The following is a 115,343-nucleotide window of genomic DNA, read 5'->3' as shown; positions in this document are numbered from 1 at the left end:
CATGACCGAGCAGCAGATGACCCCCAACTTCGGTGACGACGCGCGCATCGTCGCCATCGTCGTCACCCATAAACGCCGTGAACTGCTGGCCGAATCGCTGAAGGTGCTCTCCACCCAGACCCGGCCCATCGACCACCTGATCGTCATCGACAACGGCAACGAGCCCGAGGTCGGCGAGCTGGTGCGCGGCCAGGCGATCGAATCGACCTACCTGGGATCGGAGCACAACCTCGGCGGCGCCGGCGGTTTCGCGCTGGGCATGCTGCACGCGCTCACCATGGGCGCGGACTGGGTGTGGCTGGCCGACGACGACGGCCGGCCCGAGGGGCCCGAGGTGCTGGCCACGCTGTTCGACTGCGCCGAGCGGCACGGACTGGTCGAGGTCTCGCCGGTGGTCGCCGACATCGACGATCCCGATCGGCTGGCCTTCCCGCTGCGCCGCGGTGTGGTGTGGCGGCGGCTGCGCTCCGAGCTCGGCGACGAGGACTTCCTGCCGGGCATCGCCTCACTCTTCAACGGCGCGCTGGTCTCGGCGCAGGCCGTGGACGTCATCGGCGTGCCCGATCTGCGGCTGTTCGTGCGCGGCGACGAGGTCGAGGTGCATCGCCGCCTGGTGCGCTCGGGCCTGCCGTTCGGCACCTGTCTGCAGACCGCGTACCTGCACCCCAACGGCTCGGAGGAGTTCAAGCCGATCCTGGGCGGGCGCATGCACACCCAGTACCCGGATGATCCGGTCAAGCGCTACTTCACCTATCGCAATCGCGGTTACCTCATGGCGCAGCCCGGGATGCGCAAGCTGCTACCGCAGGAGCTGGCCCGGTTCGGCTGGTTCTTCCTCGTGCAGCAGAAGGATCCGCAGGGGCTCATGGAGTGGCTGCGCTTGCAGCGGCTGGGGCGGCGCGAACAGTTCCACAAGCCGGAGCAGACCCCGCCGCAGGCGCTCCCGAGCGCGGCGGAGCCGAGCCGGATCGAACCGGACAAGGCGAAATCCTGACCGTTCGCGGGTGAAAGCCCTGGTAGAAAAATCGGTTGCCACACCGTGGCCGACCTGACAGGGTGGGGACGTTCGATTTCGGCTCGCGGTCACCACGGTGATCGCCCAGGGAAGAGAAGGAGGTGGATTTACGTGACTACGACAGTGCGGATTGTCGTGCCTGCGCGAGTTTTCGCTGCGCGCGTATCCACCTCGAACCCCCTGCGCTGAGTCCGACCGACGGGCTCGGCCCGTCGAAGGACCCCCCATCATGTCTCTGGTCGATCTCGACCTGCTCGTTCCCTACGGCTGGACCCCTTCCGTGGCGACCGATTACCTTCCCCTGCTCGATGATTCGGTGATTCCGGCGCGCGTGCTGCGCATGGACCGCAGTGAATGCGACGTCGCCGTGCCGTTCGCCACCACCCGGCTGCCCGATCAGGCCGGGGCGCGCATCGTGCGCGCCCGCTGCCCGCGTTCGGATTCCGAGGTCAGCGGACTGTGCACCGGTGACTGGGTCGCGCTCGGCAGTGATTCCGGCGCACTGCCCGACACCCACCGGCTGCTGAACGACGCCGTGGTGCGCGACGTGCTGCCGCGCCGCACCGCCATCGTGCGGGCGGCGGTGTCGGGGCATTCCGATGCCCGGGCGCGGTCGGCGAGCCAGGTACTCGCCGCCAATGTGGACACCGTGCTGCTGTGCTCGCCCGGTGACGGCGATGTGGATCTCGGGCGGATCGAGCGGATGCTCGCGCTGGCCTGGGAATCCGGGGCGCAGCCGGTGGTGGTGCTCACCAAAGCCGATCTGGCCGATGACCTTTCGCTGGATCCGGTGCGGGCGGTCGCGCCCGGGGCCACCGTGGTCGCGGTGAGCGCGAGCACCGGTTTCGGCATGGAGGTGCTGACCGCGCTGCTGGACGGCACCGTCGCACTGATCGGCGCGTCGGGTGCGGGCAAATCCACCCTCGCCAACGCGCTGCTCGGCGCGGATGTGTTCGCCACCAACGCCGTTCGCGAAGGCGACAAGCGCGGGCGGCACACCACGGTGCATCGCGAACTGCGGCCGCTGCCCGGCGGCGGCACCCTGATCGACACCCCCGGCCTGCGCTCGATCGGCCTGTGGGACGCCGCCCAGGGCCTGGAGCGCACCTTCAGCGAGGTGGAATCCCTTGCCGCGCAGTGCCGTTTCGGTGACTGCACGCACATCGGGGAGCCGGGCTGCGCGGTGCTGGCCGCCATCGAGTCCGGGGAGCTGCCGCAGCGCAGGCTGGACAGCTTCCGCAAACTCACCCGGGAGAACGAGTGGATGGCGGCCCGCACCGATTCGCGGGCCCGCGCCGAACGCGAGAAGCAGTGGCGCGACATCAGCAAGGAACAGCGCCGCATGTACCGCCAGCGCCAGGGCGGCCGCCGCTGATCCGGCGCGGCCGCGCCCGTCCCCGTTCCCGGCTCGGGGCCGCGGGCCGAGGCGCGGTCGCGGTGGTTCGCCGAGCGGCCGCCGGCAACGGTGGCGGCCGCCCGGTCCGCGTTCCGGACTCGCGTCGCGGGCCGGGAGCGTGGCCGGCCCACGACACATCGCCGAAGCCGGTGCGCCGACGACCGCCGCCGGGCACGTCTGCGGCTCCGGCGGCGGCGAACGCGGGCGGCGACGAAGACGACAACGACGAGGCGGGTGCGACGGCCCGGGCCGGGACGTGCGACCGCCGGGCGCGGGTGTGCCCGCGCACCGATTTCCGCGGTATGCGGAGAATGAGAGCGTGGACGGTGCTGGTGTGGCGCGACGGGTTGAAGCGAGCGTTCCAGTTATGGGCCGATGAGGCCGGGGCGATGGGTGCTGGGGCGGCTGCGAAGGCTGCCCGCGGCGGTGGGGTACCTGGCGATGGGTGGGCTGACCGCTCTGCTGTCGATGTTCGCGGTGGTGGGACTCGCGGTGGTGGGGGCGTTCTGCCTGATCGGGCTGGGTATTCCGGCGGTTCCGGAGGCGGTGCGGCTGGTGCGGCGGCTGGTGGGCGTCGACCGGCGGCAGGCCGCGCGCTATCTGGGTGAGCCCATCGCGGCGCCCTACCAGCCGATGACGGGTTCGCTGCGTGAGCAACTGGCCACGGTCGCCCGGGATCCCGCCAACCTGCGGGACCTCGGGTGGCTGGTGCTGCACGCGGTGACCGGAACGCTGGTCGGGAGCGTCGCGATCCTGCTGCCCTTCGCCGTGCTGAACCAGGCGCTGGTCCCGGCCTACTGGCGGCTGACGCCGCCGGGATCGGTGACGAACTTCGGATTCACGGTGACCTCGTGGGGCACGGCGTTCGCGGCGGCGCTGATCGCGCTGCCGCTGGGCTGGCTCGCCCTGCAGACGCCCGCGGTGGCCGGGCTGACGGCGCGAACCGCGGCCGCGCTACTGGCCCCCGCCGACGGGGCCGAACTGGCGCATCGGGTGGCCGAGCTGACCGCGACCCGGGCGGCGGCGCTGGACGCGCACGGCGCGGAGCTGCGGCGGATCGAGCGGGACCTGCACGACGGCGCGCAGGCGCGGATCGCGGCGGTCATCATGCAGCTGGGGCTCGCCGAGCAGCTGCGCGAGCGGGATCCGGGGGCGGCCGACGCGATGGTGCGCACCGCACAGGACACCGCGACCGCGGCGCTCGCCGAACTGCGGGATGTCGTGCGCACGGTGTATCCCCCGGTCCTGGCCGATCGCGGATTGGCCAGTGCGATATCGGCATTGGCGGCGCGGTCGCCCATTCCCTGCGTGGTCGAGATCGAACCGGGTGCGCGGCGGCCGGCGGCGGTGGAGGCCGCGGCCTATTTCGTCATCGCCGAGGCGCTCACCAACGCCACCAAACACTCGCGGGCCGAACAGGTCTCGGTGCGCCTGGCCGGCCCGCCCGCGACCCTGACGGTCACCGTGAGCGACGACGGGATCGGCGGTGCGCGCGAGAGCGAGGGCGGCGGCCTGGCCGGCATCCGGCGGCGGGCCGCGGCCCTGGACGGGAGCATGGTGCTCACCAGCCCGGCCGGTGGCCCTACTGTGGTGCGCGTGGAGTTGCCGTGCGGGTCGTGATCGCCGAGGACGACGCGCTGTTGCGCGAGGGTCTGGTCCTGCTGCTGCGCACCGCGGGCATCGAGGTGGTGGCGGCCCTGGACAACGCCGAGGATTTCCTGACCCTGGTCACCGCCGACCGGCCCGACGCCGTGGTGGTCGACGTGCGCATGCCGCCCACCTTCACCGACGACGGCCTGCGGGCGGCGGTACGGGCCCGCGAGATTCACCCCGGGCTGCCGGTGCTGGTGCTCTCGAACTGGGTCGAGGACAGCTATGTCGCCGAGCTGCTCGGCGACGGTTCCGGCGGGGTCGGCTACCTGCTCAAGGAGCGGGTCGGCAAGGTCGACCGTTTCCTGGAATCGCTGCACCGGGTCGCCGGCGGCGGCACCGCCATGGATCCCGAGGTGATCTCGCAACTACTGGTCCGCCGCAAATCCGACGATCCGCTGGCGGCCCTGACCCCGCGCGAACGCGAGGTGCTGGCGCTGATGGCCGAGGGCCTGGACAACGCGACGATCGCCGCCCGCCTGGTCGTCTCCGAAGGCGCGGTCCTCAAGCATATTCGGAGCATCTTCGCCAAGCTGAACCTGCACGCGGACGAGGTCGGCCACCGCCGGGTGCTGGCGGTGCTCGCCTACCTCGGCGCGGCGCCGCGCGTGTAAGCCGCTGCGCCACGCCGACTCCCGATCCTCACCCGCGAGATCGATGCGCGCACCACCCGTGTGAGCCGGTGCGGCGCAATGACTTCACCGCGCCTCCCCGGTCTCCTTGCCCGCCGTCCGCTATCCCGGTGAGCGAAGCTGGTCACCGCCGGGCTCCCCTGGTTTCGGCGGTGTTCGATATCGCGACCCGGTGTAGCTCGAGTGGGCCACACACCGGATCGGTCCCGGCCTCGGGCAGCGCGGCCCGCCCTTCCCCGGGGGCGGGCCGCGGGTCGATCAGTTGGCGGATCCGTCGTCCCGGCAGGTGACGTCGGTCGCGGGCAGGGTTCCATCGGAGAAGTAGGTGTTGATCGCGCCCCAGGCGCAGGTGTTCCGATAGCGACCGTAGACGCTGTGGATGTCGACGTTCTCGAGGGTCACCAGGCGGGAGCCGGTGAGCGCCTTGCGCATCGCCACGCCGTTGGCGTACGTCGTGCGGGTGTCGCCGGTGGCCTGGATGACCAGGGCGGGCAGCGCGTTGCCGATCGTCGTCGGGTCCTCGGCAGGTGCGGGCCAGAAGGCGCACGGGGTGATGTTGTTGGCGAAGGCGCCGAAGATCGGCTGGGTGGCCCGCGCCGCCTCGATGTTGCGCCAGTACCACGACGGATCGCGGGGCACACCCACGTCGCCGCACATGATGGTCATCTGCGCGGACATGTTCTCCGGCTTGCCGTTCAGCATGCGATCGATGCTCGCCGCCAGTTCGGGATCGGGCGTCACGGCCCTGCCCGCGGCCGCGTCCAGGTAGAGGCGCACGTGCGCGGAGGTCGTCGGGTAGTTGCGCGCGTCGTCGAGCACGGTGAACAGCAGCATCGGCAGCCAGTGCTCGTCCACCTCGAAATCCCCTATCCGGAGCGGCTTCTCGGCCGCACCCCGGATCAGGTTCTCCACGGTGGCGCGGACCTGGGCGCGGGTGCCGCCGAAGTGGTATTCACCGTCGCGGGCCGCGGCCCAGTCCGCCCAGCGGTCCAGGGCCGCCTCGTTGGCCGGGCCCATGTCCTGCATCATCCCGACCGCGCCGTAGCGCACCGGATCCACCGCGCTGTCCAGCACCATGCGGTCGCTGCGCTCGGGGTACATCTGCATGTAGACAGCGCCCAGGTAGGTGCCGTACGAGGTGCCGAAGTAGTTGATGCGTTCCTGCCCCAGCACGCCGCGCACGACATCCATGTCGCGGGCGGTGTTGCGGGTGGAGATCGAGGACAGCCGATCGCCTTGATTCGCAACGCATTCGGCGGCGAGCCGGCCCTGGGTCACCACCGACTCGGCGAATCCCGCGCCGTCCACACCCGCCGATTGCAGGCCGAAACCGGTGGTCCAGCCGCAATCGATCGGCGTCGAGCGGCCGACGCCGCGCGGGTCCATGCCGATGAGGTCGTAGCCCGCGCGGACCTCGGGGGTCATGGCCGGGAGCAGGCGGATGAACTGATCCAGCCCGGATCCGCCCGGGCCGCCGGGGTTGGACAGCATGACGCCGCGGCGCTGCGCGGGATCGGTGGCCGCGATGCGGGAAATGGCGACGGTCATCGTCTTCCCCTGCGGCTCCGCGTAATTCACGGGAACGGTGATGTCGGCGCACTGCGCGCCCACCTCGTCCAGCGCCTGCACACCGCAGGCCACCCAATTCGGGTGCTGGCCGTAGTAGCGGCCGAGTTCGGCTTCGGTCGCGGCGGCCGGTGGCGCGGCCACGACCCGGTCCACCACGACCGCGCCGGTGACGGCGGCGATCACGGTGGCGGCGACGGTCGCGAAGAGCTTTCCGCTGTGCACGGTGAATTCCTTTCGGGGTACTGCGAATCGGGGATACAGGGAATGGGTCGGGCGGCGCGGCCCGGACGCGATGCGGGAGCGCGCGGCAGCCGGGCGGCGCTCCTCAGGAGCAGAGCGCGGTGTCCAATGCCGCCGTGACGGTCGCGGCCTGTGCCTCGCTGACCGGTAGCTGATTGACGATCACGGTCACCGCGACGCCCGCGGCCGTGACGCCGTTGCGGGTCTCGAAACCGGGGATGCTGCCGCCGTGGCCCCAGACCTCCGCACCGCAGGACACGGGCTGGTGGATCAGCCCGAGGCCGTAGCCCGCGCCGGGCATGCGGTCGAAGGGCACGGTCACGCGCATCTCGGCGAGCAGCGGCGCGGGCAGGAGTTCACCCGCGAGCAGGGCGCGGAAGAAGCGATTGAGATCGGCGCCGGTGGCGACCATCGCCCCGGCCGCGCCGCCCCACGACGGGTCGAGATCGGTGAAATCGACGCGCTGCCCCGCACTTTCCTCGTAGCCGCGCGGATGCGGACCGCGAATGACCTGTTCGCCGTCCGCCGGGAAGTAGGTGTCGCGCAGGCCGAGCCGATCCAGGACGCGGGTCTGGATCTCGGCGGCCACCGGCTTGCCCGTCACCTGCTCGACGAGCATCCCGAGCAGGATGTAGTTGGTGTTCGTGTACACCGCGCGCGCACCGGGTTCGTACTGCGGCGGCAGGCTCATGGCGATGTCCACCAGCTCGCGCGGGGTGAAGTGCCGGGTCCGCAGTGCGGCCGCATCCCCTTGCAGCTGCGGCGAATTCGGGTCGCGGGCCACCGCGGGGTCACCGCTCGCCAGATAGTCCGGCAGTCCGGTGGTGTGCTGGAGCAACTGGCGCACGGTGATCCGGTTGCCGTCGTTGCCGTTGCCGCGCACCACGCCCGGCAGGTACTTCTCCACCGGATCATCCAGGGCCACCGTGCCTTCGGCGACCAGCTGCATGATCACCACGGCCACATACGTCTTGGTGTTGCTGCCGATCCGCACGCGGGCGTCGGCGCTGAACTCCGCGCCGGTGACCGTATCGGCCCGCCCGGCGGTCCGCACGCGCTGTCCACCGGCGTCGGTGATCACCACCTGCACGCCCGGGAACCCGGCGTCCACGACCGCCGCCATGGCCGCCCCCAGGGCGTCGTCCCGGTCCCGGCCGGTGGGCGCGGCGCCCGGGTCCGCGGTCGCGCAGGCGGCCGCGGCGAGCACGGCCAGCACGCCGATGCCGGCCGGCGCGCGGCGCGCGCGGTACCCCCGAAATATCGTCATGTGAAGGCGTTCCTCCTGTTCGGTCCGGTTTTCCCGGCTGCTTCGAGCCTAGGAATCCGGGACCGCGATTCCGATGCCGCACACGCCCTTGTTGCCGGTGGCGCGGACCGGACGGCCGGGGGTAGCGCAGGCGCTACCCCGACATCCATATGCACCTAGTTGCATAGTGTCGGAAATCGGCCTACTGTCCGGATCGGAGGGTTTTCGCTCCGATCGCGCACGGACGCGCGGATCATCGAACCCGGGGCGAAAGCAGAGAGCAGGGAGCCGAGATGACCGAAGCACTGAAGCCGCTGGCGGGCCGGACCATGATCATGTCGGGCGGCAGCCGCGGCATCGGGCTGGAGATCGCCAAGCGCGCGGCCGCGGACGGCGCGAACATCACGCTGATCGCGAAGACCGATCAGCCGCATCCCAAGCTGCCCGGCACCATCCACACGGCGGCAGCCGAATTGGAGGCCGCGGGCGGAACGGTGCTCAAGTACGTCGGCGACGTCCGCGACGACGGCGCGGTGGCCGAGGCGGTGCAGCGCACCATCGCGACCTTCGGCGGCATCGACATGGTGGTGAACAACGCCTCGGCGATCGACCTGTCCCCCACCGAGACCCTGCCCATGAAGAAGTACGACCTCATGCAGGACATCAATTGCCGCGGCAGCTTCCTGCTGTCCAAGCTCAGCATCCCGGCGCTGCGTGAATCCGCGCAGACCGGGCGCAATCCGCACATCCTGACGCTGTCGCCGCCGCTGAACCTGGATCCGAAATGGGCGGGCGGCTCCCTGGGCTACACCATCGCCAAGTACGGAATGTCGCTCACCACACTGGGATTGGCCGAGGAGCTGCGCAAGTACGGCATCGGCGTGAACTCGCTGTGGCCGCGCACCACGATCGCCACCGCGGCGGTGCAGAATCTGCTCGGCGGCGCGGAGATGGTCGCCACCTCACGGACGCCGGACATCTACGCCGACGCCGCGTATCTGGTGCTCACCTCGCCGGCGAAGGAGACGACCGGCAACTTCTTCATCGACGACGATGTGCTTGCCGCGCACGGCATCACGGATCTGGAGAAGTACCGCGTGGTGCCGGGCGACGGCCCGCTCAGCACCGATCTGTTCCTCTAGCCGGTAGGCAGTAGCGCGAAAAGGCCGGTCGCCCTGGGCGACCGGCCTTTCGAGTCTCGCGGCTACTTCTCGGAATCGATCCCGTACAGCCGCTCCCAGTTGGCGCGGCTGGTGAGTTCGGGCATCGCCCCGCGCCAGCGCCGCTGTAGCTCCGGCAGTTCCTTGCGGAGCTTCTTGAGCACCCGATACGCGCGGATCAGCAGCTTGCGCGCGGTCTCCTTGTCGCGGTGGCGAACTCGCACCCCGGACTGCGAGGCGTCGGTGACCACCACGTCGCCGAACAGGCCGACGTGCCACCAGTGCGCGTCCTCGCGGGTGACCGCCACCGGACCCGGGATCACGCGCCCGGTCCACTGGTTCAGCGCCCGCTTGAACAGGATGAGCAGCGGGCGGCTGGGCTCGCCGCCGGCCCGGCGCACGTGCAGGTGCGCGTTGGGAATCGGCGAGGTCGCCGCCGGATGCTTGATGGTCTCGGCGTACTCGTTGCGCGAGCCCCGGGCCGCGGCCAGCGCCGCGATGCCGCCGTCGCGCAGGATCTCCGGGCCCTTCAGGTAATCCTCGATGCCCTGCAGCGTGGTGTGCGCCAGGCCGTACTGCATCCCGACCAGATATTCGCCGATCTCCCGGAAGAGCTGGCGGGTAACGGCTTTGGGATCCAGATCGGTGTGCAGCGAGGAGACGATGAGCGAGTTGCGGGAGGAGAAGTACCGCGCCCAGTCGTCGAAGTCCTTCCAGTAGAAGTCCGCGTGCCAGACCGCCGCGTTCGGCATGGTGACGGTGACGAACCCGTTCTCCCGCGCGCGCAGGCCGTATTCGACGTCGTCCCACTGGAAGAAGATCGGCACCGGCAGCCCGATGCGGGCGACCACCTCCGCCGGGATGAGGCAGGTCCACCAGGCGTTGTAGCCCGCGTCCACGCGGCGTTCCTGATGCTTCTTGAGCATGCTGGTGTTGCGCAGCGCCTTGGCCACCTTCTGGCCGTGGCGCAGCCTGCCCAGATCGGTCTCCTCCGCGCCGACGTTGAGGAAGTCGGGGTTGTAGAGGAAGAGCATCTGCGCGCCGACCAGGGTCGGCTCGACGGTCATGTTCGCGAAGGCGTTGAGCCGCAGCACCGTTTCGGGCTCGCACAGGATGTCGTCGTCCATCAGGATGACGTCGGCGTGCTCGTTGGCGGCCGACACCTCGTAGAGGCCGCGGGTGAAACCGCCCGCCCCACCGAGATTCGGCTGGCGCAGGTAGCGCAGCTTGTCGCCGAGCGCGGGCGCGGTCTCCTGGAAGACCGGCTGATCCTGCACCAGATCGGTGCCCTGGTCCACGACGTACACCGCGTCGATGGCGGCCAGCACGGTCGAGTCCGAGGCCAGCGCCGCCACCGTGTTCGCGCAGTCCGGCGCGCGGTTGAAGGTGCAGATGGCGATGGCCACCGGTCGCACCGTCTCGGGAGCCGGTGCGCTCCAGGCCAGATCGGAGATGAGCACGTCACCGCCGATGGCGTCGAATTCGAGCCACAGCGCGCCGCCGTCGATGTACATGTCCAGCGCGGTGCTCAGCACGACGCGGCCGTCCTCGCGCGTCTCGGCGGTGGCCACCACGCGCCGGTGCCCGGCGATGTCCGACGCGGCCAGGCGCACCTTGGTGCGGCCGCCCACCTCCAGGGTCATCGCGACCTCGACGGCGGTGACCGTGGTCCAGCGCTGCCAGTAGCTGGCGGCGAAGCGGCCGAAGTAGGTATTGGTCGTGGCGGTGGCGCCCTTGTCCAGACGCAGGCTGAAGCGCTCGCGATGCGCCTTGCCGCCCTTCACCACCGCGTATAGATCGTCGCTGATCCGGGGAGCCGGCCCGGTGAACAGCCCGCGCTGCAGCACCAGGCGCTCGGGCGCGACATGGTCCGCCCGCAGCGTCGCAGGGGCTCCGGCGGTCTGCCGGTCATTGATTTCGGTCACGGCTTGGCCAGCCGACGCATCCATGAATCCCTCGACATCGCTCGAAAACAAATCAGATACCGGTAATACCCTGACGCGGATCGACACCCACTGTCACGCACGGCGCGCAGAGACTATCAATTCGCGGGCGAGGCTTCAGCGCGAACCCGCGTCAACACTCTCGTCGCGCGCTCCGGTGAACACGAATTTGTCATAGGCCCAGTAGCGGAACAGGACCGCGACCGCCTGCCCGACCAAAGTCCCGGAGATGTTGTCCGCCAACGGACTCGACAGATCCAGGACGTATCGGGAGAACCCGAGGCAGCCCAATTGCAGCCCGATCGCGATCACATTGAACACCGCGTACAGGACGTATTCGCGGGCCGCGGATCCGCCCTTCTTGTGCGCGAACGTCCACCATTTGTTGCCGAAATAGGTGACGACCGTGGCGACGCCGATGGCGATGATCTTCGCGACGATGGGCCGGTCGAAGAGCACGCCCTCCCCGCCCCAGAACACCAGCAGGTTGTAGGTCCCCGCGTCGACGGCCAGCCCGATCAGGCCGACCACGAGAAAGGCGCTGCCCTGCTTGAGGGTGGTGCGCACCTTGTCCGCGAAAGAGACGGGGACGGTTTCGGCGGGGCTGGTATCGACGGCCGCCGGCTCACTGCTGGACACTCGGCGACGGTACCCCAGCCATCTCGGGTACCCTCCCCGTGTTCGTATTCGCCTACCGATCACATCGAGGATTGACCGGGTGGACCCCACCGAGCTTCGCATTGCCGCAGTTGTCCCCTGCCACAACGAAGAGGCCTCGGTCGCGAAGGTCGTCAGCGACCTCAAGGCCGCCGTGCCCGGGATCGTCGTGTACGTCTACGACAATCGCAGCACCGACGCGACCGCCGAGAAGGCGCGCGAGGCGGGCGCGATCGTGCGCCACGAATATCGCAAGGGCAAGGGCAATGTGGTCCGCCGCGCCTTCGCCGATATCGACGCCGACGTCTATTTGATGATCGACGGCGACGACACCTACGACGCCGCCGCCGCGCCGCGCATGATCGAGGCGCTGCTGACCGGACCGTACGACCACGTGCTGGGCGTGCGCCGGGAATCGGCGGGCGAATCGGCGTACCGGCCGGGTCACGAGACCGGCAACAAGGTGCTCAACGGCGTGGTCGCCCAGGTGTTCGGCGAGAACGTCGAGGACATGCTCTCCGGCTACCGCGTGTTCTCGCGGCGGTTCGTGAAGAGCTTCCCCGCGGTGTCCCGCGAATTCGAGATCGAGACCGAGCTGACGGTGCATTCGCTGCACCTGCGCGTGCCGCAGACCGCGGTGCCGGTCGGCTTCAAGGACCGGCCCGAGGGCAGCGAGTCCAAACTGCGCACGTACCACGACGGTTTCAAGATTCTGCGGCTGATCATCGGGCTCGCCCGGCACGAACGCCCGGTCGCGTTCTACGGCCTGTTCGGCACCCTGGCCTGGATCATCTCGATCGTGCTCATCACGCCGATAGTGATCGAGTTCTACCGAATTCACGAGGTGCCGCGCTTCCCCACGCTGTTCCTGGGCTTCACCCTGCTGCTGCTGGGTAGCCTGGCCTGGACCGCGGGCCTGGTCCTGGACGGCATCCGCCGCTCCCGGCACGAGGCCGCGCGCCTGATGTACCTGCGTTACTCGGCGGTCGGTGTGGCCGCCGAACACGAGGCGCAGGACTGCTCGGGCGGTAGCAGGCGATGACCGTTCGCACCGAGCCGGACGCCACGCGACCCGGGGAGGAGCCGAGCGAATCCGCCACTCCCGCCGCGGGAGCCGGGACCCTTACCGAGCAACCGGGCGAGCGTCCAGCACAATCGGACACCGTGGGAACAGAATCGAGCGCCGCCGGCACCGTCGCCGCGGCCGAGACCGGCGCGGCTACCGCCCCGAACGGGACCGAGTCCGGCGCGAGCACTACCGGCGCGGAATCGACGACGGGAGCGAGTGGCCGCGGGGCGGCGTTCGCCCGGATCGAGCAGCGCTTCGGCGCGGCCACCGTGGCCTTCCTGGTGCTGGCCGGCATCTTCGGCGCGGTGTTCTCGGTGGTCACCCCGCCCTTCTGGGGACACGACGAGATCACCCAGTTCGGGCGCGCCTACCAGGTCGCGCAGGGGCAGATCACGCCGCAGAAGATTCAGGACGACCGCGGGCCCGCGTGGGGCGGCGACGTGCCGATCAGCGTCGACGCGCTCATGTCGTTCGCGTTCGACGACTACCGCAACAACAACGACGAGCCCGACCCGATGGTGGTGGACCGGGCGGCCTACGACAAGCTCGGCTCGCTGCCGGTGTCCACGGCCACGACGCAGGTGTGGTTCACCAACACCGCCGCGTACTCCCCCGTCCCGTATCTGCCCGCCGCCGCGGGCATTCGGATCGCCGAGGCGCTGGACCTGAACGTCGGCGGCCTGGTGCTGGCCACCCGCTGGGCCGGGCTGCTCGCCTACCTGGTGATCGTCGGCTTCGCGGTGCGCGTGCTGCGCGGGCACCGGGTGCAGTGGCTGGCGCTGACCGTCGCCGTGCTGCCCATCGCGGTGTTCCAGGCGGGCACCGTGACCGCCGACACCGTGACCAACGCACTGGCGCTGCTGGTTTCGGCCTTCATCGTCAAGGGCCTGTTCCTGGGGCAGCGGCTGTCCCGGCCGGAAACGGTGTTCGCGCTGACGGCCACCGTGCTGCTGCCTGTCTGCAAACCGACCTACGTGCTGCTGGCCATGCTCACGGTGCTGATTCCCGCCGGGCGCTTCGGCTTCGGCGATCCCGAACGCCCGGCGATCTGGCAGCGGGCGCTGCCGTGGGCGTTCGCGGTCATCGGCGGCGGCGTGTTCGCGGTCTGGATGAAGATCGCGGCCCCGACCGGCGACGGCATGAGTCTCATGCGCCCGCAGGAACAGTGGGGCTCGGTCCGCCCGGGCGATCAGCTGAAGGAGATCCTCGGCGATCCGATCCAGTTCCTGAGCGTGTTCGGCGACAGCATCGCGCGCCGCGATCAGCGCTGGTTCACCCAGTTCTTCGGCGAACTCGGCTTCGCGTACATCGACGTGCCGGCGCTGACCATCGTGGCCAGCCTGCTGGCCTTCGTGGTGAGCCTGGGCATCGCGGACCGCATGGCCGGGGATCGGCTGCGCGTCTGGCTGGTCCTGCTCACCATGGCGGCGAGCGTCGCGATGATCTACGTGACCCTGTACATGTCCTTCACGCCCGTCGGCTACTTCATCATCGACGGTGTTCAGGGCCGCTACTTCGTCCCCCTCGCCCTGCTGACCCTGGCCGTGTTCCTGCGCTGGATGCCGTTGCGGCTCACCGGCGCCGACGGACGCATCCCGGTGCGCGGCCCGGCCATCGCCGTCACCGCCGCCACCACCGTGGCCCTGCTCGCGGCCGTGGTGAAGTACTCCACGATCGTCTGGGGCTGACCCGCGCGGATCACCACGGGATCCGCACACCATCTCCACCGCTCGCCCGCGCACGCTCGCTAGCGTTCGATCATGAAGCGAAAAGGGCGGCCGCGCAGCGCGTTCGCGGCCGCGGGTGCGAGATGGCGCGGGTGGTCACGATGGCGCAGAGCCGGGATGATCCTGCTGGTGATCCTCACCGCCCTGCTGACCCCGGTCGGCGGGGCGGCGCTGTATCTGCGCCTGCACTACGCGGGCACACCCGCGGACGACGCCCGCACGCGCGGGCGGGACGCGGTGTGGCTCGGCCACGCGTGGGTCGACGGCCGCAGATCCGACGCGGACGTGGCCGGGCTCGCGACACTGTTGTCCGGCACCGGAATCAAGGACCTGTACGTGCACACCGGCCCGCTGGAGCACGACGGCGCCCTGCCCGCCGAGCTGCACCCGAACGCCCGCTGGTTCGTCGATACCGCCCATCGCCTGCTGCCCGGCATCCGCGTGCAGTCCTGGCTCGGCGACATCCTGGCCCCCGAATTCGACGGCATGAACGTCGAGGACGCCGCCACCCGGGAGCGCGTCGCCGCGTCCGCGACCGGGATCCTGGACCTCGGATTCGACGGCATCCACTTCGACCTGGAACCGGTGCGCTCGGGCTCGCCCGGCTTCCTGGCGCTGCTGGATCGGGTACGCCCGATCACCGCCGCACGCGCCGCGCTGCTGTCGGTCTCCGCGCCGGTCATCGACCCGCTGCCGGGGCTGCACGCGGTCGGCCTCGCCGTGGCCGATCACGGAAAATGGTGGTCGCAAGGCTATTTCGCGCAGGTCGCGCGGCGCGCGGATCAGGTCGCGGTGATGTCGTACGACACGGCCATGCCGGTGAAATCGCTCTACGGCGGCTATGTCGCGCAGCAGACCGGGCTGGCGCTGGAGGTCACGCCCGCCGGGGTGGATCTGTTGCTGGGCGTACCCGCGTACTGGGCGAACGATCTCGGGCATCGGGGCAACGCCGAAACCGTGGCGACCGCGATTCGCGGCATCCGGCTGGGCTTGGGCCGCACCGAGCGCGGTCGGCGGAATTTCGGCGTCGCGATCTATGTGGATTTCGCGGCCACCGCGCGGGATTGGGCGGAATATCGGCGCGACTGGGGCGGGATCGGCGTGCGCTGAACCCGCCCGCGGGTATCAGAGGACTTTCTCGCCCGCCGCCGCGTAGGCGTGCTCGGTGGCCGATTTCTGCGCGCGCCACCAGGGTTCGTTGGCGCGATACCAGGCGATGGTGGATTCCAGGCCCGCGCGGAAATCGCCGTAGCGCGGTTCCCAGCCGAGTTCGGTGCGCAGCAGGGTGGCGTCGATGGCGTAGCGCTGATCGTGGCCGGGGCGATCGGTGACGTGATCGAAGTCGTCCGGCGAGCGGCCGAAGCCTTCCAGAATCAGTTGTACGACCGATTTGTTGTCGCGTTCGCCGTCGGCCCCGATGAGATAGGTCTGGCCGATGCGGCCGCGGTCCAGGATTTCCCACACCGCGGTGTTGTGGTCCTGCACGTGGATCCAGTCCCGAACCTGGTGTCCCGCACCGTAGAGCCGCGGCCGGATGCCGTCGATGAGATTGGTGATCTGCCGCGGAATGAATTTCTCCACGTGCTGATAGGGACCGTAGTTGTTGCTGCAGTTGGACAGGGTGGCGCGCACCCCGAACGAGCGCACCCAGGCGCGCACCAGCATGTCGCTGGACGCCTTGGAGGCCGAGTACGGGCTGGACGGGTTGTAGGCCGTGGCCTCGGTGAACGCGGCCGGATCGTCCAGTGCCAGATCGCCGTACACCTCGTCGGTGGAGATGTGGTGGTAGCGCACGTCGTACTTGCGCACGGCCTGCAGCAGCACGTAGGTGCCGATGATATTGGTCTGCACGAACGGCCACGGATCGGACAGGGAATTGTCGTTGTGGGATTCGGCGGCGAAATGCACCACCGCGTCCGCCGCGCCGACGAGTCGATCGACCAGTGCGCCGTCGGCGATGTCGCCGTGCACGAACTCGACGCGATCGGCGATCGCAGCCAGCGAGGCCCGATTACCCGCGTAGGTGAGTTTGTCGAGCACGGTGACATGGACGCCGGGGCGCGTGGCCACGGTCTGATGAACGAAGTTCGCGCCGATGAATCCGGCGCCGCCGGTTACGAGCAATCGCACGGGCCAACCCTACGCGGCCCGCGCGGCCCGGGGGCGCGGCGTCCACATTGCGAGCATTACACCGGTTACCCGCCGCGTGTGAGCGGAATCGGATACGCGGCCGAAACAAAATTTCCGGATGGCGACAAAGTCCGCGTCCGGAATGTCCAATTTCCACGGAACTCTCGCGGCTTTCTCGTTAAATTGTCCGCACAAATCACACATGAACTGTGACCTTAGTCACAAAGATACTTCCAGGTTACCGTTCACCCGGCCCGGGACCGGTGAAAAAACCCCTCGTACGCTGCAGATTTCCAAATCCTCGCAACGCTGATCATCGTGATGGTGAACGGTATTTGAACGAACGGTCACGATGGGTTCACCGCTCGTTAGCTGAATTCGATTTCTATTTCTCTCGTCCCCCCGAGCTCTTCCCTGATGAGGTTTGCACCAAATGCTGATGAGGAAATTCGCCGCCACGTCGGCGCTGCTGATCGCCGCCATGGGCGTCGCCGCCGGTACCGTGAACGCGGCCCCCGCCGCGGCCGAGGCCGACGCGATCAACTACACGGCCACCAACACCGAGACGAACACCATCATCCGCACGGATGCCGGTTCCATGGTCGTCGAGGACGGCGTATTCAAGGTCAAGGCCGCCAACGGCACCGTCGTCGCGGGCACCGAGCTCAACTTCCGCGTGGACGACTACGTCTTCCCGATCGCCGCGGAGATCACCGACCGCACCGCGACCCTGACCCCCGAGTTCAGCATGGACAAGGCCGTCTACAAGCCGGTCGCCCTGCCGTACGAGAACGTCGCGCCGTGGAAGACCGAGTACGACCGTGAGCAGGCCGCCTTCAACCGCATGAAGGACACCATCGCCCTGGGCGCCACCGTCGGCACCCTGCTCGGCGGCCTCGGCGGCGCGGCCCTGGGCTGCGTCATCGGCGGCAGCATCGGCCTGGTCGCCACCGGCGCCCTGCTCGCCATCTTCGGCGCGGGCCCGATCGCCGGCTGCGTTGTCGGTATCGCCACCGTCGGCTTCCTGGGCACCCTCGCCGGCCAGATCTTCGTGACCGCGCCGGTCGCCATCCTGGCCGCCGCGCAGTACTTCACCACCATCAACCAGCCGTTCGTCGCCCCCGCCAAGTAATTTCGGCCGCGACGCCAGCACAGTCGAAACCCCCGCACCCGGACCACCCGGGGCGGGGGTTTCGCCGTTCTCCGTGCCGATGCGGGCCCGGCCGCCGCGCGCGACCGGGCCCCGGCCGCGTCACGCGGTGCGCGCCACGTCTCCGGCCTCGAGCCGGGCCCGCACGAACTGCGCCACGTGCGCCAGCGCGGCGCGACTCTCGGGCATGTTCGGGAAGATCGACATGAAGGCGTGCACCTGACCGCGCCAGATCTCCAGTGTCGCGGGCACTCCCGCGGCCGCCAGGCGCTGGGCCATGATCTCGCTGTCGCGTCGCAGCACCTCGTCCTCGGCGACGATGAGCAGCGCGGGCGGCAGTCCGGCCAGCACATTGTTGACCGGGGACAGCTCGGGATCGAGCCGCCCGTTCACCTCGGCGCCGATCTTGACGACCGACTCCAGCGCGGACAGCGGAATCAGCGCGTCCCTGCGCAGATTCGGATGCGCGCGCTTCTCGGTGCAGTCCAGATCGAGCGCGGGACAGAGCCCGACCAGTCCGGCGGGGACCGGCAGGCCCCGATCGCGCGCCCGCAGCGCGGTCGCGAAAGTCATGTAGCCGCCCGCGGAATCGCCCGCGAAGACCACCCGGCTCGGATCGGCCCCGTGCCGCAGCAGCCAGCGATAGGCGCTGAGGCAGTCCTCCACGCCGCCGGAGATGTCGGTCTCGGGCAGCTGGCGGTACTCCACGCTGACCACCGGCAGGCCGGTGCGGCGCGCGATGGCGGCCACCACGGGCCGGTGGGTGTCCAGACCGCACAGGAAGAAACCGCCGCCGTGCATGTACATCACCGCGCCGTCGCGCAGTGAGCTGCGCGCACCCGCCGGCCGCACGATCTCCATCCGGAAACCGTTGAGCCGCACCTCTTCCCGCTCCACGCCGCGCGGGGCGGGGCGCAGTTTGGCCAGGCCGTTCACCACGGCGGCGACGATGGGCATGTTCGAGGTGGTGACCGTGGCCATTTCCCCCATCGGCTTGATGATCCCGCGGCAGGCCAGTTCCAGAGCCTGGGAGTAACGGCTGCTGCCGTCCGGATTGATCACGGACATACCGTCATTGCTGGTCGCTGCCATAGCGCACCTACCTTCACCGCTGGGCGCGCCGAGCCGCTCGAACGGGAGTCCGCGAACAGCTCGGATACCCGGCGCGCGAGAGTCAGCGCTGACATCTCACATAGTGCTGTTTCAGAACACCACGGGAACGTGACCTACGCAACAGTTATCGACAGATCCGCATGAAGGTAAACGCGTGTGATCGAATCGCCGTCCAGCCGGAATCGGGCCGTACCTCCCCGCACCCGTGCGCGACCCAACTGGCAGACTGCTGTGACATGCGTGGAATCATCCTGGCGGGCGGCACCGGGTCGCGTTTGCACCCGATCACGCGTGGGGTGAGCAAACAACTGGTCCCCGTCTACGACAAACCGATGGTGTACTACCCACTGTCGACCCTCATGCTGGCGGGCATCCGGGACATCCTGGTCATCACCACCCCCGAGGACGCCGCGGCCTTCACCCGGCTCCTGGGAGACGGCAGCCAGTTCGGCGTCTCGCTCACCTACGTCGTACAGCCCGAACCGGACGGCCTGGCCCGGGCATTCGTGCTCGGCGCGGACCATATCGGCACCGAACCCGCCGCACTCGTGCTGGGCGACAACATCTTCCACGGCCCCGGCCTGGGCACCAGCCTGGGCCGCTTCGCGCGGCTGGACGGCGGCGCGGTCTTCGCCTACCGGGTCTCGGACCCCACCGCCTACGGCGTGGTCGAATTCGCCGACGGCAAGGCCATTTCCATCGAGGAGAAGCCCAAGCACCCGCGCTCGAACTACGCGATCCCGGGACTGTACTTCTACGACAACGACGTCATCGAGATCGCGCGCGACCTGAAACCGTCCGACCGCGGCGAATACGAGATAACCGACATCAACCGGGCATACCTGGAACAGGGCAGGCTCCAGGTGGATCTGCTGCGCCGCGGCACGGCGTGGCTGGACACCGGCACCTTCGACTCGCTGCTCGACGCCGCGAACTACGTGCGCACCATCGAGGAGCGCCAGGGCCTCAAGATCGGCGTCCCGGAGGAGGTGGCGTGGCGGCTGAACTACATCGACGACGAGCAGCTGCGCGCCGTCGCCGAACCGATGGTGCGCTCGGGTTACGGTGCGTACCTGCTGAACCTGCTGGCCATGGGCCGCGATCACGCCGGATTCGACAAGCGACAGGACGAGTGAACATGCGCATTCGGGAACTCTCGGTGCCCGGGGCGTGGGAGTTCACCCCCGCCCTGCACGGCGACGAGCGCGGAGTCTTCGCCGAGGCGTTCAAGGCCTCGGAGTTCGAGAAGGCGGTGGGCCGGCCCTTCGAGCTGCTCCAGGTCAACACCTCGACCTCGGCGGCGGGCGTGCTGCGCGGCATCCACTACACCGAAACCCCGCCCGGGCAGGCCAAATACGTGACCTGTACGCGCGGCGCGTTCCTGGACGTGGTGGTGGACCTGCGGCCCGGATCGCCGACCTTCGGGCGGTGGGACAGCGTGATCATCGACGATGTGGAGCGCAAGTCGGTGTACCTGGCCGAGGGGCTCGGGCACGCGCTGCTCTCCCTCGCGGACGACTCCACGGTCATCTACCTGTGCTCGCTCGAGTACTCCCCCGAATTCGACCGGGACATGGACGCTTTCGACCCGGATCTGGGCATCGAATGGCCGAGCGTGGGCCGGGACGGCGAGCCGCTGACCTTCGTGCGCTCGCCCAAGGACGCGGCCGCGCCGCGCTTCGCCGACATGCCGCGCTGACCGCACCGGCCCGGCGCGACCGCCCGGCCCGTACGACGCAGCCGGGGCGCACCGTGTGATCACGGTGCGCCCCGGCGCTTTCGGTGTGCCGAGCTCAGGAAACCAGCTCGACCTCCAGGTTCTTGCTCTCCTGCTGCGCGGCGAGCCGAGCCCGCGTCCCGGGCAGGTAGACCGTGAGCGCGACCAGCGCGCCGACGATCGCCACCCCTGCGGCGAACTGGAGGCCCGGCAGGTAGTTGTCGAGCACCGCGGCGGGATCGGCGTCCGGGCCGTGCACCGCGCCGGAGGAGATGATCGCGGTGGTCACCGCGAGCACGATGGCCGCACCGACCTGCATGGCGGTCTGCAGCACGCCGGCGGCCAGCCCCTGCTCGTCGTCGTCGATGCCGCTGGTGGCCTGAATGTTGATGGCGGGGAAACCGACCCAGCCGATGCCGATCAGCAGGATGGCGGGCAGCAGCACCGTCAGGTAGCCCGGCGCGGTGTCCAGGCGCAGGTACATCAGGTAGCCGATGGCCATGACCGTCAGCGTCACCGCGATGATCGGGCCGGTGCCGAAGCGGTCGACCAGCTTGTCCGAGACGAACGCGGAGGAGACCACCAGGATGCCGACCGGCAGCAGCGCCAGCGACAGGTGCAGCGGGGTCCAGCCGAGGGTGTCCTGCAGGTACAGGGTGGTGATGAACTGCCAGCTGAAGAAGGATCCGGCCACGGCGATGATGGCCAGGCTGGCCCGCCACAGGGTGGGCTTGCGCAGGATGCCGAGCCGCACCAGCGGGTAGCGCACCCGCTTCTCGACCGCGACGAAACCGGCGAACAGGGCGACGGCGGCGAGGAAGGACAGCACCGTGCGCGCCGAGAGCCAGCCGGCCTCGGGTGCGGAGACCACGGTGTAGACCAGCAGCAGCATGCCCGCGGTGGACAGCAGCGCGCCGAACAGATCGTGACCGCCTTCGTCGGCGGGCTTGTCCTTGGGCACCAGGTAGAACGCGGCAACCAAGGCGGCGAGGGCGATCGGCACCGGGAGCAGGAAGGTCCAGCGCCAGCCGAAGCCGGTCATCAGGCCGCCGAACAGCAGGCCCATGGAGTACCCGCCCGCGCCGAACACGGTGTAGATGGACAGCGCCTTGTTGCGGGCCGGGCCCTCGGCGAAGGTCGTGGTGATGATGGACAGGCCGGTGGGCGCGGTGAACGCGGCGGCCAGGCCCTTGATGAAACGGGTCAGGATCAGCAGCGGACCGGAGCTGACCAGCCCGCCCGCCAGGGACGCGACGGCGAAGACCGCCAGCGCGATGAGGAAGACCTTCCGGCGTCCCAGCAGGTCGGCGGTGCGCCCGCCGAGCAGCAGCAGGCCGCCGTAGCCCAGGACGTAACCGGAGACGAGCCACTGCAGGGTCGAGGTCTCGAGGCCCAGTTCCGAGCCGATGGACGGCAGCGCGACGCCGATCATCGAGACGTCGAGGCCGTCCAGGAACAGCACGATGCAGAGGGTGATGAGCATGCCCCACAGCCGAATCGGCCACTGCTGGGTCTCTGCCGCTGCGGTGCTCACTGCGGAGCGGATGTCTGTGGAAGTCACGAGCGGTGACATTACATGCGCACGCATTAGTTGTCCAAACATTAAATGCGGTTGCATGATTATGGGCCGAGGACTAGGATCGGGCGCATGCCGAAGTCGACATTGCCGGTCGAACAGGCCGCCACCAGCGGTCTCGTCTCCGAGTGGCGTGATCTGCTGGCCCGGCACGCGACGACCTCCTGCGCCCTGGAAAAGGAGCTGCAGGGCAGGCATCGGATCGGGCTCAGCGAATTCGAAACCCTCGACCGTCTCATCGACGCGGGCGGGGAGAGTTACAAGATGAGTGATCTGGCCGGCGACATCCACCTGAGCCAGAGCGCGCTCTCGCGCGCGGTGGCGCGCCTGGAACGCGACGGCCTGGTCGCGCGCACCCTGTGCACGCAGGACCGGCGGGCGATCTTCGTCTGCCTCACCGACAAGGGCCGGGAAGTGCACGGCGAGGCCGCGCCGACCCACCGGGCGGTGCTGGAGCAGTCGCTACGCGATATGTGATGGCGCGCAACGCCGTAGCCGACAGGCGCGGCGCTGGAGCCGATACCCGCTACGCCGCAGTCGATACCCGCGACGCGATCCGCCGCGGCCGATGCCGCGGCGGCCGCGTGTTCAGCCCGCGCGCAGGGTGTCGATGAGCGGAAGCGCGTCCACCGCGATGGCCGCCACCGAGGCGAACGCCTCGCGGTAGCGCTCCACGTCGGGCTCCTTGTCCAGGTAGGACGATCCGGTCAGCGATTCCACGTAGACCACCGGTGGTTCGTTGGCTTCGTTTGCGGCGGCGGGGAATTCGAGGAGCACGAAGCGCCCCGCGTCCATGCCGAAGTGGTAGCCGCAGTCCGCGGGCAGCAGGCGCAGGCGCACATTCGGCAGCTCGCCGAGTTTGCGCAGCCGGTCCAGCTGGCCCGCGGTCACCTCGTCGCCGCCGATGCGGTGCCAGAGCACCGCCTCGGAGATCACCACGTCCAGCCGCAGCGGCGCCTCGGCGCGGGTGAGCAGCGCCTGGCGGGCCGCGCGGACCCGCACCCGCCGATCCATCTGCTCGGCCGAGATGCCCGGATAGGCAGCGGCCAGCACCGCGCGCATATAGGCCTCGGTCTGCAGCAGGCCCGGCACCAGCTCGTTCTCATAGGTGGTGAGGCGACCGGCGGCCTCCTCGAGGCCGATGTAGACCTCGTACCCCTCGTCGATCACATCGCCGTACTCGGTCCACCAGCCGCGCGCCTTGGTTTCCCGGGCCAAGGCGGTCAACGGCGAGATGGCGTCCTCCGGAGCGCCGTAGATCCGGCACATCGCTTCGACGTCCAAACTGCGCAGCGAGGTCTGGCCGGTTTCGATCCGCCAGATCTTCGCCTCGGACCATTCCAGCCGCTGTGCCGCCACCCTCGTGGTCATCCGCGCGCGATTGCGCAGGTCACGCAGCTGCCGCCCGAGTTGCCTCCGCGGCATGGTCGAGCCGGTGATCCCCTGTGGTAGTGCCATCCCTCCCCCTTACGAGTCATGCGAGGGAAATTGTCGCACAATTATTTACGGGGCGAACGGCGTCGATAGCGCCAGAACTGCACGGCGCGAACGTCTTCCGAGAGCTGATTGACCGGTTCGGCCACATCGGAAAGCGCCTGGAACAGGTCGTCCGCCATGTCCGAGATCTGTTCCACGCGAGCGGCGAGGCGCGAGGCGTTCAGCACGAACTCCAGCAGCAGGCGCACCACCGCGGCGATGGTCAGGCCCAGCGGCACCGCGAACACCAGCGCGAACACGAGTCCGAGCCAGGTCGAAATGCGCCACAGCCCTACGGTTCCCACGATGGGGATAGCTACCGCGGCGGCCAGGCCGAGCAGGTACGCCAGCGGCAGCAGCGTGCGGGTGGCGGCGTGCTGGAACTGCACGTCCAGCAGACTCTTGGCCGCCGCGACGCTCCACGCGCCGAAAGCGCTTGGGCTGGCGAAGGGTTCGACGGGCTCTTCGGCCTGCTCCGCCTCGGCCGCCGCGCGCCTGGACATGCGCCGGGCAGCGGTTTCCTTGAAGGCCGCCCAGCGGCCGACCTCGAACTCTTCCTCGTCGAACTCCTCGAGTTCGGCTGCGCTCGTGTTCGATTGGTCGGTCATGACGACGATCCTCTCTCCCCCAGACCATTTCGGTCACGGGAAGTGTCGCCGGTGTCGCACCCCGGCGGCCGACCGACACGATGTGTTCTAGAACACTTCCCCGAATGACGCGGGCGAATCGGGGCACGGGGCCGCCAGCGGCCTTGACGGCATAACTGCTGGCAGCGGCCCGCAATCACGGTTTCGTCCCAACTGGGACACGGACACTTCGGCGCCAAAATCCCCGCAAAGTGCCGCTTCGACGGGCACAACCGAACTCGGAGAGAAAAGAACGTGTAACGGTTCGGACGTCTGGTTGCGATACGTCGCACAGAGCAGGACGTAGATCTACCGGGGAATGGAGAAACCAGTGCGTACGACGTTTTCGTCTTCCGTTATGGCGGCAGCACTGGCCGCTTCTGCGCAGGAATACACGCAGCGCGGCTGGACGGTTGCCGAGACGGCCAACGGCATCAGCCTGGTCACCGACGAGAATCTGTCGGGCATCGAGCTCACGGGAGAGACGGCCGCATTCGTGCGCCGCTTCCTGCGGGCCAATGACCTGACCGGCCCGATCATCGAGATCCCGGGGCCCGAGCGCCGCGAGATCCACCTGGTCACCGGCCTCCGCAAGGCCACCGCGGCCATCGAGGCGCTGCGCGCGGCGGGTGCGATCGTGCACACCGACGGCGCCGGCATCCCGCTGCCGCCCACCCAGCTCTTCGACGGCTCGGCCTGCTGGGGCGTGGCCCCGCACGAGGCTCGCTGGGTGCCGCCCGTCGTCGCCATCGGGGCGGGCGTGCGCGCCGCCACCAAAGGCGTCAAGCCGCAGGTGTCCCGTATCGCTTCCTGAGACCGGTCAGCTGTAGTTCCACAGCCACGAACCGCGAGTGCACCCCGGCACCCGCGGTTTTTGGCGTATTCGGGGCACGGATGTGAAAACACGACAGCACCCGGGACTTTCGTCCCGGGTGCTGCTGTTATGTGCTCAGGCTACCGATAATCGGTGCGGTCAGCGGCGAAATCGGCCGGACACTCCGGAATGTCGTTCACGCGCTGCGCAATGCGCGGGACCCGCGGCCGCCGTGCTGCACCGGGTTCGCCCTGGGGCCGCCGGGGTGACCGCCCTGGCGCAGCAGCAATTGCTCCAGCACCGCCGTGCGGGCCGCGCGGCGATTGCGCACGCCGAGTTTGCGCAGGATCGCCGACACGTGGTGATCGACGGTCCGCACCGACAGCACCAGGGAGTCGGCGATCTCGGCATTGGTCAGGCCCGCGCACAGCAGATCGGCCACGTCGCGCTGCCGGGCGGACAGGCGGTAGACCGCCGGCGGCTCGGCCGCGGCGTTTTCGGCGGGTTGGTCCGGCAGCAGCACCGCGAGGTCGGCGGGCACCGCGCCGCGCACATCGGGCTGCACCACCGCCGCGACCTCGGGCGGGACAGCCGCCAGCCCGTCCGCCGGGGAGTCGGGCATGCGCACGAACAGGCCCGGCTCACCGCCGATGGTCAGCGCGACCACCGAACCGGCGCCCGCCGCCACCTCGTCGTACGCCCGGCGCAGCGCGTCCAGGGCCTGTGCCCGATCGAGAAACCGCATGTCCCGAGCCTGGCGGGGACCGGGCGGAAAGTCTGTCCGCGCGCATACGCCGCCTCTGTCGGGAATCCGACACAACGGACTCGGGCCGCGGTGCGGGTGAGTCTGCTCGCTCCTGTTTCGCCTCCCGGGTTCCCGCGCGATGATGAGGTATGACCCCCGTCACGAACAGCTCGCGGACAACGACGCCCCCGGGGGCCGACGCCCCGCGGACCCTCCTTCGCACCTGCCCGCTCTGCGAGGCCGTGTGCGGGCTCGAGATCACCCTGGACGCCGCCGATCACGTCACCGCCGTGCGCGGTGATCAGGCCGATCCGTTCAGTCGCGGCTTCATCTGCCCCAAGGGCGCCAGCCTCGGGCAGCTGGACGAGGACCCCGAGCGCCTGACCGCGCCGATGCTGCGGGACCGGGCGACCAACCGCTGGCGCGCGGTGAGCTGGGACGAGGCCTTCGGGGTGATCGCCGATCGGCTCCCGCCGATCGCCGCCGAGCACGGCAATCAGGCGCTCGGGCTGTACCTGGGAAATCCCAACGCGCACACCGTCGCCGGGGCGCTCTACGTGCCGCTGCTCATCCGGGCGCTGGCCACCCGCAATCTGTTCTCCGCCAGCACCGCCGACCAGATGCCCAAGCAGGTGGCCAGCGGACTGATGTACGGCGATCCGCTGACGGTGGCGGTGCCGGACCTGGATCGCACCGACTACCTCCTGATGCTCGGCGCGAATCCGCTGGAGTCGAACGGATCCCTGTGCACGGCACCGGATTTCCCGGGGCGGCTCAAGGCGCTGCGCAAGCGCGGCGGCCGCCTGGTGGTGGTGGATCCGCGCCGCACCCGCACCGCCAAGCTGGCCGACGAGCATCTGTTCGTGCGGCCCGGAAGTGACGCGTACCTGCTGTTCGGGATCGTGCGCGCGCTGTTCGCCGAGGGGTTGACCACCGTGCGCGTCGGGGTCCGCGGCCTGGACGAAGTGCGCACGGCCGCCGAGCCTTTCACCCCCGAGGTGGTGGCCGAGCGCACCGGCGTGCCCGCCGAGACCGTGCCGCGGCTCGCGCGCGAGCTGGCGGCGGCGCCGACCGCGGCCGTCTACGCGCGGATCGGCACCTGCACGGCGGAGTTCGGCACCCTCACCCAGTGGCTGGTGGACGTGGTGAACGTGCTCACCGGGAACCTGGACTCCCCGGGCGGCGTCATGTTCGCGGAGGGCGCGGCGCTGGGCATCGTGCGCACCCGCCCGTTCCGGCTCGGGCGCTGGAACAGCCGGGTCCGCGGCCTGCCCGAGGCCATGGGCGAGCTGCCGGTGGCGACGCTGGCCGACGAGATCCTCACCCCCGGCACCGGACAGATTCGCGCCATGGTGACCGTCGCCGGGAATCCGGTGCTGTCGGCGCCGAGCAGCGCGCGCCTGGACGAGGCCTTCGCGGGACTCGACTTCATGGTCAGCGTGGACAGGTACCTCAACGAGACCACCCGCCACGCGGACGTGATCCTGCCCCCGCCCCGCATCACCCAGTCCCCCCACTACGACTTCGCCCTGCTGCAGTTCGCGGTCCGCAACTACGCCCGCTACTCCCGCCCCCTGGTCCCGCTGGCCGGCGAGCCCTCCGAGGCCGAGGTGATGGCCCGCCTGGCCCTGGCCGTCACCGGCCAGGAGCTCGCCCCCGGCATGGATCCCCTGGCCACGGTCGACGAGATAGTCATCGCGGGCACCCTGCACAAGGCGGGCCTGGCCGACCGCCGCGCGGACCTGCTGGGCGACAACACCACCGAGCAGCGCGTGGACCTGATGCTGAAACTCGGCCCGTACGGCGAGTGGACCCATGAGCGGTCGGCGACGACGCCTGTGCCCGGCGAACCGGCCCGAAACGCCTCCTCCCCAGCAGCTTCCGACGCACACACCGCAGCGCGGACCGATTCGGTCGCACCCGCGACAAACACCGAAGAAGGCGCGAACTCCCACCCCGCAGCGGGATTCGGCGCGTCGACCGGATCAGAACCGGCCACCGACCCCGCAGCGGCCGAAGCGTGGACATCGTCGCGCGAGAATGAGGGGGCGCCTGCCGATCCGGCCGCGAACAGTGGAGCGGTGGCAACCCCTGCCGCGACGCCTACCGCAGACGGCGCGAACTCCTATCCCGCAGCGGGATTCGACGCGTCGACGGGACTCGAATCGGGCCCGGGGAACCTCAGGGCCGCCGATCCCGGTGCGGGCGAAGGGCGGGCCTCGTCCGATGTGGACGCGGGGAGCGTGGGGGGCGGCGGGGTTCCGCGTACCGACCTGAACCTGCAAGTGCTGCTGGACAACCCGCACGGGATCGACCTCGGGGCGTTGCGGCCGCGGCTGCCGGGGCTGCTGCTTACCGCGACGCGGCAGGTCGAGCTCGCGCCGGAGGCGCTGCTCGCGGACGTGGAGCGGTTGCGGGCGCGGCTGGCGGACCCCGCGCCTGCCATGGTGCTGGTCGGGCGGCGGCAGCTGCGGTCCAACAACAGCTGGCTGCACAACGTGCCGCCGCTGGTGGGCGGGTCGAACCGGTGCACGCTGCACATACATCCGGAGGATGTGGCCCGGCTCGGGCTGGCCGACAAGGCGGTGGTGAAGTCCGCGGCGGGCGCGGTCACGGTGGACCTGGAACCGACCGGGGACATCATGCCGGGGGTCGTCAGCCTGCCGCACGGGTGGGGGCACGCCGGCAGCGCGCAGACGGTCGCCCGCGAACACGCGGGCGTGAACGCCAATGTGCTGACCGATGATTCGCTCGTGGACGCACCGTCCGGGAACGCCGTGTTCAACGGCGTCCCGGTGACGATCACCCCGGCGTGACACGGGCGCCGAACCGATGTCCTACCTCCGAATACTGCTGTGGCTCGTGCACGTCGCGCTGCCCGCCGCCGGACTGTGGCTGCTGGTGGCCAATCCGCACCTGGACCACGAGTACATGCACGGCGGGGTGCACTTCTGGCTGATCCTGGGCGCGGCGGTGCTCTCGCTGGCGCTGGGCGTGCTGCTGCTGCGGGCCGCCCGCGCCCGCCGCGACATGCGCCTGATCCTGGTTTCGCTGGTGTTCCAACTCAATTCGGGCTTCCTGGGCCTGCACGCGCTCGCCACCCCGGGCATCATCCTGACCGAATCGAACGTGGGATTCACCGGCGCGGTGCCGGTGGGGCTCATGCTCGGCGGGGTGGCGGCGCTGGCCTCGGTGGCCGAGTACGGCCCGACGGCCTGGGCGCACCGCTTCATCGACGTGCTCGCGGCCCTGCCGCTCACGCTCATGGGCGTGTGGGCGCTGCTGTCGCTGACCCGGGTGCCGCCCTTCGACGCGCATCCGAGCCCGGACGAGGTGCAGGGGCCGCTGGTGGCGGCGGCCTTCCTGGGCGGGGCCTGCTATCTGGTGGCCGCGGGCGCCTACGCCTACATGTACCTGCGCAATCGCAGCACCGTATTGCTCAGTGTGCTCACGGCTTTCGTCCTGCTGGCCGAGGCGATGTTCGCGGTCGGCTTCGGGCGCAGCTGGCGGGTGACCTGGTGGGAATGGCACGTCCTGCTCGGGGTCGCGTTCCTGCTCATCGCGGTCAGCGCGCATCGCGCGTTCCGGCGGGAGGGTTCCGCGCGCGGACTGTTCGACAGCGTGACCCAGCGCAGCACGGTCGCGGCCATCCAGCGCGATTACGCGCGGGCGCTGGAGGAGATGGTGCTCGCGCTGGATCAGCGCGCCACCGGCGGCGTCCGGCCCGACGAGCCGCTGGGCGTTGTGGGACAACAGCTTTCCCGGCGATTCGGGCTCACCGAACGCCAGGTGGCGGTGTTGCAGCAGAGCGCACGGGCGGTCGGTGACGAGCGCGAACAGGTGCGGCGACTGGGCGCGCTGGTCGCTGTCGGCGAGCGCGCCACCGTGATTCGCGGTGAGCTCGAACTGCTGGCGGAGATCCAGCGGCTGGCCAACGTCGCCTTCGATCGGGATCGGGTGCGCATCGGCGTGCAGCGTCAGGGCAGGCTGTACTTCGACGACGGTCGGCCGCCGAACCCCGCCGCGTTCGTCTTCCCGTTGACGGTCAAGGGAATTCGGTCCGGTGTGCTGGAACTGACGCGCGCGGGGAACGGCGAGCCCGGGCAGCTCGGCCCCGCCGAGCACGCGGTGGCGCGCTCGTTCGCCAGCCAGACCTCGGTGACGCTGGAGAACGCCCGGCTCTACCAGCAGCTGGACGGGCTGTTCCGGTCCTACATGTCGCCGCAGGTGGCGACCGCGCTGATCGCCGATCCCGCGCAGGCCGGGCTGGGCGGAGAGGTACACGAGGTCAGCGTGCTGATGGCGGATCTGCGCGGGTACACCCCGTTCGCCGAACAGGCCGGGCCGGTGCGGGTCATGCGCATGCTCAACACCTACTACGGCGCGATCGTGCCGGAGATCCTCGCCGAGGGCGGCACCGTGGTGCAGTTCGTGGGCGACGCGGTGATGGCCATCTTCAACGCGCCGGTGCGCCAGCACGATCACGCGCTGCGCGCGGCGCGGGCCGGCCTGGCGCTGCAGCGGGCGACCGCGGCGGTGCGCGAGAGCACCGAGGGCGCGAACGGCCGCGGCCCGGCCGGCGCGGGTGCGGCCTGGCCGATGTTCCGGGTCGGGGTGAACACCGGCCCGGCCATCGTCGGGAATGTGGGTGCGCGCGAGATGCGCAACTTCACCGCTATCGGCGACACCACCAATCTCGCCGCGCGCCTGGAGGGTTTGGCCGAGCCCGGCACCGTGGTGGTCGGCCCGCTGACCCGCGAGCGCCTCGGCGCCGCCGCGCGGGTGCACTGCCTGGGAGATTTCGACATCAAAGGTAAGAGTCTGCCGGTGACGGCGTTCCGGCTGGAAGGACTGCGATGAATACCGTGCCCGCGCGGGCTGTTCGGCCGAGGCGGTCGCGATGGTGATGGAATTCCCACTGCTGGAGGGTCTCTCACCGGTCGAGCGGCGCGAGTTCATCGCGGCCTGCACGCCGCGCAGGTTCCGCCGGCGCGACATCGTCTGTCACGAAGGCGATCCCGGCGATTGCGTGCACCTGATCACCGGCGGGCGGCTGGTCGTGCGCGTGACCACCCCGCTCGGTCACACCGCCACCCTGACCATTCTCGGTCCCGGCGACATGTTCGGCGAGCAGGCGCTGCTGAGCCCGGACGCCCGGCGCACCGCCACCATCGTGGCCGTCACCGACGCCACCACCCTGACCCTGAATCGGTCGCAATTGGAGCGGCTGCGCCTGCAGCATCCGCAGGTGGAGCGGTTCCTGACCACCTCGCTCGCCGCCCAGGTCCGCCGGCTGTCCGCCTCGGTGCTGGAGGCGCTCTACCTGCCGGTGGAGACCAGGGTGCTGCGGCGGCTGGCGCACCTGGCCCGGGTGTACGCCGACGGCGCCGGCACTCCCGCGCTGATCAACCTGACCCAGGAGGACCTGGCGTCGATGGCGGGCACCACCCGGGCCACCGCCAACAAGGTGCTGCGCGAACTCGAGGATCAGGGCGTGGTGCGCCTGAGCCGGGGCGCGGTCACCGTGCTGGATCCGGCGTGGTTGGCCACACGCGCCCGATAGCGCGCTGTGCACGCACGCGAATCCCCATTCCGCACATTCAGCGCATCGACAGCAAATAGACGAAAGACTCTTGCGGAAGCTTTCATTCGGGAGGATCGTCGATCGGGAAGGCTCGCCCGGTTTCCGACTACCCGGCCCCACCAGGGCCGTTCTGCCGGTTCACGCCATTCGGCACACCAATATAGTTAAACCGTATAGGGTTTCGGGTGGCCGTTGTTCGTGGCCGAGCCTCTTCCATCCGGTATTCAGCTACCAAAGGGGGCGCACGATGCCCGGTATCAGAAACGGCAGCGATGGCGAACGGGAACTGCAGGAGCGCTACGGCACGCGCGATCGCGCGGACCGCTTCTACTCCGATCAGATGCGAACCCGGCTCAATGCCACCATGATCGAATTCATCGGCCGGATGGATATGGCCTTCATCGCGACAGCCGACAAACACGGCGAGTGCGACAACAGCTTTCGCGCCGGAAAACCCGGCTTCCTGCACGTCATCGACGACGGCACCCTCGCCTACCCGGAGTATCGCGGCAACGGGGTGCTGGCCAGCCTCGGCAATATGCTGGAGAACCCGCACATCGGCATCCTCCTCATCGATTTCGTGCACGACCTCATCGGCCTGCACATCAACGGGACCGCCCGCATAGTCGACGACACCCTCATGCGCCGCTGCGTCGCCGGCCTGCCCGCGGACGATCGCGGCCGCCGCCCCGAGCGCTGGGTCGTGGTGGATGTGCAGGAGTGCTATATCCACTGCCGCAAGCACATTCCGCACCTGGTCCCGGCCCAGCGCGAATCGCGCCAGTGGGGCACCGACAACGTCCGAGCCAAGGGCGGGGACTACTTCCACGCCAAGGCCGACGCGGAACAGGACGCGCTGGTCGATCACTGACCGCGCGCCGGGTGACCGATCAGTTGATCTTGAAGATCACCGCGCGCTGCACGATGAAGTTGATCACCGTGGCCGTGCCCTGGGCGATGACGAAGGCCAGCAGCACGGTGACGTTCAGATCGTTCCCGAGCGCCGAGAGGTTCAGCGTGGGGAACGTCTCGATCACGAGGGCGTTGAGCCCGACCTGTGCGGCGAATGTCACGCCGTAGAGCGCGATCACCGCGGCGAAGCGCTTGCGACTCGGCGGCGCCTGGAAGGTCCAGCGGCGGTTGATGAGATAGGCCGTCGTGGTGCCGGCGATGAAACTCAGCGCCTTGGCGATGTCACGCGGCAGGCCGACGACATTCCAGAGCAGCAGGTACAGACCGAAGTCGACGATCGCGGAGAGGCCGCCCGTCACGCCGAAGCGAATGATCTGGGTCTTCAGATCGACGTCCGTGCCGCCGGGCTCGTCGACCAGGGGCAGCTCGGGCGGCAGGGGCAGGTGGGGTTCCGCGGTCACATCGCAGAGCGTAGTGCCAGGGGAGCAGGACACGAGCCGCGAACTGGTTATACCTGTAGCCTCTATCCCGATGTCCACGAAAGCTCAGACCACCACCAAGGACGCCGCCGACAGCAGTTCGGCGAGCGCGGGTGCGGACGCAGCGTCGAGCGGTTCGTTCGAACTGCCGACGCGCACCCGTCGCCTGACCGGATGGGGTCGCACCGCAGCCACCACATCGGAAGTTCTCTCCACGAGTGACCCGGAGCTGATCGCCCAGGCGGTCGCCATGGTCGCGGAGGACAACGACTCCAAGCCCGCGCACCTGCGCCGCGGCGTCATCGCGCGCGGCCTCGGCCGCTCGTACGGCGACCACGCGCAGAACTCGGGCGGGCTCGTCATCGATATGCCGGCGCTGAACCGCATCCACCGCATCGACCGCGATTCGCGCCTGGTCGACGTGGACGGCGGTGTCAGCCTGGACCAGCTCATGAAGGCGGCGCTGCCGTTCGGGCTGTGGGTGCCGGTGCTACCGGGTACCCGCCAGGTCACCATCGGCGGCGCCATCGCCTCCGATATTCACGGCAAGAACCATCACAGCGAGGGTTCTTTCGGCAATCACGTCAGGTCCATCGACCTGCTGACCGCCGACGGCAAGGTCTCCACCATCGGCCCGAAGAAGAACGCCAAGCTCTTCTGGGCGACCGTGGGCGGCAACGGCCTGACCGGCATCATCCTGCGCGCCACCATCGAGATGGTGCCCACGGAGACGGCCTACTTCATCAACGACGGCGTGAAGACCACCACGCTGGACGAGACCATCGCCGCGCACAGCGACGGCAGCGAAGCCAACTACACCTACTCGAGCGCCTGGTTCGACGCCATGAACCCGGCGCCGAAACTGGGGCGCGCCTGCATCACTCGCGGCCGGCTGGCCAAGCTGGACGAGCTGCCCGCGAAGAAGCAGCGCAATCCGCTCAAGTTCGACGCCCCGCAGCTGCTGACGGTGCCGAACATCTTCCCGAGTTTCACCGCGAACAAGCTGACCCTGGGTTCGGTCGGCGAGGCGTATTACGCCATGGGCGGCAACTACACCGGCAAGATCCAGAACCTGACGCAGTTCTATCACCCGCTCGACATGATCGCGGAGTGGAATCGGGCGTACGGTCCGGCGGGATTCCTGCAGTACCAGTTCGTGGTGCCGACCGAGGCGGTCGAGGAATTCAAGAAGATCATCATCGATATCCAGGCGTCCGGGCACTACACCGCCCTGAACGTTTTCAAGCTGTTCGGCGCGGGTAATCCGGCACCGTTGAGTTTCCCGATGCCGGGCTGGAACATCTGCGTAGACTTCCCGATTCGACCGGGCCTCAACGAGCTCGTCACCGATCTGGACCGCCGCGTCATGGAATTCGGCGGCAGGCTCTACACCGCGAAGGACTCCCGCACCACCGCGGAGACCTTCCACAAGATGTACCCCCGGATCGACGAGTGGATCAAGATCCGCCGAAGTGTCGATCCCACAGGCGTTTTCATGTCCGATATGGCGCGAAGGCTGGAGCTTCAGTGATCAACGCGGTAGGGAATCCGCAGTCCATTCTGCTTCTCGGCGGTACGTCGGAGATCGGTCTCGCGATCGTCTCCGAGTACCTGAAGAAGGGGCCGGCCCGCATCATCCTGGCGGCGCTGCCGGGCGACCCGCTGCGCGAGGACTCCGTGCGCCTGATGAAGGACGCCGGCGCGAGCGAAGTGCAGGTCATCGACTTCGACGCCCTCGACACCGACTCGCACCCGGCCGTCATCGACGCGGCCTGGGCCGGCGGTGACGTCGACGTGGCCATCGTCGCGTTCGGCATCGACGGCGACGGCGAGGTCTTCTGGCAGGACCAGCGCAAGGCCGTCACCATGGTCGAGATCAACTACACCGCGGCGGTGTCGGTCGGCGTACTGCTCGGCGCGAAGATGAAGGCGCAGGGCTACGGCCGCATCCTGGCCATGTCCTCGGTCGCCGGTGAGCGCGTGCGCCGGTTCAACTTCGTCTACGGCTCCACCAAGGCCGGGCTCGACGGCTTCTACCTGGGCCTGGGCGAGGCCCTGGCCAAGTTCGGCCCGCGGGTCACGGTCATCCGCCCCGGCATGGTGCGCACCAAGCTCTCCGCGCACGCCAAGGAGAACGGGCTGACGGTGAACAAGGAGGACGTGGCCGTGCTCGCGGTGGCCGCCTCCGAGAAGGGTAGGGAAATCGTCTGGGCCCCGGGCACTTTCCGGTACGTCATGATGATCCTGCGCCACGTTCCGCGCCCGATCTTCCGCAAGCTGCCCATCTAGGGTCACGCGAACCGGCACGAACCGACAACTGCCGCACCTTCACTCGAAGGTGCGGCAGTTCTCGTTCACCCGGAAGCGCGTCCTCCCGGCCCGCGCGCACGGCGGGCGGCGGCCGCGGCATGCGCCCGGACCCGCCGTGCGGTGCGGGCGGGAACCCGGCCCGCGCGCGGACCGTCGCCGGTGCCGTGCGCGGGCGCGCGGGCGCCGGTGGCCATTAGGCTGACCCGCGGCGGCCGGTTGGGCGCCGGGCACGGTGACGAGGATCCGGAGGCGGAGTGCGAAACATCGAGCGGCTGGCTGCGTACGGCGCGAACGTGCCCGATGCGAGTGGGGCGCGCCGATGAGCGCCACGGGCCCCGGGGCCACCCCGGAAGTCCCACCGGCGACCCCGACCGCTGCGACTCCCCCGCCGCAGGCCCCCGCACCGGACGCTTCAGGGGCCACCCCCGTACCGGATCCGGGCGCACGCCGGGGCACGGTGGCGACGCGGCTCGTCGGCAATGCCCTGGGCGAAGCGATCCTCGCACTCGTCGTCGCGGGCGTCGTGGCGGGTATCGGCCTGTTCGTCTTCGGACGCGTGCAGTGGCCCGCGTTCAACTCCTCCAACGTGACCCGGGCGCTGACCACCGTCGGGCAGGTGGCCGCGATCGCCGTGCTGGTGATCGCCGTCGCGCTGATTCGCGCGCACCGGCGCCCCTTGCTGGCGAAAGTGCTGTCCTGGGCCGGACTTTCGGCCTTCGTCACGGTCACCCTCGGTATGCCGCTGGCCGCGACCAAGCTGTACCTGTTCGGGCTCTCGGTCGATCAGGAGTTCCGCACCCAGTACCTGACGCGGCTGACCGACGGTGTGGCACTGCGGGATATGAACTACATCGACCTGCCGCCGTTCTATCCCGGCGGCTGGTTCTGGGTCGGCGGCCGCTTCGCGAATCTCGCCGGGCTGGACGGCTGGGCGGCGTTCAAGCCGTTCGCCATCATCGGGCTCGCGGTGGCGGCGGTGCTGGCACTCGTGCTGTGGTCCAAGCTGATTCGCGCGGACTGGGCGGTGCCGGTCGCGACCGCGGTCACCGCCATGACGCTGGCCTACGGCTCGCCCGAGGCCTACAGCGCGGTGCTCATCCTGCTGTTCGTACCGGTGCTGATCCTGGCCTGGGGCGCGCTGTACCGCCCGGCCGAACCGGCCGCGGCGACCGCGGGCGGCTGGGGCGCGGTCATCGGCACCGGACTGTTCCTGGGCCTCGCGGCGACCTTCTACACGCTGTACCTGGGCGCGGCCGCCTTCGCGGTCACCCTGATGGCGCTGATCGCGATGGGCCTGGCGCTGCGCGAACGCCGGGCCGCGCTGCGAGCGGCGCGCCGACTCGAGCCGGCGACCCCGGTGCGCGGGGCCTGGCGCACGATCACGCCGATTCTCGTGCGACTGGTGACCATCGCCGTCATCGCGGGCCTGCTGGCGCTGACGGTGTGGCTGCCCATCATCATCGACACGCTCAGCGGTAAGGGCGTCAGCTCCGGCGGCAGCGCCCTGCACTACCTGCCCGAATCCGGCGCGGAACTGCCGCTGCCCATGTTCGAGCTCTCCCTGCGCGGCGGCTTCTGCCTGCTCGGCATCGTCTGGCTGGTGCTGCGGGCGGGCAGCTCCCGCCGGGCGCAGGGGCTGGGCATCGGCGTGGTGGCCGTGTACCTGTGGTGCCTGCTCTCCATGGCCGCCACCGCCGCGGGCACCACCCTGCTGGCCTTCCGCCTCGAACCGATCCTGCTGGCCCTGCTGGCCGCGGCGGGCTCCTTCGGTTTCGTCGAGGGCGTCCGGGCGCTGTACCAGGTGCTCAACGAGCCCGCCCGGCTGCGACCGGCCGCCGCGGTGGTGGCGGTGCTGGCCGCGGTGGCGTTCGCCCAGCAGATCCCGCACGTGCTGGACGTGGAGATCACCACCGCCTACACCGACACCGACGGTGACGGCGTGCGCGCGGACAAGCGGCCGCCGTCCGCGGTCTCGCACTACGCGGCCGTGGACGCGGCGCTGCGCGAGCAGACCGGCCGCGCCCGCGACGAGAGCGTGCTGCTGACCGCGGACACCGGTTTCCTGGCCATCTACCCGTACTGGGGCTTCCAGGCGCTCACCTCGCACTACGCCAATCCGCTCGCGGACTTCCCCGCGCGCGCGGCCGAGATCAAGCGCTGGAGCACGCTGGCGTCCGCGCCGGAGCTGATCGCGGCGCTGGAGGTTTGCCCGTGGCGGGCGCCGGACGCCTTCCTGTTCCGTCGCGCGGGCGACGACTACACCCTGCGCCTGTCCGAGGACGTCTACCCCAACGATCCGAACGTGAAGCGGTACACCGTCGCGTTCCCCCGAACACTGTTCGCGGACCCGCACTTCCGCGTCACCGACATCGGACCTTTCACCCTCGTGGTGCGGCAACCGTGAGCTGTTTCGCGAAATGTGGTGTAGCTCACTACAAATCTGAATAAGAGGACGAGACAAGGCTCACTTATCCCCAGAATCGCGTCCGAATCTGGGGATACAGGCCCGTTTCTGTGGATAACTCATCCACTTGCCAGCGCAATCTCAGCCGGGACCGGTAGCGTGAGCCGCTGATTGTGAAGGCAAGAGGAGTTGGCGCGTGGCATTGGGGTGGGCGAACATCCGAGCATCCGACGAGGAATCCGCGGTGGCGGTGCTGGATCGGACCGCACCGCGGCCGGTTCACCCGGAAGCGACGCGGCCGCAGCGGGTCCTTCGCCGAATCCGCTCGGCGCGTACCGATCTGATCGTCGCCACCGGTTATCTGGCGCTGGCGATCTTCGTACTCGCCGGGCAATGGCTGCACCCCAGCAGCGGCTACCTGATCAAGAGCGGTCAGGACCAGACGATGTGGGAGTGGTTCTTCGCGGTCACCGCCCACAAGATCGCCAACTTCGAGAATCCGCTCAGCACGCTGCTGCAGAACTACCCCGACGGCGTGAACATGATGGCCAACACCGCCATGTTCGGCGTCGGCGTCCCGCTCACGCCGGTCACGCTGCTGTTCGGGCCGACTGTCACGTTCGTGCTGGTGCTCACGCTCGGCCTGTTCGGCACCGCCTTCGCCTGGTACTGGCTGTTCTCGCGCGAACTTGTGAGCTCCAAATTCGCTGCGGCCGTGGGCGGTTTGTTCTGCGGCTTCGCGCCCGCCATGATCTCGCACGCCAACGCGCACCCCAACTTCGTGGTGCTGGCGCTGCTGCCGCTCATCGCCCTGCAGATCATCAAAATGGCTCGGCGCGCGAACAATTCGCTCGAGGCCCGCAAGGCGCGGCGCCTGCGTGACGCGTTCGTGCTCGGCCTGCTGGTCGCCCTGCAGATCGCGCTCGGCGAGGAGCCGCTGCTCATATTCGCGCTGTCCTTCGCGGTTTTCGCGCTCGTGTACTACCTGCACACCCCGCGCGCCATGCTGCGCGTACTGCGCTCGATCACCCCGACCGTGCTGCTGGCCGCGCTGATCACGGTGGCGCTCACCGAGATTCCGCTGTGGTGGCAGTTCTTCGGCCCGCAGTCGTACCGGATGATCGATCACGGCCCGATGGGCAACGACTTCAAGGCGCTGTTCCAGTTCCCCTCCGAATCGCTCGGCGGCATGGTCATGCACGGGCAGAACGTGGCCATCAACCCGACAGAGGAGAACTCGTACTTCGGGTGGCCGCTGCTGCTGGTGATCACCGTCGCGGCCGTGCTGATGTGGCGCGAGCGCGCGGTGCGCGCCGCGACCGTGGTCATCCTGGGTTTCACCGCGCTCTCGCTGGGCTCGACGCTGATGTTCGGCAAGCACGACACCGGCTTCGCGCTGCCGTGGAAGTTCTTCGAGCGGGTGCCGCTGCTGAACTCGGTCCTGGAATCGCGTTTCACCATCGCCGCCGTGCCCGCCATCGCGCTGATCCTGGCCTTCGCCACCCAGCGCGCCCTGGACTACTGGAAGGTCTCGGTCACCGATTGGCGGCCGCTGGCCTGGTTCGGCGCGCTGGCGTTCGCGCTGCTGCCGCTGGCCCCGACCATCCTGCCGGTGGTGGAGCGCTCCCCCACCCCGGCCTTCTTCGCCGATGGGACAGTGCGCCAGTACGTCTCGGGCGGTTCGGTGGTCGTGGCCCCGCCGCCCACCCCGCCGGATGCCCGCGCACTGCGCTGGCAGTCCGACGCCGACTTCACGTTCCCGCTGGCCGGCGGCTACTTCGTCGGCCCCACCGGCGTGGACAAGAAGGGCCGTTACGGCCCCGACGACCGGCCCACCGCCAGCCTGCTGATGCAGGCGCAGAAGTCGAATCGGGTGCCGGTCATCGACCAGGCCGTGCGTGATCAGGCCCTGGCCGACCTGCGCTACTGGCAGGCGGACGTGGTGGTGCTGCCGCCGACCGAGAACAGTGACGCCCTGCGCTACACCGTCGATCAACTGCTGGGCTTCCCGGCGCAGCGGGTGGACGGCGTCTGGCTGTGGGACGTGCGCGGGCTCGTCTGAGCCGTCCCTGATCGCCGCCGAGCCGCGGCGCGGACCCCGGACAATCCGGGGCTCGCGCGCGGGGTCGTTCGCGAAGACAATCTCCGTGACCGTGTATCACTCGCGCCCGGGTACCGTGAGCGGCTGATCTCGAACGTGATTGTCAGAGGGAGCTAGGGCGCGTGGCACTGGGGTGGGCGACTGATCGGACCGTGAAAGTCCGACCGGCGGTGGAGGTTTCGAAGCACGACGCACCGGAGGCTCCGCCCCGGCGAAGACGGCCGTCCCTCGCGGGGCGGCTGCGCGCGGCGCGCACGGATGTTCTGATCGGCCTGGGATATCTGGCGCTGGCGGTGTTCGTGGTCGGCGACCTGTGGCGGAACACGGGCACCGGCTACCTGACCAACAGTGATCAGGATCAGATCCTCTACGAGTGGTTCTACGCGCTCGGGGCGCACAACATCACCGACGGCGCGAGTCCGTTCTTCACCACGCTGCAGAACTATCCCGACGGCGTGAACCTGATGGCGAACACGCTCATGTACGGGTTCGGCGTGCCGTTCGCGCCGGTGACCCTGCTGTTCGGGCCGACCGTCACCTTCGTGCTCGCCCTCACCCTCGGCCTGTCCGGCACGGCGTTCGGCTGGTACTGGGTCTTCTCGCGGGAGCTGGTGAGCTCCAAGGCCGCCGCGGCCCTGGGCGGCGTGTTCTGCGGCTTCGCGCCCGCCATGATCTCGCACACCAACGGTCACCCGAATTTCGTCTTCCTGGTGCTGCTCCCGTTCATCGCGCAACGCGTCGTCAAGATGGCGCGCCTTGCGCAGGACGCCCCCGAGGCGGGGAGCGAGCGGCGGCCGCGCGACTCGATCGTGCTGGGATTGCTCGTCGCCCTGCAGATCTCGCTGGGCGAGGAGCCGCTGCTGATCTTCGCGCTGGCCTTCGCGGTCTTCGGCCTGGCCTACCTGCGCACCCGCGCGGCCATCGTCCGGACGGTGCGGGTCATCGCGCCGCCGGTGGGGCTCGCGGCACTGATCACCTTGACGCTCACCGCGATTCCGCTCGGCTGGCAGTTCTTCGGGCCGCAGTCGTATCGATTCGTCGGACTGGGCCGCGTGGGCAACGACATCCTGGCGCCGTTCCAGTTCTCCGCGCAATCGGCCGGCGCCGCCCTGTCGATCGGCCCGGACGTGGAAATCAATCCGACAGAGCACAATTCCTACTTCGGCTGGCCGCTGGTGCTGGTGCTGCTCGTGGCCACGGCGCTGCTGTGGCGCGAGCGAATCGTGCGGGCCTGCCTGGTCGTCGCCCTGGGGTTCAGCGCGCTGTCCATGGGCATCGTGCTGTCCTTCGCGGGCAACTACACGATCATCCCCATGCCGTGGATCCTGTTCGGCTGGATCCCGCCGGTGAACGGGATCATCGAATCGCGCTTCACCATGGCGGCCGTTCCGGCCATGGCCATCGTCATGACCCTGGCCACCCAGCGCGCGATCGACCACTGGCGCACCGCGGGCACGCGGTGGCAGCCGATCGCCTGGTTCACCGCACTCGCGTGCGCGCTCGCCCCGATCGCACCGACCATGCTGCCGGTCTCCGACCGCTCCCCGACGCCGGTCTTCTTCACCGACGGCACCGTGGAGGGGTACCTGTCCGGCGGCGGCGTGATGTCCGTGCCGCCCGCCACCGCGATCGATACGCCCGCCCTGCAGTGGCAGGTCGACTCCGATTTCGCGTTCCCCCTGGTCGGCGGCTACTTCGTCGGGCCGGACGGCGCGGACGGGCGGTCCCGGTACGGCGCCGACGAGCGGCCGACCTCGCGCCTGCTCACGCGGCTGGATCAGCTGGAACGCGTGCTCGGCTCGACCACCGTCCCGGTCATCGATCAGGCCGACCGCGATCAGGCCGTCATCGACCTGCGGTACTGGGAGACCGACGTGCTGGTCCTGGACGTGAACGAGGACAGCGTCACCCTGCGCACCACCGTGGATCAACTCCTCGGCATTCCGGCGCGGCAGGTGGGCGGGGTCTGGCTATGGGACGTGCGGCACCTCCGCTGACGCGACCGCGCGGCGCGAAATCCCCACGGCCCGACCGCCGGCCGGCGGTCCGAGCACGGCGAACGGACCGCCGGGCCCCGTGATCGCTAGCATCGGGGATCGTGCGCGAAGACACCCGAGCGTTTCATCGCATCCGCCTCATCGCCGTGGTCTCCGGACTGCTGGGCTTTCTGCTGGCGGTGCTGACGCCGATCCTGCCCGTGAAACAGGATCGGCCGACCCTGAATTGGCCGCAGGGCGACGCGGTGAACATCGAAGCGCCGCTGGTGTCGTACACGCCGCTGACGCTCGATGTCAGCATCGGCTGCGAGGTACTGCGCGAGCGGCCCACCGGCACCCTGTTCTCGACCGTCCCGGTGGCATCCGGGAAGGCGGTCGACAAGGGGCTGGTGGTCCGGGTGGACGATGCGGCGGCCGCCGAGGCAAACCCCGCCGTCCCGGCCCAGCGCACGATTTCGGTTCTGCTGCGCAACATTCCGCTGCTGTCCGCGCCGATCGACGAGATCCAGAACTGCGGGTCCCTGACCCTGCACTCGGACGCGACCGAGACCCGCGCCGAGTTCGCGGGAGCCGCGCGCAAGGACGGAACCCCGTTCGTGGGCAGGGTCGCCGGCGACACCCGGCCGCAGCTGGTCGGCATGTTCACCGACCTGCCGAAGGACCGGCTCGGGGCCTCGACGGCGCACGCCGAGATCGACGCGCGCTTCAGCAGCACACCGAGCTGGATCAAGCGCATCGCCATCGCCGGCGCGGTCCTGTGCACGCTGATCGCCCTGCTCGCACTGCATCTGCTCGACACCCGCGACGGCCGCAAGCCGCGCCGCTTCCTGCCCATGCACTGGTGGCGTTTCCGGCCGGCCGACGGCGTGGTGCTCGGCACGCTGGTGCTCTGGCACTTCATCGGCGCCAACACCTCCGATGACGGCTACATCCTGAACATGGCTCGGGCCTCGAAGGTTTCGGGCTACATGGCCAACTACTACCGCTGGTTCGGCGTCGCCGAGGCCCCCTTCGGCTGGCCGTACGAGGTGCTGGTGTGGATGTCGCGCATCAGCGACTCCAGCCCGTGGATGCGCTTGCCGTCGCTGCTGGCCGGAATCGTGTGCTGGCTGGTGATCAGCCGGGAAGTGCTGCCGCGCCTGGGCGCACGCGTGCGCCGCGACAACGTCGCGGTCTGGACCGCCGGACTCGTGTTCCTGGCCGCCTGGATGCCGTACGACAACGGCCTGCGCCCCGAACCCCTCATCGCCGCCGGCGCACTGCTGACCTGGTGCTCGATGGAACGCGCCATCGCGACCGGCCGGCTGCTGCCCGCCGCGGTGGGCGTCCTGATCGCCGCGTTCTCGCTCGCCGCCGGGCCGACCGGGCTCATCTGCCTGGCCGCGCTGGTGGCCGGATCCCGGCCGGTGCTGCAGGTCATCATCAAGCAGGCCCGCTCGGACGGAAAGAACACCGGCCCCGCCCTGCTGCGGTACGCCGCACTGCTCGCGCCCGGCGTAGCGGCCGGAACCCTGGTCCTGGTGGTCGTTTTCGCGGATCAGACGCTCGCCTCGGTCATGGAGGCCACCCGCGTCCGCACCGCCATCGGGCCCAACGTGGCGTGGTTCGACGAACGCACGCGGTGGGATTCGCTGCTCATGCTCTCCCCGGACGGCTCGCTGGCCCGGCGCTTCGGCATTCTGGCCATGCTGCTGTGCCTGGGCGTGTGCGTGATGGTGATGCTGCGCAAGAACGGCCGCATCCCGGGCACCTCGCGCGGGCCGTCCGCGCGCATTCTCGGCATCGTCTTCATGTCGCTGTTCTTCATGATGTTCACCCCGACCAAGTGGACGCACCACTTCGGCGTGTACGCCGGGCTCGCGGGCTCGGTGGCGGCGCTGGCCGCGGTCGCGGTGGGCGTCAACGGGATTCGCTCGCCGCGCAATCGCACCCTGTTCACCGCCGCCGTGTTCTTCCTGCTCGCCATGACGTTCACCGGACCCAACGGCTGGTGGTACGTGTCGAGCTACGGCGTGCCGTGGTTCGACAAGGCACCGCTCGTCGCGGGCAAGGGCTTCTCCACGCTGTTCCTGGGCCTGGCCATCCTGTGCCTGCTCATCGCCGCGTTCCAGCACTACCGCGAGCCGTACACGACGCCGAAACCGGTGCGCGGCTTCGACAAATTCGCCAGCATGCCGCTCACCATCGCCGCGGCCGCCCTGGTGCTCTTCGAGGTCGCCTCGCTCGCCAAGGCCGCCGTCACCCAGTACCCGGCGTACTCGGTCGCCAAGTCCAATATCCAGGCCCTGGGCGGTGATTCGTGCGGGCTGGCCAATGACGTACTGGTGGAGACGAACACCCGCGATTCGCTGCTGCGGCCCTGGACCGGCTCGGTCGCGGACGGATTGTCCGCCGAGAACACCGGATTCACCCCCAACGGCGTGGCCACCGACCTCACCGCCGACGCCGAGGAGACCGTCACCGGCGGCGCGAACTCGGTCGACAAGGACTCGGCCAACAAGACCACCAACACCACCGGCGCGGGCACCGGCGGCGGCACCAGCGCCGAGACCGGCGTCAACGGCAGCACCGTCACCCTGCCCTTCGACCTCGACCCCGCCACCACCCCGGTACTGGGCAGCTACAGCGAGGACGAGCAGGCCGTCGCCAAGCTGACCACCGGCTGGTACCGCCTGGACCTGACCGACGACATGCGGGCGGACCCGGCCTACCGGGTGCTCGCGATCACCGCCGCGGGCCGCATCCGGTCGGTCAACAAGGACGGCGTGGAGACCTACGGCCAGGATCTGTTCCTGGAGTACGGCACCCGCGCCGCCGACGGCACGATGACCGGCACCGGCCGCGTCCGGCCGATCGACATCGGCCCCGCTCCGTCGTGGCGCAACCTGCGCGTCCCGCTGGACCAGATCCCGGTGGGCGTCAACGCCGTTCGCCTGGTAGCCAACGACGTGGACATCACCCAGCGCCAGTGGCTGGCCGTCACCCCGCCGCGCCTCCCGAAGCTGGAAACGCTGAACTCCGTTGTCGGCGACCGTGCCCCGGTCCTGGAGGACTGGCACGTCGGCCTGGCCTTCCCCTGCCAGCGCCCCTTCGACCACCACGACGGCGTGGCCGAGGTCCCCGAGTGGCGGATCCTGCCCGACCGCACCGGCTCGGACGCCTCCAACGCCTGGCAGGACGACATCGGCGGCGGCCCCCTCGGCTGGACGGGCCTGCTGCTGAAGTCCGCGACGATCCCGTCCTACCTGAACGACGACTGGTCCCGGGACTGGGGCTCCCTGGAGCGCTTCACCCCGTACGTCCCGGACGCGGCCCCGGCCGACTTGCAGGTGGTCGTCGAAACCCGCACCGGCTTCGCAAAAGACGCACCGATCCGAGCGAAGTAGAGATCGCTTTCGCACCCGTCGCCACCACGAGTCCGGCGGGTGCGAAACACTGCCTGATCTGTTGAAATCGCCGAAGCTGCGGCTCGGACACCTGATCTCGCGAGATCGGGGTAACTCCCGGGGTACCACCAAAATCGTGTGCGGGCGAATCCGCACCACGCGTGCATGGCCGGTAGCGGCTCTCAGCCGGGCGCTAAGTATCCGGGGAGGCGGGACAGTACCATCAGCAACCGTGCCCGACGCCTCCGCTGTCCTGAGCAAACCCGCTACGCCGCCGCCTCCCACGGCGACGCCTCGCGACTACCGCACCGCGAAGCTGATAGCGATCGTCGCGGGCGTGCTGGGAGCGCTGTTCGCGCTCGCGACCCCGTTCCTGCCGGTGAAGCAGACGGTCGCGACGGTGCAGTGGCCGCAGCGCGGGACACTGGAGAGCATCGACGCCGCGCTCATGTCGCAGGTGCCGCTGGAACTGCGGGCCACCATTCCCTGCGCGGCGGTGAATCAGTTGGATCCGCGCGGCGGCATCCTGCTGGCAACCGCGCCGCCGCAGGGTAGCGGAGCGGACCTGCAGGGCTTGTTCGTCCGCGTGTCCGGCGAGAGCGTGGACGTGCTGGACCGCAACGCGGTCGTGGCAACCGCGCAGCGGTCGGAAATGGCGAACTGCACGCAGATCGTCATCACCTCCGACAACACCCAGACCTCCGCCGTCTTCGAGGGTTTGACCCGCACCGCGGAACGGGTCACCGCGAACGGCGGGCGCGAGAACGTCACCGTCCCCGTCGAGGGCCGCCTGCTCGGTGACCTGCGCCCCCAGGTGGTCGGCGTCTTCACCGACATGAAGGGTGATGTGCCGCAGGGCCTTTCCTTCTCCATGACGGTGGACTCGCGGTTCTCCTCAACCCCGACCCTGCTCAAGCTGGCCGCCATCGTCGCGGCCGTGCTGCTGACCCTGCTGTCGCTGGGCGCGCTGGCGGCACTGGACACCAGCGACGGCCGCGGGCACCGGCGCATCTTCCCCCGGCACTGGCTGAAGCCGACCTGGGCGGACGGCGGCATCATCGGCACGCTGCTGCTGTGGCATTTCGTGGGCGCCAACACCTCCGACGACGGCTACATCATGACCATGGTCCGGGCGGCGCCGCACGCGGGCTACATGGCCAACTACTTCCGCTGGTTCGGCGTCCCCGAGGCTCCGTTCGGCTGGTACTACTACGTCATCCAGGCGTTCTCCGAAATCTCCACGGCCAGCCCGGTCGTGCGCATTCCGGCGCTGCTGTGCGGCATCCTGTGCTGGCTGGTGATCAGCCGCGAGGTGGTGCCGCGCCTGGGCCGCGGCGTGGCGACCTCCAAGGTGGCGCTGTGGACCGGCGGCCTGGTCTTCCTGGCGTTCTGGCTGCCCTACTGCAACGGCCTGCGCTCGGAGCCGATCGTCGCGCTCGGCGCGCTGCTGACCTGGGTCTCCATCGAACGCGCCATCGCCACCGCGCGCCTGCTGCCCGCCGCCATCGCGGTGCTGGTCGCGGCGTTCACCCTGGCCGCCGCTCCGACCGGCCTCATGTGCGTCGCCGCGCTGCTCGCCGGCATCCGCCCGCTGGTCCACATCGTGGTGCGCAGGCACCGGCAGTTCGGCACCACAGCCCTGCTCGCACCCATCGCCGCGTCCGGCTTACTGGTGCTGGTGGTCGTTTTCGGCGATCAGACCTTCTCCGGAATCATGGAGGCCAACCGCGTCCGGCAGGCGATCGGCCCGAATCTGGCCTGGTACGAAGACTATCTGCGCTACTACTACCTGTTCGTGGAGACCGTCGACGGCTCGCTCGCGCGCCGCTTCGCCTTCCTGCTCATGATCCTGTGCCTGATCACCACGATGCTGGTGCTGCTGCGCCGGCGGCAGGTGCCGGGCATCGCCTCCGCGCCGACCTGGCGGCTCATGGGCGTGGTCTTCGGAACGATCTTCTTCATGATGTTCAACCCGACCAAGTGGACGCACCACTTCGGCGCGTACGCGGGCATCGCGGGCTCGCTGGCGGCGGTCACCGCGGTCGCGGTCTCGGCCACGGCGCTGCGCTCGCGCAAGAACCGGTCGGTGTTCCTGGCGGGCCTGCTGTTCACCCTGGCCGTGGCCTTCTCCGGCATCAACGGCTACTGGTACGTCTCGAGCTACGGCGTGCCCTGGTACGACAAGCGGGTCTCGCTCAGCGGCTACCAGTCCAACACCCTCATGCTCATGCTGTTCGGCCTGGCGCTGGCGCTGGTGGCCTGGCAGTCGCTGCGCGAGGGCTACGCCAAGCCGATGGCGAGCGGAAAGACCGCGCGCGGCAGGCGGGTTCGGCGCTTCGCGGCCATTCCGCTCACCGTCATCGCCGCGCTCATGGTGGCCTTCGAGGTGCTGTCGCTGGTCAAGGGCGCGGTGTCGCAGTACCCCGCGTACTCCCTGGCCCGCTCGAACTTCGATGCGGTGGGCGGCAATTCGTGCGGCCTGGCCAATGACGTGCTGGTGGAGACCGATGTCAACGGCGGCAACCTGACCCCGATCATCGATCCGGCCAACCCGCCGGTGAACAACGATCCGCTCGCCGGGGCGAACCCGATCGGCTTCTCCCCCAACGGCATTCCGGAGAAGATCAGCGCCGACAACGTCGAGGTGAAGCCGGGCACCGGCAACACCGACACCCAGACCATCGGTCCCGCCTTCGAAGAGGGCGAGAGCGCGGGCACCGCCGGCGGCAAGGGTGCCGAGGGCGTCAACGGCAGCACCGCGGCGCTGCCGTTCGGCCTCGATCCCGCCACCACCCCGGTCATGGGCAGCTACCAGGACGGCGTGCAGCAGCCCGCCGAGATGAAGTCCAGCTGGTACCAGCTGCCCGCGCGCTCGGATGACGCTCCGCTGGTGGTCATTTCGGCCGCGGGTCGCATCCTGTCCTTCGACGACACCGGCAACATGACCTACGGGCAGTCGCTGGTGGTCGAGTACGGCCACCGCGAGGCCGACGGCACCGTCACCGAGCTCGGCTCCTACCTGCCGCGCGACATCGGCCCGGCCCCGTCGTGGCGCAACCTGCGGGTGCCGTTCTCGGCGCTGCCGGAGAACGCGGACGCGGTGCGGATCAACGCCAAGGACCCGATCCTCATCGGCGATCAGTGGCTCGCCTTCACCGCGCCGCGCGTGCCCAAGCTGCAGACGCTCAACAGCTACATCGGTTCCACCCAGCCGGTGCTGCTGGACTGGGCGGTGGGCCTGCAGTTCCCGTGCCAGCGCCCGTTCGATCACCGCTACGGCGTGGCGGAGATGCCGAACTTCCGCATCCTGCCGGACCGCCCGCTGGCCATCAGCTCCACCAACACCTGGCAGGCGGCCGAGAACGGCGGCCCGCTGGGCTTCACCGAGATGCTGGCCAAGTCCAAGACGATCCCGACCTATCTGAACGAGGACTGGGATCGGGACTGGGGTTCGCTGGAGCAGTACGACCAGTACTACCCGGCCCAGCCCGCCGAGATCGAGACCTCGACGGCGACCCGCTCCGGCTTCTGGTCCCCGGGACAGCTCCGGGTCTCCTGACCCGCACGCCGATCCGATGAACGGCCGCCCGCGATCCGCGGGCGGCCGTTGTCGTTCCGCCCGCCCGGACCACCGTTTCACCCCTTCTCACCGGGGAAACCCACCCGTTGTGAGCACGGGCGGAACCTACCGGGAAGATATAGCCATGGTGAATATTCAACTCGGAGATGTAGCGACCTGGTACGACGTACACGGTGACGGCGAACCGGTGGTCCTGCTGCACGGCGGGTTCGTGGATTCACGCATGTTCGCCCCCGCCATGCCCGCGCTGGTCGGCCGTTTCCGCGTGTACACCACCGACCGCCGCGGTCACGGCCACACCCCGGACGTGGAGGGCCCGCTCACCTACGAGGTGATGGCGGAGGATCTCATCGCGTTCCTGGAGAAGGTGGTCGGCGAGCCCGCGCACCTGGTCGGGCACAGCGACGGCGCGAACGTGGCGATGCTGGTCGCGCTGCGCCGGCCGGACCTGGTCCGCAAGCTGGTGCTGATCAGCGGAAACTTCCACCACATCGGCGTATTGCCCGGCGTCATGGACGGATTCGAGGATCCGGACACGCAGAAGTATCTGGCCGGGCGCTACGGCGAGGTGTCCCCGCACGGCGAAACCCACTTCCCCGTCGTGGCCGCCAAGATGCTGGACATGGGCCGCACCGGCCCGACCCTGGCCCCCGAGGATCTGCGCGACATCCCGCACCGCACCCTGGTCATGTCCGGCGACGACGACGCCGTCGCACTCGAACACACCATCGCGCTGTACCGGGCGATCCCCGATTCCGAACTCTCCATCATCCCCGCGACCTCGCATCTGCTGGTCATGGAGAAGCCGGGGCAGGTCTACGCGGAGATCGCGGACTTCCTCGGCAACGATCCGGCCCCGACGCGGCAGCCCATCCGCCGCGCCGAACCGGCGCATCGGTAGTCCCGGCGGCGCTCAGCCCGGGATGTGGGCCACCCACTCGTAGACCGGGAGGCTCCCCTCGGGAGTGTCCTCCCAGCGCGGGGTCACCTTGAACCGCTCGTAGCCGCCGCCGAACGCCACCCGCAACTCGATTCCCGGCGGCGTAATGGGCACGATGCGGTGATCGAGCCCGTCAGGTCCGCCTTCGAGCAATGCCTTAGGTGAGCTACTCATAGCTGAAGGCTCTCACATGCGGGTCACCCGACCAATCGATTCGCCCCAATCGGCGAGCCGCAAATCGGACACATCTCGCACCCCCGGACGACCCCGTTCCACTCCGATCCGAACGGCGACGGCCTCGGATCAGAGCGGAAGAAGATGGTGTTTGCGCGGGTTACGAGCGACGGTTTTGTCGCGCAGTAGCTGCAACGCCTTACGAATTTCCAGGCGGGTGTCGGCCGGGTCGATGACCGCGTCGATGTAGCCGCGCTCGGCCGCGACCCAGGGGGTGGCGATCGTGGCGTTGTAGAAGGCGATCATCTGCCGGCGCATCGCCGCGCGCTGCTCCTCGGGGGCGGCCTCCAGCGACTTCGCGCCGATCAGGCTGACCGCGCTCTCCGCGCCCATGACCGCGATGCGGGCGGTCGGCCACGCCAGGTTCACGTCCGCGCCGAGCTGCTTGGATCCCATCACGGCGTAGCCGCCGCCGTAGGACTTGCGGATCACCACCGTCACCTTGGGCACGGTCGCCTCGACGAACGCGAAGATGAATCGCCCGCCGCGCTTGATGACGCCGATCTTCTCCTGCTCCACGCCGGGCAGGAAGCCGGGGGTGTCGACCACGAAAACCAAAGGGATCTCGTACGCGTCGCAGAGCCGGACGAAGTGCGCGGCCTTGTCCGAGGCGCGCGCGTCCAGGGCGCCGGCGTAGACCAGCGGCTGATTGGCGACCACGCCGATGCTGCGCCCGTCCACCCGGGCGAAGCCGCAGATGACATTCCGGGCCGCGGAGTCGCCGAACTCGTGGAATTCACCGTCGTCGAAGATCCGGATCAGGATGTCGTACATGTCGTAACCGGCGTTGTCGGCATCGGGCACGATGGCGTTCAATTCCCGATCGGACTCCGTAATGTCCGGCTCCAGGCCAGGATTCACGATCGGCGGCAATTCCTGGCAACTCGACGGCAGGTAGCCCAGGTACTGGCGCACCCATTCGAAGGCGGCCAGTTCGTCCTTCGCGACATGGTGGATGTTGCCGTACTCGGCCTGGCTGCGCGCCCCGCCCAGTTCCTCGAGACTCACGTCCTCACCGGTGACCTCGCGAATCACCTTGGGACCGGTCACGAACATGTACGCGGCCTCGGTGGCCACGACGATATCGGTGTTGATCGGCGCGTAGACCGCGCCGCCCGCGCAGCTGCCCAGGATCATGGAGATCTGCGGCACCAGGCCCGACAGCGGTTCCTGCCGGCGGCCGAGTTCGGCGTACCAGGCCAGCGAGGTCACCGCCTCCTGCACGCGCGCACCGCCGGAGTCGTTGATGCCGACCACCGGGCAGCCCACCTTGGCGGCGAACTCCATGATGCCGGCCACCTTGCGGCCGAACATCTCCCCGACCGAACCGCCGTACACGGTCTGGTCGTGGGAGAACACCGCCACCGGGCGGCCCTCGACGAGACCGTGACCGGTGACGACGCCGTCACCGTACAGCGCGTCCTTGTCGCCCGGATTGCGAACCAGCGCACCGATTTCCACGAAGGTACCGGGGTCCAGCAGCATGTTGATCCGGTCGCGAGCGGAAGGGATGTGCTTGCGCTCGCGCTTGGCGATCCCCGCGGCACCCGCCGGTTCCCTCGCGACTTCCAACTTCCGTCGCAGGTCAGCGAGTTTCTCGGCGGTAGTGCTCACAGGACTCCCTTCGGTAGAAACCTACTTTCGCAGAACCCGTTTCGCAGCGCGGCTATTTCGGCGTCGTGTCGACGGCCCCCAATTTCTTGGTCAGATCGGCGCCGATGGTCGCGATGCGCGGCTCGTCCACGATATCGATGTGGTCGCCGGGGATGTGAATGACCTCCAGATTCGGGATGTGCTCGTCCCAGCCGCCGTTGGGCAGGCGCTCCCCGAAACGTGGCTCCAGCTCGATGATTCCGTCGTGGTAGCGGTCCGCGAGGTAGAGCACCACGTGGCCGTCGTAGTGCTGCGGCGAGATGCGCTGCAGTTCACCGCTGTCGATGTACGAGCTGCGCTGGTGTTCGAGCACGCCGCCCGGAATGTCCACACCCGCGAACTTCACCAGTTCCAGCACGATGTCGATCTGCTCGGCGTCCGTGGCCGCGGCCAGCTCCTCGAGCTGCTCGTCGTCCAGTTCGCCCTCGAAGCCGTAGGTCTTCTTGGCGAACGCCTGGAAACGCCGGACCCGGTTCACCCGCTCCTCCGGGGTGTCCAGGTGCGGCTGCGACGGCAGCGCGACATCGATCAGGCCGACCTCGCGCACGTCCGCGCCTTCGGCGCGCATGAGCTCGGCGACCTTCAGCGCGAACACGCCGCCCAGCGACCAGCCGTACAGGAAGTACGGGCCCTCCGGCTGCCGCTTGCGGATCTCCGGAATGTACTGGCGCGCACGCTCTTCGATGGAGCCCTCGACGCGTTCGAAACCGTACATCGGGGTGCCCGCGGGCAGGCGCTTGAGCAGCGGCTCGTACACGAGGGTGTTGCCGCCCGAGGCGTGGAAGACGAAGACCGGCACCGCGGTGGAACCGGCCTCCTTCGCGCGCAGGGTGCGGACGAAGCCCTCGACGTCGTCGCCGTGCTCCTGGTAGGTGGCCACCAGATCGGCCAGCTTCTCGATGGTCTTGCAGGCCCGCACCTCATCCGCGCTGACCTGGTTCTTGACCCGCTCCGAGAGCCGGGCCACCAGCTTGTCCATGGTGGCGTCGTCCAGCTCGGGCAGCGGGTTGAAGATGCCGCCCGCGGACTTGCCGGTGGCCAGCGCCCAGGTGCCGTACGCCAGGCGCTCGGCGCCGTTGCGCGGGGGCACGTTGTCCTTGTCGGTCTCCCCGACCGGCGGCGCGGACTCGAAATCGGCTGCGGTAGTAGTGGATTCGGCCTCGGCCACGATCTCGGTGGCCTCGGCGATCACGTCCGCGGCCTCGGCGTCGAGCCGGTCGGCCGCGGTCGGCAGCACCGCGAGCGGATCGGTGCCCGCCGCCATGGCCGCGCGCGCGGCGGCGACCAGATCGCCGTCGACCGAGATGTCCTCGCCCGCGGCCTGGCGCGCGGCGATGTCGGCCAGCTCCTCGCGGTGCTCGATGGCGTAGCGCAGCACCTTGCCGACCTCGAGCAGGCTGGCATCGCGCACCGCCTGCAATTGCAGCTGCGGAATATCGAATTCGTATTCCACGCGGTTCTTGATGCGCATGGCCATGAGCGAGTCCAGGCCCAGTTCCATGAGCGGGATCTCCATGGGCAGATCCTCGACGGCGTAGCCCATGGACTCCGCGACGATGATCGCCAGGCGCTGCTCGATGGTCTGCTTGCCGTTGGGATCCCAGCGATCGCCGGTCGCCTCGATGACCTCGACCTCGGCCGCCGGGGCGGCGGCCGGGGCCGCGACCGGCTGTGCCACCACCGATTCCGGCAGCGGCGCGCCGGAGGTGACGACGGCGTCGAAGAGCGCGGTGAAGGCGGCGCCCTGCTTGGCATGCACCGCCACCGACGCGCCGCCCAGGTGCGGGGTCAGCGTGGTGGTCAGGGTGCCGGTGGCCGGAATCGCGGCGTGCGCCACGGTCGCGCCCACGCTCACCGCCGAAAGCACCTGTGCGGCGGCGGCATTCACCAGCGCGACCAGGTCGGTGACGGCCGGGGCCTGCACCTCCCAGACGTGCCGGCCGTCCGGCAGCGCGACGTGCGCGCCCGGAATCCGGCCCGCGCCCGAGTCGCCGCCGGTCAGCGCGACCCTGGGCCAGTACTGCTTCCGGACGAACGCGGTACGCGGCACCGGCGCGTACGCGCCCGCGGGCAGCAGCGACGGCAGATCCACCGCGTGGCCCTGCACGTACAGCTGCGCCAGCGCCGAGATGACCGCGGCGGACTCGTCTTCCTTGCGCTTGAGCGTGGGGATCAGCGCGGCGTTGTGCACGCCCGCGGCGAACGTGGTGCCCAGCACCTGCATGAGCGCCACCGAGTTCGGCGCCAGCTCCAGGTAGGTGGTGATGCCCGAGTTCACCGCCTGCGCGATGGCGTTGGTGAAGTACACCGAGCCGCGCATGTTGGTGACCCAGTAGTCCACGTCGTGCACCGGCGGGTTGCCCGCCCGGTAGACGCTCTCCTTGTGGACGGTGGAGTACAGATCGTGCTTCAGCGCGGTCGGCTCCAGACCGGCCAGCTCGGCGGCCAGTTCGCCGAGCAGCATGTCCATCTGCGAGGTGTGGCCCGCGCCGCGGGTCTGCAGCACGCGCGCGAACTTGCCCTCGGCCTCGGCGCGCGCCACGATCGCGTGCACCTGATCCGGCGGGCCGCCGATGACGGTGTTGGTGGGCGCGGCGTAGACCGCGACCTCGATGTCCGGGTAGTCCACCAGGATCTCGGCGATGGCCTCGGCCGAGTACTCGACCAGCGCCATGTTGCGCACCTGGTCGTCGGTGATCATGGCTTCGCCCTCGGCCATCAGCCGCGAGCGGGCGCAGATGACGCGGACCGCGTCCTCCAGGGTCAGACCGCCGGAGATGTACGCGCCCGCGACCTCGCCCTGCGAATGACCCACGATGCCCGCGGGTTCCGCGCCGTGCGCGCGCAGCACCGCGTTCAGGCCGAGCTGGATGGTGAAGGTGCCGACCTGGCCGGTGCCGATGTCCCAATCCTGCTCGTCGTCCAGGATCATCTCGCGCACCGAGTACCCGGCCTCGTCCAGCACGTACTCGTCGACCTCGTCGACGGTCCTGCGGAAGATCGAATTCTCGTTGTAGAGCTGTTTACCCATCTTGCGGTGCTGGGCGCCGAAACCGGCCATGACCCACAGCGCACCGCGCGCGGCGGGCGCGTCGGCGGTGTAGACGCCGGTGCCCGGCTTGCCCTCGGCGATGGCGCGCAGACCGGCGACGGCCTCCTCGTGCGTCTTGGCCACCACCACGCCGCGCGAACGGCCGTGGTTGCGCTTGGCCAGCGACCGCGCCACATCCGCGAGCGGAGTCGCCTGTCCCGCTTCGCTTTCCAGCCAGTCGGCCAGATCGGTGGCGGCACGGCGGCGGCGCGAGGGCAGGTACGCCGAGACCGGCAGGATCAGCGGCAACGGCTCGTCGCGGTCGGCCCATTCCGGTTCCGGCGCGGCGGCCTCGGCGGTGATGTGCTCGGCCTCGGAGATGACGTCGGTGTTCTCGTTGTCGAGATCGACCGGCGCGGGCGCGGCGGCGTCGGTGGCCGGGGCGACAGGGGTCTTGACGTACTCCTGGATGACCACGTGCGCGTTGGTACCACCGAAACCGAAGCCGGAGACGCCGACCGTGGCCTTGCCGCTGTAGCGCGGGAACTCGGTCGGATCGGCGACGACCTTCAGGCGGGCCTGGTCCCACGGAATGTAGGGGTTCGGGCCCGCGAAGTTGACACTCGGCGGGATGACATTGTGCTGCAACGCCATGATGATCTTGGCGAGGCTGGCCGCGCCGGCACCGGACTCCAGGTGACCGAAGTTGGACTTGACCGAACCCAGCAGCGCGGGCTTGTCGTCATCACGACCTCGACCGATTACCCGGCCCAGTGCATCGGCTTCGATCGGGTCGCCCAGCAGAGTTCCCGTGCCGTGCGCCTCGATGTAGTCGACGCTCGACGGCGCGATTCCCGCGTCACGGTAAGCCCGGCGCAGTACCTCGGCCTGCGCGTCCGGGTTCGGTGCGAGCATGCCGTTGGAACGGCCGTCATTGTTGACCGCCGAACCCTTGATGACCGCATAGATGGTGTCGCCGTCGCGTTCGGCGTCCGCCAGGCGCTTGAGCACCACCAGCGCACCGCCTTCGGCGCGGACGAAACCATCGGCGTCCGAGGAGAATGCTTTGAGACGACCGTCTTTGGCCACCGCGCCATTGGCGTCGAAACCGAGGGTCGCCATCGGCGCCACCAATGCGTTCACGCCGCCGGCCAGGGCCAGATCGGCTTCGCCGCTGCGCAGCGCGCGCACCGCGTCGTGCACCGCGACCAGCGAGGACGAGCACGCGGTGTCGATGGCCACCGACGGGCCGCGGAAGTCGAAGAAGTACGAGGTGCGGTTGGCGATGATCGACGAAACCGAGCCCATGATGCCGTAGGCCTCGGCCGAGAGCGGGGTCTTGTCCTGCTCGGTGTTGCCGACGCTCATGGCGGCGATGAGCATGAACTCGTTGCCCGAGGAGCCGACGTAGACGCCGACGGCCTCGCCCTTGAGGGTGTTCGCCGGGATCCTGGCGTGCTCCAGCGCTTCCCAGGTGAGTTCCATGGTGAGCCGCTGCTGCGGATCCATGCGCTCCACCTCGACCGGCGAGGTGGCGAAGAATTCGGCGTCGAAGCCCTTGATGACCTCTTGATCGAGGTAGCCGCCCTTGGTGTTCGCGTTCGCGACGGCCTCGGCCGCGCGCGGGTCGGACAGGAACTCCGACCAGCGGCCTTCGGGTAGGTCGCGGATGCCGTCACCGCGATTGATGAGGAAATCCCAGGTGGATTCTGGTGTTTCGCCCGCACCCGGCAGGCGGGTGGACAGCCCGACGATGGCGATGTCGTGCGCCTCGTCCGGGGTGTACCCCGCGGTGTAGAACGAGTCGTCGGCCGATTCGGCCGGAAGGTCCGGTTCCCCGTTGATGATTCGCTCCGCGAGCGAGGCGATCGTGGGGTGCTGGTAGACGATCGTGGCGTTGAGGATGACGCCCGTCAGCTCCTCGATGTCACCGCCGAGCGCGAGCGCGTCCCGCGACGCCAGGCCGAATTCCTCCATGGGGCGATCCACGGTGATCTGCTCGAGCGGCTGCCCGGTCGCGTCGGCGACCCATTTGCGCAACCATTCCCGCAACTCCGCCACCGTCATATCGGCGCCGGTGGGAGCCGCTTTCACGGCCGCGTCAGCGGGCGCAGCCGGAGCATTATCGGTCATCTGGGTGGGGGCCGTGCCCTCGTTCTCAGCCATCAGTTCCTCAAGCTACCTGTCTGCTTACGGTGTGCGGCGGTGTATCGGCGGGGAGTGTCCATGTGCAACAGCGGGCCGCTGCGAAGCGGCGGGCTTCAAGCATGAGTGGCGCGGACCACACCGGTCCGCGCCACTCCACGTTAGATGGTCCCGCTCACTCCTCGTCGGGAGCATCGGGGAAGGCCTGCTGCGTGTAACCGCCACGCAGTGTGCCCTCCAGGTAGGCCGCCTTGCAGGCGGCGCGCGCGATCTTGCCGCTGGATGTGCGCGGAATCGAGCCCGCGGGCACCAGCAGAATGTCCCGCGCGGTCACGCCGTGCCGCGTCGAGAGCGCACCGCGCACCGCGTCCGCGATCGGCTGCGGATCGGCCTTGCCGGCGCCCGGGCCGCGCTCGGCCACGATGACCAGCTGCTCGGAACCGTTGTCCGGATCGTAGGGCAGACCCGAATGGCTCTCCGCCGCAAACACTTCGGCGGGCAGCTGATTGGCCGGCACCGAGAACGCGGCGATGAAGCCGGCCCGCAGCTGGGTGGAGGCCTCCTGCGCGGAGAACTCCAGATCCTGCGGGTAGTGGTTGCGGCCGTCCACGATCACCAGGTCCTTGACGCGACCGGTGATGTAGAGCTCGCCGTCCACGTACACGCCGTAGTCGCCGGTGCGCAGCCAATTGCCGTCGACCGGAACGCCTTCGGCGTGCGAGCCCTCGGCGACCCGGTTGACGATCCGGTTCCGGAAGGTCTTCTGGGTCTCCTCGGCGCGACCCCAGTAGCCGATGCCGACGTTGTTGCCGTGCAGCCAGATCTCGCCGACCCGGCCCTCGGGCAGCTCGGTCGCGCCCTCGGGGGAATCGAGCGAGGCCGGATCCACGATGGCGCCCCACTGCGAGACCGCCACGTAGCCGCAGGAGACCTGGGCGATCGAGTTCGGCGTGCCGTGCTCGACCTTCACGATCCGGCCGGCGTTGAGCTCGGTGCGGTCCACGTAGATGACCTTGGCCTCGTCCTCGTGCCGGGTGGCCGAGACGAACAGGGTGGCCTCGGCCATGCCGTAGCAGGGCTTGATGGCCGTCTTGGGCAGGCCGTACGGGGCGAACGCCTCGTTGAACTTCTTCATCGACCCGGTGGTCACCGGCTCCGAGCCGTTGATCAGGCCGAGCACGTTGGACAGGTCCAGCGATTCACCGGCCTTGGGCACGGCGCGCGCGGCGGCGTGCTCGAACGCGAAGTTCGGTGCGGCGGCGAAGGTTCCGGCGCCGTCGGAGACGGCGGCCAGTTCCTGGATCCAGCGCGAGGGGCGGCGCACGAACGCCGACGGCGACATGATGGTGATGTACTTGCCGCCGACCGCGGGCAGGATCACCGTGAGCAGGCCCATGTCGTGGTACAGCGGCAGCCAGGTGACGCCGCGCGAGTTCCAGTTCAGGTCCAGCGCGTTCACCATCTGCAGCACGTTGGTGCCGACGCCACGATGGGTGATCTCCACACCCGCCGGGGTGCGTGTCGAACCCGAGGTGTACTGCAGGTAGGCGATATCGTCGATCGCGATATCGGGGCGAACCCAGGATTCGCCCACACTGTCCGGGATCGCGTCCACGGCGATGATGCGGGGACGCTGGGCCGCGGGCAGCGCACGGAAGAACTGGCGTACACCGGCGGCCGAGGAGCTGGCCGTCAGGATCGCCGCGGGCGTGCAGTCACCGAGCACCGCGTGCAGGCGATCGGTGTGGCCCGGCTCGTCCGGATCGAACAGCGGCACCGAGATGGTGCCCGCGTAGATCGCCGCGAAGAAGGAGATGACGTAATCCAGCCCCTGCGGGGCCAGGATCGCGACCCGATCACCGCGCTTGGTCACCTGCTGCAGTCGAGCGGCCACCGCGCGCAGCCGAGTGCCGAACTGACTCCAGGTGAGGTCCTGGTACACGCCGTCGCGCTCACGGGAGTAGTCGATGTAGCGGTAAGCCAGATCGTTCGCGTCATTCCCGGCTGTGTGCTTCTCGACGTAGTCGACGAGGGTGCGCCCCTCGGGAATCGTGATGTTCCCCGTTTCGTCGAGGTAATCGTCGAAAGTCTCGTCCATTCCTTCTTCTCCTCCGAGGCACACGCGACATGGGCGGCGACGATGCCGCTGTTGCCTGTGTGGGGCCCCGACTTTTCGCCCGCGGGGAGCTCTTGCGAGAGCCGACCTGCAGAATTCTGTTGCGGTCTGCGCGGTGACCGTCTATTGGCTAGATGTACTCAAACCAGGGTCATGTTACAGAGCGGCCACCCTGCCATGCTCCGGAGCGGCCAAACATATCCCAGCTCACTCGGCATCCGCACACGGGATCACCGGCGCGAATGTCGATGTTTGGGTGGGCGATGTTCACACACGATGGCATCGATGTGAGTTGCCGCACCCGGCGGACCCGGGCGACGGTCCCGGCTGATGTGCCGACCGCCACAGCCGGCGAAGACAGAGGAGTTGCACACGCTGAACACCTTCGGGCGAGTCCCGGCGTCGGCGTGTCCTCCATTTTCTCCCAGCCCGGAGCGGTCGCCGTAGGCGGTACGGCGGCGACTGCTCTCATGAACACCTGCTCCTGGCTGGCCGGATTGTGCTGCGGCACCGCGCAAGCCAGGCACCGCAATCTCGAGCACTCTACAACGTGACCCCGAAACTAGGGGGTCGGTCAGTAAGTCAGGAATGTGCGGGATGCGGAGCTTTCTCGATCAGGCCCGTTGCCCAGTCGACGGTCCAGGTCGTGGCGGTGGTGCCGTTGGCGTCCACGACGAATCCCGCGTAGAGGCTGTGCACCGGGTTGCCCGCGGCTTTCACCAGCGTGCCGACGCTGGCCATGATGTTCAGCGGGTTCAATGCCTGCTTGGGTGCGTCGCAGATGAGATCGCCCGGGGAGCACATGGTGAACGAGCGATCGGCCAGCGCACCGAAGCCCGCGCGCGGGCCGGTCATGGTGATGCCCGGGACGTTCAGGCCGCGCAGGGCGACCTCCGCGCCGACCCCGGGGGGCGAGACGCCGATCTCGGTGGGTTGTCCGGCCCCCTGATCACGCCGCCCGTCCGCGATGACGGTCACGCCCAGCACCTTGTCCGCCGGGACCGGTCCGTCGCCCGCGCCGATCTGGGCGGCGATGTCGCCCGCGATGACCGCGCCCTGGGAGAAGCCGACGATCACGTAGCTGGTGAGCGGGCACGCCGCGTACGTCTCGGCCAGCTTCTCGGTGGCCTTGCGGGTGCCCTCGGACCGCGAGTTGTTGTAGGACTGCTGACCGTCCGGTGGCAGCGCGACGGGATTGGAGAACTGCGCCACGTACGGGACGGTGTAGACCTCCAGCCGGTTGTCCGGGAACTTCGCCCGGACCGGGTTGGAGATGTTGAGCATGAGCGACGCCGGATTCGCGGACGGGTTGTACGGGTCGTCGGTGCTGCTGGACTCCCACGTACCGGGCACCGACAGGAACAGCACGTCCGGGCAGCTCTCGGGCTGCGAGGTCGGCGGCGTCGGGCCGGGGGGCGTGGGTCCGGGCACCTTCAACCGGCCCGCGAGCAGGTACCACAGCAGCAGCACCACGATGATGACGATCACGATCGCGGCGATGAGCAGCAGGCAACCCGCCGGGGCGGACCGGCGTCCGGAACGGCGTCGCGACATCACTTGTCGCAGTAGTTGGCGGAGGCGACTTCGTAGTAGATCTTGCCCGCCTGCTCGACCGACATCTTCGACTCGTCGAAGCCGGGATCGGAGCCCGCGATGGCGGTCACGTAGGTGATGATCTGGTCCTCGGGCGCGCCCTGGGCCTTGCCCTGGCACACCAGGTTGCCCGCGGTGAGCGCGATGTCGGAGGCGGCGGGGTTGATCCCGCGCTTCTTGAGCTCGTCGAGGAAGGTCTTGTCGCGGTCCGCGAGCGGGGCCGAATTGCTCGGGGTGGTGATGAACTCGCTCGGCACCGGCTTGGGCCGCTCGACCACCGTGCTGGAGGGCTCGCCGCCGGGCGCGGGCGCGGCCTCGGAGCCGGGGGTCTCGGCGCCGGGCGTGGTGGCCGCGGTGGTCTTGGCCGTGGTCGGGGTCAGAGTGGGCGTGCTCGTCGCCGTCGAATCGTTGTCACCACAGGCGGCGAGCAGTCCGGTGGCGGCGAAAGCGAGAACGACGCCGAGAACCTTGCCACGGGTCCGATGCATTTATTCGTTTCCTTGATCTGTCTGCGGGCACCAGGTCGGCCCCCACATTAGCGGCGACCTCTGCCGACGTCGCTGACTCGGAGCCGAACCTCATGCACTTCTAAGAGAAAATATGCCCGCCGCACCCCGCCCCAACAGGTCAGTTGGGGCGTACCTCCGGGCCGAGGGCCGGAATCGGGAGGGGAAAGCCCTCTGCCGCTTCCAGCCCGGGCGGCTCGGTCGTGGTGGGCGCGGCCGCCGGCCCGGGCCCGGTCGCCGGCGCGGGCTGATCCGCGCGTGCCGGGCCGGCGCCCGGCAGCGCTTCGGGTCCGGCCGGATCGGGCTTGGCCACCACCGGCTTGGTGTCGACCGGCCCGCCCACGGGACGCCCGTCCAGCGAGAAGACCTGCGCGCGGTCACCCTGCACCAGAATCGAACCACCCTGGAAGGCCTGCTGAGCGCCCGCGGCCGTCACGCCCTCCTCGCCGATCGGGAAGCCGAGCGGACCGTTCTCGAATCCCTGTGCGCCCCAGGCCTGCATGATCGGGCCGTTGCGCACGCCCCATGCTCCCGACAGCGGACTCCAGTAGATGTTGCCGCCCTCGAAGGCGACATAGCGGCCGAGATCGCGCAGTCCCTGCTCGGCGCCCATCGGGAAGCCGAAAGCACTGTTCTCGAAACCGATCTGGGCGTACCTGCCCAGGATCAGGCCCTGCAGCAGGTGCGCGCCGGTCTTGGCGCTGAAGTACATGGGCCCGTGTTCGAAGCCCTGCACCACGCCGTCCCGGTTCGGGGTGCGCTGTTCGGGGCCGTTCGGATAACCGGCCGGGCCGCCCTCGAAACCCTGCCTGCCCCACTCGTCCAGGATCGCGCCGCGCACCATCTGCGCGCCGGTCTGCGGGGTCCAGTAGATGGATCCGCTCTGGAAGCCCTGGAAGCGGCCGCGGCCGTCGGGCAGCACTTGCTCACCGCCGGTGGGGAATCCGAGCCCGCTGCCGGCGCCGTTCAGACCGGCGAAGGTGCCGCTGATGGCGCCCCCGACGACCTGCGCCCCGGTTGCCGGGGAGAAGTAGACCTGCCCGTTGCGGAAATCCTGTGCGACGCCGTTGGCGACCGGGTACTCCGGGGTCAGGCAGTCGCCGAGCCAGTTGTTGGCCTGTGCCGCACCGGCTATCGCACCGCCGAGCTTGCAGTCGGTGGCGGTGCCGTCCACGCCGAGCGAGGCCGCGATGTCCGACCAGGACTGGCGCATCTCGAAGTCCCAGTAGGGCCAGGTGTGCGTGCCCGAGGGGCGGTAGCTCACCTGCACCGGGATATTCAGCTTGTGCAGCTTGGACACGAAGTTCTGGGAACTCAAGCGGGACAGCACTTCCAGGCCCACGCCCGCGTAATTGCTGGTGAGACCCGGAATGTCGGACGGCGGATCGGAGGCCCCGGCGGTGCCACTGCCACTCGAGATGTAGAGCCCGACGCCCTTGAGCTGGTCGGCGATCTCGTAGGGGTCGTGCGCTTTCCACTCCGGGCTGCTCGGCGGGCCGAACATGGCGTTGGAGTCGAAGCCGCCGGAATCCTTCATCGCGAAGTTGACCATCTGCGGCATGCCGAGGGTGGTCAGCGTGAGGAAACCGGAGTACGACGAGGCGTGCCGGACCCAGCCGGGATTGCGCGCGGCCAGCATCATGGCCGCGGTGCCGCCCATCGAGAGCCCGGACACCGCACGGGCATTGGTGGCGCGCCACTGGCTTTCCAGCAGCGGCGGCAGTTCCTTGGTGAGGAAGGTTTCCCACTTGTAGTTGTGCCCGTTGTCCGGTTGCAGCCAGTCGGTGTAGAAGCTGGACTGACCGCCGATCGGCAGCACCACGGTGACGTTCTTGTCGGCGAAGAAGCCCGCCGCGCCCGCCTCCTTGGTCCAGCCGTTCTCCTCGTTGGTGGCACGCAGGCCGTCCAGCATGAACATGACCGGGAATTTGGCGTCCGGGCGGGAGCGCCAATCACGGGCCAGCAGTAGCTGAACCTGGACGGGTGTGCCGGAGGCGGGCGAATTCACCCACAGTGCCACCCGGCGATCACCCAGCCACACGACTTTCTGGACCGTCGCCGGACCCGTAGCGGCGGGGGCCTCGGGTTCGGCAGTGGCCGGACCCAGCCCCGTGAAAGTCACCGCGACCAGTGAAGAAATCAAGGTCGCGGCTATTGCCGCCCAGCGTCGGCGCGCTCGCTTCGTCCCACGAACAACTCCAACCACACAAGTGTTGTACCCCTGATTTCCGCGAGAGCTGGGGAGGACGCGCGGAAATCAGGAGCGTTCAGCAAACGACCGGTTTTCTTTGACCGATTCTCGGAATGGCTCGGTCGGTCGTTTCCCGTATGCGCCTACACCCCCAGGGCGGCGAGGATGTCCGGGCGCGCGGTGGCGAGCTGGTCCTGCCAATAGCCCCAGGAATGGGTGCCCTTGGCCGGACTGTGAAAGTTCGCGTCGATGCCGAGCTGCTTGAGCCGGGACATGAACGCGACCGTGTTGACCATCGACAGCGCTTCCAGCGCAATGGCGTTGACCGTGTTGAAAGCGGTCTGGCCCTCGCGGTTGTCGTACGGTCCCGGAATGCCCGAGGCTGCCGAGACGTACATGGGCAGCCCGCGCAGCTGCGGCGCGAACACGAACGGATCCATCCGCAGCCACGCCGGGCTCCACGGCCAGGCCATGGAATCGACGTTGAAGCGGCCCGCGTCGAGCATGGCCAGGCGAATCGCCTCGCGCATCCCGGGCGCGGAGATGTTGAGGTAGCCCGAGAACGACGACGCGTGCTTGAACTGATCCCGGTGGTAGGCCGCCAGGGCCAGCGCCGCCGAACCGCCCATGGACAGACCGGCCACCGCGTTGCGGGTCCGCGAGACGCCGTGCTGCTCCAGGAAAGCAGGCAGCTCGTCGCTGAGGAAGGTCTCCCACTTGTAGGTGAACTTCTGACCGTTGGTGCCCGAGGGCGCGCGCCAGTCGGAGTACCAGCTCGACTGGCCGCCGACCGGCATCACCAGCGTCACATCGTCATCGATGAACTGACGCATCGCGTTGGTCTCGAAGGACCAGGCGTTGAAATCGTCCCGCGCGCGCAGACCGTCGAGCAGGTACAGCGCGGCGTCGCCGCCGCGCGCCGCCCACTGCACCTGGACCTTCACCGGGCCCATGCTCGAGGGCACCATGAATTCCTGGAAGCGCGGGCGCGCCGGCGGTTCCGGGGCGGCCGGGGGCGCCGGATCGCCCGCGGCGGCCGGATTCGGTGCGGCGGCGGGCGCCGCGGCGGCCGGGTCGGCGGCGGGTTTGGGGTCGGCGGGTTTCGGATCGGCCGCGGGCGCGGCCTCGGCGGCCGGGGCCGGATCGGCCGCTGGCTTCGGGTCGGCCTCCGGCTTCGGGTCGGCGGCCGGCTCCGCACCGCCGTCGGGTGCGCGCAGCAGGGGGGCGGGGGCGGCCGAGGCCGAACCCGAGATACCCGGCAGCGCAGCGACTCCCGGTAAGACCGTCGCCCCGGGCAGGACCACCGCGGCGGCCGCCACCGTCAGCACGCGTCGCCACTGACGCGTCTTCGCGAGGGGAACCGAGTCGAGCTCTCGAACCGAACGTGGGCATGACGCGCCCTGTGCTGCCATCAGAATTGTGCTCCTGAACCGCAAGGGGGGAACGACACCAAACGTGACTGGCGTCACGGACATCGGAGCACATTACCGGTGCATACCCGGTTGCTGGCAAGTATCTCGTTCAGCTGGCGTGTATTTCGGCCTTTCCCTCCCGGAAGAGGATGTAGCCGCGCTGGAAGTCCTGCCGTGCGCCGCCCGGAATGGGAGTTTCGTCGCTTATTGGAAAACCAAGCGTTCCACCGGATCCCGCCGCGCCCTGGTACGCGCCGCCGATCGACCCGCCCACCGCGTGCGCCCCGCCGGCTGCGGACCAGAACACGCGACCGCCCCGGAAATCCTGTGCCGCGCCCCCGGCCAGCGCGAACTCCCGTGTCACGCATCCGCCCAGCCAGTCCTTCGACTGTGCCACGGGTGCAATGGCGCCGGCGGCCGCGCAGTCCGGCGCGCCCGCGTCGACGCCGAGCGCGGTCGCGGCCTGCGGCCAGGACTGCCGCATCTCGAAATCCCAATACGGCCAGGAATGTGTTCCGGAAGGCCGGTAATTCACTTGAATGGGAATGCTCAATTTATTGAGCTTTGCTACGAATAGCTGAGCCGAGAATCGCGCCAGCACTTCGAGGGCCATTCCCGTCCAGTCGGTACTCACCCCGGGAATTCCGTGCGGTATGTCGCGGCGCCCGGCGAGCCCGCTACCGCTGGAGACGTACAGGCTCACGCCCTTGAGGCGCTCGGCCAGGGCGTAGGGATCGTGCGCGGCCCACTCCCCGTCGGTGGCCGGCCCCCACATGTTCTCCGAGTCGTAGCCGCCCGCCTCGCCCATGGTGTACCGGATCGCCTGCGGCATACCGAGAGTGGTCGTGGTCAGCACGCCGGACAGCGATCCGGCGAAGCGCACGAAGCCCGGATTGCGGCTCGCCAGGGTCATGGCGGCGCTGCCGCCCATGGACGCGCCCAGGATGCCGCGCACGCCGCTGGTGCGCCACGAGCGCTCCAGCAGCGGCGGCAGTTCCTTGGTGAGGAAGGTTTCCCACCGATATGTCTTGCCGCGGTCGGGTCTTCGCCAGTTGGTGTACCAGCTCGATTGCCCGCCCACCGGCAGGACGACCGTGATGTTCTTGTCCGCGTAGAACTTCTGCGCACCGGCCGTCTTGGTCCAGCCGCTCTCGTCGTCACCCGCCCAGCGCCCGTCGAGCAGGAACAGTGCCGGAAACCGGCTGTCCGGCTGCAGATTCCAATCGCGCGCCAGCAGCAGCTGTACCTGCACTCGATCGCCCATCGCGGGCGAGTCGACCCACAGCGCGACCCGTCTATCGCTCAGCCACACCACATTTCGCACCGCGGGCGCGGCCGGCTCCGCGACCGCCGCACCCCCCGTCACCAGGACCGACGCGGCTACCGCGAGCGCGATCAGACCACCGCGCCCGCGTCTCCCCCATCCACCACATGCCACACGTGTCACAGTAGGTTTCTACCGCGCCAACGCCTTTCGCGGGAATCTCCGAGATCCTCGTGACAACGAACACACGGGCGGAATCACCGCCGGACACAAAAAACCGGCCACCCTCGCGAGAGGATGGCCGGTCTTTCGAGAGCGAGTGCGCTCAGGAGTTCAGCGACTGCAGGATGAGCGGCCGCGCCTTCCAGAGCTCGGCTTCCCAGTTCTTCCAGGTGTGCGTGCCCGCGGCCGGGAAGTCGTAGGTCGCCTGGATGCCCAGCGAGTTCAAGCGCTGCTGGAACAGGCGGGTGGTGACCATCGAGATCGCCTCGATGCCCATGGCGTTCGCGGTGTTGAACGCGCCGATGGCCGAGTTCGGCGCCTCGGTCGGCAGACCGCTGGCGGCCGAGATGTACATCGGCAGACCCTTGAGCTGCGGCGCGAAGACCGCGGGGTCCATCCGCAGCCACGCGGGGCTCCACGGGGCGGCGAGGGAGTCCACGTTGAAGCGGCCCGCGTCCAGCATCATGACGCGAATGGCTTCGCGCATGCCGGGAGCGTTCCAGTTCAGCGGACCGGAGAACGAGGACGCGTGCTTGAACTGACCGCGGTTGAACGCGGCCAGGCGCAGCGCGGCCGGGCCGGACATCGACAGACCCACAACCGCGTTGTTGGTCTTCGAAACGCCATATCCGGCAAGGAAGTTCGGGAGCTCCTTGGTGAGGAAGGTCTCCCACTTGTAGGTGTACTTCTGGCCGTTCGTGTTGCTCGCCGAAGTCCAGTCCGCGTACCAGCTGGACTGACCGCCGACCGGCATCACCAGGGTCACATCGTCGTTCTCGAACTGCTGCATCGCGTTCGTCTCGAACGACCAGGCGTTCTTGTCGTCACGCGCGCGCAGACCGTCGAGAAGGTAGATGGCCGAGGAACCGCCGTTGCGGGCCCACTGCACCTGGACCTTGATCGGTCCCATGCTGGAGGGAACCATCAGTTCTTCGAAGCCGCCCGCGGGGGTGCGGTGCACGGGGCCGAAGGCGGGGGCGGCCAGAGCGACAGCGGGAGTCGCCACTGCCGCGGCGGTCGGGATTGCCAGTGCCGCGGCGCCCGCAGCCAGAAGTCGTGCGCCCCAACCACGATGAGCACCACGTCCTGACTGGACTCCACCCGGCATGGCAGACCTGCCGAAACGCATGGATACTGCTCCTTCTCTACTGCTGTAGTTCAGTTGTTTCGCACACGCGCATGGCGAAGCCACATAGATGTGTGCGATCAAGGCTCACCAAGGCCCACTACGAATCCCGACGCTTCGAGTGGGCCCGGCGCTACCACGGTCCGGTAACTTGCGCTCGCTGGAGGGTATTCGACATTCCGATCCCTTGGCAAGGTGATGCTAATTCCGGCCGTAATCGTGCGGTGACCTTATCGCGAATCGGACGTGATGTCGCGGCAACCGGGAAATCCCTATGCCTCAGCCGATGTTGGCGCTCAAGTCCGGCAGCATCTTGAAGACCTGGTCCTGCCAGTAGTGCCAGGAGTGCACGCCGTCCGGCGTGTAGTCGAACACCGCGTTGCTCGGCCCGAGCGAGTCCATACGGGCTTGGAATGCACGGGTATTCGCGAGTGCGACGCTCTCCAGACCGGAGGCATTGGTGACATTGAAGGCGTCCAGCGGGGAGCGCACCGCGTCGCGCGGGCCGGGCACACCGTTTCCGGAGGAGATCCACAGCCGGGTGCCATTGTCACGCAGGCGCGAGGCGAAGACGAAAGGATCATGGCGCAACCACAATTCGCTCCACGGCGGTCCCCACATGGAATCGATGTTGTAGCCGCCGGCGTCGAGCAGCGCCAGCCGCAGCGCCTCGCGCATGCCGGGCGCGGAGATGTTCAGGTATCCGGAATAAGATGCGGCGTAACGGAATTGGTCGGGGTGGTAGGCGGCCAGCACGAGTGCGGCGCTGCCTCCCATGGAGAGGCCGAAGACCCCGTTGCCGTTCGGATTGAAACCCAGCCGGGACGCGAGCGCATTGCGCAGATCGCGGGTCAGGAAGGTCTCCCAGGCGTAGGGAGCGGACTGGCCGTTCGTATTGCTCGCCGAGATCCAGTCGGAGTAGAAGCTGGACTGGCCGCCGATCGGCATCACCACGTTGATGTTCCAGGCGGGCAGCACCTTCGAGATGTCGGTGTCGATCTCCCAGCCGGAGAGGTCGTTTCTGGCTCTCAAGCCATCGAGCGCGTAGACGACGCGCTGGGTGTTGCCGTCGTGCGCGCGGAAGATGCGTGACTTGATCGGCCCCATGCTGGAGTCGACCCAGAAGTCCTGCCCGGCGGGGTCGAAGGCGGCGGCCGCGGGTGCGGCTCCCCCGCTCAGCGCGCTCGCCCACGGTAGGACCAGGGCCACTGCGAGACCCGCCACCACATTGCGTATCCGAACAGACCGCATCCACTCGCCTTTCAGGCATCGATGACCATGACGAATTGCAGAAGCTCTGTGCCGCTCCGGCTTCTCTATAGGCGCATATTCGGAGCCGAGGACCGGGGAAACGCACCCGGATGCGGAATCGTGATCCGCCGGGATCGGAGTACGGCGAAGGCCCTCACCCTCCGGGGGCGGGGGCCTTCGCGCACCTGCGATCGCTATCCGATATTCGCCGAGAGATCCGGGATCATCCGGTAGGCCTCTTCCTGCCAATTCGTCCAGGCGTGCAGACCCTGGGGCGGGAAGGAATAGACCACATTCTGGGCGCCGAGGAAGTTCATCTGCGCCTGAAATGCCCGAGTATTGGCCAGCGCCAGAACTTCCAGGGGCGAACCTCGTACCAGCCGATCGGCGGCGGCCCCGAGGGGGATGGCCAGATCCGCGTCCATCGGGGTGCCACTGCCCGCTGCGATCCACAGCCGGGTGTTGTTGGCAATGAGGGTGGGGGCGAAGACGAACGGGTCCATATGGAACCACTGGGGCCCCCAGGGCGGGGCCATCGAGTCGACGTTGTACCCGCCGGCATCGATCATGGCGATGCGGATGAGTTCACGCATGGCCGGGGCCGAGATGTTGAGATAGCCGGAGAAGGCGCCGGCGAAACTGAATTGATCGGGGTGATAGGCCGCGAGCGTCAGGGCCGCGGAGCCACCCATGGAGAGGCCGAAAACACCGTTTCTGTTGGGATTGAACCCGAGCCGATCCTTCAGCGCCCATCTCAGCTGATTGGTCAGGAAGGTTTCCCAGTCGTATCTGTAGCTCTTGCCCGGTCCCGCGCCCAGCGCCTCGGTCGCGCCCGAGCCGGTGTTCGCGGCCGAGGAGCCCGCGCCCGCCGGCACTCCGAAGAACGAACTCGGTGCGGCCCAGTCCGCGTAGAAACTCGACTGCCCACCCACCGGCATGACGACATTGATATTCCAACTGGTCAGCACCTGGGCGACATTGGTGTCGTTCTCCCAGCCGCTGATGGTCTCCGGGGCTCTCTGGCCGTCGAGCGCGTAGACCACCCTGTTGGTATTGCCGTCCGCCGCTCTGAAGATGCGCGACTTGATCGGTCCCATGACCGGCGAATCGACCCAGAAGTCGAATCCGGCGGGGTCGAAAGCCGCGGTGGCGGGCGCGGTTCCGATCACCGTCACCCCCAGTGGCAGGAGCAGCGCTGTCGCTATCCCCAGCACCAACCTTCTTACGCCCGTACTTCGCATCGACCTAGCCCTCTCGTTGGAGCAGAACCGAGCTTTCCAAGACTGATCTTCTTCGATACACGGCGCTTATCGGGCGATCGACTCGGCGTGTTAGGCCGGAGTCGTGCGCTGGAACCGAACCGAGACCGCTGACCTGGGGCGAATCCGAAACGACGGGCGCGAGAAATTGGTGCGGGCTTTCCGGAAACGGCGAAGGCCCCCGCCCGGAAAGGGCGGGGCCTCGAATGGCCGAGCGAGAACGAATCAGCCGATGTTGTTCGACAGGTCCGGAATCATGCGGTAGACCTCGGCGGCCCAGTTGTTCCAGTTGTGCACACCGGTGCCCGGGAAGTCGTAGGTCACGTTCCCGGCGCCGATGGAGGCCATCCGGACCTGGAAGGCCCGGGTGTTGGCCAGCGCGAGCGCCTCGAGCGGCATGCCCTGGATGACCGACATGACGCCGGAGACGTCACCCGGACCCGGGATGGCGCTCGCCGCGGAGATCCACAGGCGAGTGTTGTTGTCCTTGAGGCGCGGTGCGAAGACGAAGGGGTCCATGCGCAGCCAGGCCGGGCTCCACGGCAGCGCCATGGAGTCGATGTTGTAGCCGCCGGCGTCGATCATGGCCAGGCGCAGGGCCTCGCGCATGCCGGGCGCGGAGACGTTCAGGTAGCCGGAGAACGAGCCGGCGTAGCTGAACTGGTCCGGGTTGTAGGCGGCCAGGGTCAGCGCGGCCGAACCGCCCATGGACAGGCCGAACACGCCGTTGCGGGTGGTGCTGAAGCCGAGCCGATCGCGCAGCGCGTTGCGCAGGTCGCGGGTCAGGAAGGTCTCCCAGGTGTAGCGGTAGCTCTTGCCCGGGCCGCCGGCCATGAGCTGGAACGCGCCCGAACCCGAGGAGGAGCCCGCGCCCGAGCCGGTGCCCGAACCCGAGGAAGACAGCGAGCCCGAGCCGGTGCCGGCCTCGACGCCCAGGAAGGTGCTGGGGGCGACCCAGTCGGCGTAGAAGCTGGATTCGCCGCCGACCGGCATGACCACGTTGATGTTCGCGGCGGTCAGCGCCCGCGCCACATCGGTGTCGTTCTCCCAGCCGTTCAGGTCGGTGCGGGCCCGCATGCCGTCCAGCGCGTAGACCACGCGGGAGGTGTTGCCGTCGGCCGCACGGAAGATGCGGGACTTGATCGGACCCATTCCGGTGGAGGAGTCCACCCAGAAGTCGAACGCGGAGGGGTCGAAGGCCGCGTTGGCCGCACCCGCTCCCACACCTGCCACCGACACCCCGAACGGCAGCAGCAGTGCCATCGACACCCCGAGTACCGACTTCTTCACCCAACCGCCGCTCGATCTCCGACGTCTATCCTGCTCGCCTCGCATATTCCGTACGGCCTTTCGCTTCTGTTCGTGTCCACGGCGTCTTCGCGGCCGCTGTGGGCGTCTCGGGCACCCTATCGTGTGACGGCTAACTGAGCGTTATCAGAAAGAGACAGATGTGATGGGGGCCACGCACGGGGGCGTTTGTGGCCCGAACCCGCTGGTCAATACAACGTAGAGAACAAAACCGTGATCTCGGAAACACCGTCACCACCGGCCACCACCGGCATCGCACATCCCTCGCACATCACCGGCAACCTGCCGGTTATGCGTGATCAGCATGGTGAAACCCCACGATCCGAAGATCGTGGGACGGTGTCGGTTTCGGCCGGGCAACCGACTCAGCCGATATTCGCCGACAGATCGGGAATCATGCGGGCGAGTTCTGCCTCCCAGTTCTTCCAGTTGTGCACGCCCACGGCCGGATAGTCGTAGATCGCGTTCTTGCCCCCGACGCTCGCGAATCGGGTCTGGAAGGCCTTGGTGCCCATCAGCGCGACGGCTTCGATGCCCATGCCCTGAATGGTGGTCATATTGATGACGTCGGTGGAGGTCGGCAGTCCGCTGCCCGCCGAGATCCACAGGCGGGTGTTGTTGGCCTTGAGTTTCGACGCGTTGGTGTACGGGTCGAGCCGGGTCCAGGACGAGTCCTTGGCGCCGCCCAGCGCGTCGATGTTGTATCCGCCGCAGTCGAGCATGGCCAGGCGCACCGCGTTGCGCATGATCGGCGTGGACAGGTTCAGCGCGCCGGAAAGCGAACCCGCGTAGACGAACTGGTCCGGGTGGTGCGCGGCGATGGTGAGCGCCGCGCTGCCGCTCATGGACAGCCCGAAGATGCCGTTGCGAGTGACGTTGAAGCCCAGCCTGTCCCGCAGCGCGTTGCGCAGGTCCTGGGTCAGGAACGTCTCCCACTTGTAGGTGTAGGTCTTGCCCGGGCCGCCGGCAAGCACCTGGGAGGCACCGGAACCGCTGCCCGCCGCCGAGCCCGCGGGAATCCCGAGGAAGGTGCTCGGGGACTTCCAGTCGGCATAGAAGCTGGACATGCCGCCGACCGGCATGACCACGTTGATGTTCGCGGCGGCCAGGGCGCGGGCGCCCTCGGTCTCGATCTCCCAGCCGTTCAGGTCGTCCCGGGCGCGCTGGCCGTCCAGTGCGTAGACCACCCGGTCGGTGTTGCCGTCCTGCGCCCGGAAGATGCGGGATTTGATCGGGCCCATGCTGGAGTCGACGTAGAAGTCGAAGCCGTCGGGATTGAAGGCGGCCTGCGCTGCCGCGGGCTCGAATCCCGGTGCCGCGACCGAGACCCCGAAGGGCAGCACCGCGGCCAGGGCCAGGCCGAAAGCGGACTTCCGCGCCCAGGTTCGCGTTCTCGAACCGTCCCGCGTCTGCTCGCGCTGGTGCGCCCCATCCCCGTTGCAGCGTCGCATTGCCGCGCCCTTCATTCATGCGCGCGAGGGCCAGCCGGCGCCCGCGTGGGTTATCACGACAACCGTTGCGGTGCATACGAGATGGTTCGGCCCGGTTGTTCTGTGGATGCTATCGCGGAAAGGCCCCCTCGGTGTTACCAAACCGAGATGCGAGTTTGTTAATCCTTTGCGAATCGGACAGAACGGCGGCGGCCCATTGTTAATGGACCGCCGCCGTGTGGTTTTCGAGAGTTTTGCCGGAAGTTACCGAGGTGCGGGTTGTGTCGGATCGACCAGGTCGCACCGCTCGATCTCGTACTTGGGCACCCGGTCGATGCGATAGCTCGCGAACTCCAGCGCCTGCTGAATATTGTGCCGGAAGCGATCCAGGGTCAGCGGCGCCCGCGAGGAGGCCAGCAGGTCCTGGGTCTGCGGGCAGGACAGCGCGGTGCGCGCCTGCGTCACCCACTTGTCGTCCATGAACCACGGCAGCCACGGCTTCTGATCCACCATGCCCGCGTCCACCACGACCCAGTCCGGGTACAGGTTCTTGTCGTGCCCGATACGGCCGTCGACGAGCCGCTCGGTATGCGCGGCAAGCGGATACGCCAGCCCCATCTGATCGATGACGCGCACGTCCAGCGGAACGTTCATGGAGGTCATGCCGAGATTGAGGAAGAACACGGTATGCCCGGCCCCGCCCGCGGGGATGGGCTCCGGCGGCGGCGCGATGTACCAGAACATGAAGGACGGCGAATTCAGCAGCAGGCCGCCGTTGGGCGTATCGGCGATATCGCGCACCATGGCGCGCATGCGCGGATAGTCCAGGTAGTCCTCGGCCCGAATCGGATGGTCGTGGCCGGTATTGAGCACGTAGTACACGCGCTCGTCCACGATGCCGGTCGAGCTGATCTTGGTACCGCTGGTGATGGCCGTGGTGTTCGCCGCGAACAGCGCCCAGCCCGCCGTGCCCAGGAACACCCCGAGCACGACCACGAAAGCCCAGTCCAGACGGCGTGATCCGTGCGCGGAGCCGCCGAGGAAACCCTCCGGGATCCGCAGCGGCAGCACCGCGACGGGCAGCAGCAGGCAGAACAGCTGGGGCAGCAGCACGCGGCCGTGCATGAAGTCGCCGCCGACGCGGATCTGGTAGACCGCCAGCAGCAGGCCGCTGCCGACCATGAGCAGCACCACCGCGGCGGGGCTGTGCAGGGCCGCGCTCGCCCGCTGAATCCGGTTGCGCGGGGCGGTGTCCGGTTCGGAATGCTTACCGGTCGGCGTCTCGGGCCGGCCGTAGCGCACGGCCACCGTGCCGCCGACGGCCAGCAGCACCAGCGGCACCAGCAGCCAGTACGGTCCGATGAAGTTCCACAGGTAGACGAAGCCCTGTTCCCACTTCGCGCCGCCGGCGTCCTTGGCGACCGCCGTGTTCGGGTAGGGCAGGCCGTAGTAACCCATCCGCCACACCTGGTACGCGATCGGCACCAGCCCGGCCACCGCGACGATCGCGACGCGGAAGAAGATCGGGCCCAACCGGGTCCGGGGCACCGGCGCGCAGAAGAGCATGATCAGCGCGAGGGCGCCGACCAGTGTCATCTCCGGGCGGATGAGCGGGGCCAGACCGGCGCAGAACACCAGCCCGAAATAGCCGGGCAGGCGCGGATTCTCGGTCTGGGACCAGCGAATCAGCCACCACCACAGCACGCCGAGCCAGCAGATGACCAGGCTGGTCTCGAGGCCGGAGGTGACGTAGTCGCGGGCCGGGGGCACCGCGATGTAGACCAGCGCGCCCGCGGGCAGCAGCAGGGCGGAACCCGTTCCGCCCCACAGCCGCGCCGCGCCGAGCATGGCGAACACGATCGCCAGGACCGAGAGCACGAGCGCGATGGCGAGCACCACGTATTCGAGCCTGCCCTGGGTGAGCCAGCTGAAGAACCAGACGATGTAGGTCCAGGCCGTGCTGGTGTTCGCCTCGACGCGTTCGCCGACGTTGAAGACCGGGCCGTTGCCCGCGAGCAGGTTGCGCACCGTGCGCAGCACGATCAGGCCGTCGTCGGCGATCCAGCGGCGCTGCCAGCCGCCGGCCGCGAACAGCGTCGCGGTCAGCGTGATCCCACCGATGAAGATGGCGCGGGACAGCAGCGAGTAGCGACCGCCGGCTTCTCCGGCACGACGACCGGCACCGCCGAGCGGCAACTGTGCCGTCGGGGCGCCCGCCTCTCGCTCGTGTCCCTCGACCACGTCAGGTGAGATAGACAGCGACACCTACCGCTCCGATCCAGGCTATTGCGAGGAACTGGAGGATGCGGTCCCCCAGGGCGATCTCTTCCGGCTCACCGGCTTCGCCGCCGTCGACGTCGACCGCGTAGCGCAGGATGGCGATGGTGAACGGGATCATGGAGATCGCGAACCAGTCGGTGTCCTTGACCCGGCCCTGTTCGAACGCCCACAGGCCGTAGAACACCACGACCGCGGTGGCCGAGAGCATCCAGACGAAACGCAGGTAGGTCGGGGTGTAGTACTGCAGGGACTTGCGGATCTTCGCGCCGGTGTCGAGCGCGATCTTCAACTCCGCGTAGCGCTTTCCGGCCGCCATGAACAGCGAGCCGAACGCCATGATCAGCAGGAACCACTGCGACAGCTTGATGTCGGCCGCCGCGCCGCCCGCGATCGCGCGCAGCAGGAAGCCCGAGGACACGATGCAGATGTCGAGCACGGCCTGGTGCTTGAGGCCGAAGCAGTACGCCAGCTGGATGCCGATGTACACGGCCATCACCACGGCCAGATGCCAGGACGCGACGAAGGACACCGCGATGGAACCCACCAGCAGCGCCGCCGACAGCATGTAGGCCAGGTTCACCGGCACCACACCGGCCGCGATGGGCCGGAAACGCTTGGTCGGATGCGCCCGGTCGGCCTCGACGTCGAGGGCGTCGTTCACCAGGTAGATGCCCGATGCCGCCATGCAGAACACCAGGAAGGCGATGCCGACATGCCCGATGACCGTCCAGTCGCCGACCACCAGATCACCGGCGGCGGTCTTGCCCGCGGCCAGTGGCGCGGCCAGCACCAGCACGTTCTTGACCCACTGGCGCGGGCGCATGGCCTTGATCAGGCCGCCGGCGAGGGTCTTGGGCGGGCCCTTGACGACCCCCTCGGCTAGGTCGGTCCCGGTCGGCTCTTCGCTCATGTCAACAAGCGCTCTTTCCTGTGCGGTCACTTGGCGAGTCTCTTTTCGGCGGCAAGCACAACGGCGGCTGATGCGGCGCCCAGCGCGGAACCGGCGAGTACGTCGGAGGGGTAGTGCACCCCGAGTACGACTCGGGACAGCAGCATCGGCGGGACGAGCACCGCAGGCAAGGGTAGCCCGGTGAGTCTGCCGAGCAACACAGCCGCTGCCGTGGTGGAGGTGGCGTGCGACGACGGGAAGCTCAGCTTGCTCGGCGTCGACACGTTGACCTGCACGGACGGATGATTCGGGCGGGGGCGGCGCACGATTCGCTTGATCACGACGGACGCGGCGTGCGCGCCGAACGCGCCGACCGCGGCCCCGGCCCACTGCCGCCGGCGCGGCTTGTCGACCAGCGCGCCGACCGCGGCCAGGCCGATCCAGCCGAGCGAGTGCTCACCGAAGTGCGACATCCCGCGCGCGGCCTTGACCACCGCCGGGTTCTGCCCGATGGTCCCCTGCACCGCGTTGAGGATCTTGACCTCGAACGGCGAGTCCCCCGGGGCGGACGGCGCGTCGGGAACGGCGTGCAACCCGCGGTCCGCCACGGCGGCCGAATCTGCTGCTGTCATTTGCTCTCGTTCCCTGCGTCGATGCCGAAGATGTTCTCCCACGCCGCCTTGCTCGTGAGATGCGAATGCGCCGCACGATACTGCTCGCGCACCTCGGGGAAGCGCTCGGCCAGTTCCTTGCGCAGCCGCATCGATTCCTTGAACAGTTCCGCGGCCTGCCGCGGATCGCGCTTGCGGTAGACCACGCCGCGACCGTCGGCGGTGGTGACGGTGACGCCGTCCACCTGGGAGAGCAGGAACCAGCGCGCGTCCAGGGTGGGCACGTTCAGCTGCGGGGTCTCGTGGTGGCGGGTGTCCGCCTTACGGAAGTTGTGCAGCACGCCCCGGCCCAGGCGGGCGATCTTGGCGATCGGGTTGCCGGGTTCGCCGACCGCGCCGACCCCGGCCCGGCTGGCCATGGGCAGTTCGGTGGAGGACGGCACCACGACCGCGTCCGGGAACTGCTTGCGCATGGCGTGGATCTTGCCCAGCGCGCTGGGCAGCAGGTCGAACAGGCGGTCCGGCCCGGCGAGGTAGTCGCGAATGGCCTCGTTCTGAATGGCCACCGTCGAGTACTCCAGGCACAGCAGGTGTTTCAGCGTCGCCTTGACGGTGTTGACGACCATGGGGCGGCCGTCGTTGGGCAGGTGCAGCGAGGCGACCACCAGCCGGTTGCGCAGGTGGAAGTACGCCTGCCAGTCGATGGCGTCGTCCTTGTCGCTCCACGCCATGTGCCACACGGCCGCGCCCGGCAGGGTAACGGTCGGATAGCCGTGTTCCCGTGCGCGCAAACCGTATTCGACGTCGTCCCACTTCAGGAACAGCGGCAGCGGCTGCCCGATCTCCTCGGCCACCTGCCGCGGGATCACACAGGTCCACCAGCCGTTGAAGTCGACGTCGATGCGCCGGTGCAGCAGTTTGGAATTGTCGCGATCCCGGAGCGGGTACTTCGAGAAGTCGTGGTCGTACTCGACGTTCGGGGCCGCGGACCACATGAAGATGGACCGGTCCACGACCTCGCCCATGGTGTGCAGGTGCGAACGCTCCTGCAGGTTGAGCATCTGGCCGCCGGTCAGGATGGGCGACTTGGCGAAGCGCGAGAAGGCGAGCGCGCGCAGGATGCTGTCCGGCTCGATCTCGATGTCGTCGTCCATGTAGACGATGTACTCGGCGTCGGTGGTCTTCAGCGCCTCGTACATGACCCGGCTGTAGCCGCCGGACCCACCCAGATTGGGCTGGTTGTGAATGGCGAGCCGATCACCCAGCGGCAGTGCGGCTTCGGCGAAACCGGGCTCGTCCACCACCTTGCGGTTGCCCTGGTCCGGGATGATGACCGCTTTGATCTTCTCCAGCACCAGCGGGTCGTTGCCGAGTGCGGCAATGGTTTTCACCGCGTCGGTGGGCCGGTTGAAGGTGGGCATGCCGACGGCGATGCTGCCCTCGCCCGGCGCCTCGATCGGCGCGTACCAGCCGCCGTCGCGCAGTTCGACCGCGCTGTCGGTGGTGATGTCGAACCAGATCCAGCCGCCGTCCTCGAACGGGGCCAGCTCGACCTCGAATTCGACGGTGCTGCGGTGCGCCGAATCCAGCTCGTGGCTCGCGCCGCTACCGGGCGAACCGAATTCGTTGCCCTGCACGTGGATTCGCGAGCCGTCCGCCTTGGAGCGGTAGACGTCGACGCGGCCGTGCCCGGCGAGCTCCAGGTGCAGCACCACGGACTTCAGCACGCTCCAGCGCCGCCAGTAGCTGGCGGGCACCGCGTTGAAGTACGTGCAGAACGACACCTCGGACTCCGCGCCGATGGACAGCGAGGTGCGGGTGGGTGCGTGCGAGCGGCGCGCGTTGGTCGCCGATTCCTCCAGGTAGAGGGTGCGCACGTCGAGCGGTTCACCCGGCCGGGGCAGGATGACGCGCTGTAGGAGTGAGATGGCCCGGGTCTCGGTTGTCATGGCTTCCAGGGTGGCTTGTGCGGTCATTCGGCGGTGTCCAGCAGCGCGGCGCCCGACTCCAGGTGCGGGCGCAGCACGTTGTCGAACATGCTGAGCGCGGCGCCGATGGCCATGTGCATGTCCAGGTACTGGTAGGTGCCCAGGCGGCCACCGAAAAGCACCTTGTTGGCGGCGGTTTCGGCCTTGGCGCGCTCGCGGTAGGCCAGCAGCTTGGCGCGGTCGTCGGGGGTGTTGATCGGGTAGTACGGTTCGTCGCCGGTCTGGGCGAAGCGCGAGAACTCGCGCATGATGACCGTCTTGTCGGCCGGGTAGTCGCGCTCGGGGTGGAAGTGGCGCGGTTCGATGATGCGGGTGTAGGGGACGTCCGCGTCGTTGTAGTTCATGACCGGAATACCCTGGAAATCACCGGTTTCGAGCACCTCGGTCTCGAAATCGATGGTGCGCCAGCCGAGTTCGCCTTCGGCGTAGTCGAAGTAGGCGTCGAGCGGGCCGGTGTAAACGACGGGGGCGTCCGGGTTCTGAGCACGGACTTCCTCACGGATGTCATTCCACTCGGTGTCCAGGCGCACTTCGATGAGGTCGTTTTCCGCCATCTTCGACAGCCACGCGGTGTAGCCGTCCTTGGGCAGACCCTCGTAGGTGTCGTTGAAGTAGCGATTGTCGAAGGTGTACCGGACGGGCAGACGCGTGATGTTCCCGGCGGGCAGATCCTTCGGATCGGTCTGCCACTGCTTGGCGGTGTAGTCCCGAATGAAGGCTTCGTAGAGCGGCCGGCCGATCAACGAGATGGCCTTCTGCTCGAGATTGGTGGCATCTTTGGAGTCGATTTCGGCGGCCTGCTGAGCGATGAGTTCGCGGGCTTCCTGCGGGCTGTAGTAGCGCCCGAAGAATTGGGAGATCATTCCCAAACCCATCGGCAGCGGGTACGCCTGGCCCTTGTGCAGGCCGTAGACGCGGTGCTGATAGTTGGTGAACTCGGTGAACTGATTCACGTAGTCCCACACCCGCTTGTTCGAGGTGTGGAAAAGATGGGCGCCGTACTTGTGGATTTCGATACCGGTTTCGGGGTCCGCCTCCGAATACGCGTTGCCGCCGAGGTGATAGCGGCGTTCCACGACCAGGACCCGCTTACCCAGCAGGTTGGCGGTGCGTTCGGCGATGGTCAGCCCGAAGAAACCAGAGCCGACAACAATGAGATCGAAGGGGGGTGCGACGGTCACGGGAGCCCAGCGTAGTGGAAGACGGTACGGGCGCGCGTTGGCTCCGGCGGGCCGGGTTCCGACGCGCTCGGGGATACGGTCGCGAGCGGCGCGGGTCATCCCGTCGAGCGGGATCCGGCAGCGGGATGTTTGCCCGATATTCACCAAAGTGGGCACGGGCACTTCATGAGAGCTGTATTACATACGCACATGAGCTGAACATCCGTCCAGTTTGTTGCCGTGCGCAGTATGCGGCCGTGCCCCTCGCTCGACCGGAAGACACACATCACCATGCGGTTCCCCCGTCTCGCCCCGCCCGGGTTTCCCTCGCTCGCCCCGCGCAAGCGCCCCCGCCTCGCCCCGCTCGTGGGCGCCTTCACCCTGGCGGCTCTACTGAGCACCGCCGCGCTCGTCCCGAACGCCGCTCCCGCCCGCGCGGCCGGGGAGACCCTGGCGGAGGTCGCGGTCGCCGACGCCGACGGCCTCTGCGGAAAGGGCGCGGCCACCGTCGACGATGTCGTCACCAATGCCGCCACCGCCGTGCGCACGGTCGTCCCCGCGCATCAGCTGGCCGACTACGACCGGCAGGTGAACGAGTTCCGGCGGTCCGTCGCCGCGCTGCGGGTGCACCGGGCGACGCTGCCCATCCACTCCGGTGAATTCGGCGGCCGGCTGGAGTACCTGGACGATCCGATCGTCACGCACCTGGTCAACAACCTCGACGCGCTCCGCACCGGCAGGCTGCATCAGACCGTGGCGGTCTCGGCGCTCTCGATCAACGACGTGATCGAGGTGTTCATCCTCGCCACCCGCATCGTGAAGATCCCCGCCCAGTTGGGGGTGAGCCTGGTGCCGACCGTCGGCTTCGTGCTCAAGCCGATCGTCGGCGCGATCTTCAACGGCGTGAAGTCGCTGGCTCGCTCGGTGCAGGCGCAACTCGCGCTGGGCTGCAACACATCCGGGGCCTACGAGAAGCTGCACCTCGAGCTGTCCGAGTCCCGGGTGGACGTGCCCCAGCCACTGCTCGACCTGGCGAACCAACTCACCCTGGCCGACGGCGCGTGCACGCCCCTGGCCGAACTGAAGACCTCGGACCTGGTCGAGCGCACCCGGAACTTCCTGGCTGCCCACCCCGCCCTGGGCGTCGACGCCGCCACCGTGCACGCCAATGCCGATGCGCTGCAGGGCTTCCTGCGCGACAACCGGGTGGCCGACGTCATCACGCTGCGCCGGACGGAACAACTCGGCCCGGCCGTCGCCGCGATGGACTACGGCCCCCTGACCTTCCTGGCGAACCTCGGCTTCGACATCTACGAGGGTAGGGCGCTCGAGACGGTCCCCCTCGGCGACGTGACCGTCGAAAACGCTTTCGACCTGGTGACTTTGGCGCTGGACACCACGAGTCTGCTACTGACACTGGGCAATACGATCGCCGGCTGGACCGGCGTGGCCTCGACGGTCCTGACCCCCCTGTCCCTGGCCCAGACCCTGGCGTTCGCCCCGACCACCTACGGCGCCCCGATCCTGAAGGGCGTGATGCAGTCGATGTGCGCGGCCTGATCGCGGCACGGAGAAGGGGAACGGCCCGGACGAGTTTCGTCCGGGCCGTTCGGCCTTCGTGCCGCACGTGTTGTCGCGGCGCGGTCAGTAGTAGGGGTACTGGTTGTAGCCGGGCGGGTAGACCGGGTGCTTGCCCGCCGCGATCCAGCGGCCTGTCGCCGGCACCGCGCACAGGACGAGGATCGTCAGGCTGATGCCGAGGCCGAAGATCGGGGTGGTGAACTCGCCGAGCGTGAACTGCACCAGGCCGCTCACCACGCCGAGGCCGGACGCGAGGATCAGCATCACGCGGCCCGCGGTCTTGCGCGCGAACAACAGCAGCGCGCCGATGAACCAGAACGCGCCGATGAGTGTCACGACTATGCCGAGCCCGATCAGCAGCGCCTCGAAATCATTGGACGCGCGGCTGCTGCCGTATCCACCGCTCGAACGATCCGAACTCAGCGAGGCCGCGGCGATGACCGCGATGATGCCGCCGATACCCGCGATCAGACCGAGAATCAACGCGATGATGCCCGCGGTGATGGCCGTCGCGCCGCTGGGCGGAGATTGCGGATACATCGGATAGCCGGGCTGATATCCCGGCGGCGGATATCCGGGTTGCTGATAGCCCGGCTGCTGATAGCCGTAACCCCCCGGATAGGGCTGACCGTACGGATTGCTCATGGCTGAGTCCCCCTCCTCGTTCCGGCGAACCTTACCGGGGTGCGCGGTTCGGGGCGACGCCGTATTTCGGGGCTGTGATCAGGACTGCAGCGGGCCCTTTCGGCGCATGAGCGTCGAAAGGGCCCGCTGCTACCCGTATTCGGATTACAGCCGTTCGGCGAATACGCGCATGGCATCGCGAACGTAGACCGCGGTGCCCGCGCCGTGCCGGTCGTAGTTCTGCGCGAATCGCTCGTCCGCGACGTACATTTCGCCGAGATTGACGAAATATTCCGGAGCCGGGCACGTGCCCTGCCAGCCGGTCGTCACCCAGTCGTAGTGCCTGCGCACGATGGCCTGCACCGCATCGCTCTCGACCGGGACCCCGTCCGCGTGGGCGCGGCCGTAGTCGGCGGCGATGTCGATGTGGGTCTGGAAGTGCGCCTTCTTGCCGGCCTCGCTCATGGCGTTCCACCAGCGATCACCGCTCTCCCAGGCGTCCTTTCCCCAGCGGTCGATGACCTCGTCCTTGTATTCGGTGTTGTCGAATCCGTCGAATACTTCCTCGGCCATGAGTGGCTCACCCGCTTCCGTTTTGCGCAATGTGGTGGTCACCGAGGCGATTTGGCGCGCGATCCGGGCCTGCTCCTGACGCAGCAGATCCAGATGGGTGCGCAGGGCCTGGGCGGCGTCCTGTTCGCCCGCGAGTACTTCGGCAATGGCCGGCAGGCCGAGCCCGAGTTCGCGCAGCAGCAGAATCCGCTGTAGCCGGACGAGGGAATCCCGGTCGTAATAGCGATAACCGTTGGCGCCGATCCGGCTCGGCTCGAGCACCCCGATCTCACCGTAGTGCCGCAGTGTGCGGCTGGTGGTTCCGGCGGCCTTCGCCAGTTCCTGAATGGACCATTCGATTGCCACGTCCGACCCTTCCTCCCTCGTTCACCTCGACCGATTCAGGATGCGAGTTGACGTAACGTCAAGGTCAAGCCCGATTCAGTATGCGCGGCGCGCGGCGGTGAATGGGGCAGCGAATCGGTCATCGCCCGAAGTGACTTGCCCCCGTGTCACAGCCCGTGAAACGATTCGACGGCGCGCTGGCGAATACCGGTTTCCACGCGCCTAGTTCGTCTTCCGGGGATGGGGAATCTTCACAATGCTCTCTGCGGGCCGTGCCCGAATCCTGCGCTGGGCGGCCGTCGCGGCCACCGCGCTCAGTTCCACCCTGCTGATCACCGGCACCGCCGACGCGGCGCCGCCCGTGGTGCTCGGCGGCGGCTCCGGTGTGCACGTCGAACAGCTCGACGACGCCGGCGGCACCGCCGACTGCACCCTGACCGCGGTCGGCTACGACGCCGCGGACCGCCTGGTGGCGCTGACCGCCGGGCACTGCGGCCAGATCGGCTCCCGCATCGCCGCCGAGTACACCCGCAGCGGCGGCATCGGGGTCATCGTCGAGAAGAGCGAAGGCAACGACTGGGCCGTCATCCTGCTCGATCCCGAGCGGGTCACCCCGACCCGCCAGGTCGCGCAGACGGTGATCAACGGCGTCGGCGGGCCGCCGCGCCTGGGCGACATGGCCTGCAAGAACGGCCGCACCACCGGCTACACCTGCGGGCTGGTCTGGGAGGCGCACAACTCGTACTTCCGCAGCCAGGTGTGCGCGAACCACGGTGACTCCGGCGCCCCGGTGCTGGTCGGCGACCGCCTGGTCGGCATGGTCGTGGCGGGTCAGGACTTCGAACTCGGCCCGATCACCGTCGATCTCGCACCGTGCAAGGGTGCGGGCGACATCCTGCACCAGCCGGAGATCTCGACCACCATCGCCCTGGTGCTGGCCGACATCGACCGTCGCGGCGGAGTCGGCGCGGGGTTCCGCCTCTTCTGACGTCTCACACGAGCGAGGGCCCCGGACGCGTATGCGTCCGGGGCCCTTCGTGTTTCGCGCCGGTGCTCGGTAGCCGATGGCTCAGTAGCCGACGGTGAATCGGGTCCGGTGGTGCTTGGGGCGTTCGGCCTCGTCGAGCAGGGCGACCGCGAGGTCCTCCATCGAAATCGCCGAGTTGCCTTCGTCATCGGCGATCAGCTCGTCCGCGCCGAGCCGGTAGGCGCCGGTGCGGACACCGGGCTCCAGCAGGGCGGCGGGGCTCAGATACGTCCAGTCGACGGCGCCCGCGTAGCCCGTGAAGACCGCGAGCTGCCGGTTGCAGCCCTCGGCGATGGGATGCAGGTCGGCCGGGAAATCCGGCTGCTCGGCCAGGGTCCGCCCGGTCCCGGGGACCGTGAGACTGCCCGCGCCGCCGACGACCAGCAGCCGAGTCTCGGTGCCGCCCAGCCCTTTCAGCAGCGCGGCGGCGACCTGGGCCAGTTCCGCTTCGCGACCCGGGACCGGGCGGGTCGCGCTGATCACCAGATCGCTGTCCGCGCCCAGATCCACGACCTGTTCGGGGTCGGCGGCATCGCCCGCACGCAGTTCCACCTCCACCGGCAGATCGCGCAGGCGATCCGGGTTGCGGGAGACCGCGACCACCCGATGTCCGCGGCCCAGTGCCTCGGTGACGACCCGGGCGCCGACTCCACCGGCGGCTCCGAAAACGGTGATGCGCATGACTTCTCTCCTTGGACGAGTGTTCGCGTGACGGTGGTGCTTGTTCGAATGCGTTGGGACGAGCGGTGATTCCGCACCGTCAGGCGGCGCGGACCAGCACCTTTTCCTCGACCGCGGCGGCGACCGGCTTGGGCGCGGTGGCCAGCTGACCGAGCAGGGTGCCGCCCAGGGCGATCACGATGCCGAGGATCTGCAGCGGGGCGAGCGACTGGCCGAGAGCGATCCAGCCGATGACGGCGGCCGAGAGCGGGCTGAGCAGGCCGAGGAAGGTGACCGAGGTGGCGTTGGCCCTAGCCAGTCCGCGGAACCAGATCGCGTAGGCCGCGGCGGTTCCCACGAGTCCGAGGAACAGGTATCCGGCGATGTTGCGGCCGTCCAGGGCGGGCGGGGCGCCTTCGATCAGCAGTGCCAGCGGCAGCAGCATGATTCCGCCCGCGGTGAGCTGCCATCCGGTCATCGCAAGGGGCCCAACGCCTTCGGGACGCCCCCAGCGCTTGGTCATGATCATGCCGGTCGCCATGGACGCCGCCCCGGCGAGACCGGCGATCACACCCACGGTGTCGAGTGCGGCCGAGGAGCGCAGCACCACCATGCCGACGCCGGCCATGCCGATCACCGCCGCGAGAATCTTTCTGGTGGTGAGCCGTTCGTCGAGGGCGACGGCGGCCAGGCCGAGTGCGAAGAGCGGGGCGGCCGCGCCGAGCACCGCGGCGACGCCGCCGGGCAGGCGGTAGGCGGCCAGGAACAGCAGCGGGAAGAACGCTCCGATATTCAGCGCGCCGAGCACGCCGGCCCGCCAGATCCAGCCGCCGTGCGGGAGGGTGCGGGTGATGGCCAGCAGCAGCAACCCGGCGGGCAGGGCCCGCATGAGTCCGGTGAACAGCGGCCGGTCCGCGGGCAGGAACTCGGTGGTCAGGGCGTAGGTCGAGCCCCACACCAACGGCGCGAGGCCGGTCAGGGCCAAGGTTCCGGCGTAGGAAGCGACTCCGGGGCGGGTGCTGGTCATTTTTAGCTCCTCATTGATAATCTCAACGTTGAAATAAAAGCACCCGGATGCTTCAGCGTCAAGTATCTCAACGTTGAAACATTTCTTCGATAGGAGCGAACCATGCCCGACGCCGTAGATCTGATCGCCGCCTCCTGGCAGGAAGTGCGTCCTGACGTGGACGTTTCTCCCATGCAGGTGCTCGGCCGCCTGAGCAGGCTCTCCCGCGTCCTCGAACGCGAGCTGGGCACGTTCTTCGCCGGCCACGACCTCGAGCGCTGGGAGTTCGACGTCCTGGCGACCCTGCGCCGCGCGGGATCGGAGACCGGCCTCACCGCGGGCGCCCTCAACAAGGCCGCCATGGTCACCTCCGGCGCGATCACCAACCGGATCGACCGGCTGGCCGCCAAGGATCTGGTCGAGCGCCTCCCCGACGCCGTGGACCGCCGCGCGATCCGGGTCCACCTGACACCCAAGGGCCTCGCGCTCATCGACGAGCTGCTGCCCCTGCACCTGGCCAACGAGACCCGGCTGCTCGCCGATCTCTCCCCCGCCGACCGCGAACAGCTGGCCGCGCTGCTGCGGGTCCTCGGCGAATCCTGGGGCGACACAACGCTGTCCTGACCGTCCTGACCGTCCTGACGCAGCGCCGAATTCGGGAATCCGGATTCATCCCCAGGGTTCACAGGGCCGGCTGTGGAAGCCTGCCCCGGAAACGAAAAGAGCCCGGATTCCACGGAATCCGGGCTGCAAAGCAATACGCACGTCACTCCCCGTCGGGAGTTCCGATACGTATTGCCCGTGAGCACAACGCGCGTTCGCTTCTCGTCAGTCGCGGCCGTACGCGGTACTCAGAAATTCGAACGGACCTCGTCAGATTCGTTCGAACCGACCGAACCCCGTCGGGTTCGCATCGTTCAGGGTGAAACTCTCGATGCCCGAACTATCAGGGCAGGACCTGGGGCACGACCTGCGGCGCGAGGGCGCCGACCAGCAGGCCGAGCAGTGCGCCGTTCAGCGCGCCACCGACCGCGCAGGCCGGAGCGGCAACGGAACCGGCGCCCGGAACGAGCAGGCAGAGCACGGCGTGAATGATCGCGCCACCGGCAGCGCCGGTCGCGACGGCATTCGCCAGCGGGTCCGAATTCTGCGCATTCGGATCGGTGGCAATGGGCGCCGCGGCGGCGGGCGCGACGGGCGCGACCTCGACGGCGACCTGCTGAACAACGGCCGGCTGTTCGGCCGCGTTGATACCGGCATTGGCGGAAGCCACACCGGCTCCGGCCAGAACGGCCCCCGCGGCCAGCGCGCCCACGAGCACCTTGCGGCCGGCATTCTTGAACGAACGAATCATGATGATTGAACCCCGATCTCCCCGACCCCGCCGCGCCGAATGCGCGGCCTGTCAACGATTAACTTCTATCGGATTCCACCGACAGAAATCAAGTGAATCACAACATCTCCACAACTCTCCCCATTACCCGTAAGTAGCTCTCCGCCAGCACAACTCGACCCGACCTGCGCGGACTCATCCACAAATACCCAATGACCCCTGTGGATTTCGATAGCAGCCTAGTCATCACTATGGCGCACATCACGTTTCACGTGAACCGGGTCGTTTCACCTGCGCCGTCGCCCGCGATCCCCACCCGTCCACAACCCCTCCCGTGCTTCCGGAATCCCCTGCGCCACTTATCCCCAGCCCATCCCCAGCCTCTCCCCAATTCATCAACACCACAAATACGAAAAGAGCGGCACTCCCCATTCGGGAGTGCCGCTCTCGTCAATCAAACCCATCCACTACTTCGCGAGTGCGGCGCAATGCCGCTCCCCGACCTCGTTCCACCGCAACTCACACACACCTGCCCCGCCGGCCCACGAACACAGGGCAACAGTTCGACCACTCCCCTATCCACCGCCGAGGCGACGAGCGCGAGCTCGTCGAGCCGGAACGAGGCGGGCGCTGCGAGTCGGGCGGCGAGAAGGTTCTCGGAAAGCCCGGTCCGCGCGGCGAGCGTCCCACGCCCGACCCCCGCGGCGGCCATCGCCCACCCAACTCTTCCGCCAGTGCATTCGCCCATCCAGCCCACCGGACCGCCTCCCAATCGAGCCACGCCGGCAACCCCGCCCTCACCACTGAAGACACGCTCACCGAATCGCTTATCGTTCGAACATATGTTCTAGTATTCAAGATCAGACGAGACGAGGTCAACGATCCCCGTCCACACAATCCGTGCGAGGACTCAAAAACGAATAGCTCCCGACCCCCGGCAGACAGGTGAAAAACGTTGTCCGGCAACCCATTCGGCTCCTTCATTCGCCATCGGCGCAGGACGGCCGGCCTGACCCGTGAGCAACTCGCGAGCCGGGTGAACCTGTCGGTGTCGTTGATCGAGAAGATCGAACAGGGAACTCGTCCGACGACGCTGGCGAACCTGCGGATCCTGTTCGACGGCCTGGATGTGCCCCCGCTGCAACGGCGGCACATCCTGAACCTGAGCCTGCCGGGGATGCTGACCACGGACGACGCCCCGACACCGGCCCCGACCCCCGCCGACCTCGATGATCTCGAAAGCCTGGGCCATCCGGCCGGCTTCTTCCTGATCCCGGCGTTCACCGCCGTGGCGGTGAACCCGGCGTTCGAACACGCCTTTCCGGGGACGGGTCCGGGAACGAACCTGATCGAATGGATCCTGTTGAACCCGGCAGCCCCGGCGGTGGTTCCGCAGTGGCGCCAGGAGGCTCACCGCTTGGTCTGCGCCTTCCGAACCTTGACGCCCGATCCATCAACAGACGTTCACACCCTCGAGTTGATCGAGAACTGCGGAAAATCCCCGGAGTGGGAACGGATGTGGGCGACCACGATTCCGGAGGCCGACCAATTTCGCGATCGAGTCCTGGTCCGCAATCCCGGGAGAAACGAGGTCCAGCCGCTACTGGCCCGCCTCTACAGTCCAGAGTTCCCGGACCGGCCGTGGTGGCTGCTGCGTTTGATTCCGCCCAGCCAGGGTTGAGGAACTGGATGACGACCAGTCACCGACTCCGGTCGCTAACTTGTGCGAAATTCGGCCCATGACGGGAGTTCGAACACTGGATCGCCTGTGCCATATCGCATCTGCACAACCTTTGCCGGAACTCCATGTCGCTGCAGTTCCTCCAATGCGGACTCCACCATCGAACCAAACGTCAGGACATCAGCAAACTCGGCAGGATCGATCGTGAATGCCGAGACCCATCCACCTGCGCCATCACCGATATATCCGACCGCCCGGTATCTATTAGCTCGTGCTCGCAGAATGGCAAACACCTCGGGCAACGGTTCGATGTCAAAACCGTGCTCCCGCAGCCACGCCGTGATCCGGGCACGTATTTCCCGGTACGCGATGCCCTGATCCAGCGGATCGACCTGCTCCAGGTAATACTGAAACGATCGTCCACTCTCATCGAGACACAGCGGATCCGCACCAGCTTCGAGCAAGTCCAAAACCTGCTCATAGCAGAGACGTTGAGCGGCATCGTGCAACGCCGCACCACCCCAGCGACCACGTGTGTTCGGATCGGCTCCAGCCGCGATGAGCATCCGGAACTGCTCATCACTTTCCGCGTCGATCAGCGGGCTCGTTCCGGCCTTCGAGTCAGCGATGTTCACATCAACGGGATACTCCAGCAGGGTTCGCAAGTACCAAGGATCTTCGATCCGAGCCGCGTAGTGCAGCACCGTCGCACCATCGTCATCGTGGTGCCTGGTATCCGCACCCGCTTCCAGCAATGCTCGGAAGGCCTTTCGACGACGTGCGATGAGTGCCAACATCAACACACTCACGTTCAGACCTTCGATTCCTACGCCGTCGAGTGTCGCGCCTTTTGCCAACAGCAGGTTCACCTTGCGAGCGTCGTCCTTGACCACGGCCTTGGCAAGCTGTGCGACTCCGGGCGCCGTGAACCCTTCCGAGAAGTCCCTCATCTCACACCCACTCTGCCGCTGCTGGCGATTTCCAGCCGCACCTGTTCCGGATCAACTCGGCCGGTAAACTGCCGTATGTAGTTGTTGTGCAGCCCTGCAGCATTGAAAGTCACGCCCGTCGAGTTGATCGAGAATTGCGGGAAATCGCCGGAGTGGGAACGGATGTGGACGACAAGCCTCCCGGTCGCAGACCAGTTCCGCGATCGGATCCTCGTCCGCGATCCCGCGCGGAACGAGGTTCACCCGCTGCTGGCGCGCCTCTACAGCCCGGAGTTCCCGGACCGGTCGTGGTGGCTGCTGCGCATGTTTCCGCCGTGCAGATCCGACACCGAAACGGGTGAGTGAGCGCCACCCGCGACCGTCAACGCTCACTCACCCGAAACGCGGCGTCACGGCAGCGGATGCTCCCGCTTCTCCAAACGCTCCAGCCGTGCGATAACGTCGGCGAGCGCGTCGACAACGGTGTGATTCCCGAGCTGCGGCCAGCCGCCGTACTGACCGATATCGCGCTGCGCTTCGCCGCACAGCTGTTCGCGAATGTCTTTGACATCGGCGCTTATCGGCCCGCAGAAGGCGGTGACGAACTCTCGGATCTGGTTGACTTCGGCTGCGCTCATCGGCGCTTCCTCTCCGTCGATGAAAGCCTGCACGTCGCGACGGAACGAATCCATCTCGATGCCGGCCGGGTCGATTTTTCCTTCGCGGCTGTATTCGCGATGGGCTACGCAGTCTTCGGCGGTACGGCCGATACGGGCCAGAATCGCGGCGCAGCCTCGCTTGTAGGCGTCCAATTGCGCCGGAGTCCAATCGGATCCGTCTCCGCGAGAGACGGCCTCGATACCGATGACGTGATAGTTCGCGTTGTCGGTCGGCCAGCCCGGCCAGGACCCGCGCCCCGCGTGCCAGCACACACCGGCCGCGATGACGCGAAAGGTGCCGTCCCGCTCCAGAACCAGCTGGGCCAGTGGACCTTCCAGGTCGGGCCGGCCGTACTGCACGATCCGCCAGTCCTGACTGCCGCCGCCCGCGGTGTGGTGGCACAGCACGCCGCGCAGGTCACGGAAGTCTCCGTGCCCGCGGTCGCGCCAGCCGTCGTGTTCGATCACCCGCAGTCCGGCGGCGCGGAGGACATCCGCGAGCCAGACGGGGTCTCCGCTCCAGGACATGAGATCCCTCCCTAGGTGATTCGAACGTAGGTGCCGACACCGGCAGTGACGGTGCTTTCCCACCCGTTGAACCCGGCGGCGCATGTGACCTGCACAGTCACCACATCGCCATCCGTGAGGGAAAGGCCGCTCGCGGTGGCGGTCAACGTTCCGGAACCGACAGAAACTGCCTGTGGGCCATTCACCACGAAATTGTTGTTGATCATGATCCGCGCCTGCTGGGTGGGACCCGCCTGCCCACCCGAGAACGGAAGGGCGACTGTGACAGTGGCATTGCTGTTGTTGCCCTGCACGCGCAAGCCATTGCCGACCAGACTCGAGCCGGGAAATCCGGTGGTATCGGCCGCCCATGCGGGAACGTCGGCCCAGGACGCGGTCATCTTGTAGCTGCCGGACTTCGTCATGCCGGACGAAATGAACGAGTCACCGCCGGTGACAACGACGCACCCCATCAGGAAGTCACCCCCTTCAGGCTCACCTGCAGTCCCTTACCCGCCGGACTGTCTGCGGCGGTGATGAACACCGTCAGACGGTCCCCGGCCGTCAAGGTCCATGGCCCGCCCGCGGTCACCACGGTATCGGCCGGGTGTGCGGCAGCCGCGATGGTCGCAGCGGTGCCCGTGATGACGGTGCCGTTCTTGCGCAGTTCGACGACCAGATTGCCGGTGCCCGCGGTTTCGCCGCGATAGGTGATCGCGCTGACGCTGATCGGCCGCTCGATACGAAGTCCCTCGGGCATGACATTTCCGGCACCGGCCGCACGAGTTCCGGTGTGGGACTTGAACGCGATGTCGTAGGCCTGACCGGCTGCGGTGGGAGTCCGGGCATTCGTCAGGCGCGCATCGTTGTCCGCGATCGTGGCGAGTGTGGTGCGCGCGGCGGCGGCGTCCGCCGCGCCGAGCAGCGATCGGCCCAGCGCTGTCGCATCGGTGATATGGCTCGCGATGTGGGTATGGGTCGTCGGCGTGCGCGAATCAACGAGTCTCGGATCGTTGCCGGCCACGGCGGTGGTGGAGGTCGATCCGATGATCGGCGCGAAAGTCGCCGGTTTGCCGGTGATTCCGGTCCACTCGGTCGTACCGGGCTGGCCGGCCTGGCCACGGATAACCACGCCCTGGCCGTTCGGCGTCCAGCCGCCTGCGGCGTGGAACACGTAGAGCAGCCCGTCGGCCTTGACGACGTACTGCGCACCCTCCTTGGGCGTGGCCGGCAGTTGCGCGTAGGTCGCGACCTGGCCGTCCAGTTGGATACCCGTACCACGCTCGCCACGCACGACGCCGATACCGGGCGATGCCGGGACCGGCGACACCAGGGTGAGGTCGACCAGGCCGGTCGAACCCGCGTCCGGATCACCCGAGGCCGGGCCAGGCACGTATTCGGGGAGAACGAAACTGAACGATTCCAGCGGAATTCGATCGCCGTCGTACGACAGATCGAAAGAAACCCGCCAGGTCCAGTCTTTGGGGTTGGTGTCGTCATTGGGCGCCACCAACCGGATCCCGCGCTGATCACGCCAGGTCAGGTAGCCGAATTCATCGAGCTGACACTCGTAGTGTTTCGGCAACTGCACATAGGTCGCGGGTGCCGGTTGGGCCTGGGCGACGAGAATCTTCGGTGCTTCTGCGGTGAAGGTGACCGCTCCGGTGAGCGGCAGAAACTCCGGATGGTCGCCGAGGTCGGGGCCGTCCGCGATATTCGCCAGAAAGCGCCCGACCACCTTTCCGTACTTCAGTGGGGACAGATCGGCCATGGATCAACGCCTTTCGAACAGTGGACAGCCGGAATCGACGTGCCGCGAGATTGGGAGACCGGCGGTGCGAGCCGGATCAGGAGAATGCCGTCAGACCGGCTGTGCGTAGACGATCAGCTGAGCGCCCTGGGTGACAACCGAATACCCGGTCGTCCCGACGACGCGCCGTACCACCACGTACAGCGTGACTGTCTGGTTTTCCGGTACGACGCCGAGCGGCGAACCCGGAGACATTGGATGCTCGAACTTCGGATGGATCTGGACCCGGATGAGATTTGCCGACGCGTAGCAGTATCCGTAGCCGACGAGTTCACCGTCCGAGCTACCGAGCCGGACCTCGATATCGCACCGGGATTCTCCGATCGAGCGCACGTGGGATTGGACCGTCAGACCACCTTCGACCTGTGGCCGCCATCGCACCGGCTGCGCGGGAATCGTGATCGTGGCAGCCACGACCTTGGCCTCGGACGTGTTCGAAACGCCGGTGAATTGGCCTGCGGCGATAGCCCACGGACCCGACACGCGGGGATTGGGCACCGGGCGAAACTTCCCGGCGACGGCGTCCCACGCGAGGATGTAGTCCTGTCCGAGCGGGTGATCCTCGTCGATCTGGACATCGCTCGCGTCCTGAATGCGTCCACTTGTACCGGGTGTGCCCGGATCACCGGTCGCACCGCGGGGAAATGTGATCTCCAGTTGCTGCTGATCACCGGCCGCGACGATCCGAGCCGACGCCGCGGACCCGACGGCACCGGCGACACCCGCGCCGGTGAGTGCGGTCGGTACGCCTTTTCGCCCGGGAGCGCGAAACGCGTTGGTCAACGCGACGAATTCGAGGCCCGTCCAGTAGTAGACGGAATTCTCCGAGACCACCCGCCACGCCTTACGTGCGTCGGCGGTGGTCAAACTCAGCGCGTTCAGCGCTGCCGGGGTCGCGATATCTCCCTGCCATTCCCATGGCCAAGCTGGGACGCCTTCAGGCCCGGTCCCGCCGGCCGGCCCCTCCCTGATCTCCACCAGCGCTTGGCGATCGATCAGCTCGATCGGGTTCACGGTGTAGGGCAGACCGACCGAGTCGGACACCCCGCGCATCGTGATCATGATGTCGTCGTCGTAGACGGTCTTGTCATTGCTGGTCATGGAGTCACCACCGGTTGCGCCCAGCAAGTGATGTTTGCGCCGGGCATGGTGTACGTGTAATTGGAGTCACCCTGGTTTCGCCTGAGCACAACGAAAAGAGTCACCGGCTGGTCCTTCGGCACCACGCCGACAGAACTACTCGGAGTCAGAACGCTGGTGGCGTAGTAGGGCTGGAAGCGGGTGAACGAATCGAGCCCGAAGGCGAGGCCCGCACCCAGAGCGACGATCTGACCTGAAGCGGAACCGATGCGAACCTCCGCATCGACGCGCGTGGTGAAGCTCTCCACAGGCTCAGTTGTGCGAATGAGCACTCCGCCGGAGACAACGGGACGCCATGCGGTGTCCTGCGCCGGGATATTCAACTGCGCGATGGTGTTCGGCGAGGTTCCGATATTGGTCTGCGTCGGTGCGAACCCGGTCCCGCTGTCCCAGGCCCGATTCTCGATTATCGACCATGGACCGCGCAGCCCGGGGAAGGGCCGAGGAGTCCACTTCCCCGCGACCGCGTCCCACATCGGGACCATGCGATCGGAGTGCGTCCCATCGGCGTAATCGGATGCCTGTCGAATCGGCCCGGGAGGACCGGCCTCACCTTTGCGACCTTTCACCCCGCGAGGCACCTTCAGGTTCAGGGTGAGTGTGGGTGCGGTGCCGGTGAGAGTCACTTCGAGCGGACTTCCGGCCGGCACCGTGTCGACCGTGCCGATGGTGATCGCGCAGGTCTGACCGTCCGGCCCCATGGCACCGAAGGATTCGCTGAACGACTCGAAACCGATTCCGTTCCAGTACATCAGGCTGTTGTTGGATCTGACCCGCCATGCTCTGCCGGCGTGCGCCGGTCCGAGCTTCCGAGCCAGCGCGTTCAACGCCGCCTGATCCGCGATATCGCCCTCCCAGCGGAAGGCGTGGGCGGCGGGACCCCGGGCCCCGGCCGCACCCCGAATGCCGGTCATCAATTCCAAGGCACCGTCGCGCGGTGTCCCGTGCATGGATTGCACGACACCGGGCTCGCCGATGCCCTCATCGACGCCGCGAATCAGAGTCGAACTGAAATAGTTTCCTACAGTGGACATTTCACCTCCTTGCTAAACAGGCTGGGCGAATACCACCAGGGACGCTCGCGCCCGCCGGTAGCCGACCTTGCCGGTGCTGGTGCTGTTGACGCGCAGCCGATCGACGGTCACCACGAGATTGGCCACTTGACCGACCGGGACAGTCGCGTAGGTGGAAGTCGGTGCGAGGGTCTTCGTGGTGTCGGCGTCGCTGTACGCAGGCGCGAATGGGACATAGACGTAGCCGCCGACGACATCGAGGGGCGAGGTCGCGACGATCTCACCTTCCGAATGCAGCAGGCGGGCGGAGACCCGGGCACGCTGGGCATCGTTGTGTTCGCAGTAGTAGGACAGATTGCCGAAAACGATGGGACGCCACGTGAAAGGAAGCGCCGGAATCTGGAAGGTGCCCGCGACCAGCTGGCTGACGCCTGATTCCTGATCCGCGGCGAAATCCGCCTCGTACCAGGACCACGGACCGAAGCCATTGGGGGCGGACTGCGAACGAAACTTCCGCGAACCTCGCTGGTAGGCCAGCAGGCCGCCCTGTGTCGGCGCCACCGCCGCGTCGGAATCGGGCGCGGAATTGATGGCGCCGAAGGTGCCGGCCGGACCTCGCGGCCCGGACACCCCAGCGGGCACCGTAACTTGAAGCCGCTGTGCCGCAGCGCTTCCAGTGAACTCGACCGCCGCATTCGTGAGCTTCTCGTCGTGCACGGTATCGGTCACGGTGATGACATTCGGATCGGATAGCTCGCCGCGTACCCCGACCGCGTCCGGCGAGCTTCGCCATTCACCACCGGTCCAGACGTCCATGCCGTTGTTGTCGATCCGGTGCCACCACTTACCTCGATCATCCGGACCGAGCCCGGTGGGACGAGCCGCGATATTCGCGATCTCCCCCATCTTCCGGAAGCTGAATCGCGGACGGCCCCGCGTTCCATCCGGACCGACCGGCCCTTTCGGAAGCGGCAGGGCGCCAACGTCATCGGCGACCGACACCGTCGTGGTGAGCACCGGTAGACCGTCGAGCCCGAGCTCACGATCCACGGTGATGTGGGCGGGAAAGCTGATGTCCGCCATGGTTTTTCTCCTCTACTCGCGAGGTCAGACGATGAGCAGGTCGAGGTCGGCGCCGACGTCGGTGGCCAGGTCCTTGACCGCGGCGGCGACCCGCCCCAGCCGCTGCCAGGCCTTGACGATCGAATCCTCTTCGTCGGAGCCGTCGCCGACGGTGATCTGCCAGGTCGCCGAGGTCTCGCGGTCGTCGACGAAGGTCAGTTCGGTGACGTAGTCGGTGAACACGCGGCCGCCGATGGCGAAGCCGATCTGGTCACCCAGGGCGAAGTCCTTACCGAGCAGGTAGGGCGCGCCGTCCTCGACGGTGACCTTGTGGCTGGTGTAGCCGCGGGTGAGATGCAAGCCCTGCCGGGCGGCGACCAGGCCGTCGAGGTTGAATGCCTTGTCACTACCGGTGATATAGAGTTCGCGGAACGCGTACGGTCCGGCGCGGCCGACCCGTTTGGTATCTCGGTAGACCATCCAAGCCAGGAAGACGTCGTTGAGCTGGCCTCGATAGAGCCAGTCCATGCCGATCAGCCGGAGCAGGCCCTTGATCGCGATCTCGATGCCGGCATTGACCCAGCCCGGTGAACGGCCGCCGATGATGATGTCGGTGGCGGTGGGCTTGTGCAGCGCCACCTCCGACGGTCCGATTCCGGAGTACTCGCCGTCGAAGTACCACACCCACGGGAAGTTCTTGAAGGTGCCGAACTTGCCGGGCTGGCCGTAGACGGCCTCGTATTCGTGGGTGGAATCGAAGTTCGGGTACCGGATCGGGGTGGTGCCGTCATCGGCGAATTCCTCGAACCACGACACGATTCCGTCCAGCAGGGTCCCGGTGGGGCCGGTGATGCCGGACTTGTCGACGGTCTCGAGCACCACGGTCGGCCGGTCCAGGTAGAACCATTCGGGTGCGGGCTGCTCGTCCTCTTCGGGGATGAAGAAGCGGGCGGTCAGCATGACGCCGGAGTCCTCGAGCATCGGCGAGAACAGCTTGTCCGCCATGTCGAAGCGCGCAGAGGCGGCCGACCAGCGACTGGTGTCGGTCAACGGGTCGACCGGGACCACCGCGATGGGGAACAGGGCGTTACCGACGTTGCCCCAGTTCGGGGCGTCCTTGTCCTCGGGCGGTGGGGTCCAGCCGCCGGACTGCAACCGCATGAGGTTGGTCGTCAGGTAGGTGGTGACCAATGTCCGGACCGGGCCGAAAAGGATGTGGTGGCGCGGGAACTGGGCCAGCACCGGCGCGAACGGACTCGCCCAGCAGCAGATGGTGGCGACGTGGTTCCAGGCGTGGATGGCCTCGATGTCGACGGTCTCCACACCGTTCTCATCGCGCACCAGCGAGGCCTTGGTGATGTAGCCGTCCCAGCGGAATCCCTTGGTGTTCACCGTGATGGGGATGGTGGCGTCTTCGCCGTCCGCGTTGTTGAACAGGTGGTCGAAGTGGACCATGTCCTTGGGACAGATCATCTTCAGTCCGCCGGCGGAGTTGCGCGGATAGGTGAACTGCAACGAGAGATACGAGTGCTCTTCGCCGACCTCACGCATGTACTTGTCCCAATAGCGCACCAGCACATCGGGATTGCGCACCTGCTCGCGTTCGGCCAGCTGTGCCTCGTCCATCCGCCGCGATTCAGCGTGCGGATCCCACTGCGGCGCGCTCATCAGAACGGCCTCGAGGATCGGGGCGACACCGTGACGATCAGGCTCGACTGCGGCGTGCCGCCTTCGACCTTGACGGTGATATCGGTCGAGCTCCAGGCCGGCAGCGAGGCCAGCCAGCGGCGACCCGCCATCTGCGACCAGACATTCCGGCCCACCGGGTCGAGCGTGGAATACACGCGCGCCGTGCGATGCCGGGGATGGGTATCGATCCGCAGGGTCTCCCCCGCCTTCAGCGTCGGCGTCTCCACCAACCGCGGCTGCGGACCGCCCACCGGATCCAGAATCGCCCAGCGCCCCGGACCGTTCATCGTGTACTTCGGCCAGGCGGGCTGGTCGGCCGCGTTACGCGCCCGGACGATTCCTTCGCCCTGCCCGCCGGAGTCGGTCCACACCGAGCTCTCCTCGAAGTGCTGCTCCAGCGGATCCATGGCCGTGGCCGACATCTTGTACACGGCGACGCCGTTGCGCGCCGGGTCCATGTCGCCGACCGCCTCGGGGGCTTCGTCCAGCTGCGCCTGCTGGAAGCGCCAGCCCTGGTGCCGGGTGAAATACCCGACGGTGACGGGCTTGTCGGTGGACCAGCCCCGGAACCACGCGTCATGGACGGCGTAGAAGTCGCGGATGGGGTTGGTGCCCTTGCTCTTCGATGAGGTGGAGATGGTGACTTCGAAGTCCCATTCCTTCTTCGCACGCACCGAACGCAGGAACGTGGCACCGTCCTGGCGCGCACCCTCGGTGACCAGCAGCTGAGTCGGCGCGAACATGAACCCCGACTGCTTCGACAGCCATACGCCTTCACGGCCGCCATTCGCACCCGACAGGTGCCAGACGCGGCCGTTCACATCCCATACGACAACCTTTGTGTCGTATCTTTCCAATAGTTGGTGGCTCATCGTCCGAGGCCTCCTCCGCGTTGCTGCGCCAGTGTCCGGCGCCGGCGAACCCGTTCGATCGCCATCGAGGCGCTCTTCGGATCCATCCCGTTGAAGTTGTAGATGTCCTGCCGAGCGGTATGCCCACCCGAACTCTTGGCCAGATCGACCAGCCCGAACCCGGACCCGATCGTTTCCTTGGCGGTATCGCCGGCCCAGCCGGCGACTTCCTCGATGGGTTTGAGCACCATGTCCGCCCCGGTCGAGGCGACCAGCGAGCCCAGCACCGAACCGATCGCCGCACCCACCGGGCCACCGACACCGCCTACCGCAGTTCCGATCGCGGTACCGATGGCACTACCGATCTGTCCGCCGGCCGCGGACGCCAGTGAGGACAGGCCGCCTGTTATGCCCTTGACCAGTCCACCGCTCTTGGCTCCGGAGATGGCCCCCGACAACGCATTCGATGCCAGGTTCGCTGAATCCCACGTGAAACCGCCCGTGGACGTACTGCCGTCGCCGTCCTGCGCCGGTGTCGCGAAGCCCGGGACCATGTCGTGCAGCAAGTCCGCCGACGGCACCCAACCGGAATTGATGAGTTCGAGGAACGGCAGGAAATTGCCTGCGGCAGCAGCGTTCACCACGAATTCGCCGTTCGACAACCATGCCGGAATGAGGTCTTCGGTTGAACCTCCTGGTCCGGATACAAAGCCTCCATGACTGTAAGCAGGGTTTGCATTCCCGGGTACAGTTTCGCCAGTGAACATCTGCTGCAGCCAGCCTTTGATTCTCAGGCCTTGCTCACTTCCGAACTGGGTACCTAGCGAATTTCCAGCACCCGATCCCAGCGCGCCACCTACACCAGCGCCGTACGGACCAGCTTTTGCACCGAGCCATACGCCAAAGGTTTTACCGGCAGCCGAACCCATCATACCGCCGAGGAAACCACCGACACCCGATGCGACAGCGTCTCCCCATGTCATATCTCCATTGGCGACCTTAGCGGTTGAATCCAGCGTAGTGAGAATTGCACCAGCAGGGGTTCCAAAAACCGGAATCATTCCGAGAATAAAGTTTGCCGCGTACCACTCCTCAGTGGTCAGCCCGACAGGCTGGTGTTCCCGGGGAGCCAACACATCTTTGTTGTCTATTTTTACGGGATTCTCACCGAGGGCGTCAAGGATACCACGCATTGCGATAAGTCCCTCTTGACGATTCTGCTCTACTACAGGATCGGCGCCTTCATTCCATACGCGCATATCGAACTCAGTTGCGACACGGGGAACCACGAATGCTTCATATCCCGGAACTTTGATTGTTGCGGTTGCGTCCCCGGCAATTCCGTAACTGATTACGGTGCCATCAGGCATCGATATCTGTGCACCCGGCCGTGCGTTAGCATAGTGCCCTTGCCAAGCGAAGAGCATTGCCCATCGCTTGTACTGGTCGTAGGCAGGACTCGATGCTTTCGGGTCCAATATAAGCTTGGTGTTACTCGACGCCGGAATAACATCAGGTACAGGCTGGTTTACGGTAGATTTCCACGTCTTGTTGTGGTTTTCCTTCTTTGTCGCCTCTGCCTTTTTCTCTTGATTGCTAAAATTCTTCGGCATCTTCGCCACCACCTACCAATTCGGCATTCGATTCGTTCAGCGTCTATCGACGATTAGTGCGAGCCACACCGCCGGAAACAATCTTCGAGTCGAAACCATTGAAGTTGTATACGGTTCGCCTGGGCCTCGAGACCTTCGCCAAATCAGTGAAGCCACCGACTTGGAATGCAGACCTCGTAACATCCGCCATCATTCGCGCCGATTGATCGATCACGGCCGCCATCGGTTGCAACAGAGCATTCGGCTCCAGCTCTTGCACGAATGAGTTGAGGTCGCTGTCGATAATTGGGTTCGCCGAGGTAGCTCTGTCGATGAAAATCTTCCCGAACCCAGGGTCGTCGCCGTTCATTGATATTCGCAGCATCGGAGCATTGAAGGTGTCCGGGACCACTACTCCGGCAACAGGTTTCGCGCACCGATGTCGCGCGGACTCGACGGGGGCGACAGCCGTGGCCACACGAGTGGTCGAGGAGTCAACTGAATTGCCCTCGTTCGATACAAGCCCACCACCACTCAGGCCAAGGAAGGAGAGAACGGTGACAAGGGGATCGACAACCGATCCGGCGCTGTCTATGACCTCGTTGATCCAACTATCCACAGGCTGGTCGTCAGAGTTCAGAAACTGTACTTCGGCCTTTACGCCTCGTTTGCTGTTCTTGGACTTCCCATCCTTATCAAGCTCGACCCGAGGACCTTCCCAAGCTTCCACCTTCGGCTTCATCTTCATAAAGCCGAGATCGATGATCGGTTCAATGACCAAGCCTAGTCCTGTATGGTTGTCGAACTTCGCATATTGACCACCATCCGTTACTCCAGCATGAGCCTTGCCCTTGTTACCGAGGTAAATATTTAACCCGCCAGGCCCCTCTACATTGAAGATGTATTGATACCAGTCAAAATATGACGTACGTAATTCGACGCCCCCGGGGCCCTTCTTGGTATTCTTATTCTTGCCATCTTTGCCATCGTCCCACGGAGTTGAATTCTCACCCAATCCGAATTTAAGGGTTGGCGGCTTACGTGAGAAATCACTCCTCGGGCCAGACATATCCCATTTGAGAACCCACTCGGAGAGCGTGTCGAACCAGTCTCTTTTCCGTTTCGGGATATCCAAATCAACGGGATTTTTGCCGAGCGCTTCCACCATTTCGCGATAGGCATCGAGCGTTACTTGATAATCCAGATTCTGCTGGGCTACTACAGGATCTACACCATCGTTCCACACTTGGACGTCATAGCCTGTCGCCGCTCTCGGCACGGTGAAGGACGGCTGCCCCGGCACAAAGATCGTAGCGGTAGCGTCTCCCACTTTTCCGTACTGAATAACGGTGCCGTCCGGCATCGTGATGACAGCTCCGGGTCTGGCATTCTTGTAGTAGTCAGCCCACGCGTATGCGAGCGCATTCTTCCTGAATTGATAGAATCCCGGCGCGGCGATATCCGGATTGAGAATCAGCCCGCTGTCCTGTGGCGACGGAAGTATATAGCTACTCTTACCCTTGACCTCGCCCTTGACCTTCGGGGGCGTTTTTCCTTCAGGTTCGAGTTCTCGCCGCTGAGGGCTGAAGTTGTCTTTCTTGGGCATTACACAGCCGCCTGCCATCCTAGAATTACTGCAACACTTCCAAATGCCTGCGGTGCGGCTCGACCAGTTGACCGCCGTATCCCAGCTGACGTGAGCATCCGGTCGGCATCGCTGGCCGCGTCCAACACTCGGATCAGCCCCAGCCCAGAAGATTGTCCAACTCTGCCGTTGATACCGCTGAGCCGATTCGTTCCGCGGAGGCTTTCAGCCCCGGGCGGGGGATCGGTTCGGGGCGATTTCTATTCTGTTGCGCCTCTTCGGTTTTCGACCACACCAGCCAGCGCAGCGAGTCCGCCATGTCGGCCATCAGCATCTGGGTCAGCTGCCACTGAGACTGGTCCGGATGCGTCTGTCGACCCAGTGCGGAGTCCAAGGGCGAGCATCGGACAATGACTTTAAGGTCCCGCCAGGTGAGCCGGTCGGTTCCGAGTTCACGAACCCGCAGGCCCAGTCGAATCAGTTCGTACTCGATCGCCTCGTCGTACTCTTCGAGAAGAGCGGCGAGGCTCAGGATTCCCCCAGGCCGACACCGGAATGCGTGCGCCAGGCTTCCAGTAGCGCCTGGTAGTCGTCCTGGGTCATATCGTCGACGGCGATCAATGCCTCGGGCGAGAGGCAGAGTTCGAGCAGGGTGTACATGGCGTCGACGCCGTTCAGGCGGCGAATGCGGCGGACCAGCCCGGGCTTGAGGTAAGACAGCGAGGGCAGCCGGACCTCAACTCCACCGACCTCGGTGGTGAAATCGGTCTTGACCGGCGTCCGGTCGCCGAAAGCATGTTCATTTGCGTTGGAATTCATTGTTACGCAGGCCCTTTCAAGATCCTCAACGCGCGACCCGAGAGTGCGGGGCCCAGCAGCGGCGGGCGGGCCTGCGCGTAGGTTGTTGTCCCGCCGCCGCTGGGGGCTTATCAGGCGGCGACGATGCCGTCGTCGAGGTAGCGGTAGGCCTTGACGCCCAGGTCGTCCTTGAAGGCTTCGATGGTGATGTTGAAGCCGGCCAGCTCCTTGGAGACAAACTTCTTCTCGGTGACCGCGGAGATCTTGGCGTTCGGCAGCACGATGCGCAGCTTCTTGGACTCGTGCAGCATGTCGAAGACCCAGGCGCGCGGCTTCAGGATCGAGCCGGTCTCCTTGACCTTGATCAGGGTGCCGCTGGACGCGGTGGCAGCGGTGATGGTCAGGTTGTCCGGGCCGAAGATCTCGCCCAGCACATCCTTGTCCCACACGGCGTACAGCGTCATGCCGAAGCGGACCGAGTGCTCGGTCTGCAGCTGGGCGATGATATCGGCGTTCCAGTCCTTTACGGTCTCGACCTTGCGCTCACCCTTGGACTCGATGCCGTCCTCGGAGACGTAGCCGAGCGGCTTGAAGGCGGCGTTCAGGGTGTCCGACGCCGAGATGGGCAGGGTGGTGGTGACCGGGGCCACCAGGACGCCGCCGGTGACGGCGATGTTCGGGGTGCCCGCACCGATGTACTTGCTAGAAGGCAGAGCCATTGTGATTCCTTTTCCCTTCGGGGATTGCGCAGGCCCTTTGGACTGCGGTTATTCAGTTGTGTTGCTCCCCTGCGGGAGTCATGCGAGGACGGTGCCCCGCACACACAGATCGGCGATGATTACGTACCGAGGATCGGCGGTCGCCGGATCGGTATCGTTTTCCACGCCGAGGTCTTCGATGGAGTCGCACCACACGGTCCCGAGGTATCCGGGAGCCGCGGCGGACAAGATCGCGCGCACCGATTCGGCCAAAGCCGAACCGGATCCCGCGGAATCGGAACACTCGATCACCACCCTTGGGCGGTCGAGAATGAGACGAGGACCACGTATGCCTTCCCGGTCCTCGACGTCATTGCGAAGCTTCCGATCGTTGCGCGTGACTCGCACCATGCGCGCTGGTCGCGGATCAGGGATCCTCGTAACAACGTCGGCAGTATCGGCAGCCGCAGCCAGCTGTGCGGTCAGGTAGTCGACGAGAGTCTTCTCGATATCGGGAAACACGACTTTCTCTGGCATCGTGTGGACGCCTTTCATTTGGATCGGGACCATCCGAATCTTGGCCGCAAGCCGGGACATCGCGTTTTCATGGTGCGATGACCTTCAGATTCGCTGCGGCATAAAAGGATCCAGACGTTTCGACTTATCTGAGTGGTGCTCGAAGCGCTTCGGCTACCGACCTTCCGACGCTCGGATGCGCTTGAATTTCGCGAGTGCTGACGTGGACGTCAGTCCGGAATAGCTCTTGGTCCTGATGCCGTGCTGCGGGCCCTGCGCGGTACTGGCCGAGCTGCCGGTTGTCATAGCCGCCAGGTCTGCCATTCGGCCGCCGGCCCAGGCCACGAAGTCGTTCGCTGGGTTCGGTGCGAGCTCGATGGGCTCGGCAAGCTCCCGTCCCAAGCCCGCCAGCAGCGATCTCTCCACTGTGCCGGAGAGATCCGGCAGAGGCGCGTCAGATGCCATCGGTCATCACCGCTCTGCTCGCGTCGCTGATACGTCGGCGGAGTTCATCGACTACGCCCGCGTACGCCTCGGTCTTCGTCGCCGCCTCGTGCGCCAAACCCCGCGGATGGGTCGCGACCCAAATCCCGTCGTCGGTCTGCTGCACCTCGATGTCCTCGAGGTTGTAGAACTCCTCGGCGTCGGGGGCGGGCCACTCGCCGTTCTCGTCCTTCGTGACGTGGGTGCCGAGGTCGAAGGCGCCCGGGGGGCCGGCGGGGGTTGCGAGCCAGCGGATCTCTTCCAATTCGGGGTGGACCCGGACCCCGCGTTTCACCAGGTACTCCGCAATCCGATTCGCCTGTTTGATGCTGGTTACCGTGGGTTCGGCCAGTTTGCGGCCGATCTTGCTTTCCCACTCGGGGAGGTGGATCACGGCCAGCTCCTCGGCCAGCGCCTTCACCTGGGGGTCGAGTTCGTCCACCTGTTCGGATTCGGCGAACTTTCCGCTCAGGGTCTGCTGCAGGAAGTTCAGGAACTCGGGGGTCACCAGCTGGCCGGAGTCGGTTTCCACATAGTCCGACGACGGCGGGGGCTGGTTGCCGAAGCGGACGGATTCGATGATTTCCTTGCCGGACATAGCGTTTCGGGTCCTTCCGAGTGGGGTGGTGACGGATTCCGGGCCCTTCCCCAGGCTCGGGATCTACGAAAGTTGGGGTCCCGCCCCCGGGTGAGGGGACTGCCCGGGGGCGGGACCTTGCGCCCCAGCGCCGCATCCGTGTCTGCGACCGCGGACCACCTGCGGGAGACGGGCGCGCTGGGGAGCGGGCATGCGGCGAGGCTCTCAACCCGCTGTGTACCTACCGAGAGGCTTCGGGGGCCGGCCGCATGGGCTGGGTGACGGCGAGTGGGCCGTCAGATCTCTTCTTCGAGCGTCGCGGGGATCTTGTAGTTCGCGGCCGGGGGCTCTTGGCCCGGGACGTGGAACGTGAAGAAGGCGAGCAGCTCGTCGATGTGGCGTTGCAGGGCGCGGATCAGGCGGATCGCGTCGCGGAAGCGGCGCTGATCGCTGGCGGCCTGATCTTCCAGGGCCACGACGCGTTCGCGGAGTTTGGATACTTCGCGGGCCTGCCAGGCGGTGACCGCGCCGATCACGGTGGCGATCGCGAGGCCGATAGCCTGGACGAAGTCGGGGTTGAGCCAGGTCTGCATTCAGTCCTCACCGCCCGGTGATCGCACCGGCGTCACGGCCGGGCGGATGAGCGCTCCCGCGATGACGGGGGTGAGCAGGCCGTAGAGGGTGAGTGCGGATTCGATCCATTCGGTGCCGACCTGCCTGCCGAGCAGGTAGGCCGCGACACCGGTGATGGCGACGAGTACGGATCGCACCAGAGCGGGTTCGGGAACCCTGTTGATACGCATGATGTTTCCTTCCGACAGCGCCGCGGACCCCGTTTGCCGCTCTGGAAGCAGGGGACGCGGGGCGGATCTACATGAGTAGCGGGACGATGATCGCGATCAGCTGCGCGATGTACGAGCCGACGGTGATCCACTGATCGATGGTGAGACCGAAAAGCATTGCGATTGCTCCTGATTCGAAGGCGCGAGGCAGGCCTCAACGACCGAACCCCCGATCCGGATGCGGATCGAGGGTTCGGGGTGAAGAGCTTGGGAGGCCGACGAGGTTGGAACCTCTTGCCAGAGAGTGTGTTTCCCGTGAGTTCGGGATGAAGGCGCAACTGTGGCGCTGCACATAGCTTCACTTAAGCGGATTCAAAAGTCAACACCCATCTTGAAGATTCTTGGAAACCGCAGGTGGGGAAGGGTTCTCGCGAGGTTGGCATCCAGCGCGACAGTGCCCGCAAGCTCGCCGGCTCGCGGCGCACGCATGCTTTGGGAACGAAGAAGTCCCAGTCCTCGGCGAGGACTGGGACTTCCATGAGCTCTGTGCACTTGTCGGCGGTCAGCCAGCGATCTTCTCTCGGATACGCAGCAGTGGCCGGTACTGCTCCGCCGCGGCCGACTTGGACCGGCGCTTACGCGCGGGGTGGGCCAGATGGGCTTCGAGCACCTCCCCCACCACGAACAACTCGGGCCAGTCCGGCGCCCACGGCCCCGGCACCGGGCTGATCCGGCCGGCATCGCGCAGGGTCTGGATGCGACGAACGGTGATCGACTGGAACGCCTCACCCATTTCCTTTGCCAGGGTGGCGATTCCGTTGACGTTCAGCCGGGCAGTGCGGGCGGCCTCCAGCTGCGCCGCGTCCACCTCGATCTGCGAGGTCGGCGGGCAGATGACGTGCAGGGCGGTCTGCACGGCGGCGCGGATCTCGGCCGGGGCGGTTTCCGCGCCCTCGGTCATGGCGAGGGCGATGACATTGCGGTCCAGCCAACGGGCCAGGCCGCCGGTCGAGGTGCCACCGGTGTAGTCGAGTCCGCGCTGCTCGCAGATCAGGCGCACCCAGGACACCAGGACCGCGTGCAGCTGATCGCGAGCACGGGCGGCCGCGGGGCTGAACGGTAGCGGCTGGTCACCGGAGCGGGAGCTCAGTCGCAGGTTCGGGCCGCCGAGCCGGGAGCGCCGCAGGACCGCGTCCTCGAGATCGACCGCCAGTTCCGGGATTTCGCGCAGCATGCGCACGAGATCCAGCACCGCGGCGCGATCCAGGAACAGGTGGTTCGGATCAATCTCGCTGTGCATCAGGCGATCTCCCGGTTGATGGTTTCGGCAAGGCGGGCGGCGTGGCCGTGGCGCACATAGTCCACGGTGTGGCGGCCGTCGGTGAGATAGCCGCGGGCGTAGGCCAGGGCGCCGCTCCAGGCGCTCCAGTTCTTGGGGGCCCACCAGCGCTGGACGCGGCGGTGCACGACGGTGTCGACCAGGCTGCGACCCCAGATCAGGGCGGCCTCGGGGCTGTCCATACAGAAGTATTGGGAGAGGTCCGCGACCAGGCGCAGGGCGTTTCCGGCGGGGAGCGCGGTGATCGGGTCGCCGGGGGCGGCGGCCCAGTAGGTCGGGATGTCGGTCACCCAGCGCTGACCGGCGATGCCGTAACCGCCGGGATCGGTGCCGACGCATTCGCCGGCCGGGCGCAGGGGGTCGGCGATGAGGGCGCAGGCGGCGACGTCGAGCTTGGGCCACAGGCCGCGGCCGATTTCGGCGGCGACGTCGCCCGCGATGGCCGCACCCTGCGAATATCCCGCGACGACAACGCGATTGGGGGTCTTCTCGATCGCTGCGAGTAGCGCGGCCTTCCCCGCCGCGCTGCTCTCCGCGTAGGACATCCGGCCGCCGTATTCGGCCGGGTAGGGGATCATGCGCGGCGCGAATCGGCTCAGATCCAGCGCGCGGGAGAAGGTGTCGGTCACGCTTTCGCCATTGGGGGCCCACGTGCCGCCGACGATCAGTACGTCGATCATGCGGCCACCTCCGCGCGGTCGCGCTCGGATGTCGGCAGCAGGGCGATCGGATCGCAGCCCAGCACGCTTCCGACCAGCAGCAATTCATCGAGCTTGAACGAGCCGGCGGCGCGCAACCGCAGCTCCAGCACGGGCTCGGCGAGGCCGGTTCGGGCCGCGAGGGTGTGCGAATCCATACCGATCGCACCCATCGCATACCTGACGCGATCGGCGATCTGTCCGTCTATCAAGTCCATACGGAACACTCTAAGGTCCGTACGGACCTTTCACAAGTCCGAACGGACCTTCTACTGTGAAGTTCCAAACATTTAGGTTTAAGGCTTGAGTTTCAGGGTGCTGTTTGCAACTACGCCGTTCGGACCTCAGAATGGTCCGTATGGAATTGCGGGACCTCGACGACCTCAACCGCGCCGTCGGTGACGAGCTCCGTGCCGCGCGCGCCCGCCGCGGGCTGACACGCCCTCAGCTCGCGGCGACCTCGGGAGTTGCGGTGAGCACGATTCAACGTTTCGAGAACGGTGAACGCTCACCGGACCTCACACAGCTCTACCAGCTATGCAGTGCACTCGACATCTCTCCGCAGGAGATCGTCGCCCGGTCCGTTCAGAAGGTCAACGGTTCCGGGGAGTAGGTCGACCACATTTCGACCGAGCACCTCTGCCACCAAACACAGATCAGCCACGGTGAGTCGCCCCTGTGCGACTCGCTCCGCCATTTCGACACCCAATTGGCCGGCCACGGCCGACATCTGTTCATGATCTACAACTTGGCTGAACCACGCCACCAATGACGCTGCATGCACGGCTGAAAACCCCTATGACTCGATCCGTCGACACGGACATCCGACTTCCGGCCCAACTGGAGCCGAAAGAGACCGCCGACGAGTCGATACCGGCTCCCTCCAGCCGAACTCCCCACATCGGACAGCAGCACAAATCCGCCACCCGGGCCCCCGGAATTTCAAGGCGGCACTCCCACGTTTAACCCATCTCAACCCACCGTCCGTAATGCCCTGTGACACAACGCCACAGGACAATGTTGACGAGGCGGAGTATACACGTGCGTGATCGTAGTTCGTCAGTCGAAGGAAGGCGAAGCGGGCGTCGAAATACGTTGCGCGGAAGCGACTCTGCGGTAACAAGCCGGCGCTCGGATGGGCAATCCGGAAGTCGCGATTCCTTGCGTTTGCGCTGCTCAAGCGAGAATTACGCTCTGCGCCAATGGTTCTGTCGCTTCTTCTATGCTCTGGCATTCCGATTCACCTAGGACACAACGTGATCCGTCGGTCTTTGAAAGTGATCGCGCCCCATCCCCCGAAACCGACAGTACGCGAATTCCCCGCGCAAATCGCTATGGCAATTCCCTATTACTCGAGGTAGGTTGCCATTCGCGGACATGAAGAACGACCTCGCACACGAGTCCAATGCCATCGCAATCCCATAGGCAGCGCGACGACGGTGCAGCGCCCCGAGGAGAGGCCGGCGAACCAACCACCGCCCCACATCTTTTGCGGTTCAACTGATCTAATCTCGGAAACGCCGGGCAGTCCGGGATGTCTATGAGTCCGAAACCAGCGCACCGAAGTCCTCTTCGAGATACGACAGGTGTTCGGCATTCTCCGCGGTAAGGGTTGACCTCGGAATCCGAGCGAGGGCATCGAGGTCGACGCGGCCGATCAGATCGGCGGTCCACAACTGCACGAGCGCATTGAACTGCGCTTCGCGCGCCCAGGCATCGCTTTCCCCCACGGCGGCCTCGGCCAGCGCCCGCCCCGCCACAGCTCCCTGATCCGGACTCAGCGCTCGAATCCAATCGACGAACGTTTCGCAGGCTTCGAATCGCTCGCGAGGGTCGCCGTGCTGGAGATGGTGGATAGCCGACTCGAATCGAGCGGGTTCAACGGTCACGACTTCGCCTCCCGGACTGCCGATCACCGAACTTGCCCAATTCGATTCGGTGTCGGAGGCAGCGATCGTACCGACGGACAACGTGTGAAGCGGAAACCTTCGGGACTACTCGTCGGCGTAACCGCCCGCGGCGGCGCTCGGCGGGACCGCGGCCAGGGGCTCCGAGGTTGCGGGGGCGGGGACGCGGGGCCTGTTGGGCTGGAGGTCGACCCTGCGGGGGGCCGGGGGGAAGATCTCGTTCAGGAGGCTCGGGAGGTCCAGGGGGATCGTGTATTCGGTATCGGTGGGGAGGGTGGGGTCCGAATGCGTGGGGGGTCCGTAGGTGGGGCCGTAGGACGGGTCCTCGGTGGTGGGGTCGATGGGCGGGACCGTCGGGTCGACCATCGTTGGGGCGGAGGGGAACTCGGAGACCGCGGGGCCCACCGAGAGGTTTTCTATGCTGGGGATCCCGGCGTCGGGGGCTGCCGAGTACTCGGCGCGGAGGATGTGGCCCTCGTGGACGAGGACTTTGCCCGCGGACACGCGGACCGCCTCCGACGTGCGCGAGTCTTCGCGTTCCGTGCCGGGATACATCTGGCAGTCGGTGCTGTCGCAGGTTTGGGCGTAGACGTAGCGGTCCTCGGCCAGCGCGTAGGAGCGGGCCGCGATCGCCTGTGCGCGTAGGGCTTCCGCGCCGCCCTTGTCGGCCCAGTTCGGGACCATCTCGGCGGGGACCACGCCCTTCAGGTAGTCCTCGATGTCCACCTCGTTCACCGTGCGGTACGCGCCGTCCTCCAGGGCCACGCCGAGGACCCCGCGGTAGGCGTTGCCGCCGCAGAGGCTGAGGTGTTCCTCCGCGGGGCGGTCGGAACCCGCCTCCAGGGGGTAGATGTAGGGGTCGTCTGTTGTGCCCTCCCACAGCACCTCGCCCTCGCAGCCGGTGGTGATGACCACGTCCGCGCCGGTTTCGGTGGGGGTCAGGTGGGCGGCCTGGCCGGGGATCACGCGGCGGCCGGCGACGTACAGGCCGGACTCGGACTCCACGTCCAGGGTGCTGTCGTCCTGCTGTTGCAGGCGCACGCGGATCGGCGTGGAGGCGATCGTCTGCAGCTCCGCGCCCGGGTAATAGTGGGCCAGAATCGATTCGGCGGTATTGCCCTCCAGGGCGCGGTCGAACGCGCCGTTCTGGCTGAGGCCGCGGCCGTGGCCGGGACTCGCTGTTACCCGGAATTCTCCGTCCGGCCAGGCCCAGAGCAGGCCGGCGGACGTGCCCGCCATGGTCGTGGCGGCGAGCGATAGGGCCAAGAGGCGTCGGCGACGACGTTGCGCGTGTAAGTGACCGTTCGGCATGTCATACCCGTTCTCTTGTAAGCCAAAGCTACATTCGAGTTACCGCAGCTAATCCTCAACAACAGGTTCAGACTATGGGACAGTTGTGACTAGTGTGATCGTTGAGCCGTCAGGACGCAACCAAGGCATTCCGGCGAAGTTCGACGGATCTACCTGGAATGGGAGCTATCAGTGCCATATCGCAGACCGAAAAACTCATATGTCCTGCCGGTCGTCACCATCCTGGCGATGACCGCACCCTTCGGCATGATCGGGCTGAGCGACTCGCCGAAGATTCAGTCTGTCGACGAGAGCAATCTGGCAGCTATACCCGCGAACATGGCCGAGGTGGCGCTGGCTTCCGCCCCGGATCTGGTGCTGCCGCTGCGCGAGCTGACCGGGCTCGACCTGCCGGATCTGCGACTATCCGACCTGCGGTCCATCCCGCTGCCCGCGTCCATCAAGATCCCGTCGGGGCTCGAATTGCCGGGCGGGGTGCAGCTGCCGGACGAGATCAAACTCCCCCGACTGAGCCGGCCCGCCGAGCCCGGCGGGCGCGGCGGCCAGAGACCGGACGCGGCAGCACCCGGCTTCATCGCCGCACCCGGACCGCAGGATCCGAACGCGGTCCCTCCCGCTCCTACCGGCGAGCCCGGCAGCGTTCCCGCGCCGGTGGCACCCGGTGCGGCCGCGGGTGAAAACCTCCCCGCCCCAGTCGATCCCGCTCCCGTCGAAGCCCCCGCTCCGGGTCCGGACGCTCGCCCGGCGATTCCCGGCGACCTCAGCAAGCCCGCCCTCGCACCGGGCGCGGTACCCACCGAACTCGTGTCCAAGGTCGGCGCGCAGGTCAAGGAACTGACCCGGGACAAGCCCTTCAGCATGGTGGCGCTGACCGCCGAGAATCTGGCCGGGATGACGGCGATGATCCGCGCCCAGCTGCCCGACGGCGGCTGGGGACCGTGGTATTCGACCGAACCGGTCGACACGCCCGGGCGGACACGATCGGGTACCGAACCGATCTACGTCGGCAACACCAAGGCCGTGCAGATCCTGATGACGAAGAAGAACGCTGCGGCGCCCGTCGAGGGTGAGGCGCCCGCGCCCGTCGAAGGCGAAGCGCCCGCGCCGGTCGAACCGGCGGTTTCGGAAGAAGCGCCGCTCGATCCCGCAGCGCCCGTGGATCCCGCCGCGCCGGTCGACGCCGCCGCGCCCGCGGGTGAACCGTCCGCGCTCGCGCCGGCCGAACCCGCGCCGTTCACCGATCACGGCGATCCCGCGCAGATCGACCTCGAGAAGCTCGCCGCGATCCTCATCGATCCGGGCCGCGGCGCGGCGGACGAGAACCTCAACGAGGTGGCGGCCGCGCTGCCCGGCGGCGGGCCGAAGGTGATCACCCGCTCGCAGTGGGGCGCGGACGAGGACCTGCGCTGCGAGGAGCCGACCTACGACGACGGGCTGGCCGCGATCACGGTGCACCACACCGCCGGTCGCAACGATTACAGCCGTTCGGAGTCGGCGGGCATCGTGCGTGCGATCTACTCGTACCACGCGAAGACGCTGGGCTGGTGCGACATCGGCTACAACGCGCTGGTCGACAAGTACGGGCAGATCTTCGAGGGACGCTACGGCGGACTGGATCGGCCGGTCGAAGGCGCGCATTCGGGCGGGTTCAATATCAACACCGCCGGTGTGGCCCTGATGGGCAACTACGAGGAAGACACCCCGAGCGAGGTCGCGATGCAGGCGATGGGCAAGTTCATCGGCTGGCGGGCCAAGGTCGCCGGGATCGATCCCGAAGGCACGACCACGATGTTCTCCGAGGGCAGCGATTACACGCGCTACGCGCTCGGGCAGGCCGTGAAGCTGCCGACGATCTTCGCGCACCGCGACGTCGGCAACACCTCGTGCCCGGGTGACTCCCTCTACGACCTGATGGATCGGATTCGCGAGATCGCGCTGAAGACGGCCGGGCCGAGTCCGCTGGCGGACGCCCCGGCCACCACCAAGCCGACCGCGCCCCGCACCCGGCCTGAGCAGAACGCGGGTTACCAGCACCCGCAGGCCGCGCCGGACACCGAGGACGACATCGCGACGCTGGCCGAGCTCACCACGCGGTTGCTCGGATTGATCGACACGAATCCGGTGGCCAAGTACTGGAACGATCAGGGTGGCCCGAACAGCTCACTGGGACAGCCGAAGTCGGCGCCGCAGCCGACGATGGACGGCGGGCAGTACGCACAGTTCGTGAACGGCTACGTGTACTCGACGCCCAAGGGGCAGGTCTTCGCCGTCGTCGGCAAGATCCTGGAGCGCTTCGTGCAATTGGGCGGCGCCACCGGGATTCTGGGGCTGCCCACCGGCGGGGAGTACGCGGTGCAGGACGGTGTGCGCGCCGACTTCCAGTTCGGCTCACTGATTCTCAACAAGATGACGGGGATCGTGACCACCATCCTGCAGCACTGGGGCGCGGTGCAGGATCCGGCGCCGTCGGTGCGGCCCGGGCGTGACCTGCCCGCTGTCGCACCGATTCCGGATGCGGGTGGGCAGCAGCCCGCCGTCGCGGCGATACCGGAAACCTCGGGGCAACAGCCCGCTGTCGCCGAGATTCCGCGCGTGATGCCGGGAATCCCAGCGCAGCAGTAGCTTTCGAAAGGGTTCGGCGGGCCGGCTGCCGGACCCCCTACCAGAGGACCGGGGTGTGCCCCCGGTCCTCGTCCAATTCCGGGCCTTGTGCGAGGCGACGCGGCGGCACGATCGCGCCCCGGGGGTGTCGCGGCAGCAAGGCTGCCCCGCCCTCTACGCCCCGTATGCAATCCATGTTGGTGCCAACAGCCCGAGCCGGTGCGGCGAGGCAACCGCTGGATGATCACTGCGGGTTACGCGGTCGTGTCATCACCGAGGCGGCCGCGGCGTTCCGAACCCGATAGGTCTTCGGCACCCTCGATTCCCGGCTTGCCACAGGGTCGGCCGATGAAGACGGCCGATCGAAATCCGCAAGGAGCATGGCGTTTCCGAACGGGGCGGGATTCGGGATGACGGGACTAGATCGTGCCGAGTTTTCTACCGCGCCAAGGTATTCGGCCGACCCGGATCTCCGGCCCATCGAGGAACGCCGTTCAGCCGATGGTGATGGCGAGGTCGAAATCGGACAGGGGCAGCGGGTTTCCGGATGTGGTCATGGTGACCACCTCTTCGTTGTCGTCGTCGTCTTCGCCGGGGACCGGAATGGCCAGGCCGATGTGGTGCAGGCTGACGACGGTCGCCGTCGCGGCGATGCGGAAGTAGTCGGGTGTGGCGGGCCAGCGGCGTTCGGCGGTGTCGCCGTCGAGGTCGAAGGCGTCGTGCGCGGTGAGGTAGTCGCGGGTGGCGTCGGTGAGGTCGACGGACAGGCGAATGTCGTCCGGCGACAATTCGAGGCGGGCATGGGCGTCGGACTCGGCGGTGGCGGGGAAGAACTCCACACGCAGCGGATCTGGTCCCGGGCCGAGGGCGCGCATGGCCAGGTGCACATCGCGCAGCGCGTCGGTGAGGATGCCGCGCAGGTGGCGCGGGGTGTAGACGCTCCAGATCTCGGCGGGACCGTGTGCGTTGCCGCGGCCCTCGTGGCCGGTCCAGGTGAAGGTCATCTCGTATTCGTCGGCCGAGGTCTCGGCCAGATCGTTCTCATCGAGCAGGACCAGGTCATCGTCATCGACGAAATCCGGGTAGTGGTACTGGGTCTTCCACAGCCACCAGTTCTGATCCGCTTCGGCCTCGGCGAGATGAACGCGCAGGGTCAGCGTGCCGTCTTCGTCGAGCGCCAGTTGGCGAATGGTGTCGTCGCCGACCGCCCAGCAGACGACCAGATCCCCATAGCCGGTGTACCAGGAGGGTTTTCCCCAGATCGCGGTAGCGAGGTCGAGGTGGTGGCGGAAGTTCTCGGGCTCGATGACCGCGATGCGGATGTACAGCGACTGCCACTGGCCATCGCCCTTGCCGTACTGGTCGTCCTCCTCGAAAAGTCTTCCACCCGAAGGAGTTTCGCTGATCACGATCTTCTTGCCGGTCAGGGTCCAGCCCAGTTCGCGGCAGGCCGCCTCGGCGCGGTCACGGTGGCAGAACGCGGGAGCGTGCCGGGCCACTTCGTCGAGGAGGGCGGTGAACCGGCTGTCGGTCATGGTGCTCACGAGGCGGGACGGTATCGGCCCGCACCGACAGGCCCCCAGCGTCTTCGACGGCCCGTACCGGAACCCATACGATTGCTGAATGTTTGCTCTCATGATCGGCGTGGTGCTGCTCGGCTGGCTCGGCCTGCGGGTGTACCGGGAGCCGCGGCGCATCGGCAACGGCGTGCTGCTGTTGATCGCGGCCGCCTTCTGCGTGCTGGGGCTGATCGAGCTGGACAGCGAGAGCCCGGTGTCGATCGCGGTCGTGCTGTTGCTGGCGGCCTCGCCGCTGGTGCTGCTCATTCTCGCGGGGTTGCTGATGATGAACGGCGTGCAGATGTGGCGGCGCGAGGGGCGGCGGCCGGCGAACCTGCTCTCGTTCGGGCTCGGCGTGGCGATGCTGCTTCCGTACGCGCTGTTCATCGTGGCATTCGAGCTGGAATGGGAATGGATGACAGCGGTTTTCGGCTCGGTGCTGCTGGTGGAGTGCTACCTGGGCTTCATTCTGCTGGCCTTCCTGGTGTATTCGTGGGTGTATCTGCGGCTGCCGTATCGGCGCGGGATGAGCGCGATCGTCGTGCACGGGTCGGGACTGATCGGCGCGCGGGTGCCACCGCTGCTGGCGGCGCGGCTGGACAAGGCGCTGGAGGTTCATGCCGCGGAGACGGCGGCGGGACGCACGCCGGTGCTGGTGACCAGCGGCGGCAAGGGGTCCGACGAGGATGTCGCCGAGGCCGACGCGATGGCCGACTACGTGGTCGGACGGGGCTTTCCGGCGGAGGGGGTTCTGCGTGAGGATCGCTCCGCCACCACACGCGAAAATCTGCTCTATACGGCGGGGATGCTGGCTGCCCGGGGGATGTCGGGTCCAATGGTGTTGGTTACCAGTAATTTCCATGCGCTGCGTACGGGAATCCTGGCTCGCCGACTGGGGTTGGATGCGACGGTGGTCGGGGCCGAGACGGCTTTCTACTACCTTCCCAGCGCGATCCTGCGCGAGTATGTCGCGATTCTGGTCGAGCACCGCTGGACCAACGCGCTGATCTGCGCGGCCCTTGCCGCGCTGCCTTTGCTGGCAATGGTGGCCGTGCGCTACTGAATGGGATATTCGGGACTATTGCCGCTGGCACTCGATGGGAATGCCGGAGTTGTTGCGGGCTCGATTGTCAGAGGATTGCGAAGGGTGAGTGTGTCTGAATAGCTTTGTATCACAATGCAATTAGGCTATTGCGGATTGTAATTGAGGGGTAGAATTGGGGTATGAATTCGGGAAGGGAATCCACAGCCGCGCAGGGTGCACTCGCACTCGGTGCCGCGGCGGAAACCCTGCTCGAAGCACCCCTGTATTCGATGAGTGATGACGAGGTCATCGAACTCATGCAGGACATCGAAACCATCACACGCCAACTCGACGCCGCGAAACAACGGCTCGTGCTCGAATGCGGGACACG

General features: G+C 67.6%; 92 protein-coding genes and 1 pseudogene (1 of these 93 running past the window's edge). 34 read left to right on the top strand and 59 right to left on the bottom strand.

Annotated elements, in window-relative coordinates; translation table 11 throughout:
* From ACFVBH_RS33840 to ACFVBH_RS33820, 5 genes and pseudogenes are all read left to right on the top strand, one after another.
* Positions 1-5 carry the 3' end of an ABC transporter ATP-binding protein gene (locus tag ACFVBH_RS33840; protein ID WP_354991835.1) on the top strand. It extends 811 nt beyond the left edge of the window, so 5 of the gene's 816 nt are visible here — the last part of the coding sequence; its start codon lies off the left edge, out of view; the stop codon is at positions 3-5.
* Positions 2-919: pseudogene (locus ACFVBH_RS33835) on the top strand (glycosyltransferase); the annotation flags it as partial. The gene ACFVBH_RS33840 and the pseudogene ACFVBH_RS33835, both read left to right, overlap by 4 nt.
* A gap of 325 nt (positions 920-1,244) precedes the next feature.
* Positions 1,245-2,390 carry a ribosome small subunit-dependent GTPase A gene (gene rsgA / locus ACFVBH_RS33830; RefSeq protein ID WP_379008039.1) on the top strand — a complete coding sequence of 382 codons (1,146 nt, stop codon included), beginning with the start codon at positions 1,245-1,247 and terminating at the stop codon, positions 2,388-2,390.
* A gap of 396 nt (positions 2,391-2,786) precedes the next feature.
* Complete coding sequence (locus ACFVBH_RS33825) at positions 2,787-4,031, top strand: sensor histidine kinase (protein WP_379008036.1); 1,245 nt, start codon at positions 2,787-2,789, stop codon at positions 4,029-4,031.
* A complete protein-coding gene (locus ACFVBH_RS33820; RefSeq protein WP_379008034.1) occupies positions 4,019-4,675 on the top strand; it encodes a response regulator in 657 nt (218 codons plus the stop codon). Before ACFVBH_RS33825 ends, ACFVBH_RS33820 begins: the two co-directional genes overlap by 13 nt.
* A gap of 276 nt (positions 4,676-4,951) precedes the next feature.
* Here the strand turns inward: ACFVBH_RS33820 and ACFVBH_RS33815 are convergent, their stop codons facing one another.
* Positions 4,952-6,484, bottom strand: a complete 1,533-nt coding sequence (locus ACFVBH_RS33815; RefSeq protein WP_379008032.1) for an alpha/beta hydrolase — start codon at positions 6,482-6,484, stop codon at positions 4,952-4,954.
* Between the two features lie 103 nt (positions 6,485-6,587).
* Positions 6,588-7,769, bottom strand: coding sequence for a serine hydrolase domain-containing protein (locus tag ACFVBH_RS33810; protein ID WP_379008029.1), 1,182 nt, complete (start codon positions 7,767-7,769; stop codon positions 6,588-6,590).
* A gap of 272 nt (positions 7,770-8,041) precedes the next feature.
* Between ACFVBH_RS33810 and ACFVBH_RS33805 the strand changes: the two genes are divergently transcribed.
* Positions 8,042-8,890 (top strand): NAD(P)-dependent oxidoreductase, encoded by an 849-nt coding sequence (locus ACFVBH_RS33805; RefSeq protein WP_354991729.1) that lies wholly within the window; start codon positions 8,042-8,044, stop codon positions 8,888-8,890.
* Between the two features lie 62 nt (positions 8,891-8,952).
* On the opposite strand, the gene ACFVBH_RS33800 is transcribed toward ACFVBH_RS33805, so the two are convergent.
* Together ACFVBH_RS33800 and ACFVBH_RS33795 are read right to left on the bottom strand one after the other, a co-directional pair.
* Positions 8,953-10,857, bottom strand: a complete 1,905-nt coding sequence (locus ACFVBH_RS33800; RefSeq protein ID WP_379008025.1) for a glycosyltransferase — start codon at positions 10,855-10,857, stop codon at positions 8,953-8,955.
* Positions 10,858-10,968: 111 nt separating this feature from the next.
* Complete coding sequence (locus ACFVBH_RS33795; RefSeq protein WP_354991656.1) at positions 10,969-11,490, bottom strand: GtrA family protein; 522 nt, start codon at positions 11,488-11,490, stop codon at positions 10,969-10,971.
* Between the two features lie 79 nt (positions 11,491-11,569).
* On the opposite strand from ACFVBH_RS33795, the gene ACFVBH_RS33790 reads away from it, so the two are divergent.
* The 3 genes from ACFVBH_RS33790 to ACFVBH_RS33780 all read left to right on the top strand — a co-directional run bounded on the left by ACFVBH_RS33790 (position 11,570) and on the right by ACFVBH_RS33780 (position 15,414).
* On the top strand, positions 11,570-12,550 hold the full coding sequence (locus ACFVBH_RS33790; RefSeq protein WP_354991657.1) for a glycosyltransferase: 981 nt from the start codon (positions 11,570-11,572) through the stop codon (positions 12,548-12,550).
* Positions 12,551-12,672: 122 nt separating this feature from the next.
* Positions 12,673-14,265, top strand: coding sequence for a DUF2142 domain-containing protein (locus tag ACFVBH_RS33785; RefSeq protein ID WP_379008020.1), 1,593 nt, complete (start codon positions 12,673-12,675; stop codon positions 14,263-14,265).
* A gap of 72 nt (positions 14,266-14,337) precedes the next feature.
* Positions 14,338-15,414 carry a hypothetical protein gene (locus tag ACFVBH_RS33780; protein WP_379008018.1) on the top strand — a complete coding sequence of 359 codons (1,077 nt, stop codon included), beginning with the start codon at positions 14,338-14,340 and terminating at the stop codon, positions 15,412-15,414.
* Between the two features lie 15 nt (positions 15,415-15,429).
* Here ACFVBH_RS33780 and rfbB read toward each other — a convergent pair whose 3' ends face one another.
* Complete coding sequence (gene rfbB / locus ACFVBH_RS33775) at positions 15,430-16,434, bottom strand: dTDP-glucose 4,6-dehydratase (RefSeq protein WP_379008015.1); 1,005 nt, start codon at positions 16,432-16,434, stop codon at positions 15,430-15,432.
* A 433-nt stretch (positions 16,435-16,867) separates the two neighbouring features.
* On the opposite strand from rfbB, the gene ACFVBH_RS33770 reads away from it, so the two are divergent.
* A complete protein-coding gene (locus ACFVBH_RS33770) occupies positions 16,868-17,566 on the top strand; it encodes a hypothetical protein (protein WP_354991661.1) in 699 nt (232 codons plus the stop codon).
* Between the two features lie 120 nt (positions 17,567-17,686).
* Here the strand turns inward: ACFVBH_RS33770 and ACFVBH_RS33765 are convergent, their stop codons facing one another.
* A complete protein-coding gene (locus ACFVBH_RS33765) occupies positions 17,687-18,676 on the bottom strand; it encodes an alpha/beta hydrolase (protein ID WP_354986509.1) in 990 nt (329 codons plus the stop codon).
* 257 nt (positions 18,677-18,933) lie between these two features.
* On the opposite strand from ACFVBH_RS33765, the gene rfbA reads away from it, so the two are divergent.
* Together rfbA and ACFVBH_RS33755 are read left to right on the top strand one after the other, a co-directional pair.
* On the top strand, positions 18,934-19,833 hold the full coding sequence (rfbA, locus tag ACFVBH_RS33760) for a glucose-1-phosphate thymidylyltransferase RfbA (RefSeq protein WP_379008011.1): 900 nt from the start codon (positions 18,934-18,936) through the stop codon (positions 19,831-19,833).
* 2 nt (positions 19,834-19,835) lie between these two features.
* Positions 19,836-20,396 (top strand): dTDP-4-dehydrorhamnose 3,5-epimerase family protein, encoded by a 561-nt coding sequence (locus ACFVBH_RS33755; RefSeq protein ID WP_354986507.1) that lies wholly within the window; start codon positions 19,836-19,838, stop codon positions 20,394-20,396.
* 94 nt (positions 20,397-20,490) lie between these two features.
* On the opposite strand, the gene ACFVBH_RS33750 is transcribed toward ACFVBH_RS33755, so the two are convergent.
* Entirely contained in the window at positions 20,491-21,897 is a 1,407-nt protein-coding gene (locus tag ACFVBH_RS33750) for an MFS transporter (protein WP_379008719.1), read from the bottom strand.
* A 165-nt stretch (positions 21,898-22,062) separates the two neighbouring features.
* Here ACFVBH_RS33750 and ACFVBH_RS33745 point away from each other — a divergent pair, with 165 nt between their 5' ends.
* Positions 22,063-22,467 carry a MarR family transcriptional regulator gene (locus ACFVBH_RS33745; protein ID WP_354986505.1) on the top strand — a complete coding sequence of 135 codons (405 nt, stop codon included), beginning with the start codon at positions 22,063-22,065 and terminating at the stop codon, positions 22,465-22,467.
* Positions 22,468-22,578: 111 nt separating this feature from the next.
* On the opposite strand, the gene ACFVBH_RS33740 is transcribed toward ACFVBH_RS33745, so the two are convergent.
* A complete protein-coding gene (locus ACFVBH_RS33740) occupies positions 22,579-23,448 on the bottom strand; it encodes a helix-turn-helix transcriptional regulator (RefSeq protein ID WP_354986504.1) in 870 nt (289 codons plus the stop codon).
* Between the two features lie 41 nt (positions 23,449-23,489).
* Positions 23,490-24,074 carry a DUF4282 domain-containing protein gene (locus tag ACFVBH_RS33735; RefSeq protein WP_379008006.1) on the bottom strand — a complete coding sequence of 195 codons (585 nt, stop codon included), beginning with the start codon at positions 24,072-24,074 and terminating at the stop codon, positions 23,490-23,492.
* A gap of 376 nt (positions 24,075-24,450) precedes the next feature.
* Here ACFVBH_RS33735 and ACFVBH_RS33730 point away from each other — a divergent pair, with 376 nt between their 5' ends.
* Positions 24,451-24,906, top strand: coding sequence for a hypothetical protein (locus tag ACFVBH_RS33730; protein ID WP_379008003.1), 456 nt, complete (start codon positions 24,451-24,453; stop codon positions 24,904-24,906).
* Between the two features lie 196 nt (positions 24,907-25,102).
* Here the strand turns inward: ACFVBH_RS33730 and ACFVBH_RS33725 are convergent, their stop codons facing one another.
* Positions 25,103-25,651: a LuxR C-terminal-related transcriptional regulator gene (locus tag ACFVBH_RS33725; protein WP_379007999.1), complete on the bottom strand. Its 549-nt coding sequence runs from the start codon at positions 25,649-25,651 to the stop codon at positions 25,103-25,105.
* A gap of 149 nt (positions 25,652-25,800) precedes the next feature.
* Between ACFVBH_RS33725 and ACFVBH_RS33720 the strand changes: the two genes are divergently transcribed.
* The 4 genes from ACFVBH_RS33720 (at position 25,801) to ACFVBH_RS33705 (ending at position 32,106) form a co-directional block, all read left to right on the top strand.
* Positions 25,801-28,467, top strand: coding sequence for a molybdopterin-dependent oxidoreductase (locus ACFVBH_RS33720; RefSeq protein ID WP_379007997.1), 2,667 nt, complete (start codon positions 25,801-25,803; stop codon positions 28,465-28,467).
* A 16-nt stretch (positions 28,468-28,483) separates the two neighbouring features.
* On the top strand, positions 28,484-30,511 hold the full coding sequence (locus tag ACFVBH_RS33715) for an adenylate/guanylate cyclase domain-containing protein (RefSeq protein ID WP_379007995.1): 2,028 nt from the start codon (positions 28,484-28,486) through the stop codon (positions 30,509-30,511).
* A 40-nt stretch (positions 30,512-30,551) separates the two neighbouring features.
* Positions 30,552-31,214 carry a Crp/Fnr family transcriptional regulator gene (locus ACFVBH_RS33710; RefSeq protein ID WP_379007993.1) on the top strand — a complete coding sequence of 221 codons (663 nt, stop codon included), beginning with the start codon at positions 30,552-30,554 and terminating at the stop codon, positions 31,212-31,214.
* A 268-nt stretch (positions 31,215-31,482) separates the two neighbouring features.
* The gene (locus tag ACFVBH_RS33705; protein ID WP_354986497.1) at positions 31,483-32,106 is read left to right on the top strand and encodes a pyridoxamine 5'-phosphate oxidase family protein; all 624 of its coding nucleotides are present in this window, start codon (positions 31,483-31,485) and stop codon (positions 32,104-32,106) included.
* 19 nt (positions 32,107-32,125) lie between these two features.
* Here ACFVBH_RS33705 and ACFVBH_RS33700 read toward each other — a convergent pair whose 3' ends face one another.
* Entirely contained in the window at positions 32,126-32,608 is a 483-nt protein-coding gene (locus ACFVBH_RS33700) for a GtrA family protein (RefSeq protein WP_354986496.1), read from the bottom strand.
* 70 nt (positions 32,609-32,678) lie between these two features.
* On the opposite strand from ACFVBH_RS33700, the gene ACFVBH_RS33695 reads away from it, so the two are divergent.
* From ACFVBH_RS33695 to ACFVBH_RS33660, 8 genes are all read left to right on the top strand, one after another.
* A complete protein-coding gene (locus ACFVBH_RS33695) occupies positions 32,679-34,157 on the top strand; it encodes an FAD-binding protein (protein ID WP_379007991.1) in 1,479 nt (492 codons plus the stop codon).
* On the top strand, positions 34,154-34,915 hold the full coding sequence (locus tag ACFVBH_RS33690; protein WP_354986495.1) for a decaprenylphospho-beta-D-erythro-pentofuranosid-2-ulose 2-reductase: 762 nt from the start codon (positions 34,154-34,156) through the stop codon (positions 34,913-34,915). Before ACFVBH_RS33695 ends, ACFVBH_RS33690 begins: the two co-directional genes overlap by 4 nt.
* A gap of 340 nt (positions 34,916-35,255) precedes the next feature.
* Entirely contained in the window at positions 35,256-37,340 is a 2,085-nt protein-coding gene (locus ACFVBH_RS33685) for a galactan 5-O-arabinofuranosyltransferase (RefSeq protein ID WP_379007987.1), read from the top strand.
* 244 nt (positions 37,341-37,584) lie between these two features.
* Positions 37,585-39,402, top strand: coding sequence for a glycosyl transferase (locus ACFVBH_RS33680; RefSeq protein ID WP_379008717.1), 1,818 nt, complete (start codon positions 37,585-37,587; stop codon positions 39,400-39,402).
* Positions 39,403-39,611: 209 nt separating this feature from the next.
* The gene (locus ACFVBH_RS33675) at positions 39,612-41,438 is read left to right on the top strand and encodes a glycosyl transferase (RefSeq protein WP_379007985.1); all 1,827 of its coding nucleotides are present in this window, start codon (positions 39,612-39,614) and stop codon (positions 41,436-41,438) included.
* Between the two features lie 101 nt (positions 41,439-41,539).
* Complete coding sequence (locus ACFVBH_RS33670; RefSeq protein WP_379007983.1) at positions 41,540-44,824, top strand: arabinosyltransferase domain-containing protein; 3,285 nt, start codon at positions 41,540-41,542, stop codon at positions 44,822-44,824.
* A gap of 232 nt (positions 44,825-45,056) precedes the next feature.
* Entirely contained in the window at positions 45,057-48,383 is a 3,327-nt protein-coding gene (locus ACFVBH_RS33665; RefSeq protein WP_379007980.1) for an arabinosyltransferase domain-containing protein, read from the top strand.
* 145 nt (positions 48,384-48,528) lie between these two features.
* Positions 48,529-49,305, top strand: coding sequence for an alpha/beta hydrolase (locus tag ACFVBH_RS33660; protein ID WP_354986490.1), 777 nt, complete (start codon positions 48,529-48,531; stop codon positions 49,303-49,305).
* Between the two features lie 12 nt (positions 49,306-49,317).
* Here ACFVBH_RS33660 and ACFVBH_RS33655 read toward each other — a convergent pair whose 3' ends face one another.
* The 19 genes from ACFVBH_RS33655 to glf all read right to left on the bottom strand — a co-directional run bounded on the left by ACFVBH_RS33655 (position 49,318) and on the right by glf (position 79,034).
* Complete coding sequence (locus ACFVBH_RS33655; protein WP_354986489.1) at positions 49,318-49,518, bottom strand: DUF5988 family protein; 201 nt, start codon at positions 49,516-49,518, stop codon at positions 49,318-49,320.
* A gap of 129 nt (positions 49,519-49,647) precedes the next feature.
* Positions 49,648-51,192, bottom strand: coding sequence for an acyl-CoA carboxylase subunit beta (locus ACFVBH_RS33650; RefSeq protein ID WP_379007977.1), 1,545 nt, complete (start codon positions 51,190-51,192; stop codon positions 49,648-49,650).
* 52 nt (positions 51,193-51,244) lie between these two features.
* Positions 51,245-56,428, bottom strand: coding sequence for a polyketide synthase Pks13 (gene pks13 / locus ACFVBH_RS33645; protein WP_379007975.1), 5,184 nt, complete (start codon positions 56,426-56,428; stop codon positions 51,245-51,247).
* 154 nt (positions 56,429-56,582) lie between these two features.
* Positions 56,583-58,505: a long-chain-fatty-acid--AMP ligase FadD32 gene (gene fadD32, locus ACFVBH_RS33640; RefSeq protein ID WP_354986486.1), complete on the bottom strand. Its 1,923-nt coding sequence runs from the start codon at positions 58,503-58,505 to the stop codon at positions 56,583-56,585.
* Positions 58,506-59,105: 600 nt separating this feature from the next.
* A complete protein-coding gene (locus ACFVBH_RS33635; RefSeq protein WP_354986485.1) occupies positions 59,106-60,077 on the bottom strand; it encodes a cutinase family protein in 972 nt (323 codons plus the stop codon).
* Positions 60,077-60,604 carry a DUF732 domain-containing protein gene (locus tag ACFVBH_RS33630; protein ID WP_354986484.1) on the bottom strand — a complete coding sequence of 176 codons (528 nt, stop codon included), beginning with the start codon at positions 60,602-60,604 and terminating at the stop codon, positions 60,077-60,079. The genes ACFVBH_RS33635 and ACFVBH_RS33630 overlap by 1 nt, the downstream gene beginning before the upstream one ends.
* Before the next feature lie 139 nt (positions 60,605-60,743).
* A complete protein-coding gene (locus ACFVBH_RS33625; RefSeq protein WP_354986483.1) occupies positions 60,744-62,744 on the bottom strand; it encodes an alpha/beta hydrolase-fold protein in 2,001 nt (666 codons plus the stop codon).
* Between the two features lie 212 nt (positions 62,745-62,956).
* Positions 62,957-64,141, bottom strand: coding sequence for an alpha/beta hydrolase (locus ACFVBH_RS33620; RefSeq protein WP_379007970.1), 1,185 nt, complete (start codon positions 64,139-64,141; stop codon positions 62,957-62,959).
* Between the two features lie 193 nt (positions 64,142-64,334).
* On the bottom strand, positions 64,335-65,663 hold the full coding sequence (locus tag ACFVBH_RS33615) for an alpha/beta hydrolase-fold protein (RefSeq protein ID WP_379007968.1): 1,329 nt from the start codon (positions 65,661-65,663) through the stop codon (positions 64,335-64,337).
* 151 nt (positions 65,664-65,814) lie between these two features.
* The gene (locus ACFVBH_RS33610) at positions 65,815-66,819 is read right to left on the bottom strand and encodes an alpha/beta hydrolase family protein (protein WP_354986511.1); all 1,005 of its coding nucleotides are present in this window, start codon (positions 66,817-66,819) and stop codon (positions 65,815-65,817) included.
* 297 nt (positions 66,820-67,116) lie between these two features.
* Positions 67,117-68,088: an alpha/beta hydrolase family protein gene (locus ACFVBH_RS33605; RefSeq protein ID WP_354986481.1), complete on the bottom strand. Its 972-nt coding sequence runs from the start codon at positions 68,086-68,088 to the stop codon at positions 67,117-67,119.
* Positions 68,089-68,282: 194 nt separating this feature from the next.
* The gene (locus ACFVBH_RS33600; RefSeq protein WP_354986480.1) at positions 68,283-69,329 is read right to left on the bottom strand and encodes an alpha/beta hydrolase family protein; all 1,047 of its coding nucleotides are present in this window, start codon (positions 69,327-69,329) and stop codon (positions 68,283-68,285) included.
* Positions 69,330-69,572: 243 nt separating this feature from the next.
* On the bottom strand, positions 69,573-70,610 hold the full coding sequence (locus ACFVBH_RS33595) for an alpha/beta hydrolase (protein WP_379008714.1): 1,038 nt from the start codon (positions 70,608-70,610) through the stop codon (positions 69,573-69,575).
* 410 nt (positions 70,611-71,020) lie between these two features.
* Positions 71,021-72,106, bottom strand: a complete 1,086-nt coding sequence (locus ACFVBH_RS33590; protein WP_379007964.1) for an alpha/beta hydrolase — start codon at positions 72,104-72,106, stop codon at positions 71,021-71,023.
* A gap of 243 nt (positions 72,107-72,349) precedes the next feature.
* On the bottom strand, positions 72,350-74,281 hold the full coding sequence (zomB, locus tag ACFVBH_RS33585) for a flagellar motor control protein ZomB (RefSeq protein WP_379008712.1): 1,932 nt from the start codon (positions 74,279-74,281) through the stop codon (positions 72,350-72,352).
* A gap of 46 nt (positions 74,282-74,327) precedes the next feature.
* Positions 74,328-75,275: a decaprenyl-phosphate phosphoribosyltransferase gene (locus ACFVBH_RS33580; RefSeq protein WP_354986477.1), complete on the bottom strand. Its 948-nt coding sequence runs from the start codon at positions 75,273-75,275 to the stop codon at positions 74,328-74,330.
* Between the two features lie 26 nt (positions 75,276-75,301).
* Positions 75,302-75,886 carry a phosphatase PAP2 family protein gene (locus ACFVBH_RS33575; protein ID WP_379007962.1) on the bottom strand — a complete coding sequence of 195 codons (585 nt, stop codon included), beginning with the start codon at positions 75,884-75,886 and terminating at the stop codon, positions 75,302-75,304.
* Entirely contained in the window at positions 75,883-77,841 is a 1,959-nt protein-coding gene (locus tag ACFVBH_RS33570) for a glycosyltransferase (protein ID WP_379007959.1), read from the bottom strand. The genes ACFVBH_RS33575 and ACFVBH_RS33570 overlap by 4 nt, the downstream gene beginning before the upstream one ends.
* Positions 77,838-79,034 carry a UDP-galactopyranose mutase gene (glf, locus tag ACFVBH_RS33565; protein ID WP_379007957.1) on the bottom strand — a complete coding sequence of 399 codons (1,197 nt, stop codon included), beginning with the start codon at positions 79,032-79,034 and terminating at the stop codon, positions 77,838-77,840. Before glf ends, ACFVBH_RS33570 begins: the two co-directional genes overlap by 4 nt.
* A gap of 270 nt (positions 79,035-79,304) precedes the next feature.
* Here glf and ACFVBH_RS33560 point away from each other — a divergent pair, with 270 nt between their 5' ends.
* Positions 79,305-80,573, top strand: coding sequence for a hypothetical protein (locus ACFVBH_RS33560; protein ID WP_354986473.1), 1,269 nt, complete (start codon positions 79,305-79,307; stop codon positions 80,571-80,573).
* An 84-nt stretch (positions 80,574-80,657) separates the two neighbouring features.
* Here the strand turns inward: ACFVBH_RS33560 and ACFVBH_RS33555 are convergent, their stop codons facing one another.
* Both ACFVBH_RS33555 and ACFVBH_RS33550 read right to left on the bottom strand, forming a co-directional pair.
* Positions 80,658-81,239: a hypothetical protein gene (locus ACFVBH_RS33555; RefSeq protein WP_354986472.1), complete on the bottom strand. Its 582-nt coding sequence runs from the start codon at positions 81,237-81,239 to the stop codon at positions 80,658-80,660.
* Between the two features lie 144 nt (positions 81,240-81,383).
* Positions 81,384-82,136: a MerR family transcriptional regulator gene (locus ACFVBH_RS33550; protein ID WP_354986471.1), complete on the bottom strand. Its 753-nt coding sequence runs from the start codon at positions 82,134-82,136 to the stop codon at positions 81,384-81,386.
* 235 nt (positions 82,137-82,371) lie between these two features.
* Between ACFVBH_RS33550 and ACFVBH_RS33545 the strand changes: the two genes are divergently transcribed.
* On the top strand, positions 82,372-83,103 hold the full coding sequence (locus tag ACFVBH_RS33545; protein ID WP_354986470.1) for a S1 family peptidase: 732 nt from the start codon (positions 82,372-82,374) through the stop codon (positions 83,101-83,103).
* Positions 83,104-83,184: 81 nt separating this feature from the next.
* Here ACFVBH_RS33545 and ACFVBH_RS33540 read toward each other — a convergent pair whose 3' ends face one another.
* Positions 83,185-83,823, bottom strand: a complete 639-nt coding sequence (locus ACFVBH_RS33540; RefSeq protein WP_379007952.1) for an NAD(P)-dependent oxidoreductase — start codon at positions 83,821-83,823, stop codon at positions 83,185-83,187.
* 79 nt (positions 83,824-83,902) lie between these two features.
* Entirely contained in the window at positions 83,903-84,829 is a 927-nt protein-coding gene (locus ACFVBH_RS33535) for an EamA family transporter (RefSeq protein WP_354986468.1), read from the bottom strand.
* 102 nt (positions 84,830-84,931) lie between these two features.
* Here ACFVBH_RS33535 and ACFVBH_RS33530 point away from each other — a divergent pair, with 102 nt between their 5' ends.
* A complete protein-coding gene (locus tag ACFVBH_RS33530; RefSeq protein ID WP_354986467.1) occupies positions 84,932-85,432 on the top strand; it encodes a MarR family transcriptional regulator in 501 nt (166 codons plus the stop codon).
* Positions 85,433-85,754: 322 nt separating this feature from the next.
* On the opposite strand, the gene ACFVBH_RS33525 is transcribed toward ACFVBH_RS33530, so the two are convergent.
* The gene (locus ACFVBH_RS33525; protein ID WP_379007949.1) at positions 85,755-86,162 is read right to left on the bottom strand and encodes a hypothetical protein; all 408 of its coding nucleotides are present in this window, start codon (positions 86,160-86,162) and stop codon (positions 85,755-85,757) included.
* 934 nt (positions 86,163-87,096) lie between these two features.
* Here ACFVBH_RS33525 and ACFVBH_RS33520 point away from each other — a divergent pair.
* The gene (locus tag ACFVBH_RS33520; RefSeq protein ID WP_379007947.1) at positions 87,097-87,822 is read left to right on the top strand and encodes a helix-turn-helix domain-containing protein; all 726 of its coding nucleotides are present in this window, start codon (positions 87,097-87,099) and stop codon (positions 87,820-87,822) included.
* Positions 87,823-87,857: 35 nt separating this feature from the next.
* Here ACFVBH_RS33520 and ACFVBH_RS33515 read toward each other — a convergent pair whose 3' ends face one another.
* The 21 genes from ACFVBH_RS33515 to ACFVBH_RS33415 form a co-directional block, all read right to left on the bottom strand.
* Positions 87,858-88,772, bottom strand: a complete 915-nt coding sequence (locus ACFVBH_RS33515) for an ankyrin repeat domain-containing protein (RefSeq protein WP_379007945.1) — start codon at positions 88,770-88,772, stop codon at positions 87,858-87,860.
* Positions 88,773-89,161: 389 nt separating this feature from the next.
* Positions 89,162-89,938, bottom strand: a complete 777-nt coding sequence (locus ACFVBH_RS33510) for an N-acetylmuramoyl-L-alanine amidase (protein ID WP_379007943.1) — start codon at positions 89,936-89,938, stop codon at positions 89,162-89,164.
* Positions 89,939-89,949: 11 nt separating this feature from the next.
* A complete protein-coding gene (locus tag ACFVBH_RS33505) occupies positions 89,950-90,342 on the bottom strand; it encodes a hypothetical protein (RefSeq protein ID WP_379007940.1) in 393 nt (130 codons plus the stop codon).
* A gap of 47 nt (positions 90,343-90,389) precedes the next feature.
* Positions 90,390-91,688, bottom strand: a complete 1,299-nt coding sequence (locus ACFVBH_RS33500; protein ID WP_379007938.1) for a hypothetical protein — start codon at positions 91,686-91,688, stop codon at positions 90,390-90,392.
* 90 nt (positions 91,689-91,778) lie between these two features.
* On the bottom strand, positions 91,779-92,828 hold the full coding sequence (locus ACFVBH_RS33495) for a hypothetical protein (RefSeq protein ID WP_379007936.1): 1,050 nt from the start codon (positions 92,826-92,828) through the stop codon (positions 91,779-91,781).
* Entirely contained in the window at positions 92,825-93,619 is a 795-nt protein-coding gene (locus ACFVBH_RS33490; RefSeq protein WP_379007934.1) for a hypothetical protein, read from the bottom strand. Before ACFVBH_RS33490 ends, ACFVBH_RS33495 begins: the two co-directional genes overlap by 4 nt.
* 294 nt (positions 93,620-93,913) lie before the next feature.
* Positions 93,914-94,963 (bottom strand): hypothetical protein, encoded by a 1,050-nt coding sequence (locus ACFVBH_RS33485; protein ID WP_379007931.1) that lies wholly within the window; start codon positions 94,961-94,963, stop codon positions 93,914-93,916.
* A gap of 24 nt (positions 94,964-94,987) precedes the next feature.
* Positions 94,988-96,610 carry a phage tail protein gene (locus ACFVBH_RS33480; protein ID WP_379007929.1) on the bottom strand — a complete coding sequence of 541 codons (1,623 nt, stop codon included), beginning with the start codon at positions 96,608-96,610 and terminating at the stop codon, positions 94,988-94,990.
* On the bottom strand, positions 96,610-97,374 hold the full coding sequence (locus tag ACFVBH_RS33475; protein WP_379007927.1) for a phage tail protein: 765 nt from the start codon (positions 97,372-97,374) through the stop codon (positions 96,610-96,612). Before ACFVBH_RS33475 ends, ACFVBH_RS33480 begins: the two co-directional genes overlap by 1 nt.
* A 125-nt stretch (positions 97,375-97,499) precedes the next feature.
* On the bottom strand, positions 97,500-99,095 hold the full coding sequence (locus ACFVBH_RS33470; protein ID WP_379007925.1) for a hypothetical protein: 1,596 nt from the start codon (positions 99,093-99,095) through the stop codon (positions 97,500-97,502).
* A gap of 43 nt (positions 99,096-99,138) precedes the next feature.
* Positions 99,139-100,680, bottom strand: coding sequence for a hypothetical protein (locus ACFVBH_RS33465; RefSeq protein WP_379007923.1), 1,542 nt, complete (start codon positions 100,678-100,680; stop codon positions 99,139-99,141).
* 133 nt (positions 100,681-100,813) lie between these two features.
* Positions 100,814-101,053: a DUF5361 domain-containing protein gene (locus ACFVBH_RS33460; protein WP_379007921.1), complete on the bottom strand. Its 240-nt coding sequence runs from the start codon at positions 101,051-101,053 to the stop codon at positions 100,814-100,816.
* 134 nt (positions 101,054-101,187) lie between these two features.
* On the bottom strand, positions 101,188-101,478 hold the full coding sequence (locus ACFVBH_RS33455) for a hypothetical protein (protein ID WP_379007919.1): 291 nt from the start codon (positions 101,476-101,478) through the stop codon (positions 101,188-101,190).
* Positions 101,479-101,588: 110 nt separating this feature from the next.
* Positions 101,589-102,176, bottom strand: coding sequence for a hypothetical protein (locus ACFVBH_RS33450; RefSeq protein ID WP_379007917.1), 588 nt, complete (start codon positions 102,174-102,176; stop codon positions 101,589-101,591).
* A gap of 78 nt (positions 102,177-102,254) precedes the next feature.
* Entirely contained in the window at positions 102,255-102,692 is a 438-nt protein-coding gene (locus ACFVBH_RS33445) for a hypothetical protein (RefSeq protein ID WP_379007915.1), read from the bottom strand.
* A 433-nt stretch (positions 102,693-103,125) separates the two neighbouring features.
* A complete protein-coding gene (locus tag ACFVBH_RS33440; protein WP_379007913.1) occupies positions 103,126-103,752 on the bottom strand; it encodes a hypothetical protein in 627 nt (208 codons plus the stop codon).
* A 275-nt stretch (positions 103,753-104,027) separates the two neighbouring features.
* On the bottom strand, positions 104,028-104,324 hold the full coding sequence (locus ACFVBH_RS33435; RefSeq protein ID WP_379007910.1) for a hypothetical protein: 297 nt from the start codon (positions 104,322-104,324) through the stop codon (positions 104,028-104,030).
* Entirely contained in the window at positions 104,325-104,534 is a 210-nt protein-coding gene (locus ACFVBH_RS33430) for a hypothetical protein (protein WP_354986444.1), read from the bottom strand.
* Positions 104,535-105,075: 541 nt separating this feature from the next.
* Positions 105,076-105,813: a hypothetical protein gene (locus tag ACFVBH_RS33425; protein WP_379007906.1), complete on the bottom strand. Its 738-nt coding sequence runs from the start codon at positions 105,811-105,813 to the stop codon at positions 105,076-105,078.
* Positions 105,813-106,532 carry a cutinase family protein gene (locus ACFVBH_RS33420; protein ID WP_379007903.1) on the bottom strand — a complete coding sequence of 240 codons (720 nt, stop codon included), beginning with the start codon at positions 106,530-106,532 and terminating at the stop codon, positions 105,813-105,815. The genes ACFVBH_RS33425 and ACFVBH_RS33420 overlap by 1 nt, the downstream gene beginning before the upstream one ends.
* Positions 106,529-106,768 (bottom strand): hypothetical protein, encoded by a 240-nt coding sequence (locus ACFVBH_RS33415; RefSeq protein WP_354986441.1) that lies wholly within the window; start codon positions 106,766-106,768, stop codon positions 106,529-106,531. The genes ACFVBH_RS33420 and ACFVBH_RS33415 overlap by 4 nt, the downstream gene beginning before the upstream one ends.
* A 140-nt stretch (positions 106,769-106,908) precedes the next feature.
* Between ACFVBH_RS33415 and ACFVBH_RS33410 the strand changes: the two genes are divergently transcribed.
* Entirely contained in the window at positions 106,909-107,163 is a 255-nt protein-coding gene (locus ACFVBH_RS33410; RefSeq protein ID WP_354986440.1) for a helix-turn-helix transcriptional regulator, read from the top strand.
* A gap of 925 nt (positions 107,164-108,088) precedes the next feature.
* On the opposite strand, the gene ACFVBH_RS33405 is transcribed toward ACFVBH_RS33410, so the two are convergent.
* Positions 108,089-108,520 (bottom strand): hypothetical protein, encoded by a 432-nt coding sequence (locus tag ACFVBH_RS33405; protein WP_379007900.1) that lies wholly within the window; start codon positions 108,518-108,520, stop codon positions 108,089-108,091.
* 24 nt (positions 108,521-108,544) lie between these two features.
* Entirely contained in the window at positions 108,545-109,723 is a 1,179-nt protein-coding gene (locus ACFVBH_RS33400; RefSeq protein ID WP_354986438.1) for a SpoIID/LytB domain-containing protein, read from the bottom strand.
* A gap of 273 nt (positions 109,724-109,996) precedes the next feature.
* Between ACFVBH_RS33400 and ACFVBH_RS33395 the strand changes: the two genes are divergently transcribed.
* On the top strand, positions 109,997-112,390 hold the full coding sequence (locus tag ACFVBH_RS33395) for an N-acetylmuramoyl-L-alanine amidase (protein WP_379007896.1): 2,394 nt from the start codon (positions 109,997-109,999) through the stop codon (positions 112,388-112,390).
* Positions 112,391-112,863: 473 nt separating this feature from the next.
* On the opposite strand, the gene ACFVBH_RS33390 is transcribed toward ACFVBH_RS33395, so the two are convergent.
* Complete coding sequence (locus ACFVBH_RS33390; RefSeq protein WP_379007894.1) at positions 112,864-113,913, bottom strand: hypothetical protein; 1,050 nt, start codon at positions 113,911-113,913, stop codon at positions 112,864-112,866.
* 79 nt (positions 113,914-113,992) lie between these two features.
* Between ACFVBH_RS33390 and ACFVBH_RS33385 the strand changes: the two genes are divergently transcribed.
* A complete protein-coding gene (locus ACFVBH_RS33385; protein WP_379007892.1) occupies positions 113,993-114,991 on the top strand; it encodes a YdcF family protein in 999 nt (332 codons plus the stop codon).
* A gap of 161 nt (positions 114,992-115,152) precedes the next feature.
* On the top strand, positions 115,153-115,343 hold a 191-nt coding region (locus ACFVBH_RS33380), incomplete at its 3' end, for a hypothetical protein (protein WP_379007889.1).

The sequence above is a fragment of the Nocardia sp. NPDC057668 genome, from assembly GCF_042799795.1.
In the GTDB taxonomy this organism is placed as follows: Bacteria; Actinomycetota; Actinomycetes; order Mycobacteriales; family Mycobacteriaceae; genus Nocardia.
This window is presented reverse-complemented; position numbering and strand designations above follow the sequence as displayed.

Coding starts and splice junctions, on each gene's coding strand:
- rsgA (WP_379008039.1), top strand. CDS start 1,245: ATGTCTCTGGTCGATCTCGACCTGCTCGTTCCCTACGGCTGGACCCCT.
- ACFVBH_RS33825 (WP_379008036.1), top strand. CDS start 2,787: ATGAGGCCGGGGCGATGGGTGCTGGGGCGGCTGCGAAGGCTGCCCGCG.
- ACFVBH_RS33810 (WP_379008029.1), bottom strand. CDS start 7,769: ATGACGATATTTCGGGGGTACCGCGCGCGCCGCGCGCCGGCCGGCATC.
- ACFVBH_RS33805 (WP_354991729.1), top strand. CDS start 8,042: ATGACCGAAGCACTGAAGCCGCTGGCGGGCCGGACCATGATCATGTCG.
- ACFVBH_RS33800 (WP_379008025.1), bottom strand. CDS start 10,857: ATGGATGCGTCGGCTGGCCAAGCCGTGACCGAAATCAATGACCGGCAG.
- ACFVBH_RS33780 (WP_379008018.1), top strand. CDS start 14,338: ATGAAGCGAAAAGGGCGGCCGCGCAGCGCGTTCGCGGCCGCGGGTGCG.
- ACFVBH_RS33770 (WP_354991661.1), top strand. CDS start 16,868: ATGCTGATGAGGAAATTCGCCGCCACGTCGGCGCTGCTGATCGCCGCC.
- ACFVBH_RS33765 (WP_354986509.1), bottom strand. CDS start 18,676: ATGGCAGCGACCAGCAATGACGGTATGTCCGTGATCAATCCGGACGGC.
- rfbA (WP_379008011.1), top strand. CDS start 18,934: ATGCGTGGAATCATCCTGGCGGGCGGCACCGGGTCGCGTTTGCACCCG.
- ACFVBH_RS33755 (WP_354986507.1), top strand. CDS start 19,836: ATGCGCATTCGGGAACTCTCGGTGCCCGGGGCGTGGGAGTTCACCCCC.
- ACFVBH_RS33750 (WP_379008719.1), bottom strand. CDS start 21,897: ATGCTCATCACCCTCTGCATCGTGCTGTTCCTGGACGGCCTCGACGTC.
- ACFVBH_RS33745 (WP_354986505.1), top strand. CDS start 22,063: ATGCCGAAGTCGACATTGCCGGTCGAACAGGCCGCCACCAGCGGTCTC.
- ACFVBH_RS33740 (WP_354986504.1), bottom strand. CDS start 23,448: ATGGCACTACCACAGGGGATCACCGGCTCGACCATGCCGCGGAGGCAA.
- ACFVBH_RS33735 (WP_379008006.1), bottom strand. CDS start 24,074: ATGACCGACCAATCGAACACGAGCGCAGCCGAACTCGAGGAGTTCGAC.
- ACFVBH_RS33730 (WP_379008003.1), top strand. CDS start 24,451: ATGGCGGCAGCACTGGCCGCTTCTGCGCAGGAATACACGCAGCGCGGC.
- ACFVBH_RS33725 (WP_379007999.1), bottom strand. CDS start 25,651: ATGCGGTTTCTCGATCGGGCACAGGCCCTGGACGCGCTGCGCCGGGCG.
- ACFVBH_RS33720 (WP_379007997.1), top strand. CDS start 25,801: ATGACCCCCGTCACGAACAGCTCGCGGACAACGACGCCCCCGGGGGCC.
- ACFVBH_RS33715 (WP_379007995.1), top strand. CDS start 28,484: ATGTCCTACCTCCGAATACTGCTGTGGCTCGTGCACGTCGCGCTGCCC.
- ACFVBH_RS33710 (WP_379007993.1), top strand. CDS start 30,552: ATGGTGATGGAATTCCCACTGCTGGAGGGTCTCTCACCGGTCGAGCGG.
- ACFVBH_RS33705 (WP_354986497.1), top strand. CDS start 31,483: ATGCCCGGTATCAGAAACGGCAGCGATGGCGAACGGGAACTGCAGGAG.
- ACFVBH_RS33695 (WP_379007991.1), top strand. CDS start 32,679: ATGTCCACGAAAGCTCAGACCACCACCAAGGACGCCGCCGACAGCAGT.
- ACFVBH_RS33685 (WP_379007987.1), top strand. CDS start 35,256: ATGAGCGCCACGGGCCCCGGGGCCACCCCGGAAGTCCCACCGGCGACC.
- ACFVBH_RS33660 (WP_354986490.1), top strand. CDS start 48,529: ATGGTGAATATTCAACTCGGAGATGTAGCGACCTGGTACGACGTACAC.
- ACFVBH_RS33655 (WP_354986489.1), bottom strand. CDS start 49,518: ATGAGTAGCTCACCTAAGGCATTGCTCGAAGGCGGACCTGACGGGCTC.
- pks13 (WP_379007975.1), bottom strand. CDS start 56,428: ATGGCTGAGAACGAGGGCACGGCCCCCACCCAGATGACCGATAATGCT.
- fadD32 (WP_354986486.1), bottom strand. CDS start 58,505: ATGGACGAGACTTTCGACGATTACCTCGACGAAACGGGGAACATCACG.
- ACFVBH_RS33635 (WP_354986485.1), bottom strand. CDS start 60,077: ATGTCGCGACGCCGTTCCGGACGCCGGTCCGCCCCGGCGGGTTGCCTG.
- ACFVBH_RS33630 (WP_354986484.1), bottom strand. CDS start 60,604: ATGCATCGGACCCGTGGCAAGGTTCTCGGCGTCGTTCTCGCTTTCGCC.
- ACFVBH_RS33610 (WP_354986511.1), bottom strand. CDS start 66,819: ATGCCGGGTGGAGTCCAGTCAGGACGTGGTGCTCATCGTGGTTGGGGC.
- ACFVBH_RS33605 (WP_354986481.1), bottom strand. CDS start 68,088: ATGCGGTCTGTTCGGATACGCAATGTGGTGGCGGGTCTCGCAGTGGCC.
- ACFVBH_RS33600 (WP_354986480.1), bottom strand. CDS start 69,329: ATGCGAAGTACGGGCGTAAGAAGGTTGGTGCTGGGGATAGCGACAGCG.
- ACFVBH_RS33595 (WP_379008714.1), bottom strand. CDS start 70,610: ATGGCACTGCTGCTGCCGTTCGGGGTGTCGGTGGCAGGTGTGGGAGCG.
- ACFVBH_RS33590 (WP_379007964.1), bottom strand. CDS start 72,106: ATGCGACGCTGCAACGGGGATGGGGCGCACCAGCGCGAGCAGACGCGG.
- ACFVBH_RS33580 (WP_354986477.1), bottom strand. CDS start 75,275: ATGAGCGAAGAGCCGACCGGGACCGACCTAGCCGAGGGGGTCGTCAAG.
- ACFVBH_RS33575 (WP_379007962.1), bottom strand. CDS start 75,886: ATGACAGCAGCAGATTCGGCCGCCGTGGCGGACCGCGGGTTGCACGCC.
- ACFVBH_RS33570 (WP_379007959.1), bottom strand. CDS start 77,841: ATGACCGCACAAGCCACCCTGGAAGCCATGACAACCGAGACCCGGGCC.
- ACFVBH_RS33560 (WP_354986473.1), top strand. CDS start 79,305: ATGCGGTTCCCCCGTCTCGCCCCGCCCGGGTTTCCCTCGCTCGCCCCG.
- ACFVBH_RS33555 (WP_354986472.1), bottom strand. CDS start 81,239: ATGAGCAATCCGTACGGTCAGCCCTATCCGGGGGGTTACGGCTATCAG.
- ACFVBH_RS33545 (WP_354986470.1), top strand. CDS start 82,372: ATGCTCTCTGCGGGCCGTGCCCGAATCCTGCGCTGGGCGGCCGTCGCG.
- ACFVBH_RS33540 (WP_379007952.1), bottom strand. CDS start 83,823: ATGCGCATCACCGTTTTCGGAGCCGCCGGTGGAGTCGGCGCCCGGGTC.
- ACFVBH_RS33535 (WP_354986468.1), bottom strand. CDS start 84,829: ATGACCAGCACCCGCCCCGGAGTCGCTTCCTACGCCGGAACCTTGGCC.
- ACFVBH_RS33530 (WP_354986467.1), top strand. CDS start 84,932: ATGCCCGACGCCGTAGATCTGATCGCCGCCTCCTGGCAGGAAGTGCGT.
- ACFVBH_RS33525 (WP_379007949.1), bottom strand. CDS start 86,162: ATGATTCGTTCGTTCAAGAATGCCGGCCGCAAGGTGCTCGTGGGCGCG.
- ACFVBH_RS33515 (WP_379007945.1), bottom strand. CDS start 88,772: ATGAGGGACTTCTCGGAAGGGTTCACGGCGCCCGGAGTCGCACAGCTT.
- ACFVBH_RS33510 (WP_379007943.1), bottom strand. CDS start 89,938: ATGTCCTGGAGCGGAGACCCCGTCTGGCTCGCGGATGTCCTCCGCGCC.
- ACFVBH_RS33505 (WP_379007940.1), bottom strand. CDS start 90,342: ATGACGAAGTCCGGCAGCTACAAGATGACCGCGTCCTGGGCCGACGTT.
- ACFVBH_RS33500 (WP_379007938.1), bottom strand. CDS start 91,688: ATGGCCGATCTGTCCCCACTGAAGTACGGAAAGGTGGTCGGGCGCTTT.
- ACFVBH_RS33495 (WP_379007936.1), bottom strand. CDS start 92,828: ATGACCAGCAATGACAAGACCGTCTACGACGACGACATCATGATCACG.
- ACFVBH_RS33490 (WP_379007934.1), bottom strand. CDS start 93,619: ATGTACTGGAACGGAATCGGTTTCGAGTCGTTCAGCGAATCCTTCGGT.
- ACFVBH_RS33485 (WP_379007931.1), bottom strand. CDS start 94,963: ATGGCGGACATCAGCTTTCCCGCCCACATCACCGTGGATCGTGAGCTC.
- ACFVBH_RS33480 (WP_379007929.1), bottom strand. CDS start 96,610: ATGAGCGCGCCGCAGTGGGATCCGCACGCTGAATCGCGGCGGATGGAC.
- ACFVBH_RS33475 (WP_379007927.1), bottom strand. CDS start 97,374: ATGTTCGCGCCGACTCAGCTGCTGGTCACCGAGGGTGCGCGCCAGGAC.
- ACFVBH_RS33470 (WP_379007925.1), bottom strand. CDS start 99,095: ATGCCGAAGAATTTTAGCAATCAAGAGAAAAAGGCAGAGGCGACAAAG.
- ACFVBH_RS33465 (WP_379007923.1), bottom strand. CDS start 100,680: ATGCCCAAGAAAGACAACTTCAGCCCTCAGCGGCGAGAACTCGAACCT.
- ACFVBH_RS33455 (WP_379007919.1), bottom strand. CDS start 101,478: ATGAATTCCAACGCAAATGAACATGCTTTCGGCGACCGGACGCCGGTC.
- ACFVBH_RS33450 (WP_379007917.1), bottom strand. CDS start 102,176: ATGGCTCTGCCTTCTAGCAAGTACATCGGTGCGGGCACCCCGAACATC.
- ACFVBH_RS33445 (WP_379007915.1), bottom strand. CDS start 102,692: ATGCCAGAGAAAGTCGTGTTTCCCGATATCGAGAAGACTCTCGTCGAC.
- ACFVBH_RS33440 (WP_379007913.1), bottom strand. CDS start 103,752: ATGTCCGGCAAGGAAATCATCGAATCCGTCCGCTTCGGCAACCAGCCC.
- ACFVBH_RS33435 (WP_379007910.1), bottom strand. CDS start 104,324: ATGCAGACCTGGCTCAACCCCGACTTCGTCCAGGCTATCGGCCTCGCG.
- ACFVBH_RS33430 (WP_354986444.1), bottom strand. CDS start 104,534: ATGCGTATCAACAGGGTTCCCGAACCCGCTCTGGTGCGATCCGTACTC.
- ACFVBH_RS33425 (WP_379007906.1), bottom strand. CDS start 105,813: ATGCACAGCGAGATTGATCCGAACCACCTGTTCCTGGATCGCGCCGCG.
- ACFVBH_RS33420 (WP_379007903.1), bottom strand. CDS start 106,532: ATGATCGACGTACTGATCGTCGGCGGCACGTGGGCCCCCAATGGCGAA.
- ACFVBH_RS33415 (WP_354986441.1), bottom strand. CDS start 106,768: ATGGACTTGATAGACGGACAGATCGCCGATCGCGTCAGGTATGCGATG.
- ACFVBH_RS33410 (WP_354986440.1), top strand. CDS start 106,909: ATGGAATTGCGGGACCTCGACGACCTCAACCGCGCCGTCGGTGACGAG.
- ACFVBH_RS33395 (WP_379007896.1), top strand. CDS start 109,997: ATGACCGCACCCTTCGGCATGATCGGGCTGAGCGACTCGCCGAAGATT.
- ACFVBH_RS33385 (WP_379007892.1), top strand. CDS start 113,993: ATGTTTGCTCTCATGATCGGCGTGGTGCTGCTCGGCTGGCTCGGCCTG.